We start from the raw sequence: 103,555 nt of genomic DNA, 5'->3' as shown, positions 1-103,555 counted from the left end.
TCCCCATCCCCATCCCCATCTGTCTCTCCCGCGACGCAAACATCGCCCTGACAAGCTAGTCCCGCGAGACATTGCCCCATATTACACCCGCAATCCAACTCTCCGACATTACAACTTTCACTGCCCACAGGATCTGTGCCGCCACAGTTCATGAGTGCGAGCGAGAGCAACAAGAGTATCGATGGAGAGTGACGACGGTCCGACATACCGTGCAGGCTAGCATTTCGCGCTTCCCCCCTCAATGACACCGACCATGCGACAGTTAGAACTCACTGAAACGTTCGCAGCCCTGATGGGCGCAACAATAGCCTGCCACGAGGAGCGTGAGCCACCGCACGCTGAAAATATCTCGGGCACAGGGATCTCGGGCTTCACTCAAGCCTTGGTGGCGACGAATGTCCACGGCCTCTCTGGTACCGTCGCTGCCTCCTCGAGTCAGGCCGTCTTCGAGGGCGACCTCCATCCAAGTGAACGCGGAGTATGGACGGGGGCGGACGTCCTCAGTGCTGAACTAGGAGTCCCCTCTTCGACTTCCTCACTGGCAGAGGATTTCCGTGCCTTTGTACATTACTCCGCAAAAACACTGCAGGCGACGGTGATCGGAAAACTGGAGAACAAGGGCGACTATCACACTGGACCGAGCATCAACGAACTCGGTGACTCAACAAGCACTAAGAAAAGCTGGCCCATTCTTGCAATGGCATCTACGGCGGGTCTCGAAAAGCTGTCCGGCCTATCGTCCTATTTTTATCAAGGACAAGCCAAAGATGAGACCAAGACTTATCTTGACGGCGTCTATTCTCACATCGTGAGGGGCGACGTGATACTCGTCGAGCAGGGCAACATTCTAATGCCATCGGTCGTAACCATGGCCACAGTTGAAAAGCGGGATATCTCGGATAACAGTTCGCCACCGATCAACGTTCCAATAACAACGCTCATATTCTCGCCGGCCGCCAAGATTGGATACGGAAGCGACAAGGCCAAGATCCGCATATGGTTCAACGCCCGGAAGGCCGGCGTCCTCGAGCGTATCCCCACCGCGACGGTCAAGCTCACCGACATCCTCAACAAGCCCCGCCCGATCACCGCCACCACCCCCAACAGGCTCCCGCTCACGAACGCCGACATCATCATCGAGGATGCCGAGGGCACGGCCCTCTCGGCCAAGGGGCACCTCTACAACAGCGGCAGCACCACCAAGGTCAACATCACCGCGATCACGACCGACGGCTTCTCGGGCGAACTGGTCAAGCCGATCACCTTCCACTGGGGCCTGACCAAGGTCACCCGGGGCCAGACTGTCGCGCGTGAGCTCCTCGGCGATGGCGACGCGACCCAGAGCTGGCAGAGCTTCACCCTCGCCAAGTCCCCGCTCACCTACGTCACCGATCCCTACGCCCCCAACGGGCGCCGCGCCGAGCTCGCTGTCTGGGTCAACGGCATCAAGTGGCGGCAGGCGCAATCCTTCTATGGTGCCACCGCCACCGATGAGATCTACGTCGTCAAGCACGACAAAGACCACAACACCCAGATCATCTTTGGCGACGGCGAGCTTGGTCTCCGGCTGCCCACCGGCCCCGGCAACGTCATCGCCACCTACCGCTTTGGCGTGGGCGGTAACGTCGATGCCAAGACGATCAATCGCCTGGTCAAGCCGATCAAGGGCGTGAAGTCGGTGACCAACCCGCTGCCGGCGACCGGTGGCGAAGATCCACCGACCCCCGAGCAGGCCCGTGAGCAGGCGATCCAGAGCACGCGCGTGCTCGGAAGGCTGGTCTCACTCCCAGACTTCGAGGTCGAAGCCGCGCGCTTCGGCGGCGTGCTGCAGGCCAAGGCCGAGTGGGCCTGGGATCCGGTCCGCGAGGATGCAGTTGCCAAGGTCTGGATCGTCGCCCCGGGTCCCGGCGATCCGTCCCCTGATCTACAGGCCTACCTGGAGGCTCGCTGTGAGCCGGGCACGCTCGTGCGTGTGGAGAAGGCCGCGTCCTGGGGTGGCCCGCTGTTCGTCGATCTCGAGTTCGATCCGGACTATCTCCCCGATCAGGTCGAGGCCGCCGTCGACGAGCGCCTCTATGACTCAGACAAGGGCCTGCTCGCGCCGCGCAACGCACCGATCGCAAGGTCGCTGTTCCGCAGCCAGCTCTACGCAGCCATCCATGAGATCGAAGGCGTCCTCGCGGTTCGGGGCTTGAGCTACGGCGGCGAGCAAATGCCGGCCGCCGTCCCGGTCCCCGAGGGCCACTACTTGGCCATCACCAAGTCCGGTCCATACACAATCACGACGCTGTCCCCGACCTGAGGTACCAAGCATGCCGACCGAAGCAGAGACCACCGCCCTCGTCGCCCAAGACGGGTTTGACGAGTACTACACCGAGAAGCTGTGGAACTGGATTCCCGGCCTCTACCACGAGCAGGACGCCAACACTCCGACACCTGGCACCCTGCGCGAGATCGTCGAGTCCATGGGCGCGCAGTCGGCCGACCTGCGCCGCAGCCTCGACCGAATCTGGGAAAACTTCTTTGTCGAGCTCGCCGACGACGACGCCCTCGAGGCGCTTGGCGAGATTGTGGCCACTCGCATGGTCCACGCGCTCAACCGCAGGGCGCGGCGCGTCGACGTGGCGCGGACGATCTACTACCGCCGCCGCAAAGGCACGCCGCGCGTGCTCGAGAGCCTGATCACCGACATCACTGGCTGGGCCGGGGCCCACCTCGAGACCCGAAGGCGGCTCGGCCGGACCTACCATCTGCTCGAGCCCGGACCCGACACGGCGCGTGGCATGTTCACTCGTACGCCCCGGGGTGGTTGGGCTGATCTTCGCAGCCCACGAATCCCCGCGCTGGGCTGGAGCGCCTTCGAAGAGCTCAATCACACTCCGGACTTTCGTCGGTACCTGGGCAAGTCGGGGCGCGTTGGTATCCCCCGGGTCAATGTCCACCTCTATCGGGCCCGCGCGTTCAAGGTCACTTATCCCACGGTCGTGCAGATCGGTGACACTCCCACCCCGGAGCTCGAGGCCTGGCAGTACGCGCTCGATCCCTCGGGCCGCGCCGTCGCTCTGTTCCAGCCCGCGGATCGCCCAACCGCCGATAGCTGGACCCGCATGCGCGAGTGGCAGATGCCCAAGGCGATCGACCGCCGGCTCCTCGACCACAGTGAGTTCGAGTGGGGCGACGATGAGCTCGCCGCGCTCGCTGCGGGCGGCGTCGGTGACCCAACCATCGCGGTGCTCCAGAAGTACGCCAACTACCGGATCTCCAGTTTTGGCGATCTCGTGCATCTCATCGACGCGCTTGGCGGCGCGGTGACGATCCCCGACGCCGACCTCTTCATGCGGACGGTCATGATCTCGGACTGTGGCCGCAGCCAGCTCTATGGCGAGAACCAAGCGCTGGCCCTGAACATCAACACCGACAACGCACAGACGCCCCTGTCACTGACCCGCGAGATGATCCAGGTCGGCAACCTCGACGAGTGGGGCACGAACTGGGACTTCGCCCGCGTATTCGATGTCAGCCATCCAGGCCACGCGCTGATCGTCGATCCTGCCCGCGGAACGGTCATCAGCCAGAGCACCGACAGCGCCAACATGATCGCGCCGGTCCTTCACTATGGCTTCCCTGGCGAGGTTGGGGCCGGCACCTACGATCGGCGTGAGTCCATCGAGCTCAGCGGCGTGACGCCGCTCGATGACGGTGGCGACGATGTAGGGCGCGTGACCGTGCTCCTCGATCCGACCAACGGCGTCGAAGAGCTGGTCAACAACAAGACCTTCGAGGTCGACCTCGCGTCTGACCTGACGGAGGTCGAAGACTACCGGCTGCAGGCCAAGAACCTCACGCGCTCCTACCTGCTCTATTCCAACGACACCGCTGGCGAACTCACGAGTTGGACAATCAACGCCGCGACCAAGCTGTTGCCCACGGACCTGCGCTGCCTGGTGCTCGAGGGTCTGTGGATCGGCCTCGAGGACAGCAGCGTCGACACGACGCTCGCACCGGTCACGGCGGTCGAGGGACGCTTGATCCTGTCCGGCACCTGGGACCGCGTCGAGATCAGCCACTGTACCCTGGACCCTGGCGGCGAGCTCGTGCCCGACGACGAGGGTCTGACCAAGGCCATCCAGTACGTGACCCTCGAGATCGCCGGATTCATCGAGGAGCTGATCATCGACCGCTCGATCGTCGGTCCGATTGTCGGGACCAGCGAGGAGGTTGACGGCTGCGCTGTCGGCAAGCTCACCATTCGGGACTCGATCGTCCTGGCCACCGATCCTGCCGTTATCCAGGCGATCGACATCAAGCTCGGCGAGATCCACATGGAGCGCTCGACGGTCATCGGGGGCGTCACCGCGAATCGCATCTACGCGTCAGACAGCCTGATCACCGGGGCTGGGATCATCACCGACCGCCAGCATGGTTGTTTTCGCTTCAGCGCCGGTGTACAGGGGGGATGGCCGCACCCGTACGAATCCTACCTCTTCTCACAGTTTGACCCCGTGTGGTTTGAGTCCGCCCGGTTTGGAGACTCGAACCTGCTTCGCTTGACCGAGCTCGCGCCCGCCGAGATCCAGACCGGGGCCGAGAACCACTGTGAGATGGGCGTCTGGAACCACCTATTCGACGATATCAAGCGCGCTGACCTTCGGGCCAAGTTTGGCGAGTTCATGCCTTTTGACCTGATCATGCAACTGGTGACCGAGAACTGAGAGAGCAGCCATGGCCAACCTCGACACAACGCGGCACCTCGCGATCCCAACCAAGCACTACGTCTCGGCCCGCATGCAGCAGGGTCGTAGCTTCGCTGACTCCGACTGGAACGAGGGTGTCCAGCTCGAGGCCGAGGACCTTCGCCGGACCCTCGCCGAGCTGATGTGCGCCCACGGCAGCAGCAACGCGGGGTTCTCGGTCACGGACGTCACCAGCGACATCGTGCTCTCCTTCGCCGATAGCAGCATCTTTAGCACGTACGACTTCACGCTGCGCGCGGGCACCCTGTACGCCGGAGGGTTGCGCTTTCAGATCGACGAGCCTCACGAGACCTTCCTCGGTCAGCTGGACTGGCTGCGAGTTGGGCACAGTCAAAGTCACTTACCACCGAGTCGACCAAGCGCGAGCGCGCTCGTGCCCACGGGCGTGATTAGCCCCGAGGTCGTGGGCACACCCGCTCGCTATGATCTGGTCTACCTCGAGGCGTGGGAGCAACCCGTCACCGCCGTCGAGGATGCCGAGCTGCGCGAGCGAGCCCTCGGCGGTCCCGACACCAGCGTGCGAATTCGCCGTATGCGGCGGATCCATGTCGCAGCAGACATCGGCGTGGGCGATCCGCCCGCGGCCTTCGAGCAGCTCCAGGCCAACCTCGAGGCTACCGGTACGGGCGTGTTTCAGGGTGGCACCCTCGAGTTCGCGTCCGCGGCACGGCTCACCGTCACCCCGATCACCGAGCCCGGCGAGCAGCCGTGCGGGCCCACCCCGCCAAGCGGGTACATCGGTCACGAGGACCGGGCGATCCGCGTCGAGCTGCGCGGCGCGACCTCGATTGTCTGGGGCATGGGCAACGCCGCGCCGCTCTATCGCGTGTCCATAGGTGTCGGCGGGAAGATTGTCACCTTGCTCAATCGACCTCGTGACAAGCGGCTGCAGCCCAAGGCCGGACAGATCATCGAGCTCATCCCCTGGGGCTCAAAGCTGCCGCACGGGGAGACCGCCGCAGAGATGACGGGTGAGCTGATCCGAGTCGCCAAGAGCTATGATCCGGCGACCGGTCAGCTGGTCCTCAGCGAGGCGCCGACGACTTCATTTGTCACCTGGCAGACCCAGCAACGCGGGGAGTTCAGCGGCGTCGACACGACCAGCCCCAGCCATGTGTACATGCGCTTGTGGAGCCGCGGCGGAGATCTCGAGAGCGACATCCTGCTCGACATTGCCAACGTCCCGGTGCCGCTGGGCAACACGGGGCTGCAAGTACAGCTCACTGGTGCCGGGCAGGTTGGTGATTACTGGATTATCGCCGCCCGTCGGGCGACCCCCGAGCAAGTCGTGCCCTGGGAGCTGCTGACCAGTCAGGCCCCCCATGGCCCGCACCGCTACTACGCACCGCTGGCGGTCATCTGTTGGGAAGCTCCGCTTCGCTACATGACCGGGCCCCAAAAGGACGAGTTCGAGCCCAGCGAGATCGCGGCGCTGCAACTGAACCCTCAGCTCGACGACTGGGCCGTATGGGGGCCGGTTCGGGCCAACATCCTCGACGCGCGCCGCCGACTGCAACGGCTCTGCTGCGGCTGCGGGACCATTTTGGTGGGCGATGGGATCGTCAGCCACGGCATGGTCGACTCGATCGACGATGCGCTCGCGCTCCTGCCCGCCGCGGGAGGTCGGATTCACCTGTTGCCTGGACTGCATGTGGGTGAGATCCGGCTCGAGTCCGTCAAGAACATCACCATCAGCGGGTGCTCGCTGGAGAGCCAGATCGTGACCGACACACCGGTCGCGCTGGGCGCCAGCTTGGCTGCGCAAGGCGACCCGGTCATCGAACTCGTCGACTGCGAGAACATCGTCCTGAAAGACTTCGTCGTACGCGCGACCTCGGCGGTTGGGATCAAGCTGAGCAACGAGATTGCGGTCAATCGCAATATCCACATACAAGGCATTCGGTTCCACGCGATTGGTCAGTGGGTGGGCATTGTGGCCTTTGCTCTCTCGCGGTCCGCGATCCTTGGGCTCGGCGGCAAGCGCATTACGATTGAGAACTGCCGAGTCGACGTCGACGACAACCTCAACTACGTCCCTGCGATCGTCCTTGGCGGTTCCGACATCAGGATCATTGGAAACCACATCGAGGCTGGACCCATTGGGGTCGCGCAGTCAATGGGTGGGCTTCAGATCCTCAGCTATTCGCAGCATGTCGAGATCACCGACAACCTGATCCGCGGAGGCTGGGGACACGGCATCTCGCTGGGTCACCTGATCAACGTGGACGTGTCCGGTCCCGGTCCCTACCTGACCCTGGATGCCGAGACGAGCTGGGCGAACCTCGACCGCACGCTTGGAGACGCCATCAGCAACCTGCGACAGTACCAACCAGGCCTGTTGCCCGTGACGACCCAGAGCGACGAGTACTGGACACCGGGCGGCCCGGTCATCGGTGTCTGCATCCGCGACAATCGAATCTTCGACAAGGGCTTGTCCGGAATTTCCACTGGAGGCTTCGTCAACACTCAGGATCCCGGACGAGTGCGCTTCATCGTTGCGATCGACATCGAGATTCATCGCAATGAGATCGTGGGCAACATGCAGGTCGACAGCCTGGGCCTCACGAGTCTCAATCGCTTTGACGCTTGTGTTGGCGGCGTGTGCCTGGCGGCCGTGATCAACCTCCTGGTCCACGAAAACCGGATCATCAACAACGGCGTTGACTATGACACCCCGACCGTCGGCGTCGGTGTGGTCACCGGACAAGGCGTCGTTCTCCACGACAACGTGATCGCCGACAACGGCATCGCTCACGACACGGTCGACACCGAGATCACCCACGTCGGACTTCGCGGCGGCATCGCGTTCGCTGAGGTCGTTGGAACTCGCGGCTATACCTTTTTGGACGCGATCCCCGGCGTCACCGTCGATGTGCCGGACTTTACGCTCTACAGCAACAACGTGGCGCTCACCGTGCGCAAGAATGAGATAAGCCAACGCGTTGGCAAGGTGGTGTGGGTGCTGTCGGGGTTTGGGCCGATCGTGGTGCAAGAAAACTGTTTGCATGGTCTCGGCGACCCGGTCACGAGTGTCGGTGTCGAGAACTCCGAGATCTGCTATACAGCCGCGAACCCGCCTCCCCTGATATTCACGGCGCAGGGCGCCTGCGTCGAGATTCGCGGGTACGCGAGCAGCCCACTGGTGGACTACGGCACAGGCATACTTCCAGGAATAACATTCGGCGACACCGATCCTCCCGTTCGCTTCGAGGGCGGCCCGATCGAGTTCGACTCGAACGAGGTCTCCTTGAACTGGCACTGGGAAGATGGCTACGCATGCTCGGTGCTGCTCTCGAGCCTGGACACGGTGAAGGTCACCAACAACGTCATGTCCGTGAACATGAACAGCACCCATATCCCAATCGATCCTGGAGGAGATGAAGATGAGCCTAGCGACATAACCTTTCCGGTTGACGCCGCCGCTGAGCCACCGCCAGAGGGGATGTCCTATCTCTTCGTCAACTGTTGGGCAGGTGCATCGTCCACGGTGCAGGCAACCGGCAACCGCTTTGAAGAGCGGCGCTTTGACTGCATGTTCTCCTACCTCGGCGCCCACGCAGCGGCTTTTGGTGAGAGTGATCCAGACATCGACCTCACGAAGACGAACCATGCCTCGCTGACGATGATGAACGTGGGCTCGCACTGCATGGTCGCACCAAATCCCGGCGGTGGGCCACCGAGCATCATCAACACGGACAATGTATCGGTCTACGAGGTTGTGATGGGGTGCCCCAGCACAGGTAACGACACCATTTTCGGCGCTAAACAGCGAGTGTGCATCATCTAGTGCGCCTTGCGGACTCGCCAGCGAACCATCCCAAACCAAGCTCCAACAGAGACTGACCATGGCCACACAAGACATTTCGCGCTTCCTCCATCAACCAAACAAGCACTACGCGAGCGCGCAGATGCAGCAGGGCCGCGTCATCACCGACGCCGACTTCAACGAAGCCTCGATGATCGAAGCCGAGGACCTGCGCGCGTCGCTGGTCGACATTGTCTGCACTCGAGGCACGCCAAACGACGGCATGTTGGTGTCGAGCGTGGTCGATGACGCCTACGACTTCACCTTGGCGGCGGGAAGCTATTACATTGGCGGGCTGCGCTTCGCGGTTGACGCCGTGCCCGCTCCCGATCCTGCGCAGACGCTCTTGCGTCAGAGTGACTGGCTACAGATTGACGGCCTCAATGGGTATCTCCCAGCGGAGCCCGTGGATGGCCGCACAGATCTGGTGTTCGTCCGCGCCTGGGAGCAACCCGTGACCGCGATCGAGGACAGCGAGCTGCGAGAGGTCGCCCTCGGGGATCGCACCACCTCTGTCCGTATCAAGCGCATGCGGCAATTTGACGTCAAGACCGGTCTGGTCGCCGACGACTGCGCGGGTGCGTTTGACGAGCTGATCACTGAGTTGACAGCGACGTACGCGGATTCTGCGTTTGACGTGGAGAACAGCGAACTCCACAGTGGCGCGCGGCTTCAGGTGTTTTTCATCGCGTCCGACAAGAAGGAGGACCTGTGTGCCAACCCAACGAGCACCGGCTACGTCGGCGCGGAGAACCAGGCTATCCGAGTCGAACTGAGGCCAGGCAACAAGCTGGTATGGGGCTTCGACAACGCGTCCAAGATCTACCGAGTCATCCCCGACTCAGAAAATCTGGACCAACTCACCTTCCTCACCGAGCCTGCTGATCTGCCATCCATGCCCCGAGCGGGACAAGTGGTAGAGATCCTGCCTTGGGGCGCGCTGCTCCCCAACATGGAGAAGGTCGCCGAGCAACAGGGGGTGATTACCACGGTTGCGACGACCTACGACCCGCAGACCAAGCTGCTCGTCATCAGCGATGCACTCGACGCGAGCTGGACGGATTGGCTGGCGGCGCATGACGAGTACGACAATGACAGCGATCCCGAAGGGGAGGAGAAGTATCTGTATCTACGAGTGTGGAACCGTGGCTCGGAACTGGTCGACGAGAGCCACCCCGCCGAGATCGACCTCGGCGAGGCACCGGATCCAATCCCAGACGTCACGCTTGGCACCACTGGGCTCAACGTCACGCTCACGCAGCGCGGTATCCCTGGCGACTACTGGATCATCGCTGCGCGCCCCAGCACGCCCGACGCGGTGGTCCCGTGGGACCTTGCCAGCGATGCCGTCCCACCCCATGGCCCCCGGCGTTTCTATGCGCCGCTCGCCATGATCGACTGGACTGTCGGTGTTGAGACAACATCGATCGTCACCGACTGTCGAACGCGGTTGCGTCGCCTCTGCGAAGGCGGCTGCTGCTCCGTCACGCTAGGTGACGGCAAGCACAGCTTCGGGATGGTCAACGACTTGGCAGATGCGTTCGATCTGATCTCGGACGGCGGCACGCTGTGCGTGCTCCCGGGCATCCACGTTGGTTCGGTGGTGCTCGAGAACCACATGAACATCATCATTGAGGGCTGCGGGCCGAAGAGCATCCTGCAGAGTCCCGCTCCCACCGCTGGGGATCCGATCGCGGGCGACGAGGAGCTCTTCTATGATTCCGTCTTGACGATCCGCGACTGCGAGCGGATCCAGGTCAAGAACCTTCGCATCCAGACCCACTCCGCCGTCGGCCTGATGATCGAGACCTCCACGGCCGTGGACGTCTGCGAGGATATTCTGGTCGAGGACATCTCAGTGTTCAGCACGGGGTCCGTGAACGGAGTCAACTCCGTGTATGAGTTCGCCGCCCCGTGCCTCGCGGTGCGCGGTGCCTCGGATGTGGTGATTCGCCGCTGCCACTTCGAGATGGACCGAGTGTCCAGCATCGCCGCAGCGGTCGTGCTGTCGGGAGCTCGCCTGCGCTTGCTCGATTCACGGGTGGCAGCGCCGGTCTTTGACGGCCTGCAGCTGGGCGCGATGGGTGGTGTGCAGATCCGCAGCGCCACCCACGAGGTCGACATCATCGGCTGTCAGATCGTCGGCGGGTGGGGCAACGGCATCTCGCTTGGCCAGGTCGAGTCCTTCGCGCGTGACACCGGCTCGGACGTGAGCGCGTGGCAGGCCCACAACTACCCCGTGGGTGGTGGCGCGGACTGGCTCGTCGGCCCCAACCTGGGCGCGCTGCAATACAGCGTTGGTGCCAGCGTGACCTCGTCGAACACTGAGAACGTCTGGCTCCCCGTCGGTCCCGTCGAGAAGGTTCGCATTCACGACAACCTCATCAGCCGTATGGGCCTGAGCGGAATCGCGTCGATGGAGTTCTTCGACTCCACCTACGACTGGGACGCAGGCTCGAGCGGGCCGCTGTTCATCGTGGCGGTCGACCTCGACATCTCGCGCAACGTCATTGAGGACAATGTGCAGATTACGAGTGCGTTGCCGTCTTCGCTGGCGTTCCAGAACGATCGTTGCGTCGGGGGCGTGTGCCTGGCCGGATCGATCAACCCGTTGATCCGTGGCAACCAGATCCTGCGCAACGGGACCGGAAGCCTCTACACCCCGGTCTGCGGCATTGGGTTGATCGCGGCGCAGAACGCGACGATCGAAGGCAATCGCATCATCGACAATGGGCCGCCCACGCCGGTCGGCGCGTCGGCGATCACGGTGGGGCTGCGAGGCGGGATCGCCATCGCCGAGATCGTGAAGCCGCGTGGCTATACGATCCCAGCGGAGGTCGAGGAGCAGGCGCACCCGAAGATGCCGGCCCCGGTGACGGATCTGAGCAACGCGCGCGGGGCTTCGGCGTTGGTCGTGCGTGGGAATGAGGTGAGTCAGCCGCTTGGGCGGGCGCTGTGGGTCCAGCGGGGGTTTGGGGCGATCACCGTGACCGGGAACACCTTCGAGAGCTTTGGGAACCCTGTGCCTGGGGATGCGATCGCGGGGGCGTCTTTGCAGTGGGTTAATGGCGGTGGGTATGTGCGACCTGCGAGTGGTGCGTGTGTGCAGATTGTGGACTATGGGCTTGCACTAGACGTAGACTGGACAGACTTCACACCGCCGAAGCCCGATTGGACGGATCGGTCAGACAGCGTTATATATGGAGGCAACGTCTTGGTCGCGGACAATGTCGCATCCCTCGATTGGGATATCATGGGAGGACATGCGTGTAGCATACTCGTGTCGACCCTTGGATCGGCGTTGTATGACTCGAATACAAGCTCGGTGGTCACGCGAAACCCGTACGGGCTGGCTCAGCAAGTGGGTGAGCCGAATGCGATAGAGACATTTCTTGCAGATGCAATCTTGAAGTTCGGAGCCATGTCGATGGTCCTAACGAATGTTTATATCGGTGGAAGGTCGACGGTGCAAGCAAGTGGCAACCGTTCAACGGAGGCGCAGTTTGACGCTCTCTTTTCGCTGGTCGTTGGGCCTGCACTGACACCAGTTGGAGACGACATTGGCGCCCTCGAGCATGCCTCTAGTCTCATCGCCAACACAGGAACTCATTGCTGGGTCGCCGGCGTGAGCGAAACAACAACGAAAGACTCGGCTGCGTATAACATAGCTATCTACTACTCCGAAATTATCGGAGATCTCGAATTGGCATACTCTGTAGTCGCGGCAGAACTCGAGCCCGACGGCCGGATTATCTCCATCGAGCACACCGGGTGATTTCAGGACGTCAGCAGGGCGCGTCGTACGATTCTTCATTGCGTGCAGCAACATGCGGCGCGGCTCGAAAGCCAATTGAAATGGACATCGCAATTAATATTGGCGAAATTCCCCCCTCCGCCATTTGCGCACACTGAGACGCTCCCGTTATAAGTAAGTGTGTAGCCATTACAGCCGCCTTTGACACACGTATCTCCAAAGCCCGCACAAATTTGGTCACAGTTGAGGCCTTCCCCTTCTAGTTGCGTTAGGCAACTTGACCAGGTTGGGCCGCACGCCCCATCGACACAAGCCCCGACGTTGTTGGCTTTGACCGTGCAGCTGTTCCCGCATTCCCCGCAGTCATCGTCGTTCGCCATGACGTCGATGCACTCGCCGTCGCACATCTTCTCGTTGGGGTTCGGACACTCGGGGTCTCCGTCGCCATCCCCATCCCCGTCGCCATCCCCATCCCCGGTCGCCTCCGAGCACACGTTGTCGACGCACTCGAGGTCACCGAGGCAGAGACCACCGTTGCATTCGCAGCCAAGCTCGCCAGGAGTGCAGTTGGGGTCCGTGCACACATCATCGACACACTCTAAGTCCCCGAGGCACAGCCCGTCATTGCACTCGCAGTTGAGATCACCCGGCGTACAGCCAGGGTCGCCGTCTCCGGGGTCTCCGTCTCCGGGATCGCCGTCTCCGGGGTCTCCGTCTCCGGGGTCGCCATCCCCATCGCCGGGATCGCCGTCTCCGGGGTCTCCATCCCCGTCCCCTCCGTCTCCCTTCGTGGTGCTGGTCCCGCTATCGTTCCCACAGGACGTGAACGCAAACGCGCAGGTCAGAGTCAGGGCCAGCGGGAAGGCTCGTCGAAAGTTCATGGCAAGCACCGATGCGCAGTCTCGCACGGAGAATGCGCATGGACAAGCGATATCGTCGCTACCGTTTCGCACCAGGAGCGGGGGCTGTGGTGGTCTCCCGGTTGATAATCCGGCGCTGCCCGAGCAGCGACTCCGGGCCATGTAGGGACCGATCGCATGACCGGCACAGGGCCGTAGACTCGTCAACGGATGCGACCTCCCAAACAACGACTCCGAGCGGCTCTCCGCGTGACGCTCCAGCTCTCCGTGGCGAGCAAGTGATCCGGCGACCACTGACCTGGCGAAGGCCCGGATGGCGAAGGCTCGGATGGCGTACCGCGCGCCATGAGCGCTCAGCGAGGTCCTTGAACACGATCGGCCAGCCGGCCTCGAGTGGAAACGCCTTCGCCATGGTGCTGAACATCGTAGTCGAGACCGCGGGCTGTCGCCCAGCTTTGGCGCGATCAGCTGACAGTTTGGCGTCATCGGCGAGTGCCAATCGGCCCGCGCTCGCCACACTTCTCCCAGGTATAACGACCATGACCAGCTTCGCCACCTCATCCACTGTCGCACTCGTCACCGGCGCCTCCTCGGGCATCGGCAAGGCCACCGCTCGCCAGCTCCTCGCCGATGGCCTGACCGTCTACGTCGCGGCCCGTCGGGTCGAGAAGATGGCCGACCTCGCGCTGGCCGGGGCGATCCCGCTGGGAATGGACATCACCAAAGACGACGAGGTCGTCGCGGCGATCCGCCAGATCGAGGCCGACCACGGCGGCGTGGACGTGCTCGTCAACAACGCCGGATACGCGGTCTACGGCGCCGTCGAAGACATCGACATCGAGACCGCCCGACGTCAGTTCGAGGTCAACCTGTTCGGCCTCGCCCGCCTCACTCAGCTCGTGCTTCCGCACATGCGCCGCAAGGGCGCGGGCCGGATCATCAACATGTCGTCGATGGGCGGCAAGATCTACACCCCGCTCGGCGCCTGGTACCACGCGACCAAGCACGCGCTCGAGGGCTGGTCCGACTGCCTGCGGATCGAGCTCGCGCCGTTCGGGATCGAGGTTGTCATCGTCGAACCGGGCGGGATCAAGACCGAGTTCGGCGACGTGATGGGCGGCCCGATGCTCGAGCACTCGGGCCAGGGCGCCTACGCGGAGCTCGCCCACACCATGGCCACCGCGACGACCGGCACCTACGAGAACGCTTCGGGGCCCGAGGTGATCGCCAAGGTCGTGGCCAAGGCCGTTCGTGCCCGGCGCCCGCGGACCCGCTATGTCGCCGGCTACATGGCCCGGCCGCTGCTGTTCATGCGGCGGTGGCTGAGCGACCGGATGTTCGACCGCGTGATCACCTCGGCGGCGGGCTGACCGGGTCTCGCCGGCCAAGCGGCTCACGTAACCGCAAACGTAAAAGCGGGCTGGATTGATCGCGGCGGATTGTGTATCGCCAGAGTGTGCAGCCCGAACCCCGTCCTACTGGAAAGCCCTCCGACCTCTGGCCGGATCAAGCCGAGGCCAAGTGGCCGCGCGGCTGCTTGATCGAGAACGTGGCAATCCACCCATCGCAACCTTGGCTCGCGGCGGCGTGCACCGCCACGGAGGAGGACACTGGCGCCATACTGGTCTTTGACACTCAGTCGGGGCGTCTGCGCGCGGTCACCCCGACCGAGGGCTTTGTTGGCTGGAGCGATCCCAGGCTGCTGCGGTGGCACCCCGACGGCCGCCGCCTGGCCACCAACGTCGACACCAACGGGATCGCGTTGCTCGATCGCGGTGCATGGGTGGGTCGGGCGTTCCCCGACGACACCCGCGATTCTGGCGTCGGCTATGTGTGGGTCGGCGAGCGCCTGTTCGCGGACACCGGGGCGTTCTTTGAGATCACGCCGGGCGACGATCAATTCGAGTTCGACGAGCTCGCCGCCCCTCGGTTTCAAGCGATCGAGTGGAACGCCTCGGCCGGCGTGGTGGTCGGGACCGTCGGGACCGGCGTCGCGGCCTACGATCCAGTCGCGGAGCGCGAGGTCTATCGAGAGACCCTCGACGCCTACGGGCACAGCGGCACGCTCAGCTGGTCCCCCGACGGTCGCTGGTTTGTGCGGCGGAAGTTCGCCACGCCGCCCGCCGCCGACGAGCTGCTGTTTATCTGCGGCGACACAGGCAAGGTTCACGGGGTCCGGCAGCCGAGCTCACCGCGCATTGATGAGCTCGCATGGGGGCCACGAGGGGCGCTGGCCGTGAGCAGCTACGTCCATAATCTGGCCACGGGAGGCCGCAGCGGGCGAAAGGTGGACATCTTCCGCGCGGGCGAGCTGGCCCTGAGCATCGACCTCGCGTCACGATCGATTCAGGGCTCCCACAGCATCGCGGAGGCATCGGGCATCGCCTGGTCCCCCCGAGGGGACGGGCTCGCGCTGCTGCTCGACCAGCAAGAGATTCGTATCATTGACGCACACAGCGGCGTCAGCTTGTCGACCTTTGCCGCTCCGGCGCCTCCGATCCCCGATGGTCTGCCCGACTATTATGGAAAGCGCCACCGGCCTGGGTTTGGCTTTCCTGGCGACCTCGTGTGGGTTGATGATCAGCGGCTGGTTCGAATCGCGCCGCACTTCGTGACGGTCTGGTCGATGGATGGTGAGAAGATCGCTGAGTTCGTCGTCGAGGGCTGAGCAGCGCGGGCACACTGAGCCACGCCATGGGGTGCCCCGGTTGACGATCGAGGGGCGCGAGTTCGACCGTGGCGCGACGCCGACCGTCGACCCATCGAGACCGCGCACCCTCCGCGAGCCCTGCGGGTGTAGTGTCACCCGCATGAACGACGACGACACCGCCGAGTCTGAGCGCCCGAGGGAGCAGGTATCCCGCTGGACGCGCGTGCTCGGCTGGCTCCGCTACGCCAACAACATCCTGTTGCTGCCGATGTTCACCCTCCTGGTGCTCGAGTCCATGCAAACCCGGAGCATCGACACCTTCGACAGCATCAACCATTTCTTCTGCGCGATGTTTCTCAGCGAGTGGCTGCTCGGGCTTTCGCTGGCAGACAACCGCGTGCTGTACCTGCGCAGACCCGAGAACATCGCCGACCTCGTGTCGTCGATCCCGTTCACCGCGTTCGCCCAGAGCCTGCGGGTCATCCGGCTACTCCGACTGTTTCGAATCGCCCGGGTGGCCATGCGCCTGCGTCGCTTCAAGGGCAAGAGCGCCAGGGCAGTGCGTGCCTTCGGGCTCGTCGCTGCGTTGGTGCTGACCGGTGCGCTCGCGTTTCGCATCGTCGAACCGGACAGCACAAACGGCCTCGAGGATGCCCTGTGGTGGTCGCTCGTGACCTTGAGCACCGTCGGGTATGGCGACATCACGCCGACGACCCCGGGCGGACACATGGTCTCGGCCTTCGTCATCTTCGCGGGAGTTGGCGTGTTCGGGTACATGGCGGGGTTCATGACCACCATCCTCGAAGATCCCGAGGAGGATGAGATCCTCGACACCGTCAGGCGCCTCGAACACGAGCTGACCGCGATGCGGGCGACGCTCGAGCGGGCGCTTCCGAGCGCAGCGCAGTCCGACGGTCCCCAGCACACGGACGCATGATTCTCGTGAAACGTTGACCATGGATGGCGATATTCGCGTGGTTCGGATTGGCGCCGTCGAGCAGGCGACCTAGCCGCCTAGTCTGAGCCTCGACACCAAGGTCGAACGTCGTCTACGGCGACGCCGGGCAGAGGGTCACGCCTGTGCGAGGCGCACCCGTACTATGGCCGCGATGTCGCCGCTCAGCCTCGCTCTGTGGTTGCTGTTTGGACCCGCTGGGCCCGACCAAGGCCGGGACGTCGTGGTTCTCGAACAAGCCGTCATCTCGGCGGGCCCAACAGCCGAGTCCGCCCAGCGTCTCGCCGAGGCATTGACCAACGCCGAGACGCAGGCGCTCGCGCTCATCGGAGATGAGGACGCCCTCGCGCTCCTCGATCGGGCAAGACTGGCGCTCGTATCCATTCACCTTGCGCTCGGGGACAGCGTCGAGGCCGAGGCCGCGATGGACGAGGTCATTCGCTCGGCCATGGGCCGCCAGGTTGGGGCGGGGAACTTTGGACCGGTCGTGCTCGAGCTCTACGAGCGTCGCCTGCAGGCGCTGCGGAATACCGGCACGTCGACGATCGCCATCACCTGCCAAAGCTGCGAGATCATTATCAACGAGACCCGAGCGAGCAATCCCGAGCTTCCGCTCTACCTCGGTCGCTACCGCGTCTGGGTTGTGTTCAGCGACCCCAACCGCGGCCCCGAGCACCTGGTGATCGAGCTGCACGAACCGGGGATGGCTGCGCGACGCTCGTTCCTCACGAGCAGCGAGCGGCCAATCGGCGAGGACGTGCCCGGAGCAACTCAGGATAGGCGGACTCGCCTGCTCCCGCGCTGGGCTGAACTCAGCATGGCTTCGGCCGGGGCGGCCCTGCTCATCGGCGGGGTCGTTCTGGCGGCGCTGAACGGCACGTGCAGAGGCGAGGCCCTCGGAGGAGACACTGAGACATGTCCACAACTGCACGAGAATCATCCCCAAGACAAGGTCCTGATCGGTCTCGGCGCTGGCGCAATGGTTGCGGCTGGGGTCGTGTTGACGGTCGATGAGGTCCGGATCGGCCGCGCCCGCGGTCGCCAAGCGATGTTGACATGGACAATTCAGTTTTAGTGAATGAGACCTGTCAGGTCGGGCCCTACACGCTCGTCCGCCGCCTGGGCGTCGGAGGTATGGGGGAGGTTTGGGCCGGTCGGCGCTCCCATGAGACCGGCGCCTGCAAGACTGTAGCCGTCAAGCTACTCACGCCCGAACGGACCCATGACGAGATCTCCCGGCGCATGTTCGACGACGAGGCCCGGCTGTCGATGCTGTTGGGCAACTCCAACATCGTTCAAGTGTTCGACGTCGGCGAGGACGCTGGCGTTCGCTACATGGCCATGGAGTGGGTCGACGGTCGCAACCTCGACGAGCTGAGCGGCGCCCTGCGTGAGCGTGGCGAGACGCTCACGCTGTCGGTGGTGGGCTATGTCGTCGGGGAGATCCTCAAGGCGCTGGCGTACGCGCACGAATTCGAGCACGAGGGCTGCCAGCGGACGATCGTCCACCGCGATGTCTCAGCCCAGAACGTCATGCTCTCCGTCGCTGGCGAGGTCAAGCTGATGGATTTCGGCATCGCCCGCGTCGCGTCCGAGGAAACCAGCGGTATTCACGTCAAGGGCAAGCTTCGCTACATGCCGCCCGAACAATTGCGCGGGGACACACGCGCTCCAACCATCGATCTGTTCGCGGTCGGAGCGATCCTCCACGAGCTACTCGACGGCCGGCGTTTTCGTTCGGGCGTCGTTGACGAGGCTCGCCTTTACGGCATGGTCCTCGATGGCGAGATCCCGCCGCTCACGTGCCCGCCGGGGCGTCTCCCGAGTGAGCTCGAGGCGCTGAGAAGCGGCCTGTTGAAGGCCGACGTGGACGAGCGCATTCAATCAGCGCGCGAGGCCCATGGGTACCTCGCGGCCTGGCCCGGCTATCGGGATGCAAAATTCGAGCTGCAGGATCTCGTCCGGCAGTTCACGACGCCTGCGAGCTCGAGCAAAGAGATGGTCACCCTCTCGCACATCTCGCATACCCACCCTCACTCCTCGAGGAGTAACCCCCACAATTTGCCGACAGCTCCGCTCGCTCCGCGTGGATCGTCACGATTCCCCTCCGCGTCCGCGACCACCGAGCACTCGGTCCTCGCCCAGGTGTTGTCACCTCCGGAGAGCTCGATTCGTGCCAGCTCATCCTTCGCCCTGCGTATCGCACTGCCTCTGACCGGGCTGATGATGTTCGGGATCAGCTTGGTCTCGTTCGCACTCCACGGTGACTCACCGGACGCCGAGGACCCGCCCGAGCGAGCCCCGTCCGCCGCGCCCGAGCAACGGGCTGCACGCAACTCAAACGAAGAAGAAGACTCCCCCCTTAGCGGGACCGCGGAAACACAGCCACGTCCGCATCCGCCGGAGGCGCCCCCCTCGACACCGACGCAGCCACTCGCGCCATCGAGTCCGCCCAAACCGCGCGACGCTCCGTCCGCGATCGAGCCCGACGCGCCCGACGAGCCGGACGCCGCCGTTCCCCAACCACCCGCCCGCGTGACCGTCGAGATCAGCGCACCAACGGTATTTTGGATCGAGATCGAGATTGGCGGCAGAGTTTACTCGCTCGATCGCATGGGTGGGAAGACACAAGCTCGCGCTCGACTGCGACCGGGGACCTATCGGGCGCGCTACCGCGACAGTGCCCGCGGAGCCTGGAAGTCGGGCGGAACGGTGACTATCCCCGAGACCAAAGGAACGCTGCGGCTAACGCTGCAACAGTCGGGACACCTCAAACTCGAGTAACCCCGCATTGCGTCACATAGCCCACAGCAGCACATTGTCTGTTCGAGAACAATGAGAACCGCCTATGCACGACCGAGCTACGATTACCAAATTACCCCTCCTCGTTTCGATCATGCTGGCATGCGGCACCGCCGGAATCGATGACAGTGTCACCGACGGTTCCAACAGTGACTCCACCGAGACGGGCGTTGCGACGACAACGGGCGACGGCGACATGAGCTGTGACGGTGAACTTGGCTGCGCCTGTGCCCTCAACGAGACCTGCGTGGACGATCTAATGTGCAGCGAGGGGACGTGCGTGTCTTCGACGTGTGGTGACGGAGTCATCAGCGCAGGCGAGAGTTGCGATGACGCCAACGTGACAAACAGCGACGGCTGCAACGCAGACTGCCAGCCGACCGAGGTCGTCGAGATCAGCGCAGGCGGCTACCACACCTGCGCTCTGTTCAATTCCGGGGAGGCCCGGTGCTGGGGCCGGGGAAATTACGGTCAGCTCGGGCAGGGCAACACCAATCTCATCGGCGACTCAGAGACCCCCGCGTCCGCGCTTGCGATCGTGCTCGCCGCCCCCATCATCTCGATCCGCGCTGGAGACCAGCACACTTGTGCCTTGCTCGACACCGGGGGGGTCGCATGCTGGGGGCTGGCCGCCTTGGGTCGGCTCGGCTACGCGAACACGAGTAACATTGGCGATGACGAGCTCCCTGTCGTCGCTGGGACAGTACAGCTAGGTGAGGTGGCGATCGCCATCGACGCAGGAGACACATACACCTGCGCCCTTCTCAACACCGGCTACCCGATCTGCTGGGGGAGCGGCGGCTACCACTTGGGGCAAGAAGACACCAACAACCATCTCGGTGATGACGAGCACCCCGGAAGCGCCGCGGTCATTGATGTCGGTAGCACGTCTTCAATGATCGTGGCCGGCAGCTCGAGCGCTTGTGCGCTACGCGACGACGATGAACTGATCTGTTGGGGAAACAACAGCTATGGCGAGCTCGGCCTGGTCAGTCTGTCGAACCAAATCCCCATCTCACAGGCGATTGGAATGCCCGCACAGATCCCGAAGCCGCCCTTGATGCTCGACTTCGGCTCGCAGCACGCCTGCGCCATCTTCAAAGACACGAACCACCTTTCCTGCTGGGGCCACCATGCCTCCGGCAGGCTGGGCTACCCGGGCCAGGCTGAGGACATTGGCGACAATGAGCAGCCGGGCAACTCCGTCGTTCTTGGCGGTACACCCATCGCCGTAGCCACTGGTGACGCACACAGCTGTGCTGTCCTCGAAGACGGTGATGTCCTGTGCTGGGGCCAGGCGTCCGCGGGACAGCTCGGCTACGGCAACACGAACATCATCGGCGACAATGAGACACCGGAGGCTGCTGGGGCGGTGGCGATCGGTGGCCCGGCCGTGGCGGTCACCGCCGGCCGCCAGCACACCTGTGCCCTGCGCGACGACAACGAGGTCGTCTGCTGGGGCGAAGGATCGTGGGGCGCGCTCGGCTACGGCACTCCGGCAGACATCGGCGACAACGAGACCCCGGAGACCGCCGGCGTCGTCGAGGTGTATTGAGCCATGACGATGCCACGCGCACGCCTTGTCCTACTCGCCCTCGGCGCGAATAGCTGCGGCTATGTTGCCAACCCTGCGGTGCTCGACAGTGACGGTGACGGCACGAGTATCTCGGCCAGCGACGGCGGCGAGTCGTCGGTGCTCGAGACCGGTAACACCGACGAATCCTCGACGACGACGGATGCCGACACGAACTCCGTCGATGAGTCCGACACCGATGAGACGCAGGGTTGCCCGCCGGGCACGCTCGACTGCCCCTGCGACATCGGTGAGGTCTGCGCGCCAGGCCTGCAGTGCGAGGCTGGTCTATGCGAGCCGATGCCCGTTTGTGGCAATGGCATAGTCGAGACCGGAGAGCAGTGTGACGATGGCAACGTCGGTGGCGGCGACGGCTGCGAAGCCGACTGCAGCTCGACCCGCATCGTGCAGATCACCGCGGGTGGCAATCACACTTGCGTCCTGACCGATGCCGGGGACGTGATCTGCTGGGGCCACAACAATCGCGGTCAGCTAGGCTATGGCCATGTTCAGCCTGTCGGTGACAACGAGGCTCCGGCGGTCTACGGCGTGCTCCCGCTCGTCCAGTCCGCCACAGCGATCGCGGCCGGCGCCTACCATACCTGCGCCGTGCTCGCCTCGGGCACCGTGACGTGCTGGGGGCAAAACACAGACGGTCAGCTCGGCCTCGGGCATCTCCAAGACATCGGCGACAACGAAGACATCGACACGCTCATCCCCCTCGACTTCGGCGACTCGATCCAATCCGTGACCGCCGGGTCGAGCTTCACCTGCGCACTGTCGGTCATCGGTGGAGTCTACTGCTGGGGGGGCAACGCCTACGGGCAGCTGGGTCACGGAAACCTGAGCCCGATCGGTGACAACGAGATTGCCTCAAACGCCAATAGCTTCGTGCAAGTCGGCGGCGCGGTGTCGAGTCTCCGCGCTGGCGCGCATCACGTGTGCGCCTCGATGGTCGCAGGGGGGCTCCGCTGCTGGGGGCATGGCAGCAGTGGACGGCTCGGTTATGGCAACACGAACAACATCGGCGACGACGAGCTCCCGAGCGCGGTCAGCTTGAAGTACGGCGGCGAGGTCATCCCGGTGGTCGCCGCTGGCAGCAGTCACACGGTCGCTCTCCACCCCAACTCGGGCTCTGCACAAATTCGAGGGTGGGGATCCAACAGCTACGGCAAGCTCGGTGTCGGCTCCACGGTTAACCACGGTGATGGTGTCGGTCCCCTCGAGGCGATCGCTGGCGTCTCCGGCACGGTCGTGACCGTCGCCGCTAGCAACAATCAGACCTGCGCGCTGTTCGACGACGGCGCACTCGGTTGCTGGGGGGCCAATTCCGCAGGCCAGCTCGGCCTCGGCTCGACCCAACACCTCGGCGACGACGAACTTCCCTCATCCGCCGCCAAGCTCTCGTTCGCCGCACCCGTGGTCCAGATCGCCATGGGCTTCGATCACACCTGCGTCCTGCTCGACGATCAGGATGTTCACTGCTGGGGCTCCAACGCATACGGTCAGCTCGGGCTCGAGGGCGTGGACGCGATCGGCGACAACGAGCTAGCGACCGACGCCGACCCCGTGCCGCTGTTCGACTGAACTGTGTCCGCACGGCGAGGCGCGTCCTCATGCGAACACTGCAAGCCCACGGAGAGGCCGTTGTCTATCGCCGCTGGCGATAGACAACGGGGTTGCCGATCGTGACTCCCAGGTTGGCATCTCGCCGTCCCGAGACCCACCAAACCACTGCTCATCGCCACTCCACGTTGGCCCCCGGCTTGCTAGAGACTCACGCCATGCCCTCGATGCGTCCGCTCGCGCTCGCGCTGATCCCGTTGGTCGCCGCGTGCAGCGAGCCCGAGCCCGAGCCGTGTCTGGTCTCGAACGAAGCGGTGATCGAGCTCGGGAGCGGCACTTTGTGTACGGTCACGCCGACCGGTCTGGTGCTCCACACCGAAGGTTGGGAGTTGGTGCTCGAGCGCCTGACCGAGCAAGGCACGCTGCAGGAGCTCGCGCGGATCCAGTCCGCATCGTCATGGTGTGGCACGGTCGCGGAGGATCTCGAGACCGAGACAATCTGGCTAACGGTCCCCGGTGAAGACGCCTTCGGCAGCGACGACATTGATCAACCGGGTCGATTATTGACGCTCGACGCTGATGGTCAGACCCTCAAAGAAGAGCCACTGCTGGCCGAGGGCGCGCCGATCTACATCGGGTCATCGCTCGCCCGCGCGGGCGAGCTATACCTCGCGGGCAGCGTGTATCGCTCTAACCCCGACGGCATCTATGACAGCGCGGCGCTGATCGAGCGACGCGATGCGAACGGAGCGCTGGCGTGGCGACAGACCGGCTACGCGAACTTCGTCCCTCACAGCGATGGCGAGCGCGAGTTCCACTGGATCGGGCAGATCGTCAGCGTCGGTGGCAACCTCGCGGTATTCGCCGGCCGCTCGGGAATCGACTCGTCTTCAATCTCGATGTTGACGCTGCGCGGTCTCGACGGCGGCGTGAACTGGACAGCATACGTGACCCCCGACAACTACAACGGCCCCCACGCTCGGCTCGCAAGTGACGACGATCGCACGATCTGGGTGTCCGAGGAGCGGGGACGCCGATACGACTACACAGAGACCACAGACGATCCCCCGCTGCTGCGGGTCGCACGAAGCATCGTGACGTCGCACGACAATAGCGGCTGGACGAACTGGCGTGGAGAGGTCGAGTGGCCCGAGCTCGACGACATCCGTGTCACCGAGGCGGTCGGCGTGGACACCTCGGTGGTGCACGTGGTCTCGGGCCGCAATGTCGAGGACAGGGCGCTGCGTCACCTGTCGCTCGCGCGGCAGGACTGGACCGGAGCCCTGGAGTGCACGGCTTCGCTCGATCATCTCGGGCTCCGGGCGGCGCGGACACTACACAAGCTGGACGACGGACGGATCGTGCTCGGGGGCGAGGTCGTGATCCCACACGAGGACGATCCCGAGGACCCATCCGACCACAATACGGTGACGGTACCGGCGATCGTGGTGCTCGACGTCGAGCCCGGCCCAGCGCCGTGGTGACGACGCGCCGACGGCTGCGATTTTCGGCGACCGCAGCTTCTTCAGGTCATGAAGCTCACACAATTATGCTCCTCTTGACAGCAACGACCGCGTGAGCGACGCATCTACGTATGCCTCGCTCTTACCTGTGTTTCACCGCCGCGCTCGCAGTCGCAGCCGCCGTCGTAGCCGGATGCCGGAAGGGCGACTCCGGCGAGATGTATTTCTGTCAGGGGACCTACGCGCTGTGCACCTCCGCGCCGTGCGTACCGATCCCGAACTCCAACCAGGCGACTTGCTCCTGCGAAGTCTTACAAGGCAGCAGCATGGCGGGGGCCCCCTGCGACACCGTAGCGCCCGGCAAGGACTCGAGCGGCAACGAGACAGTCTATTCGATGTTCTCGCTCGCTCAGTTCAACGAGGGTGATCGGGTGATGTTCTGCGCCAAGGACAAGCCGTGGAGTTGGTGCCTGGACAAGCCCTGCACCGTCGACCCCAAGGACCCTGGGCGCGCCAGCTGCATCTGTGACATCGTCACCGACAGCAAGCACGCTTGGCTGACGCTCGGCGGTGACTGCAATACATCGACCTGCGACACCGCGTACTGGTCGGCGGCCACGCTCGAGGACTTCGACGCCGGCACCAAGTTCTTGCGAAGCCACGGGCAAGACATCGAGCCCCAGTGGTGCGAGGGCTCGCGGCCTTAGAGCTAGCCTACCAGAGCCGGACCAGCTTCGAGTCACGATAGTAGTGATTCAAGATCGGCCCATACGTCTTGCCATCCGCGGCCATCCCCATCGCGCCGTGCTGACACAGGCCAACACCGTGACCATGCCCGCCACCGCGCAGCACAAAGCGGCCGAACTCGTCGCGCCGCTCGTCGATCACGAACATCGATGACTTGAGCCCGCCGAGCGCCCTGCGGATCCGCAGCTCGCCGTGAAGCTCGACGCGCTCGCGGGTCCCGTGCAGGCTGGCGTGGGTCGCTCGACCGCTGCGGCCGCGAGCGTGGATCTCGATTCGCCGCAGGTCGCCAAAGCTAGGCGGAACCTCGGGATTTCCGGCGACGGCGGCGGGATCCAGCGCGACCGTCCAGCGATAGGCCGAGGCCACGTGGCTCGAGCTCGGCTTGCTGTAGGCGGCGGGGCTCGAGCTCAGCCAGGCGTCGATGTTGGCGGCGTCGATGCCCTTGGCGAAGTCTTCGCCCAGCTTGGGATCCGGGGTCGCGCGCAGCTGCGGATCGGCCGGGCTCGCCCACACCTGCTCGTTGTGCTCGGTGTGGCCGCCGCAATTGGCCGAGTACACGGTGTCGACCAGCTGCGACTCGTTGGGCCGCATCAGGACCCGCCCGATCGTGCGCTCGACGGCGGTGTTGGTGCGCGGGTGCTCGCTGTCGGCCCCGGCGTAGACCTGGCAGTGCTGGTGCGAGCACAGCAAGAAGGGATCATCGAGGTGGCGGCTGCCAACCTTGGCGAGCAGCTGACCGCGGGCCGCGACGGCCTGGGCCTTGAGCGCCTCGCTCGGCGCCGAGGCATAGATCTCGGCGGGCACCAACCCGGACAATAGCTCGGCCTCGCCGATCAAGTTGACGACAGCCAGCTCGCCCTTGCGATCGATCGCCACATAGATCTGCCCGCGATAGCGGCGATCTTCAGACCCACCCCCACCCTCGTGGGCGACGTCGTGAACGGTCATCTTGTCGGCGCGCGTGGGCGAGAACCACAGCACGCCCTCGGCTTCGACCTTGACGCCGGTCTCGAGATCTTCAGCCAAGATCCGCCCGCTCGCGCGGCGCTCGATCTCGGGGTGCAAGCGGGGGATCAAGCCGTGGCGCTCGGCGAGCTCGCGGGCCCGGGCCTCGGCCTCGCGCTCGGACGAGAACAGATCCGTCGTGAGCAGCACCCGCCGGGTGTCCAGGACCTTGCCCGAGACGCCGAAGAGCGTTCCGACCTCGCGCTCGGCCACGTCGAAGCCCTTGCCCCGCCAGACCTTGGCGCGCTTGTCGACCTGGCGCAGCTCGGTGGCCGGGACCGCGTCGAGCACGACCCGAAATGACTGCTTGGACGCGGTCGCGTTGGTGACCCGAATGCGCCACCGCCCACCACCGACGATCGCCGTGCCGCCGTCGCCCGAGGGCAGCGCCTGCAGTCCACCCGCGGCCGAGAGCTGGACCTCTTTTTGACTGCGCATCACCCCAACGCTGATGCGCGGGCGGCCGAGATCATCGAAGTTGAACTGATTGCTGTAGAGCAGGTCGAGCCGCTCGGCGAGGCTCACGTCGGCACCTCGCGCGAATCGAGGCACCAGGCTGGACGCGCCCGTCACCACGATCGCGCCGCACAGCGACTGCATGAAGCGTCGGCGCGTAGTCCCGGACATGCGCTGGGTGTCGCACCACCGGGCGCGAACACCAAAAAATCAACGAACTCGCGGCGGCGTGGAGACCCGCGGCCTGACGGGCCTGCGCACGGCGATCGCCGGGGCCCGACGCGTGATGTAGGCCAGGTTGACCAGGTTGATCACGAAGTGAGCCGCGACTGCAGCCCCGAGGTTGCCCGTCCACATGGTCAACCCGGCCAGGCACAAGCCCAGCAGCCCGGCGGAGACGGTCCACGGCCACAGCTCGCGGCGCGGCGGCACGTGGATCAGGGCAAACACCAAGCTGCTCAGCCACGGACCCCAGGCGTCGAGCATGGCGCCGCGAAAGAAGATTTCTTCACCGATCGCGCTGGCCGAAGCCAACAGCAAGAGCTCGGTCCCCGACGGCCGCCCCAAGATCGCACGAAACTCGCGATGCAAGGCCGGCAGCCACGACCAGCGACGCTCGAACACCCGAAACCCGACCACTGCGAGCAGGCCGAACCCGACCCCGAGCAGCGGCGTCCACAGCAGCTCGAGATTGCCGACTCCCGGCCCGCGCCAGCAGTCGTTGTTCTCCTGGCTGATCGCGTGCCACATGAACCCCGCCAGCGCGAGGGCCAGATAGAAGCTCGCAACCACGTGGGCGCGGGCGGCTGTCGGCCTCGGCGTTTGTTGTCGGAGCAGCGGCACCGCGGTCAACCATATCCAGGCGATCGGCGGTCTGCCAGAGACGGCGCAGATTCAGCCTGGGGCCTCGCTCGAAACCGCGGTTTTCCCGCTGTCCGGTTCGGGGCCGACGCGGCCCACCCGAGCGACGAGTCGGCAACGGCAGGAGTGCCTGGCGCCGTGAGCTCCAGCCAGGCGTGTATGCTCGCAGGCGATCATGCTCGTGACCCTCGTCCGCCATGGTGACGCGCGCTCGTCTGATAGCGACCTCGGCGACGCCGGTCGCTGCCTGTCCACGACCGGACGCGACGAAGCCCGCGCGACGGGCCGCGCGCTGGCGGAGCGCGGGGTGACGCCGACCCGCGTCTGGTCCAGCCCGCTGGTGCGCGCGGTCCAGACCGCGGAGCTGATCGTCGGCGAGCTCGAGTACAACGGCGTGATCGAGGCGCGCGATGACGTGTACCCGGACAGCCGACCGCGCGACCTGTTTGGTGCGCTGGCCCGGCTGGATGCCGACGCCGACGTGCTCGTGGTCGGGCACATGCCCTACATGGCCGCGGCCGCGAGCGAGCTGCTGGGGATCAGCGTGGGCGGGTTCGCGACGGGGGCCGCGTTTCGCATCGCGGTCACGAGCGCGCCGGGATCGAGCAAGAGCGCGACGCTGGTGTGGCGGTGGGTCGGCCGCTTTATCGACTGACCCACGCTCAGGCCGGGGCGATCCGCGTGACCGTGCCCTGGTGCATGTTGCCGGCGACCTCCAGATACAGCGACCCGCCCGCGACCGCGAGCGACCAGTCGTTGTTGCGGTCGAGCGAGCCCGCGACCTCGTCGAGGAACGGCTGATCGAGCGCGTACAGCTCGAGCGCGTCGGCCCGGTGCACGGTCCCGGCAGCCTCGGCCGCGAGCGCCTCGCCGCCCTTCCAGGTGTACACGACCACGCGCGCGCCGGTCTTGCTGGCCTTGTGCAGGCGCGAGACCGAGGGTGAGCCAACCTCGATCCAGCTGGTGACCACGCCCTGCAGGTCGTGCTGCAGCAGCGCTGGCTCGTCGCCCGCCGACACGCCCTTGCCAAACTCGAGCCCCTCGTCGTGTTGCAGCAGCCGCGCGAGCACCCGCGCGACGAGGTATCGCTCGCTCTCGGAGGGGTGCTGGGCGACGCGCAGATCCAGGGTCTCGTAGACGCCCCGATCACTGTCGGACAAGGTGATCGAGAACCGCCGGATCGTCGCGGAGAGGGCCATTCGCGCGATGGTAGTCGAGCAGGCGCGGCGGCGCAGCTGAACGCGGGCTCCCGCGGTGACGATCGGTGACGCCCGGTTCGCGGGCGCCACTGCCTCCCGAGCCTGGCCGGGCGATCAGGCGAAACGGCCGGCACCCGGCCCGGAGACCCGTTTGGCAGAGCGGCTCTTGCCCCGCCCGCGAGGTCGGGTGCGATGCCCGTCGGTGGCACTGCCGTCCCTGACGGTTCGCCCCCCGCCAGCGCATGGTAACGCCACGATGCACGCCGCCACTCGCCTCCACCCCACCGTTCGCTGTGATGCTCCCCTGCCCCTCGCCCGCACGCTCGCGTGCCCGCCCCCGCAGGGCAAAGAGGAGGAGCACGCGATCCGTACGAGCGAGCTGATCGGCCGGCTTGTCGATGTGCTCGTGAGCACATTCTCGCTGACCGCGTACGAGGAGCAGGTCGTTCACCACGTGCTGTTCGGTCGCAGCTCCGGCGCGATCGCGTGGCGGCTGGGGATCCGCGAGACCGCGGTTCACAAGCACATGCACCGAATCCTGTTCAAGACCCGCTGCGACGAGCGCCGCGACCTCTACGACCTCAGCCTGCGCCTGGCCGCGCGGATCGGGGCTGGAGGTCGGCCATGGACGGGGACCGGCGCGGGCCATGCCGCCTGACCCTTGGATCAACTGGGGGATCAGCTCAGCTTTTGTCTCGCCAGCTGATCGCGGGGTGTCGGGTCAGGGTAGGCTCGCCAGCATGACTCGCCCGCGCCAACTGCTTCGCGCTTCGATCTGTGTCCCGCTGGTGACGATCGGCCTCGGTGGATGTGGGGGCGACGACGCTCGCGCGACGCTGGGCGGCGGCAGCGAGACCGGCCTGACCAGCGTCGCGACCGAGACCAACGACGACGAGTCGGGCGACACCATGGTCAGCGGCGACGGCGACGGCGACCCGGGTGACGGCGACGGCGATCCAGGCGGCGGACCGTGCATGGCCAGCACCGACTGTCCCGACGAGCTGTACTGCGTGGACGGGACCTGCGGACCGGGAGAGGGCCCGTGCGAGACCCACGACGACTGCACTGGCGACACCTACTGCTGCGACGCGCCCGACTGCCTGCCCGCTGGCGAGGAGCCGGGCGTGTGCATTCCGTTCGGCGGTGGGCCGTTCGGCAACTCCAACCCCGAGTGTGAAGAGCCGATCGTGATCGGCCTGTTCGAGCCCGACGTGCAGTGCGAGTGGACCACGCCCGGGCCCAACGATCCGTTTCCCGATCACGCCAGCGTGCTCACGACGCCGCTGGTCGCGGACCTGCCCTACGACAGCGGGTTCGCGGGCGAGATCGTGATCGTCACCTACAACTACACCGACGGCGGCGCCGAGGCTGGCTGGGGCTCGAACCCGGCCTACCACGGGGTCATTCGGGTGCTCAACGGCGACAACTGCAGCGTGGTCGACAATATCCATGATCCGCTGAATCCGGTCGTCGCGGCCTCGCCCCCGGCGATCGCTGATCTCGACGGCGACGGCCGACCCGAGATCGTGACCCAGCGAGCCGTCACCGGGCTGGTCGCGTTCACCTGGGATCAACAGCAGCAGCGCTACGTGACCATGTGGACGACCGACGGCCAGTCCGACATCTCGAGCCTCAGTCGCTGGGACGGGCCGTCGATCCACGATCTCGACGGCGACGGCGAGCCCGAGGTCATCAGCGGCAGCGAGGTCTACGACGGCGTCACCGGGATCCGCCTCAACCCCGGCCAGATCTTGCCCAGCGCCGGGGCCGGGGCGATCTCCGTGGTCGGTGATCTCGACCACGACTTCGTCCCCGATCTAATCGCCGACGACGTCTACTCGTGGAATATGGGCGCGGGCGTGTGGGAGTACAAGGCCCCGGGCGGACCCGGCGGGCGTCACTATGCGTTCGCCGACTTCGGCAGCCCCGGCGCGCAGCCAGGCGAGTGGAACCCGCTGGTGCTCGATGGCTACGCCGAGATCGTGACCGTGAACAGCGGCGTCGTGTACCTCCACGCGCTCGACGGCACCTTGCTCATGCAGGCCACTGACGGCGGCACGATCGTCGGCGGCGGGCCGCCCACCATCGGCGACTTCGACAACGACGGCCGCCCGGAGATCGCCTCGGCCGGCGGCAACTTCTATCGCGTGTTCGACCTCGACTGTGACGGCAACGATCCCAGCTGCGCCGGGCCCTGGGTGCGGTGGTCCAAGCCCAGCCAGGATCTGAGCTCGGCCACCACCGGGTCGTCGATCTTCGACTTCGAGGGCGACGGCGAGGCCGAGGCGATCTACGGCGACGAGTGCTTCGTGCGGGTCTACGAGGGCAGCACGGGCGAGGTCCTGTACTCGGCCGCGCGGACCTCCTGCACCTGGTACGAGAACCCGATCGTCGCCGACCCCGACAACGACGACAACACCGAGATCCTGATCGGCAGCAACTCCAACTGCAACGTCGCGTGCCCGACCATCGACCCGATCCACGTGGGCGTGCGCTGTGAAGAGAACGACGACTGCACCTCGGGCAGCTGCGACGCAGGGTTTTGTCGCTGCGTGGACGACAGCGAGTGTCTGGTCGGCCACGCCTGCACCGTGCCGCTGCCCAACACGCCCGGCGCCGGGGCCAACACCTGCCGCGCGACCCACCCGCTGGGCATCGCCTTGACCGGCGTCCGGGTGCTCCGCGATCGCCTCGATCGCTGGGCGTCGTCGCGCAACCTGTGGAACCAGCACGCGTACTCGATCACCAACGTCAACGACGACCTGAGCATCCCCGACGCCGCGAGCTGGGGCTTGACCCAAAACTACCTGGATCCCGAGCTCAACAATTATCGCCAGAACCGCCAGGGCGACACGCCCCCCGAGGCGCTGCCCGACATCACCGGCGCCCTCGATGACGCCACCTGCTCGATCGAGGACGGCCAGACCCTGCTCACGGGTACGGTCTGCAACCGCGGGAAGAAAGCCGTGGGCTCGACGCTGCCGGCCACCTTCTATCTGGGTGATCCCATGGAGGGCGTGATCTTGTGCGTGGCGTACACGCAAGAGCCGGTGCCCGTCGACGAGTGCCGCGAAGTGTCTTGCGCGATCGACAATGAGATCGACGGAGAGATCACGATGGTGACCAACGACGACGGGATGGGCGGGCAGACCACGCTGGAGTGCTTCTCGAACAACAACTCGGACACGGTCGAGGTCGAGGCCTGCATCCCCGTCGAGTGAACTTGCGCGAGCGGGATCGTGTAGGATGCGGGCACAACCTGCATGGATGTGTCGCGTAGCTTCCCCGTATTAATTCTCGGCCTCACGCTCGCCTGCTCGCAGGGCACCGCCCATGACGACACCAGCTTGTCTGGCGAGTCGCTGGGTGAGACCAAGGGTGACGGTGACGGTGACGGTGATCCGGGTGACGGCGACGCCGATACCACCGACACCAGTGTGTTCGACCTCGGCGGGGGTCCCATGCCCGAGCTGGTCGATGTCGGGCACGCGCGTGAATTCCGAGCCGTGTGGGTTGCGACGGTCTACAACATCAATTGGCCGAGCAACGTCGGTTTGGACATTGACGCCGCGCAGGCCGAGCTGATCGACATCGTCGAGACCTGTGAGGCGATCAACCTCAACGCGATCGTGTTTCAGCTCCGGCCCGAGTCCGACGCGCTGTATGCCTCGCCGCTCGAGCCGTGGAGTCGCTTCCTGACGGGCACCCAGGGCGGCGACCCTGGCTGGGATCCGCTGAGTTTCCTGATTGAGCAGGCCCACGCGCGCAACATCGAGGTCCACGGCTGGATCAACCCCTACCGGGCCGCGGCCTCGGCGGCCGCGAGCTTGGCCCAGCCGCACATCGCCCTGCAGCAGCCGGCCCACGCCCACGTGTACAACGGCGGACTGTGGATGGACCCCGGGGCGATCCCGGTCCGCGAGCACGTGGTCGACGTGGTCATCGACATTGTCGATCGCTATGAGATCGACGGGATCCACCTCGACGACTACTTCTATCCATACCCCGACGGCAGCCCCTACCCCGATGATCTGACCTGGCAGCAATACCTGCAAGACGGGGGCATGCTCGCGCTCGCCGACTGGCGGCGTGACAACGTCAATGATCTGGTGGAGGAGCTGCACGACTCGATCTACGCCGCCGACCCGGACGTACGGTTTGGGATCGCGCCATTTGGGATCTATCGCCCGGGGATCCCCGAGGGCATCGTCGGGTTTGATCAATATGCGCAGCTCTATGCGGATCCATTGTTGTGGTTTCAGCAGGGCTGGGTCGACTACCTGGCACCGCAGCTGTACTGGCCAACCACCTACGCGCAGCAAGACTACGAGGTCCTGCTCGACTGGTGGACCCAGCAAAACCCCTCGCGCTACGTGTTCGCAGGAAACTACTTGAGCAAGCTCGGCACCGACGCCGACTGGTCACTGGCCGAGATGCTGCTGCAGGTCGAGCTCAGCCGCCTGTACAGCGATCAAAATTCCCTGGGCAACGTGTTCTTTCAGGTCCAGCCGCTGCTCGCCGACACCCTGGGCATCAACGCCGCGCTCTACGACGAATTCTACGCGCAGCCAGCCCTGACCCCGCCGCTGGCCGAGCGGCTCGACCAGGTCGTCGCGCCGCCGCAGGTGACCCTGGTCGGCGACTCGGCGATGCTAGACGCAGCGTCAGGTGAGCGCGTGCGCTCCTGGGTGGTCTACGTCGACGAGGGCGGAACCTGGCAGCTCGATCAGATCATCCCCGCGGATCCGCTGGGTGGTGACGCGGTCGGGCTCGGGCCCGGGCGCTGGGCGATCACGGCGTCCGGCTGGCACAACGTCGAGAGCCAGGGCGTGGTCGTCGAGCTGTAGTTGCGCTCGGGGTCAGCACTCGCACTCGTCTTCAACGTCGTACCCGCGGATCTGCACGTGCAAGTCGTAGTTGTAGGTCGCGGCGGGGGTCGGACCGTAGACGTGGATCAACAGATCCGGGGAGTAGGCCTCGCCCCACCCGCCAATGTTCACGCCAGTCGTCGTGGTGCTCTCGGTCGAGCCGGTCTCGGTGCCCGTCGCCGCGTCATCTGCGTCGGTCGGTCTGCAGCCGAGCACGAGCGAACCCAACGCGACGCAAACGACGACATTGCAGGCGTTGATGCGACTCAGTGTAGCGTCTTCACCGCCCACCGTGCGAGGCGCCAGTTGCTATCGAGTATCATGCGGCCAGTGCGAGAACGCAGCACGCCACGCCACGCCCAGCCCGCGGTCGAGCTGACCCCCGCGGCCGAGCCCGAGCAAACGTCGCTCGCGACGCCGCCGAACAGCGCGTTGCCGAAGCTCCTCAAGCCTCGACAGGTGTCGCTCCGTGCGTTCGGCGTGGTCCTTGGTATCGAGCTACTCGCGGGGTTGGGCTGGGCGCTGACGAGCTGGACCTGGCTGGCGTTTGCCCTGCTGTTCGGCGGCCTGTTGGGCTGGAGCTTTCGGCGGCGTGGCGACGCCCACCGGGCGATCGCGGCCAACGAGCGCGCGCGTGAGCTGCTCGATCTCGGCCAGGCCGACGAGGCCGCGCAGCTGCTCGATCAACTGCTCGCCAGCCGCCGAACCCCGCCCAATATTCGCCCGCTCGCCGCCTACTACCGGGCGCTGGTCTCGATCCGCCACGGGGAATTCAACCAGGCCCGCGAGCGGATCCGTGCGGTCATCGAGTCCGGCTGGCTCGGCAACCGCAAGACGCTGCAGAGCTTGGCGCCTGCGGTCTACGCCGCCGCGACCCTGGCGTCGGTGCTCGACGGCGATCTTCAGGCCGCAGACCGATGGCGAGCCGAGGGCCACCGCTGCGCCGCAAACCTCGACCGTCACTGGTTCGTGGCCGACGCGTTCATGCTCGCGCGCGGTGACGCCTGGGAGCAGCTGCTGCACCGACTGAACGCCAACTGGGACGCGATCGAAGGCACGGTCTCAGGCGCTGGGATCCGCCAGCTGCAGCTGCTCGAGGCCTACGCGCTGGCACGGCTCAACGAGCGCGAAGACAACTACCGCGGGCTGCACTCGGGCCAGGAGATCAGCGCGCTGATCCACGGGATCCGGCCGGGTCGCTTCGACTATCTCGCGCTGCGCTGGCCCGAGCTGCGCGAGTTCATGCAGGCCCACCGATTGCTGGCGACCGGTTAGGAGCGCGCGACGACCATGACGACCCTCCTCACCCGACCATCGCTCTGGCTCGCGGCTCTGGCTCTGGTCGGCGCTGCTTGTGCCGTCGCCGAGCCTGCGCCCGCACGAGCGGTGCAGGGCGCCGAGAGCTCGCCAGACTCCGCTGACACTGCCGCGATCGATCCCGCGCGCGCGTTCCAGCGAACCTACGACCGCGAGCTGCGTGAGGACGATCGCTCGTTCCTCACCGTGGTCGCGGCGCACTACCTCGCGCACGGTGAAGCGCTCGAGCTCGAGGTCGGGGCTGCTGCGCTGCGCTTCGACGCCACGCCAGCGCAGCTGCTCATGACCACCAACGCCACCGAGCTGGCTTCGATCAGCGAGACCACGCTGATCCCGGTTGGTGACGACGGCCGCTTTGCCGTCGGGATCTCGCCCCAGAGCGAGAGCTGGCGGGTCCAAGTTCACGACCGCGACGCCGAGCTGCGGGCCAGCTTCCCGGGCGTCGACTGGTTCCCGCTCGACCCCGCCGTGATCGTGTCCGCCCGCTTCGAGCCCACGCCGACCCGCGAGCCCACGCTGCTGCAGACCAGCCGCGGCCTGACCAAGACCCTGTACGTCGTCGGCGTGGCACACTTCGAGCTCGACGGCCACGCGCTGAGCTTGCAGGCGCTGGGCTACGCGCCCACGCCCACGCCGGACGAGCCGCTGCTGATCCCGTTTCGCGACGAGACCACCGGACACGAGAGCTACGCCGCCGGGCGCTACCTCGAGCTCCACGCCCCGAACGGCGCGACGCTCGAGCTCGACTTCAATCGGGCGACCAACCCCTTGTGTGCGTACAGCGAGCACTTCAATTGCCCGGTGCCGCCGCGGGTGAACTCGCTCGCCGTCGCGATCCGGGCCGGCGCGAGGACTCCGTCTGCGCACTGAGGCGCTGTTGCGGCGGCTTTTGGCAGATCGGCGCCCGGACGTGATCGACCGTGGCGTTCGCGGCACAATACAGGTGTGCGCGTACCCAAGGGACTGCTCCTCGCTGTAGCCGCTACCTTCACGCTCGCCTCTGGCGAGGCCCTCGCGGCGTCCGAGGACGAGGGGCTGGCCGGCGACTTCTCGACCGCGTGGTTCGTCTCGCCGCTGCCGAACGCGCTGTTCGAGGGCGCGCCCGTGACCTTCGACGCCGAGATCGGCGTCTACCAGGGCGCGGACGATGGCCCGCTGACCAGCGTCGAGGTCTTCGTCAACGGCGAGACGCTGGGCGCCCAAGACTGTCCCGACGGCTGCACCTTCGCCGACATCACGCTCGACAAGGGCGTCCACGAGCTCAGCGTCATTGCCGACACGGGGTACAGCACCGCCATCTTGGTGTACGTCGACGAGGAGGTCCCCGTCGACATGACCGACACCGGCACGGACGGCGGCGGCGGTGGCAATGGCGGAGGCGGCTGCAGTGTCCACGCTGCGACGCCGTGGCCGTGGGCGCTGTCGGCCCTCCCGCTCCTCATGCTCGTGGCCGGCTCCCGCCGTCGGCAGTCTCGGCAATGAGCACGCGCTGTGCATCGGCAGCGAACGGCTTCGCCCTGGCCGGCTTGGCCCTGTGCTGGGCGTGCGGCGGCCCCCCCAGCGCGGAGGCCAGCGAGACCGAGGAGACCACCGCGACCACCGGTGAACCCTACGACTGCGCCGATCTCCCCGCCCCTCGGATCCGCCAGCTCGACGGCCCGATCGGCGCCGCCGACGTGGCCTTTGACGAGTCCGGCAACCTGATCGGCAGCAACACCCAAGACCTGTTCCGGGCCTCCAGCGTCACGGGCCAACCATCTCTGTGGGTGCCCGGAATCCCCAGTCGCGCGGCCGTGCGTCAGCTGTCGGACGGGCGCGTCGCCGTGGTCCAAGAGATGTTCTTTCGGGTGTTGGTGTTGACGCCAGACGGCAGCTCGGAGCTGCTGGCGAGCAACCTGGAGTACCCGTTCGGGCTGGTCGAAGACCGCGAGGGCAACATCTTCATTGGCGACGAGCGCCGCATCATGCGGGTCGACGCAGCCTCGGGCGAGACCCACGTCTGGCTCGAGACCCCGTCGTTCTCGTCGCGCTGGATCAGCTTCGATCGCGACTACGACGGCCTGTTCATCGGCGGCCGGAGCCCGATCATCTACCGCGTGCCGATCAGCGCGTCGGGCCAGGCCGGCACCCCCATCGAGTGGGGCACGCTGCCGCTCGACGACAACCCGCCGCTCGAGCCCGATGAGACCGGAGGCGACACCGGAGCCGAGACTGGGTCCGAGACCGGAGATCGGGAGCCCAGCGGTGATCCCGGCGTCCTCGCCCTCGTCGATGGTCTCGGCGTCGACGCGTGCGGCAACGTCTACGCCGCCGAGTTCCACTCGCGCGGGCTCTACAAAATTCCAGCGGGTGGTGGGGACGGCGAGCTGTTCGTGGGGTGGACCGAGATCGAGTACGGCCACGGTCTGCAGTGGGGCTCGGGTCTCGGGGAGTGGAGCGCGACCTCGCTGTTTCTTCCCCAGCCTTATAACGAATACAACGTGATCGAAGTCGAGATTGGCGTGCCTACCAAGCCATAGACTGGCCGTGCACAGCGAGTCTACCCAGCCCGCAGGATCTCGGGCACCTCCATGCCGGACGCCTCGAAGGTCTCGCGCGCGCCCGCGATCGCCTGGTCGAGCGTCTTCACCACACAGATCCCCTCGCCCCGGCCGGTCGCCCACTTGAGCGACGCGACCACCCCGCGGATCAGCGGGTCTGTGGCGATCACGTAGCTCCGCGGCTTGCCGCGCACATTCGAGCGCGGTCGATCGCTGAGCCAGTCGACCAGCATGTCGCGCACGAGCGAGTTGGGCAGCGCGGCCTCGCGCGCGTCGAGGATGTGGACCAGGCGCTGCTCCTCTCGGGCCGCGACCGCGCCGTGGATGTCGAAGAACCGGATCAGCTCGAGCACGTGCTGCGCCTGCAGCCGCCCGGCCCAGCGGACCAGGAGCAGCGGAAAATGATCATCGATCAACTCGAGCGCCACCTCGCATTGAGGTGACTCGGGCTGGGTGATCATTGGACTGGTGGCAGCAACCGCCATCGCCGTGACTTTAGCCCCCGGTTCGGACATTTTCCAGCCTACATCTTTTTTGCATTGTGATTTTCTGTGCACACCCGTGTGACTCTCTAGAGCACTACTAGAGAGCTTGTGACAAACAGATCGTGGTCCAAAGACCAAGCTCGGTACCAACGATCAATTAGTATATGTCCTTCCGAGCAGTGCGCTGCCCCAAAGGACACTGCCACTATTTAGAGTGGGGCCAAACACCACACTCTGAGCGTGGATTCGCGCATGATCAGGCCATGATCAGGCCATGATCAGGCCATGATCAGGCAATCACCCACAAGTCGACGAGGCGGCTCAGATCGACGCCTCGCGCGCCGCCCGACTCCCCGACATGGAGCACGGTGCGACAATCTGGTCCGTGCTCGTGCCGCCCATCGCTGGTGCTGTGGTCACACAGCACCACGCCGACGAGGACGCGGCCTTCGAGTGACAGATGGTTGGCGAGCTCCTCGAAGCTGCAGGTCCCAGACAGGGGGCGCGCAGCAGGCTCGATCGTCATGCGCACGAAGCTCTGGCCCCAGGGCCCCATGAGCTCGGTGTAGACCATGTCGAAGGCGGGCACGACCACGGCCTGGAACATGAAGAACGCGCGCAATTCTTGGATCGAGTAGACCCGCACGCGCTCGGCTTCGTGCCCGGTCCCCCGGCGTCGCAGGCGTCGCGCGAGCTCGACGTCGAGCACCTCGGCGACGACCCGCGGCGACTGAGTCAAGGTCTCGAGCTTCATCAGGGTCTTGGCGGTGCGCGCGTCGGAGCCGTGGTGCTCGCTCGAGATCAACAGCACGGCGTCCATGCTGTCGACGTGGCCAAACCCGCGCGGCAGGGCGGTGAGCTGGCGCGACGAGCTGCAGTCGCCGACTGCCAGAAGCACGTGCGGGCCGTCGCCGGATCGGTCTGGATGCCGCGGGTTGATCCACGTCAGAGTTCGCTGGGTCTCGTCGGAGCCAAAGCTGCCGTGGTGGCCGCGCAGCAGCCCGCGCTCGAACAGCTTGGTGTGGGCGTCGAAGTCGTCCCAGGCGGCCTCGAGCGCGACCTCATCGCGGAGCACCAGCAGGATCTGCGTGCTTGGCTCGGTCTGGATCAGCGACTCGATCATGCTCACGGTGCCGCTGCGAAACCCGCTGACCAGCACGCGCAGCAGCGGCGTCACGGGTGCACACACGAACGGCCCGAGCTCGCGCGTCTTCGTGAGATCCGCGGGCACGCGCTGGCGCGGTCGCTCGTACAGGTCATCGGCGAGCTCGCGCACACGCCCAAAGTTGTTGCTGATCGCCACGAACCCGATGCAGCGGCTCTCCGTCGCGCCCAGGGTCCGAGGCGTGCGGCTGTCCGAGCTCACCAGCGGCTGCGCGACCGAGACCTGCTCGAAGGTGCCGCTCATCCCCGACATGTTCGGCCCGCTGGGCGTCTGGGGCTGCCCGAGCTGCGCCTCGGCGAGGGTCGTGAGGTCCATGCCGGGCACGCCGAGCGTGTCGGGGCTGTCGAGGTCGAGCTCTCGCTCGATCTCGGGCGCGTCGTCGAGCCGCTGATCACCGAGGTTCGAGAAGTCCGGCTCGGGGTTGATGTGGACGATGATGTCGTCCTCGCCATCGCCCGCCATCAACACCCCGACCGGCACCAGGCGGTGGTGTGAGGGCAGCGAGCGCGCCCGCCGGATCAGCTCGCCCATGATCGTGCTGGGATCGTCGGACAGGTCAGGTCGGTGCCCACGCTGGTAGCCGAGCCCGGGAAGATCGAAGAACAGCGTGTAGAGTTCGTGCCCGTGGCTGGTCAGCAGCTCCTCGAGCAGCCGGCCGACCCCCTCGCGCTGGGCGATACAGGCGATGAACAGCGCGATCAGTCGCTCGCTCGGGACCACGAACGCCCGGGTGCGCACGCTGTCCCGGCCGCTGCCGTCGCCGGCGATCGCCGCCCGGGCGGCGGGGATGTTGCTCTCGTCGAGGACCTCGGCGATCAGCAAGCGCGCGCGCACGCGACCGACCGGCAACCATGAGCGGGACGCCCGTCGACGCGCGTCCTCGTCGGCTTCGCGCAGGCTCTCCGTGATGGTGAGCAGGGCCTGGATGGTCTCGGCGTCGGGGTCCTTCGCGTCGAGATCCGCGAGCATGACCACGCGCTGCGACTCGGCCACGTCCGTGCGGTACAAGAAGGTCTCGTCCTCGACATTGACCTGGCGATAGCCCACGTGCGCGAGCTCGGGCTGGCGCATGAAGTCAGGCGGATCCGGGCTGCGACCGACGACCAGGTAGCGACCACCATGCAGTCCACGCCGACTGTTGCGGACCAGCTGCTGGACCCAGCCGAGCGAGAGGGCGCCGACCGGCAGCAGCTTGCGCGAGTACCTGAGCAGCTCGTGCAGCAGCTGCTGGGTCGAGGGATCGATGTTGACGACGATCGTGTGGCCATGCAGGCCTGGCGGTCTGAGTCGCGACAGCTCCATCATCTCGCGCACGACGTCGGTGCCAAGACCGATCAAGAACGACACCATGAACAGTCCGACGATCGTCAGCGCCACGCTCACGATCACGGCCGCGGTCTGGTCGGGCGAGGACAACAAGTTGCCGGGGTCTTGGATCTGCCGAAACGCCCACCACAGGTGGACGAAGAACCGCTCATCGTCGGGATCCAGGGCCTCACCGTCGGCGTCGCGGCCGAACACTTCGTCGCCGTCGAAGTCGATCAGCTCCTCGTGGCCCACGCTCATCTGGTCCATGACCACGGCGCCCGCGAACGACAGCGCGAGCACGATGATGCCCATCAGCGTGACCTGCTTGGCCCGCTCGTGGCGCAGCAACACCGACCACACGTCGCGGACCAGCGGCGCCCAGTAGCTCAGCAACAGCAGCATCCGCGACAGCCGAAACAGGCGCAGCCACCGGGTGCCCGCGTCCGGCTCGAGCCCGACCAGCGAGGGCACGAACGACAGCAGCGCCAGCAGATCGAAGAAAGTCAGGACCAGGGCCCCCGTCGAAGGCCACTCCCAGCCCCGATCCTCCTGTAGCTCGGCCTCCGTCGGGGTCACCCCGCGCCGGCTCCCGTGCGAGTGCCGGGCCTCGCCGCGGAACACCAGCAGCGAGCGCAGCACGAACTCGACGAGGAACAGCAGCAAGAACACCGCGTCGAGCCGGGGCACCCACTCGAAGGGAAGCAAGCTCACGATGATCGCCGCCGACAGCACCAGGCGGCTCTCGACCCGGCCCAGAAGGCGCGCCACCCATGCAAACACCCGCGTGCTCCGGCGCGGTGGCGATGAGTCGATCACCCCCGTGAAATACCCTATATAGGGGGTCATGAGCGAGGCGATGCGCACCGAAACCGACAGCATGGGTGAGATTCAAGTCCCGGCCGACCGCTACTGGGGCGCCCAGACCCAGCGATCGCTGCACCACTTCAGCATCGGCACCGACCAGTTCCCGCGGCCAATGATCCGCGCGCTCGGGCTCATGAAGAAGGCCGCCGCCCAGGCCAACGGCGAGCTCGGTCAGCTCGACGCGAGCACCGTCGAGTTGATCGTGCGCGCGGCCGACGAGGTCATCGCGGGCAAGCTCGACGAACACTTCCCGCTGTTCGTGTGGCAGACCGGCAGCGGCACCCAGACCAACATGAACGCCAACGAGGTCATCGCCAATCGGGCGATCGAGCTCGCGGGCGGCAAGCTCGGCAGCAAGGCGCCGATCCACCCCAACGACCACGTCAACCGCGGGCAGTCGTCGAATGACACGTTCCCCACTGCCATGCACATCGCCGCGGGGGAGCAGACCACTTCAGCCCTGATGCCCGCGATCGACGAGCTGCGCCGCACGCTCGACGCCAAGGCCACGCAGTTCGCCGACGTCGTCAAGACCGGGCGCACGCACCTGCAGGACGCGACCCCGATCACCCTGGGTCAGGAGATCTCGGGCTGGGTCGCGCAGCTGGTCCACGCGCGCGGCAAGGTCGACGACGCGCTCAACCACGTGTGGGAGCTGGCCCTGGGTGGGACCGCCGTCGGGACCGGGCTCAACACCCACCCCGACTATGCGGTCGTGAGCGCCAACAAGATCGCCGAGCTGACCAAGCTGCCGTTCGTGACCGCGCCCAACAAGTTCGAGTCGCTGGCCGCCCACGACGGCCTCGTCGGCCTGCACGGCGCGCTCAAGGGCCTCGCCTGCGTGCTCATGAAGATCGCCAACGACGTGCGCTGGCTGGCCTCGGGTCCGCGCTGTGGGATCGGCGAGATCACGATCCCCGAGAACGAGCCCGGCAGCTCGATCATGCCTGGCAAGGTCAACCCCACCCAGTGCGAGGCGCTGACCATGGTCTGCGCCGAGGTCATGGGCAACGACGTGGCCGTCTCGATCGGTGGCGCGAGCGGCAACTTCGAGCTCAACGTGTTCAAGCCGCTGATGATCCACAACGTGCTGCGATCGCTGCGGCTGCTCAGCGACTCGATGAACAACTTCACGCGGTTTTGTGCGGTCGGGATCGAGCCCAACACCGAGCGGATCCAGCACAACCTCGAGCAGTCCCTGATGTTGGTGACGGCCCTCAACCCGCACATTGGCTACGACAAGGCCGCGAAGATCGCGAAGACGGCGTATCAAAAGGGGACCACGCTCGAGGCCGCCGCCGTCGAGCTGGGGTACCTGACGGCCGAGCAGTTCCACGAGTGGGTGGTGCCCGCGCTCATGACCAAGCCTGGCTGAGCCAGCGGGGAAAGGGCGCGCAGCGCGTCACTCCGACATGCAGTGACGCCTCAAACAGCCCGCTGCCCCACGGTGAACCAGTCCAAGAATGGCGCCTGCAAGCGGGCGAGGAGTCTCGCCCGAGCTGACAACAGCCCTTACCCGAGCTTTGGGCTGTCCGCTGCGCCGATCCGGCGCTAGACTGGGGCCGTGGACGGGTCCGCCTGGCAGCAAGCGATCGACTTCGGCATCGACGTGACCTTGCTCGACGCCAACCTCGCGCGCACGCCCGCGCAACGACTGCAGGAGCTGGTGGCCATGAATCGTCTCCAGGCTCAGCTGCAGTCACGCACGCTGACACCCGATCGACGAGCGGCGATCGACGCGCTCGAGCTGCAACAAAAATTTGGTGCCTTGCTCGACGGCGCCCCCTGACGATCGCCTGCGCATGTTCCAGCGGTCCCCTCAGCAGACCGACAGGCTGCTCGAGCTGCTTCACGATGCTGGCGTCGAGTTCGTCGTCGTCGGAGGCGTCGCGGCGATCTGTCATGGATCATCGACGATGACGAGCGATCTCGACATCGCCGCGCCGATGACCATCGAGAACGTCGAGAAGCTGATGGCGGCGCTGCGCCCTCATCACCCCAGGCACGTGACGCGTCCAGATCTTGGCGTCATCTGCGACCCTGTCGAGTATCTGGCCGGCTTCCGCATGTTGCTGATCGAGACCGACCTCGGCCGCCTCGATGTGCTCAGGGAGGTCCAGCCGATCGGGCCCGTCCAAGCGCTCGAGACCGTGCAATTCCAGCTGCTCGAGGGCAAGACCTTTCACGTCATCGGTCTCGAGCAGCTCATCGAGATCAAGGCCTTCGTGGGACGCCCGAAGGACCGAATCGTCGAGGCGGAGCTTCGAGCGCTGCGCGAGCAACAACACCGGAGCTGAAGCGGCGCGTTCGTGCCATGGCCCGCGGCGACTCAGTCGTCGTCGGCCGAGAGCGGCTCGCCGATCGACACGCGGATCGTCTCGCCCTTGCGCCCGCGTGCCTCGACGATCTGCACGAACATCGACGAGAACCCGCCGATCTGGGCGCGACCGTTGGTGGACTCCTCCACGATCTTGCCGAGCACGCGCACGCGCACCTGCACGGGCGGATCAATGCGTACGCCAGAGCGCTCCCAAAAATAAAATGGGCTGCCCCAGTACGAGTCGACCTGTTCCCACTCGTGGTTGTTCGCAAACGTGTGCAGCGTGATCTGCTGGAGCATCTCGCGGGTCCGTTCGCTCCGCTGGCTAGCATGTTTCCGGGGCGTGACCCAGCGAGAAGGTGACGCAGCTGGCGCGGCCGTGGGTGACCCCGCGCAGGGGCGCCGAGGCCGAGCCGGCAAAGACCGGCGCACCGCCGCGTCAGGACTTGCGCGCACGACTTTTGAGCTATTCAAGACCATGCGCCCGCGCGATGTCGGACGTAAGATCAGTGCCGAGACGACGAGCGATGTCAGGGCCCGACCCGGGTGGTTGGATACCTATCACCGCCACAGTATTTGGGACCCCACAAGGGCATGGAAGCCGAGCGCGCTGAGCGTCTGATCATGTGTCACGTGATCATGTCGTGCGGCCAGTGCTACCCACCCGAGGTTTGACAGTTGATGCCACAGGTAGGCCGCTACGTGCACAGATACCCCGAGCCGGAAGCAGCGTTGATCCTCGAGCGAGCCGCCGAGCTGCAGCGCCAAGCCGAAGACGTGATGCGCATGACCGTCGCCGAGCTCGAAGAAGTCGCGACCTCGGCGGGGATCAGCCCCGTATATGTGCGTCGCGCGGCCGCCGAGCTGACCTTGCGACAGTCGCGGCGTGACCGCAGCTCGCCGAGCGTGGGTGGGCCCCGGACGATCCTGTTCGAGGTCACGCTCGACGGCGAGATCCCCGTCCCCGCGTACGAGTACGTGATCGAGGCGGTCCGTCGCCACACCGGTGAGCTGGGTGTGGCCTCGCTGATCGGCCGCTCGCTGACCTGGACCGCCCACCCCTCGCACAGCCGCGCCGGCCCTGGCTGGTCACGCTCGATCGCGCTGACGATCGTACCTCGGTCGGGTCGCACACGGATCCGGATCGAAGAGAAGCTCGACCAGCTGGTCAGGAGCGTGTTCGGGACCCTGCTCGGCGGCGTTGGAGGCGGCGGCGCCGTGCTCCCCGTGATCCCGCTGGCGATCCTCGGGCTGCCAGGCTTGATCCCGCTGGGCATGGGACTGTGGGTCGCCACCGCCTGGTCGCTGGGCCGCACGGTCTATCGCAAGCGTGTGGAGGCCCGCGAGTTCGAGCTGCACGGGGCGCTGCAGTCGATCTTGGAGATCGCCCAGGACTACATCGAGACCCCGCAGCCCGAGAGCCTCTAGCCCAGGCCTCTAGCCCGGGCCTTCAGGGAGTTTCGCGGCGCAGCTTCAGCGCGAAGCTGTGGGGAGGCTCGTCGTAGCGCAGGTCACCGACATCAAACTCGATCGTCTGTTGCGCCGGGATCGAGTCGAGCACCAGCCAGTCGACCCCGAGCAGCTTGCCGGCGCGGTCGAGACCCTGGATCTCCAGGCGCACGGCCTCGATCAGCTCATCGCTGGTGTTGGTCACGCTGCCAACGACAAACCAACCACCGAGGTCGGCGCGCAGCGGTGGTTCGTGCTCGAGCTTCAGTGGCAGGGCCGGTGGCAGCTGCGCGTCGCTCCCGACCGCGCTCGCGAGCAGCGTCAGCTGATCATGCTCGACCGGTTCGGCGACGAGCACGGCGACGGCCACGCGAGCGCCAGCGGCGAGCGGCTGAGGAATTTGGCTCTGAGCGTCACCGACAACCTCGCCCTCGGCGTCGAGAAATTTCACGCGCGGGCGTACGTCCGTCACCGGGTGCGAGTGCGGATTTGCGATCATACCGAGCACCCAAAACCCGCCGCCGCCCCCAACGCGAGTCCGGTGAAATTCGGCGACGAGATCAACCCGCGCCACCGCCGGCTCGGTCAGCTCGGCGTCCTGACCTGGGTCTGCGAGGTTCTTCTCCAGCGGTGCAGCGGCGGCGGGCTCGCTGCGCGGCACGGCGGCGCCGGGCTCCGCCCTGCCACACGCGACCCCCAACGACACGAGCAAGAGCAACCCCCATGGGCTGTCGCTGGCGGGAGACCGCATCCGTCGAGGGTATCAGCGCAAGCGGAGCCGGATCGATACCCAGTAAGTAAAAAGTGAGGGGGGCCAATTGGCGCGAAGTCTCCGCCGGGTACCGACATAAAATGGTCATTTGGGTAATCGCCCACAACCGTCATACTCTGGCCACGACTCATGCGTACTAATCTCGAGCGCCACCTGAGCGCGCTGTTTGGGCTCGTCCTCGCGAGCCTGCCGCTGTCGACCGCCCACGCGATCCAGCGGCCTGCGCACCTTCGAGGGCAACCCGCCCAAGCCGACCTCGAGCTGCATCCGACCGCGAGCAGCTCAGCCCTGCGAGTGACCCGAACCCACGCTTGGATCGACAAGCAGGCGTCGGGGATCAAGCACAGCGCTGGTTTCTCCGAACTCGAGCGCGAGCTCGGCCACGACCTGCTCGCCAGCGTCGACGTCGACACTGGCGTGCTCGACCTGCTGATCCCCCGCAACGTGCGGGTGACCGGGGCCAACAACTCGCCAGCGACCGCCGAGCAGTTTGCGCTCGGGTTCGTGGCCCGCCACGTCGACACGCTCGCACCTGGAGCCGTCGCCAGCGACTTCGTGCTGGTCAGCAACGAGACCAGCAACGGCGTGCGCACGATCGGCTTCGCCCAACACCACGCCGGGCTGCCGATCGTCAACGCGCAGCTGAGCCTCTCGTTCAAGGCCGACCACCTGATCGCCGTGCGCTCGCAGGCGGTGCCCAACGTGTGGGTGGCCCCGCGATCCGGCGCGACGGATCCTGCAAAGGTCCAGCTGCGCGCGCGCAAGTGGGTCACCAACGACTTCGCCGCGGGGGCGCTCGATCGCAGCCGGGTCAGCGGTCAGGCCAGCGCCGCCACCATGATCCTCCCGCTCGTGGCCTCCGGCGGGGCGATCGAGTACCGCGAGGTCATCCCGCTCGAGGTCAGCCTCGATCAGCCGGTCGGTCGCTGGCTGGTGTACGTCGACGCCGCCAGCGGCCAGCCGATCGCCCGTCGATCGCTGGTCCACTGGGCCGAGCTCGAGATCGGGACCTGGCGTCGCTCGCCGCTCGGGCCCCGCCAGAGCTTCGCCGCCGCGCAGATGCAGGTCTCGGTCAACGGCCAGGTCTCGTTCACCGACGCCAACGGTCAGCTCGCGGTCCCGGCCCCCAGCGCGGCCGTCAGCTTCACGCCGCAGGGTCCTTCGCAGCGGGTGCTCAACGACAGCGGCCCCGTGAGCTCGGTGATGGAGCAGTTCGTCCCCACCCAGTCCTTTGTCTGGGATCTGTTCGCCGACCCCGAGCAAGACGCGCAGCTCAGCGCCTACGTGCACACGCAGCTGGTCAAGGACTACGTCCGCGGCATCGATCCCGAGTTCGCGCCGCTCGATCTGCAGACCACGGTCACCGTCAACATCTCGGACGTCTGCAACGCCTTCGCCGACGGCAACACCCTCAACTTCTATGTGAGCGGCGGCGGCTGCGAGAACTCGGCGTTGATCGCCGACGTCGTCTATCACGAGTACGGCCACGTGGCCCACGTGCTGGGCCTGCAGCCGGGCGTGGGGCTGTTCAACGGCGGCGTCAGCGAGGGCGCCTCGGACTACCTGTCGGCCACGATCGTCGATGACGCCAAGGTCGGCGTCGGCTTCTTCTCGAGCACAGCCGACCCGATCCGCGAGCTCGATCCCCCCGGCTACGAGTGGCACTGGCCCGAGGACGGGGGCGAGGTCCACGACGAGGGTCGGATCATCGGCGGCACCCTGTGGGACCTTCGCACCAGCCTGATCGAGAAGTACGGCGTCGCGCAGGGCGTGGCCAAGACCGATCAGATCTGGCTCGACGGGATCCGTCGCTCGATCGACACCCCCTCGTGGTACCTGGAGGCGCTGATCAGCAACGACGACGACGGCGACCTGCAAAACGGCACGCCGGACATCTGCGAGATCAACCAAGCGTTCGCGATCCACGGGCTCTACCAGCCGCTGGGCGCCGCGGTCGAGCTGAGCCAGAAAGAGCTCGACGACGGCAGCGTCGAGCTCACGCTCGACTATGGGACTGGGTTCGACCCCTGCCCCGGCGCGGTCACTCCGTCAGCGCTGCTGCGCTGGCGGCCACGCCCGCTGCCGAACAGCCCCGAGACCCAGATCACCGAGCTGTCCATGACCGAGGTCGGTGCTGGCCAGCTCCGCGCCGTGATCCCGCCGCAGCCCGAGCACACCGTCACCCAGTATCAAGCCGAGCTCGACTGGGGCAACGGGACCGTGGCGCCGCGGCCCGACAACCGCGCCGACGAGTGGTACGAGTACTTCACGGGCGACGTCACGCCGATCTGGTGCAGCGACTTCGAAGGCACCCCCGCCGACGAAGGGTGGACCGTCGAGGGTGAGTGGAGCTTTGGCCAGCCCCAGGGCGGCGGCGGCGACCCCAGCGAGGCCTACGCCGGATCCAAGGTCGCCGGGGTCGCGCTGAGCTGGCCCGGCACCTACGCGCCGTGGACCAAGTCGACCCTGACGAGCCCCACGATCGACGTCAGCGGGCACAAGGCCGTCCGCCTGCAGTACCGCCGCTGGCTCAACATCGAGGACGGCTTTTTTGACCAAGCGACGATCTCGGCCAACGGTCAGCCGGCCTGGGCGAACAAGGCCACCCAACAAGACTGGGCGGCGACCATGCACCACGGCGATCGCGAGTGGCGGTTCCACGATGTGGATCTGAGCCCCATGATCAGCGCCGACGGCCAGCTCAGCTTGAGCTTCGCGCTGGGGGCCGACGGCGGCCTCGAGTTTGGCGGGTGGAACATCGACGAGCTGTGCGTCGTCGGCCACGAGCCGGCCAAACCAGTCGCGCCTGCGGGGCCACCCACGTGTGGCGACGGGATCGTGCACCCCAGCGAGCAGTGCGACGACGGCAACCTCGACAACGGCGACGGGTGCAGCTCGGGTTGTCTGTTCGACTATGTCGGGCCCGAGGCCGAGCCCGAGGAGCTCGGCTGGGATCCCGACAGTCGCGGGTGCGGCTGCGCGACGACCCCTGGCGCGCCAGCGGAGCGCGGCGGCGCGCTCATGCTGCTGGGCTTGCTCGGGCTCGGCGTGCGACGCCGACTCAGCGCAGCCCGCAGCCGCCCCGGGCGGCGTCCTCGGGCGGAGTAAACGGCGGCGGCGCGACGGCGATGCGGGGCTCTTGCTCGCCCTGCTCGCCCGACTCGCCATTGTTGCAGTGCACCCGGCGAAACACCACGGGGTCGTTGACCGCCCGCCCGCCGTCGTTGTTGACGGTCTGAAACTCCAGCAGATCCGCGTCGATGTCGCCCGAGAAGTGGTCGAGGTTGTAGCCCATGTTCCACGAGCCACACGGGACGTCGTCGAGGGACCACGTGCCGACCCCATAAAAATTGAGGTGCCCGTCGACGACGGTGCCCTCGGCGTCCATCGAGATCACATAGCGCAGCTCCCCGCGGCACGGCGGCGGCGAGCTCTCGTGCGGCTCGGCGAGCCAGCTGTGGTTGGTGATCCGGCCCTCGAACTCGTCGCGCCCGGGGCTGACCCGGTTCATCTCGAGCGTGAAGATCGTCCAGTCGCGAAATCGGGTGTCGTACGAGTGCGACTTCCACACGCCAGCGATCGGATCGCTACAGGTGGCGGGCGGCGGCAGGCGTGCGCGCTGCTCCGCGACCGTAGATGCGTGACCAAGCCCCGGCAGCCAGCTGGCCACGACGAACGCGGCGAGCAGGCTCAGCCCGCAGATCGGGCGCGCGCGTCGGGCTTGGGATCGGACCGGCACGGTTGAGGCGGAGGCTACCACGCAGCGCGAATTCAGGCTCACGGGAGATCTAGCAGGGTCGCCCGCTCGCGTCGGGTCGCGCTGATCGCCTGATACAGCGACGCCTGCCCGCGCGCGCGCGCGAGGTTGTGCTCGCCGCGGCCCGCGAAGCGCTGCGGATCCCAGCCAAAGTAGTCCTCGAACAGCGCGTCGGCGATGAAGCGCACGGCCAGCTCGAGGCTGATCAACTCGGGCCCGAGCAGCAGCCCCTCGCGCTCGGCGGCGCTCGGCGGCGACCCGAGCGTCGCCAGTCCAGCTAGCCAGCCTGCCCACGACGCCGCGAACAAGTCGAGGTCGAACCGGGCCTCGGGCTGGTTCTCGCCCGCGAGGTTGCACCACGAGCGCCACGCATCGCCGAGCTCATGCGCGAGCGGCATCGGGGCCACCGTGTCGAGATCGATCAGCGCGAGCGGCTGCAGGCGCCCGCGCGCGTTGGCCCCAGCGAACATCATATTGTTGATCTTGAGGTCGCCGTGAGCCACCCGCGCGGGACACTCGGGCAGCGGCGCCAACGCGTCGGCGGCGTCGAGCAGCCGCCGCGCGAGCGGCTCGACCTGCGGGTACAGACGGTGCGACTCGAACCGCGCGAGCGCATCGCGGAGCCGACCGAGGTGCCGAGGCGTGTCGTGCACGCCGACCCGCAACCCGACGAACTCGTGGTCGAGCTCGGCCAGCGCCGCGTGCCAGCGACCCACGAATTCACCGGCCGCGCGGGCCTGCGCCGCGTCGCCGAGCGCGTCGAAGCTGACCCCGTCGATCGCGGTCTGCATCCGCCAGACCCCGCCGTCGAGCTCGAGCCAGGCCTGATCGCCGCGGGTCGGCACCAGCTGCGGCGTGTCGATGCCCGCGCGCGCGAGCTGCCGGGTGACCGCCTCGATGTTGTGGTGGATCGCGGGATCGAAGATCGGGCTGACCCGCTGCAGGATCGTTCGCACGCCCGCCGCGTCGGTCACCGCGTAGGTCGCGTTGATCAGCCCGTTACCGCACGGCGCCACCTCGGCGTCGGCGAGGCCCCAGTGCTCGAGCACCTGCGAGAGGAGCGCTTGCACGGCAGCTCAGCTCGGCGGGGTTTCGGGCGCGGGGTCGGCTTCAGCTTCGGCCTTGGCCTTGGCCTTGGCCGCGTCCCACTCGGCCTGGGTCGCGTACTGCTTGGCGAGGATCTCGAGCTCGGCCATGCGCCCCTCGAGCCGGTCGGGCGGCGTCGGCAGCTTCTCGGCGGGCTGCCCATCCGCGTTCGCGCGCTCGATATACGCGCGAAACAACTCCAGGGCCGCCACCGCCTGCTCGCGCACGGGGATCTGCCCGCGGAGCACGGCCTCGTCGTGAAGCCACTCGATCCGGTCGTCCTTGGCCCGCGCCTGCGCGATGCGGTCGGCCCCCTCGGCGAGGTGCTCGGGCTGCAGCGACAACACCTGGCCCAGCGCGAACAGGTACTCGGCCGCCTCGTCCCGGGCGATCGCCCGCTCGAACGCCACGGTCGCCTCGACCAGCTTGCCGTAGCGCCGCAGCTGCTCGCCGATCTTCGCGTAGAGCTCGGCGCTGGCCTTGGGGTCGTCGACCGCCGCGGCCTCGACCAGATAGTAGAGCGCCGCGGCCCGCCGGTTCTTGGCCTCGATCATCGACAAGCCCATCTGGCCGTCGCAGCGAGCGCTCGGCGGGGTCTTGTTCGCGCACTCGCGCAGGGCGTTGCGCTGCTGCGCCACGTCGCCGATCTTCGCGTGACCGGCCGCCTCCGCCAGCACCGCGTCGATCCGCTCGTCGCTGACCTGGTCCCCATCGCGGCCGCGCGGGGTCTCGTAGGCGGGGTTGCGCAGCGGATCGTTGGGATCGGGCGGCGGCTTGGGCTTGGGGCCACGATCGAAGGGGGTGCCCTGCTCGACCAATTTGGGCTCGACCTTCTCGCTGCTCTTGCACCCGGTCCCACCGACCGCGATGGCGCCCCAAGCGAGCACGAGCCCCATGAACCCAGAACGATGACACCAGCGAACAGACGACGGCCGCATGCGGCGGCAGTATACTGCGCGGGTGACCGATTCAAACCCGGCTAGCGCGTCGCGGGCCGCGGCGCACTACCTCGCCGTCTACCCAGGATCTTTCGATCCCATCACCCGCGGACACCTCGAGATCGTGGAGCGCGCCGCCTCGGTGTTCGACGAGGTCGTCGTCGCCGTGGGCCACCACCCGATCAAGCCGGGCTTCTTCGCGTTCGAGCAGCGGGTCGAGCTGATCGCCCAGAGCATCGCGCACATCCCGAACGCTCGCGCCGCCCACTACACCGGCCTGATGATCGATTTTTGTCGGTCGATCAGCGCGCGCGTGATCGTCCGCGGGCTGCGGGCCGCCGGCGACTTCGAGCCCGAGTTTCAGATGGCGCTCGCCAACCGCGAGCTCGAGCCGACCGTCGAGACCGTGTTCCTCATCCCCGAGCCCACCAAACAATTTATTTCTTCGTCGCTGATCCGCGAGATCGCCAGCCACGGTGGGCAGTTCCAACCCTTCGTTCCCACGCCCGTGGCGCTGGCCATGGAGGCGCGCTACCCCGAGTTCTACGGCGACAAGCGCCAAGCCTGATGGACGAACCGACCGAGACCAAGGCCCTCGCCAAGCTCCCCAGCGGCCAAGCGTGGCGCGGCGACGAGCACGAGCTGCGGCTCGCGGCCGCCCGTGAAGCCGGGCTCGAGACCGAAGAGGTCAACGAGGTCGAGGTCGGGCTGTTCACCGAGGGCTTCAAGGCCGGCATGACCCTCGACGATCCCGCGGATCGAGCGATCGTCCTGCGCGGCCGCACGGTCTTGCGCGAGGGGCAGATGAGCAAGGCCCTGCATCCCACGCTGCGGTTCTTGGCGATCCCCACCGACCAGGTCGCGCTGCGGGTGACCGACGGGGAGTTCGAGCTGCGTGTCAGCGAGAACGCCGCCGAGGCCGCCAAGCCAGCGCTCGACTCGGCCCGGCTGGTGCTCCGGCTGTGGATCGGTCTGGGCCTGGTCGGCATGCTGGCCTGGTACTGGTTCAACCTTGGCTGGCTCGCCGCGATCTTGTGGGGCGGCGCGCTGGTCGGCGGCGGCTGGGTCCTGCGGCAGGGGGCCGTGTCCGGGCGCGCGCTGCTGGGTGCTCGACTCACCGTCGCGCTGGCGATGCTCGCCCAACAAGAAAAGCTGATCTTGCCGCCGTCGCGGGGCAGCCGGTCGTAATGTCCCCCACATTCACCTGGGTCTTCGCCGACTGCAGCCGCTGCCGCGTCTGGTCGCTTCGCTCCTCGGGGCCGCTTGTGCGCGGGGGCATGTGTGGCCCCCTGGGAGGGGGCTCTCGACTCGGTTTCCTGCGCCAATGGGACGCCGTGCGCGGATGAGTCCGGGGCTGTGTGAGCGCTGCGTCCACGCGCGCAAGATCGTCAGCGGCAAGGGCTCCGTGTTCTGGCGCTGCGCCATGTCGGAGCGGGTCAGCGGGTGGCCCAAGTACCCCCCGCTCCCGGTGTTGCGCTGCCGGCACCAAGTGCCAGGAGCGCCTGTTTCAGGTCCGTGACAGGCAGGAGTGCCCTCTCAGCCCCTGATCTGACCCGGATCTGACCCATCGGTCGGCAGCGCCCCGAACCAGCCGGCAGCCGGAGTACATTGACACTCGCCGTCATGACTTCGCTACCGTCGACTCCCCGCGCCCTCCTGATCACCATCCCCGCGCTCGCGCTGGCGTTCCTCGCCTGCGGCGGCGACGACGTCCGACCGACCGACACCGAGATGGGCGTCGGCGAGACCAGCGGCGAGCTCGAGACCAGCGGCAGCAGCACGGGCGACGGCGACGGCGACGGCGACGGCCCGCTGCTCGACCTCCCGGATCAGACGATGATCGTCGACCTGAAGATCGACCCGCCCAACGCGGTGATCGAGATCGTCGACGGGGTCATCCCCACGCAGCTCGACTTCGCCGCGCTCGCAACCAACAACCAGGGCGCAGAGAACCCGGTCGACGCCAGCGGCGTGTGGACCTTTGACCGGCAGGACATCGCGCTGCTCGATCCCGCGATCGGCGGGCTCACGGCCACCGGCTTGCTCGGCGGACTCGGGACCTTGAAGTTCAGCTACCAGGGCCTCGAGGCCGAGGCCGCGATCACCGTCAAGCTCAAGTACACCTTCGAGCCAGAGCCTGTCGATCCCGCGGCCAAGGGCGCGCTCGACAACGCCAACCAGGTCGACCCTGCGGCCACGATTCTCTACCCCTACGACTTCACCGTGTTTCCCCGCGGCCTCGCTGGCCCGACCATGCAGTGGAACGGGGGCAACGACGCCGACATCTACAAGGTCCACGTGCAGAGCCCGACCTTCGAGCTCGACTGGTACGGGGCCGTTCCCAACCCCTCGCGGTGGAATTTCCCGGTCATCCCCGACGACATCTGGCTCAAGCTGACCGACTCGTCCGCGGGCGATCTCACCGTCGAGCTGCGCCGCTACGACGGGCTGACCGCCTACACCACGGGGACGCGGTTCTGGTCGATCGCCCCCGCCAACCTCGCCGGCACCATCTACTACTGGGCCGTCAACCAGGGCGACGTCCTGCGGATCCAACCCGGCGCCTCGGCGCCCGAGCAGTTCATCCAAAAGCCGCCGGGGGTCACCTGCGTCGCGTGCCACAGCGTCTCGCGCGACGGCAGCACGATCGTCGCGTCACAGCACGGCGGCTACAGCCCGTGGGCGACCTTCAACCCCGACGGCTCGGCGATCTTCGCGTCCGACTCGGCCTCGGGCTTCCAAGCGATCTCGCCCGACGGCCAGTGGGTGCTGTGGGGCCAGAGCAACGACGCGTTCTTGGGCCAGCCCAGCTACATGGTGCTCAGCCAACAAGGCGCGATCGATCAAGCCACGCAGATGTTCCAGGCCTCCGGCTGGCCCGTGCACCCGGCCTGGTCCAACGACGGCACCCGGGTCGCCTACGGGGTCCGCAGTGACGGCAACTGGCTCGACTTCAACAACTCCACGCTGTGGACCGTCGACGTCGACACCAACGTGCCCGCGTTCTCGAACCCGGCCCAGATCGTCGGTAATGACCCTGAGCGACCGACCGTCAGCTACCCGACCTGGAGCCCCGACGACGAGTGGATCGCGTTCGGCCGCGCGACCCAGGCTCGGACCCGCGGCGCGGCCGGTGAGATCTGGATGGTCCGCGACGACGGCACCGAGCCCGTGCGCCTCGACCTCGGCAACGGCTTTGGCCACATCCCCGATCCGCAGCCCTCGCAGAACTACGAGCCAACCTTCGTCCCGGTCGCCTCCGGCGGCTATTTCTGGATGGTGTTCGTGTCCGAGCGGCAGTACGGCAACACCTTGACCAACCAGGCCGTCGACTCACGCACCAAGCAGCTGTGGGTCACCGCGATCGACATCAACGCCGCGCCCGGTGCCGACCCCAGCCACCCGGCGTTCTGGCTGCCGGGTCAGGAGCTCAACAACAACAACATGCGCGGCTACGCGGCGCTCAACGAGTGCAAGGAGATCGGCGACAGCTGCGAGGCCGGGTATGACTGTTGCTCGGGGTTCTGCATCGAGGTCAACGGGGAATTCGTGTGCGACGACGACCCGCCGATGTGCTCGCCCAACAACAGCGCCTGCCTGGTCGACGAGGATTGCTGTGATCCCGACGCCACCTGTGTCGGTGGGTTCTGTACGACCGTGATCAAGTGATCGGGTGATCGCGCTGGCTTGGCGCTGGGCGATGCTCATGCGCCTCGCTGGGCGCGGCCGACTTGGGCTTGATCGCGTACCGCTCGCAGCTCGTCGGCTCGCGAACCTGCGCGCGGCTTTCAGCAGCCTCAACGGCGGCCAGCCTGCGACAAACTGCCGCGCGGCAGCGGGTCGCAGCCCCGCTGGGGGAGAATTGCGATCATGAAGAAGCTCCTGGTTTCGCTCTCCCTGGTCTTCGCTGCCTGTGATGGGGGCGACGAACACGGCCACGAGGAACACCACGAAGAACACGGCGAAACCCACGGCGAACATGGTGGCGAGCCGTCCGGCGCCGAGTGTGACGCGAGCCTCACCTACGAAGAGTTCGCCGCGCCGTTCATGCAGAGCTACTGCACGGGCTGCCACAGCAGCACGCTGACGGGCCCCGCACGCAACGGGGCTCCCGACGGCCATGACTTTGACAGCCTCGCCGGGATCCTGGCGGTCGCTGGTCACGTCGACCAGTACGCGGCGGCCGGACCCGACGCGACAAACGAGCTCATGCCCCCCTCTGGACCCGCGCCGTCCCACGCCGAGCGCGAGATGCTTGGCGCCTGGCTGGCATGCGAACTCGCGCCATGAACCGCAGTTACCAGGCGTGGCTCGTCACCGTGCTGACGTGTTTGGTCTCGTGCACCGAGGCGGACCAACCCGAGCCCGAGCCGCTGGCGTCGATCATGTGGGAGACGACACCCACCGAGACCACGACCGTGGACGACGCGATCGCGGCCGCGTGGACGGTCGAGACCGAGGGCGACGTTCACATCTGCGAGCTGCGGGCGTGCAAAGGCATGGTCGAGGACTGCGGGCTCGATGGCGACGACGACGCGAGCGCCATCGCGAGCGAGATGGGCGGCAGCTACGAGACCGAACTGCTGCTGCCCGAGCCCGGCACCTGGACGGTCGTCGCGTGGGCACACGTCGACACCGAGCCGTATATCTCCGAGGCTGTGCTCGTGACCGTGCAATAGCGGGTGTCCGCTCCGGCACGGTGTCCGACAGGCACCAGATCGGGTAGCTGGCAAGGGCCGGTCGGGGCCCGGACTGGCGCCGAAACGACTCTTGAAGGTGGCGTCCAGCTCAGCGTTCCCACGCTCACGATCCGCCTTGATCTCCCGATTTTGACTCCGACCCGATCGCGTAGTGCATCCCACCCTCTTTCGGCAGCTCGTACCAATAGTCTTTGACCATCAAGAGCTTCTCGCGCGCCTTGGGATCCCAGCGCTCGTACAGCGAGACCTGCCCGCCACTGCAGATAAGACCCTCCGACACCTTGATATCGGCGACTACGAACAACACCGACCTCTCGGACTCGGCGTGGGCCTGCTCGACTTCGTTGGAGGTCACAATGACTCGCGCGCCGGCCGTGCGGGTGCCCTTGACCTCGACACACAGCCGCTGCTTGTCCTTGGTGAACTCGATGTCATATCCGAGCCCCTTCTCCTTGTCTCGACGATGCGCCTGCCAACCCAACTGCGCGTAGTGCTTCTCGGCTTGGCGCATCGCGTACTCCTCGACCGCCAGCTTGGTCTGCACGTCTTGCTCGAAGCCCTGCCCGTTCGACGCGCTCGCGCGCTTCGTTCCAGTGCGCGCCGCGTCCTGACTGGTCGAGGTCAGAAGCGGCTGTGTGTCATATTTGGGCGCGCGTTCAATAACCCTCACCAAAGCTTGGATTTCCGGTGTGAGCTCAGGCTTGAAGCGCAACACCAGTCGTAGTCGCTTCTGACTGTTGCCGCTCGAACTCTTCTTGGCCACGCGTCGCTGCGCTGTCTTCGCCACCCCCGCGCCGATCTTCTTGCGCAGGTCCAAGTAGTCCTCGACCCCCATCAGCGCGAGAGGGAGCTTGTAGCCCTCGGGCTCAACGGTCCGCTCGTTCAGCGGTCGCGCCAGCGCCTCGCGCGAAACTACTTCGATCCTTGTCAGGGTTGCGTGCGCGCGCCCGAGACGCTCGAGCGCGATCCCCAGCGCCTCGCCATAGTCACGGTTGCGTTTGGGACCGCCCGCGCTCTCGAACAGGAGCGAAAACTGACCGTCCTCGTCAGGCACGATCGAGAACTGGGCGCTAAGCCGGTTTCCGTCGGCATCACACAACGAACTCGGAGCCTGGGCGTCGCTCATGCCATTGGTTCGCGAGTTACGCGAACCACCGCAAGTGCTCGCTAAGGTTCGGCAAGAGTCCCCGTCCTGTAGGCATTTGGCCCACGCGAAGGCGCGCGGCCCCGGGGCTCGAAGTGCCGACGCGAGGAAACCGGGGACGGAGGGAAACCGGACTGAGGGTCTTCGCGGGAACGAGCGTCGGTGAGAAGCGTGAGGCGGCTCGGCAGCGCGCAAGAGCCGCGACTTCGCGCCCGTTACATCTCCGAGCCCGTGCTCGTGACCGTGCAATAGCGGGCGTCCGCTCCGGCACGGTGTCCGACAGATCCCAACTCGGGTAGCTGGCCGTGCGGGCAAACTCCGTTCTTGGTCGTTGGATCTACGCCGCTGCCTGGAAATCTTGGGCGCGAGGGGTGTAGGCGCCTTGGTCATGGAGGGCGCGGAGGCGACGGTCCTCGGCCAGCAGATTGGCGCAGCGATTCAGGGCGGCCGCGTGTGCGAATGAGATGGCCCCGTAGACGACCAGCACGATTGCGACTGGGAGTAGTTCTGCGCCAAACACGAGCACCAGGAACAACGCGACCGCGACCCCGATGATGTTCAACCCGACCGCAAATTTGTACAGCTCGCGGGCCTTGGTCTCGGCGGTCGGGTCCCGACGCAGCAGCGCGTACCCGATCCGCCAGATCCCAACCGCGAGGAACATGCCGGGGATCGAGACCAGGCCGATCCCTGCGGCGAGCAGGCCGAACAGGCCGAGCAGCCCGCCAGGCACGGCCATCTGGCCCATGTAGATCGACCACAGCGCGGTTCGACGGATCAACTTGGGCGCCCGCTGCTGGACCATGACGTCGCGGGTGGGCACCGTCCCGGCAGCCTGGCGGAATGGACCCTCGTGTGACTCGATCTCCCGCCGCTCGATGCGGACCCAGCGGCGCTGGTGCCTGCGCTCACAGACTGTGTAGGTAAACAGACCACCGAAGATGAACAGAGCGACGACGATGAAGGGTTCCATGTTGGTTCCTCGTGGCGATCGAGACGCCCGGCCGGCGCCGTTGTTCACATACTTTCAGAAATTCTTGAAAGTTCAAGAGGAATTTTGGAGCTCACTTCAGCCACTTGAGGATCGCCGGGATCACCTTGCTCTGCTCCGAGGCGGAGATGCGCTCGAGGACCGCGTTCGCGGTCCCGACGAACTGCGCGAGCTCGCTCAGCTGCTTGTGGAACGCCTTGGCCTTGCCGCTGCGTAGGCCCTTGGTGGTGGCGAGGCAGGCTTCGAGCAACGCGAGGGCGGGCTCGATCTCGCGGCGCTTTCGCTCGCGGGCGATCGTGCAGAACATCGTCCATACGTCCTTTTCTGCCTCGAAGTACTCGCGGCGCTCGCCCTCGACAACGACTCGCCGGACCAGGCCCCAGCCAACTAGCTCGCGCAGGTTCATGTTGGCGTTGCCTCGGCTGGCGCCGAGCTCGGCCATGACGTCGTCAGTTGAGAGGGGGGGGTCGGTGACGAGTAGGAGCGCGTGGACCATGGCCATCGTGCGGCTGACCCCCCAGCTGCTGCCGAGCGCGCCCCAGCTGCGCACGAAAGTTTGGCGGGCGTCCTCGAGGGGGTCGCTGGTGGGTTCTTGGTTCATGAGTTTCGATACTTTCTGGAAGTGCCGAACACAAGCTCGCGATTTCGCGCCCACTCTCGTCTCAACCGGACCGCCCGCGCTCCGCGTTCACAGCGCGGGCAAGCGTGCTGTTGAACAGCTGCTTCCACGCGACGAACTCGCCACGCGGGTCCGTGGCGTCGATGTGGTAGTGGTTCGATGTCGGCCCGCGAACGCGACGTTTGCAGAGTTTCTGCGGCGCCTTGCAAAGTCTCCTCGCAGTCGGTGGCGGAGTCCTGTTCGGTCCCTTCTCGCGGCCCGCCGCCTCGCGTGTCTCACGCAACAAATCTGATATCCCCTCGCTCTGCGCGCATCACCTCACGCGCGTCGTCCCACTGCTCTAACGATGATACCACCCCAATCGATTCGTTGATTCCTACCCACCCCCCAACCCAGGAAACTGATTGACCACAGCATCAGCATTCCCGTACGCTATGAAACTGTCACACTAATCCAGGAAACATAGCGACACATTCGCATTCCACACATTCCCACCAGCCCCCCAAATGTCAAAAGCCCAAATTCGATACATTACCCTCCTATTTCCCTGTCTAGCGCTAGGCGTAGCATGCGCCGACGACGTCACCGGAGACAACATTACCGTCGGCCTCGACACAACGAGCGACACAACCGGCGACGGTGACGGGGATCCCACTGGCGACGGCGACGGTGACGGGGATCCCACTGGCGACGGTGACGGCGATCCCACTGGCGACGGAGACGGAGACCCCGGCGACGGCGACGGCGACGGCGACGGCGACGGCGACGGCGACGGCGACGGAGACGGCGACGGCGACCCAGTAGAAACCTGCGAAGACGGCATCCAAAACCAGGACGAGACCGACATCGACTGCGGCGGCCTGCTCTGCGGCACCTGTGCCGACGGCGCAACCTGCCTCGATCCAGCCGACTGCATGTCGGCTCAATGCGTAGACGGCATGTGCTTCAGCGGCTGCGTCAACGACGAGGCCTGCGCTGATCTCAACGACGAGTGCAACGTCGGCGTCTGCAACGAGGGCATGTGCGAGGCCGCCCCCGCCAACGACGCGATGCCCTGCGCAAGCGGAGACCTCTGCCTGACCAACGGTATGTGCGACGCGGGCACCTGCCTCGAAGAGAACGTCGACTGCAGCGGCGACGACAGCATGTGCACGCTCGGCGCCTGCGATCCCAACGACGGCAGCTGCTACGCCGAGCCGGCCAACGACGGCATGGCCTGCGATGACGGCGACTCGTGCTCGGTCGCGGAGGTCTGCGACGCCGGGATCTGCAGCGACCCCATGGGTGGCGCCTACTTCTACGAAGAATTCGCCAACAACGACGCAGGCTGGACGCTCGACACGCAGTGGGAGATCGGGGCCGCGGTCGGCGGTTGCGGCGATCCAGCCCTCGACCACACCCCCAACGACAACAACGGCGTCGCTGGCGTGGTCCTGGGCGGCTGCGCGAGCACGGCGATCCATGACTACTACTGCCTGACCAGCCCGCCGATCGACACCGCCGGTCAGATGAGCGTGTGGATGACCTACTACCGCGATCTGTACAGCGACTACACGCCCTACATGAAGAACAAGATCGAGGTCTGGGACGGCAACGCCTGGGTGATCCTGTTCGAGACCCTCGGGTCGCCGGGCGTCAACGATCTCGACTGGACGTACTTTGGCTACGACGTGTCCGCCTACGCCAACGACGCCATGCAATTCCGGTGGTGCAAGAACATCGGCAGCGGCGGCGCCTTCTCGCGCGGCAGCTGGAACATCGACGACGTGACCGTAGCCGGCGCCGAGTGCAACCTCAGCGACTGATCCCCGCGTGAGCACAAGCTCGCCTCCCCTCGAGTCCAACGGCCCCAAGACTCGACGGGAGGCGAGCTTCGTCGAGCTTCGTGACTGTGCCGCTCAGTCGCCGTCGCCAAACGTGGCGCACACACGTTGCCGTCGCTAACGCTCGACTCCCACTCACTCGAGGCAACACACGGCGAGCCATCATGAGCCAGCAAGGTGGTGCGCAGGCCAGGGATCTCGTGTGCAGACGCATCTGCGCGCATCGCGTGGCATCAGAGTCATTCTGCGTGACTCACGCTCGCCCCTGGGCTTTCCAGACTCGCGGACTAACGCAATGATGCCGCAGTGATGAACGCGCCCGTCTCCGCCGCCGCCACCGATCTGATCGCCCTCGAGGAGCGCTACGCCGCTCACAACTACCACCCGCTCGATGTCGTGCTGACGCGCGGCGAGGGACCGTGGGTGTGGGACGTGGCGGGCAAGCGCTACCTCGACTGCCTCGCGGCCTACTCGGCGGTCAACCAGGGTCACAACCACCCGCGGATCATCGCGGCGCTGGTCGAGCAGGCCAAGCTGCTGGGGCTGACCTCGCGGGCGTTTCGCAACGACAAGTTTGGCCCGTTTTGCAAGAAGCTCAGCGAGCTCAGCGGCTACGAGCGGGTCCTGATGATGAACAGCGGCGCCGAGGCGGTCGAGACCGCGATCAAGGCGGCGCGCAAGTGGGGCTATGAGGTCAAGGGCGTGCCCGCGAACACGGCCAAGATCATCGTGTGCGAGGGCAATTTTCACGGCCGCACGACGACGATCGTCGGGATGTCGACGGACCCCGGGGCGCGCGACAACTACGGCCCGTTCACGCCCGGCTTCGAGGTCGTGGCCTATGGGGATCTGGCCGCGGCCACGGCCGCGTTCGACGAGCACGTGGTCGCGGTGCTCGTCGAGCCAGTGCAGGGCGAGGGTGGGATCATCATCCCGCCCAAGGACTACCTGCCGGGCCTGCGCGCGCTGTGTGACAAGCACGACGCGCTGCTGATCTGCGACGAGATCCAGTCGGGCCTGGGCCGCTGCGGCTCGCTGTTCGCCCACACCCTCGCGGGCGTGCGGGCTGACGCCGTCACGATCGGCAAGGCGCTGTCGGGTGGCCTGTATCCGGTCTCGGCGTTCCTCGCCGATGATCGGGTCATGAAGGTGTTCACGCCCGGCTCCCACGGCTCGACCTTCGGCGGCAACCCGATCGCGTGCGCGGTCGCCAACGCGGCGCTCGACGTGCTCGTCGACGAGAAGCTGGTCGAGCGCTCGGCCGAGCTCGGCGCGTGGATGAAGGCACAGCTCGACGACATGGCGTCGCCGCATATCAAGGAGCTGCGCGGGATCGGCTTGTGGTACGGGATCGAGCTGCACCCCGAAGCCGGCGGCGCGCGCAAGTTCTGTGAGGCGCTCGAGCAGCGCGGGGTCCTGTGCAAAGAGACCCATCAGCACACGATCCGGCTCGCGCCCCCGCTGGTGGTCGAGCGGGCCGATCTCGAGTGGGCGCTGGTTCAGCTGCGCGAAGTGCTGGGCACGGCCTGAGCCCGGCGCGAGCCGTGTGGTGCAAACACACGCGCGAGTCGCCCACACCCTCGACGGCCCCACAATTCCTCGGATATCCTCCCCGCTCTGACCGCGATATTCGGATACGTCGGCGAGGGCGAGCCCGCGCTGCTGGATGCGATGGCCCGGGTGCTGGAGCACCGCGGACCGAGCTCGGCCCACTCTCGGGGGCGTCACGGCGGCATGGGCCAGCTGTGGAACGCTGATCGTCCCCACGCCAAGGGCGTCGGCGTCAGCCAGGACGGCTCGGTGCGCTGCGTGCTGGGTGGCTCGCTGTTCAACCGGCTCGAGCTGGCGGTCGCGCTGGCGCTGCCCGACGCGGCCAACGTCGACGACGCGGACGTGGTCGCCGAGCTGCTCGCGCGCGAGGGCACGGCGGCGATCACCAAGCTCGACGGCGCGTTCGGGCTCGCGGCCGAAGACGGCGAGGGGTGCATCCTGGTCCGCGACGCGCTCGGCGAGCGACCGCTCTACTACTCAGATCTCGGCGACGGCACGACCCTGTTCGCGACCGAGGTCAAGGCCATGCTCCCGCACCGCCGCGCGGGCTCAACCGTGCGCCCCAACCTCGCGTCGCTCAGCGCGGTGCTGGTGTTCTCGTTCATCCCCGGGCCCGACACCATGTTCGAGGGCGTCCGCGAGCTCGAGCCTGGATCCTACGTCCGCCTGCGCCCGGGCCAGGCCCCGGACGCGCCCGTGTCGTACTGGTCGCCGCGCGAAGACATCGATCCCGAGTGGACCGACGAGGCCGGGGCCGCCCACATCGCGCAGCTGTGCCGCGACGCGATCACCCGCCGCATGCCCACCGACGGGCGCCGGGTCGCCGCGTTCTTGTCGGGCGGCGTCGACTCGAGCGCCGTGGTCGCGCTCATGGCCGAGGCTGGGATCTCACCAGTCTGTCTGTCGGTCGGGTTTGGCTACGGGCAGCCCAACGAGCTCGCCCACGCTCGGCACGTCGCCGAGCACTGCGGCGTCGAGCACCGGATCATCGACGTCGAGCCCGACGACTTCATCGATCTGCTGCCAGAGATCATCTGGCGCCTCGACGATCCGCTGTGCGACTGCATCACGGTCCCGAACTTCATCCTCGCCAAGCAGACCGCGGCCGAGGCTTCAGTCGTGTTCAACGGTGAGGGCGGCGACCCGCTGTTTGGCGGGCCCAAGAACAAGTTCATGATCTTGGGTGAGTGGTACAAGCCCTACGGCGGCTACGACCGTCACCGCGCCTACCTGGCCTCGTATCACAAGTTCTACGCCCACTACGACGCCCTGTGCACGCCCGAGCTGCGCGAGTCGTCCGGGGGCACGGACGCGCTGTGTGAACAGGTCGCGCCGTACTTGGACGACCCGTCCACGGCGTCGTTTCTCAACCGCCTGATGAAGCTCAACATTCGGCTCAAAGGCGGGCAGAACATCCTGGTCAAGGTCGACAAGATGCTGTCGTGCAACGCCGTCCGCAGCGCGTCGCCGCTGTTCGACCGGCGCCTGACCGAGTACTCGATGCGGATCCCGCCCGGCGCGAAGCGGCGCGGCGACGTCGAGAAGTACGCGTTCAAGCAGGCCATCGACTCGCTGCTGCCCTACGCCGTGGTCTATCGCAAGAAGGCCGGGATGGGCGTGCCGCTCAACCACTGGTTTCGCAAGACCCGCCTGCGCGAGTACACCCGCGACATCCTGACCAGCCAGCGCGCCCGCGATCGCGGCTACTTTCAGCCGACCTTCGTCGAGTCGCTGCTCCACGAGGAAGGGCCGCCGCAGCAGTTCAGCCGTGATCGCAGTGGCGAGATGCTGTGGATGTTGCTGGCGATCGAGCTGTGGCATCGGGTGTTCGTCGACGGCGTCGACATGCCGGGCGCCGCGGCCAGCTCGGGCTTGGGGGCCACGCCATGAACGCGCTCCGCCCCCTCGACCCGCAGACGATCTTTGCGGCGACTGAAGCCCTGTCCGGGCCCGGCAAATTTTGGTTCACGCGGCGCTGCTTGATGTTCGAGCTGTGTCGCCGCCGCGTGTGGGCGGATCCAGGCCCCGACATCGAAGCGTGCGAGCGCGAGTTCGAGGCGACGTTGGCAGCGTACGAGCGCGAGCACGGATCCGCTGGGGGCCTGGACCGGCTGATCCGTCCCGAGCAGGCAATTCCAGGGGTCGGGCCCGCGGAGCTCGAGGCTCACGATCTCCCCGCGGATCTGTTCGACTACTCGATCGCCCGCGTCGCCCTGTTTCAGCGCATGGACCTGTGCCTGATGCTGATCGCCAACGGCTTTCATCGCGAGATCGAGATCGCGCTGACCGTGCCGCCCGAGTTCCCCAGCCACGTGTGGGGCCGGATCCGGGCCCAGCTCGACGCTGGCCTGCGCACCACCTTCCTCGCGATCCACGACTGCAGCTCGGCGAGCGACGCCTGGCTAGCGAGCATCGACGAGCAGCTCGGTGGGCACGAGGCCGCTGCGCTGTTTCCGGTTGGGTTGACCGTGCCGTGGGCGTATCGCCTGCGGATCCCGGTCCGCGGTCCCCAGGCCGCGCCGCCGTCGGCCGGACCCAAGGCCCAGCTTCCCGCGGGCAGCTACGCGCTGCTCGAAGAGCTCACGCCACTGCGAGCTATGCGCTGGATCTACCGACACGTCTCCCGAGGTGCGGAAGACGTCGGGTTTGGATGACCATGGAGCTGATCGCTACACCCCCTCACGACGCGGCGATCGATGCGACCGCCACGATGTATCCCTCGCGGATGACGGCGCTGCGCGGCGAGGCCGAGCTCGGCAGTCCGATCTCGAGCTTCTATGGCTACGTCGTCGACGGCTCGGCCCAGATCGAGACGCGGACGCTGCAGGTCACCGGTCAGGCGGGCACCTACTTTGCGTGTCCGGGCCCGGTCCAGGTCCGCGCCGACGGGCTCACCGTCGTGATCGAGCGGTTTGGCTACCGATGCCTGGCCCAGGCCGGCAGCGTCGAGGCCCAAGGGCGGCTGGCGTACATCGACGGCTGCTCGGACTCCGTGCTCGTCGCTCCGGCCCGGCAGGGCGACCCGGTCTTGAACCTGCTCCACTTCCCGACGGGTGTGCACCAGAGCGTGCACAGTCACCCCAGCATCCGCCTGGGCGTGGTCGCGGGTGGCTCCGGGTTCGCCTTTGGTCCAGGACCGGGCGGTACGGACTGGCGGCTGGCGCTGCAGCCCGGGAGCATGTTCTTGCTCCCCGCCCATGAGATGCATGCGTTCTCGACCGCCGAGAGTGGGACATCTCTCGACATCATCGCCTTCCACCCCGACTCCGACTGGGGACCGACAGACGGCACTCACCCCATGTTGAACCGGACCTACCTTCGCTAGACTGCTGAGACTCGGACTATAATCGCGGCTAGAATCGGCCGGTCGCTGGCCCGCTCGAAAGACGAACCGATGAAGATCAAGACGCTCCTTCGCCTCAAGCATTTGGGAATCCTCATCGTTCCGCTGGCTGCGTGCGCCGACGATCAGATCGGTACCACCGTCGATACCTCGACCAGCGACACCTCGACCGAGTCGAACGACATGGGCGACGGTGACGGCGACGGCGACGGCGACGGCGACGGCGATCCCGGTGACGGTGACGGCGACGGCGATCCCGGCGACGGCGACGGCGACGAGCTGTGCACCAACGGCGAGATCCAGTCCTGCTACACCGGTCTGATGTTCACCGAGGGTGTCGGTGAGTGCAAAGCAGGCATGCAGACCTGCCAAGACGGCGTGTGGGGAGACTGCGAGGGTGAGGTCAACCCGATCATCGAGCTCTGCAACAACCTCGACGACGACTGCAACGGCCACGTCGACAACGGCAACCCGCAGGGCGGGGCGGCGTGTGTCAGCAGCGGCATGGGCGTGTGCGCGATGGGTGTCCAGACCTGCACGGACGAAGGTCTTCAGTGCAAGGGCGGCACCGCCGTAGCCGAGATCTGCTTCAACAACCTCGACGACGACTGCGACGGCCAGACCGACGAGTTCTGCTTTGGCTGCCCCTACATCTACGCGTTCGACGGCAGCGCGTGGCACTACGAAACATCTATCGGCGGTGCGTCGCTGATCGGCCGCGAGCGACACCTGCGCCCCGGCCACGGCAAGCGAGTCAAGTTTGCGCCGCTGTGGTCCCGGCTCGACGCCGCCAGCGTGCTCGCCGACCGCAGCGTGCAAGTCGAGGTCTTGGCCTCCGAGGACGAGATCGTCTACTTCGATCACGCCGTGCTGACCGCCGTCCACCACCCGGTTGGGCACGAGATCGTCAGCTCCTCGTCCATGCAGTGGTCGACGCTGCGCAAGAAGGACCCGCAGCAATTCTGGGCGTTCCCCACCGCGCAGTGCCGCACGCCGCAGCGGGCCAGCTGGTGCGACGAGCTCGATCAGACCGAGGCGCTGGCCCAGCGCACCGACACGCCCGCCGCCTACGCGCACGAGCGCGACAACTTCTACCAGCTCGAGTTTGGCCAGGTTCAAGACAGCAAGCGCGCGTGGCTGCTCATCGACGGCTGGAAGTTCAAGCGCAACCGCGACCTGCCCAAGCAGCTGCGCGGCCGTCAGCCCGAGCTGCAGGTTCGCCAGGCCGACGGCAGCTGGCAGGGCGTCAAGAAGCTCTCGGCCCCCCGTGGTGATCGCAAGACGATCGCCGTGGATCTGTCCGAGCTCAGCTGGCCAACCGGCGCCTACGAGATGCGGCTGTGGACGGGCACCCACGAGGGCGGCCACGCGATGTGGTACCTCGACCGGGTCCGCCTGGTCGAGACCACGCCCGCGCCGCTGTCCACTTCCAACGTGCGGGTCCGCCAGGCCCAGCTGGAGTATCGCGGCGCGCCCACGCTGCTCGCCGCCGACGATCACCCCCGCCTGAGCCACAACGACGGCGGTGGTGAGCTCGGCGACGACACCGGGACCTACGGGCGGTTTACTCGCTACGGCGACGTCACGCCGCTGCTCCGGGCCCCCGATGATCGCGTGGTCGTGATGCGCCAGGGCGACGTGGTGTCGCTGCGCTTCGAGCATGTGCCCGACGCCCCGCCCGGGTTCGAGACCACGTTGTTCCTGCGCACCAACCTGGTCTACAAGCCGCGCGTGGTCCCAGGCGCGAGCGCTCCCACGGCGCTGACCCAGAACGTGGGCCCGATGCCCCGGCGCCACATGGGCCGCTACAACGCCGAGGCGCTCACCCACGACGACACCGAGTACCTCGAGTACCTCGCGCGCTGGAACACCCGCGAGTACGTTCCGGCGCAAGACTCCTACCGCTCGGCCGCCTGATCCGACCATGTCGCTCGATCCCCTCGCTTCAATGTCGCCGAGCGGCCGGGCGTTCTTGGCCCGGATCGGCCGCCGCTTTGGCACCGAAGAGGTCCTGGCCCAGGCCCGCCAGACCCTGACCGCGCACGGGCGGTTCGGTGGCGAGCTGCGGCTGCATGGGTTCAGTCAAGCCGACGCGAACCTGCTCGCCGCCGCTCGTGAGGCGGCCGCCGCCCGCAGCCAGTCCACCCGCGCGCGGGCGGGGCTCAAGGTCACCGACTCCAACTACGTGCTCGGCCTCGTCCAGGCCAAAAACGGCCGCACACGGGCCCGCTCGGTCCTGTCGGCGACCTATCGGCGGCTCCGGGCCACGGGTGGGCCCGACGCGGAGGACGTGATGACGGTGATCAAGCGGGTCCTGACCGAGACCGCGCAGCCGGGCGGCGACGATCAGAGCTACGCCGAGGATCTCGTGCTCCTGATCGACACCCTGAGCGAGCCGGAGATCCGTGACGCCGTGGCCGACTCCGGCGGCGCCGAGGCGCTGGCCATGGCGACAGCCGCGCTCGCGACCTTGCGCCGGCTCGACGCCGAGAGCACCACTTGCTCCGACGACCCGGAAGCCGACGCGATCGACGGCCTGATCGTCGAGCTCGCCCGCACCGCCCAGTTCGCTGCGCAAGCCGCCGCCAAAGAAGTCGGCAACCGCAGCATCGCCATGGAATTTCGTCTGCGACTGCTGGGCTGATCCGGGGCTGGCATGACAATGGGGCGGCGTTGAGCGGGATCTGCGGATGGGTCGGCGAGGCCGACCCGGCGACCCTCGAGCTCATGCTCGACGCGATCGGCCACCGCGGTGACCAGGTCGAGCGTGCGTGGTTGCCGGGCGCCGCGCTCGGCTACCGAACCTGGCGCGGTCGGCCCGGGCAGGCAGCGTCGATCCTCGAGCGCGGCCGCTATGCGGTCGCGTGTGCCGGCGACCTCTCGCCCAGCGTGGCCTGTCCGGCCGCCGCGATCCTGGCGTGCGTGTCGAGCCCGGACCCCACCCGCAACCGCCTCGACGGCAGCTTCGCCGCGGCGGCCTGGGACGCGGACGCGGGTCGGCTCACGATCATCTGCGATCCGTTTGGGCTGCGCTCGATCTACTGGGTCGAGCATCGCGGCGTCGTCTACTTCGCCAGCGAGCTCAAGCAGCTGCTGGCGATCCCGGACCTGCCCGTCGAGATCGATCCACGGGCGATCCACAGCTACCTGACCTTCTCGTTTGTCGCCGGCGATCGCATGCCCGTGCGAGGTGTTCGTCGGGTCTCGCCCGGCCGCGTCGTCGAGCTGCACGATGGCGCGTGGACCGAGCGGCCGTACCTGCGCCTGGTCGAGGCCCTCGATCCCGAGCTCGAGGCCGACGCAGCCGCCACGGCCATGGTCGAGGCGCTGTCGCAAGCCGCGGTGAAGGGTCGGCTGCCGACCGCGCAGGGGATCGGCCTGTACCTGTCGGGCGGCCTGGACTCGTCGGCGATCGGCCGGTGGCTGCACGAGCTCGACGTCCCGGTCCGTGCGTACACCCTCGACTTTGGCGAGCAGAGCGTCGAGCGCGACGAGGCCATGCTGGTCGCGCAGTCGCTGGGCCTGCCGCTCAGCCTGGTCGACGCCCGGCCCGACGCGGTCGCGCCGATCCTGCCTGACCTCGCGTGGCGCATGGACCTCCCGTTTGGCGACGGCGTGACCGGGCCGCACTACCTGCTCGCGCGGGCCGCCAGCCGCGATGGCCTGACCGCGGTGTTCAACGGCGAAGGTGGGGATCAGCTGTTCGGCGGGTGGACCAACAAGCCGATGATCGCCGCCGAGGTCTACACGCCCACGCCCAGCGCCCACAGCCGCGCCAAGGCCTACCTCGGCGCCTACCACCGCTTCTACCGGCTCGAGGACGATCTCTACACCCACGAGTTCGCCGCCGACATCCGCGCGCAGATGGGCGACGGCGACGAGCGCCTCGAGCTGCTCGAGCGCGAGCTTGGCAGCGAAGACCTCACCACGTTCATGGGTCGGCTGCGCAAGACCGACATTGCGATCAAGGGCTTCGACAACATCATGCCGAGGGCCGAGCGGATCGCGGGCAGCTTTGGCCTGGACGTCCGCTCGCCGCTGTTCGATCGGGCCCTGACCGAGGCCTCGTTCACCCTCAGCCCTCGCCACAAATTGCAGGGCGTGTGCGAGAAGGCCGTGCTCAAGCGGGCCATGTCCGGCCGGCTCCCCGACGAGATCGTCTGGCGCCAGAAGTCGGGCATGTGCGTGCCCACGACCGACTGGGTGCTGGGCCCGCTGCGCGACGTCGCCACCGAGCTGCTCGGCCCCGACTCGCTCGAGCGGCGCGGGCTGTTTCAGCCGGCCTACGTGTCACGACTGCGGGCGGGTCGGGACATCTCACATGAGCTGCGACCCCGCCGGATTGGCGAGAAGCTGTGGGCGCTGCTGATGCTCGAACTGTGGATGCGCGCCTACATTGATCGGCGTGGAAAAGCGCGAGGCGTACCATGAATTGTATTCGATGCGGGAAAGGCACAAACGCCTGGCGATCGGCCCCGGCCGAAGACAAGCGCTGCCCCAATTGCGGCAGCGAGATCGCGTTCTCGCCTCGCGCCGGGGACGTCATCGCGGACAAGATGTTTGCCCGCGTGATCGACCGGGCCTCGGCCGAGGGCAAGCTCCGGTTCACCGCCGAGCAGCTCTACTACGACCTGCGCCGGACCATTGGCCCGGTCGCGCGCGAGCTGTTCGACTCGCTGTGGAGCCGCTGGCTGGCCGTGCACGGGGCGCCAGAGACTCTGGTGACGCCGTGGCCGACCCAGGGTGGGGCCCCGACCTTGCGCGAGGCAGATATTGGCGACTACTCGTTCGATCGCGTGGTGATCACCGACCACGCGTGGATCGTCGACTTCCTGCTCTGCAATAACTTCCACTTCGAGACCAACTCGGCGGTGCTTTCGATCGATGGTCACCCGGCCGATCGCTTCGAGATGATCCGCGGCATGCTGCGCAAGAACCCGCAGATCATCGTGATCGCGATCCACGACGCCTCGGTCGAGGGCTGCGCGATGGCGCGCCGGCTGGTCACCGAGGATGGGTGGTTTCGTGAGCACGGCTATGTGATCGACGCCGGGCTGATGCCCGCACACCGCGAGCTCTACAGCGATCTGTGGCATCCGCTCGATCCCGTCGGCCACGCCAATGATTCCAATGACCCCGACGCCGAGTGGCTGTCGCGCCACATGTTGGACTTCGCCGTGGTCCGCCCCGAGAAGGTGATGCGGCGGCTGTTCCGAGCCAGCCGCCGCTACGGCGCGCTGCTCGACGAGCCCGAAGGCCCCCGCGTGGGCGAGGTCTACACCGACAAGCTGCTGTTCGGCCCTGGCAAGCACAGGCGGATCGCCGCGGGCGAGGAGCTCGATTAATGCCCGCGCGCGTGGTCGCGGCGTCACCCGGGAGCTTTGACGCGGAGCGCCTCCGTCCGGTCGGTCGGATCGGCGGCGGCGCGCGTCCCCTCGCCCCCGGCCCGCGCGATGCCCTGATCACAGCGCTGGGCGCCGAGGCCAGCGTGCTCGATGGCGGTCAACCTGGTCAGCTCGTCGCCGACTACGACGCGTGCTGGCTGGGAGACCGCCCCGTCGCCTCGACCGAGGCCTTCGCCACCCGCCGCAGCGCCGAGGGACTGCGCGAGATCGACGGTGCGTTCGCCCTCGCGTGGGTCGACGCCGACGGGGCGCTGTGCCTCGCGCGCGATCCGATCGGTGAGCGCAGCTTGTTCTACGCGCTGACCCCCGCCGGGTACGTGTTCGCCTCGACCGTCCGGGCCCTGCTCGCGACCGGGTTGGTGCCGCGGACCATCGACCCTGTCGGCGTCGCCCAGTACCTGGCCTGCGCCTATGTGCCGGGCGAGCGGACCCTCGTCGACGGCATCCGGGCAGTGATGCCCGGCGAGATCGTCCGGCTCACGTCCGGCGGAGTGACGCGCACCCAGTACTGGTCGCCCCCAGGCGAGACCCAGATGCTGCCGGTCTCGCACGCTGATCAGCTGCGCCAGGAGCTGCGCGAGCGGATCGAGACCGCCGTGCTGCGCCGCCTCAACCAGCACGAGCGCATGGGCTGCAGCCTCTCGGGCGGCCTCGACTCGAGCCTCGTCGTCGCGGTCGCCCGCCACGTTTCAAAGGCCCCGCTCGAGACCTTCTCGATCTCGTTTGGCGACAAATACCCCAACGAGCTGGCGTGGAGCACGATGGTCGCCGAGCACTGCGGGACCGATCATACGATCCTCGAGATCTCGCCCGCCGCCGTCGTCCACCACATGGATGACGTCGCCGCGTGCTTCGACCGACCGGTCGGCGATCCGCTGTCCGTGCCCAACGGCCTGTTGTTTCGCGAGGCGACCCAGCACGTCGGCGTGCTGCTCAACGGCGAGGGCGGCGATCCCTGCTTTGGCGGCCCCAAGAACCTTCCCATGGTCTTGGCCGAGCTCTACGGTGACGCCCGCAACCGGCCCGGCGAGCGCTTCCAGCGCGAGCGCACCTACCTGCGCGCGCACGAGCGGGCCTACGACGACATCGCAGCGCTGCTCACGGCCGAGGCCCGCGAGCGCATCGCTGGCGACGTGCTCGAGAGCGAGCTCGCCCCGCTGTTCGCAGATCCGCGCTGGGGCACCTTCGTCAACAAGCTGATGATGATGAATTTGGTGCTCAAGGCGGGTCACCACATTCTGCCCAAGGTCGACGCGCTGAGCGGCAGCTTTGGCGTGCGCGGCCGCTCGCCGCTGCTCGACCGCCCCGTGGTCGAGACCGCGTTCACGATCCCGCCGCAGCTCAAGCTCCACGGCGCGGTCGAGAAATACCTGCTCAAGGCCGCCGTAGAAGACTTGCTTCCGCGCCCGATCCTCGACCGCCCCAAGAGCGGCATGGGCGTCCCGGTGGAGTCATGGTTTTACGGCCCGCTGCGCAACTACGCACACGAGCGCCTGCTCGACGGCCTGCCCAAGTTCGGCATCTTCGAGCGCACGTTTCTCGAGCGACTCTTGAGCCCCAAGACGACCGGACTGCGCGAGCGACGGGGGCCCAAGATCTGGCTGCTGATCACGCTCGAGGCCTGGCTTCGGCGGGTGCTCGCGGCCCCACCCTCTACGGACTCCAGTGCATCATGAAACTCCCACTCGGCAAGATCAAAGCCAAGACAGAGCAGCTCTACGCGCACCCGCTCCTCAGCGGTGACGTCATCAACAGCATTGACGCGCTCCACGTGTTCATGGAGCACCACGTGTTCGCCGTGTGGGACTTCATGAGCCTGGCCAAGGGCCTGCAGCACTATGTCTGCCCCAGCACCACCTGCTGGGTGCCCACTCGCTGGATCCGCAGCGGCGCCGCCCGGCTAATCAACGAGATCGTGCTGTCCGAAGAGAGCGACATCGACATGGATGGCGAGAGCTCGATCAGCCATCATGATCTCTATTGTCAGGCGATGCTCGAGGTCGGGGCCGACCCCACCAGCCTCGAGGACTTCGTCAATTGCGTCACCACCGACGGCGTCAAATATGCGCTGGAGAACATGAACGTCCCGGCGCCCAGCCTGCGCTTCATGAACCGCACCTTTGAATTCATCGACACTGGCGAGCCCCACATCATCGCCGCCGCGTTCTGTTTTGGCCGCGAGAAGGTGATCCCGCAGATGTTCCAGCACATCGCCGATCGGCTCGAGCTCTCGGAGGTCGTGGCGCCCAAGTTTCACTACTATCTACAGCGGCACATCGAGGTCGACGGCGAGCACCATGGCCCGGCCGCGATTACGTTGGTCGAGACGCTCTGCGAGCATGACCCGGTCCACATCCACGAGGCCGAGCAGGCCGCGATCGAGGCCCTCGAGGCCCGGATCCGGCTGTGGAACGAGGTCGAGCAGGCGATCCGAACCGAGCTGCCGCAGCTGCGGCACAATTAGGCCCTACGCTGGCAGCGCCATCACCCGATCGTAGTACGCGTCCAGGAACTGACCGCGCCGCGTGGCCGCGTCTTTGCGGTCCATCTTCACGATCAGCAGGTGCTTGTCCTCGGCCAGGTCGTAGCCAAAGGTGCCGCGCTCGATCAGCCCCCAGCAATCTTGCATCTGGTGCGGCTTGCCGAGCGTCTCGAGCTCGGCCTGGAGGTTCTTGGCGTCCCGCCAGGTCATGACCGCGGTCTTCCACCGGGTCTTGCCGTACTCGGTGTACCAGTCAAACCCGTAGCTGTCGGCGTTCTTGTCGAACTCGCTGATCCAGCCGCTCTGGTGGTCGCGGTTGACGTTGAGGACGTGCCACTTCCAGTTGGGCAGGCCGTTGTCCACGGCCCACTGGTGGGTGGCGTACAAGTCCTCGCGGGTGTCCGGCGGGATCCCAATGATCAAGCTGGTGCGGAACGTGACCTGGCCCTGCCAGATGTCGTGATAGAGCTTGGGCAGCCACGCGCGGGCGTGCTGGCCGCTCCACGCCTTGCCGATCAGCCGGCTGCTCTGCTCGCCCAGGCTCTCGACCCCCAGGAACCCCGAGACCAGGCCTGCGGCGCGCAATTGCTCGGCCTGCCCGGGGAAGCTCCAGATCAGATCAGGGCGTAGGTACGCGGCAAACCCAATGCGGAACGGCAGCTTTTGCGACATCTCGGCGAAGGCGTTGACCTTGTCGTTGCTGTCGTTGAAGGTGTCCTCCAGCATGTAATAGTTGTGGGTCCCGAACCGCTCGTGGTTCTGAATGATCTCGTCACGCACGAATTCGATGCGCCGACCAAAGTCATTCTTGCTCTTGCCAATATACGGATACCGGCAGAACTTACACTTGAAGATGCAGCCCCGCGCCATCTCGATCGGCAAGCTCTCACCCGGCACGATGCAGTCGCGCTCGTGCCAGATATGGGCGCACTCCTCGATCTTGAACCGCTTGCGCAGATGCGGCAGCGGCACCGTCTCACGAATGACCTTGTTGCCAAGCACGATCTCGGTGTCGGGCAGGGTCTTGCCCCGATACACGTGCTCACAAAACGCCAGCAGGGTGTCTTCGGCGTGGCCGTAGAACAGATAGTCAAACACCCGCCGGTTGCGATACAGCCGGTTGACCTGGTGGACCGCGGCCCCGCCGGTCACGAAGTTGACGTGGGGAAACCGGCGGCGCAGCACCGGGACAATCTCCTCGCAGATCAGCTTGATCCACCACTTCTCGTCACCGGGCATGAACATGCAGTTCCACCCGACGATCTTGGTCTCGGGGCCGATGAATTTGGAGACCAGCTCGAGGATCTTGGACTTCTCGAACTTGTGCAGGAAGTCGAGCACCTGGACCTGGTAGCCGTGCTCGCGCAGGTACCACGCGAGCTGGTACGGACCCCACGGCCGGTACAGCCGGTTGGTGTTGCTGAGGATGCTGGTGAGGAGGACGACGTCCATGCGCGACGGGGACGATACCAGCACGCGCGAGGGTCCGCTTGGCAACGCGTTGTCGGGTCGGCCGACTGCCACAGCGCGGTCCCGGGCGAGAGATGGTCGAACAGGGCGTTGGTGCGCGCGTAGGCTTCGGTGACCGGAATTCGGCGAAACATCGTGACTTGAACATGCGTACAGCGCCACTTCGGCTCGGCCAGACCGGCTGACCAGAACGACTCCCAGTCCGAACCCTCTGTGTCCCGGCCGACCACTGCCAGTCCGGCTCCTCCGAATTCTCTCCGCCGCCTCCTGCACCCTGATCTGCGCCGGAACATCGGCGATACTCGCGAGATGAGTGAATGGCGGCGCTTCGAGCGAGGCTCACGGACCGGGGCGGACGACCAGTTCTGGGCCGTTCGTCTGCGTGGGCGCGAGCGCGAGCTCAGGTACGGATACATCGACGGATTGCAGCCGACTGAGGAGCACCGCGAGTATCCGCGCGCGTCCGCGGCCCGCAGCGCGATCAACCAAGCGATTCGCTCGCGTCTTCGCCGAGGTTGGGTCGAGGTCGAAGAACTCGACCCCGCCCGGCGCGAGTCGCTCTCGCGCGCCGAGCCGCTCGAGCGCGCGATCGCACGAGATCCGAGCCAACTCGATCACTGGGCCGTCTACTCCGACTTCCTGCAAGGGGTCGAGCCCTTGCTCGGCCAGCGGCTCGCGATGGGGCTCGCGCTCGCCGGCGCCGAGTCGGACGCAAAACGCGAGATGCTCCAAATGGGGATCGCTCAGCTCGAGGAACATCGCGCGCGCGAGCTGCTGGGCGCGACGCTGGCGGGCGCGCTCGGGGAGTACCGCTTCGAGAACGTGATCGAGCTCGATCGGCAATTCGGCATGATCATCGGCGCGCGCATCCACGACCGAGGCGGTGACATCGTCAAGTATGACGCATTGGTGCGAGCGTTGCTCGAGCTCCCGCTCGCGCGGGTGCTCGTCGATTTCCATGTATATTCGCATGTCGACACAATCGTGCACCTGCGGGCTACGCAGCACCTGCTCGCGCAGCGGCGTCCGACGATTCGACGATTGACCCTCGGCACCTCCCACCGTGACCGGATGACCTACGAGCTCCCGATGTTGCCGATTCAGGCGCTGCTCGATCAGCTCCCGGCGCTCGAGCGGCTCGAGCTGCACACCTCGTTGGTCGGCGCGGCCACGCACGCGGGGCTGCGTGAGCTGAAGCTGGGCGGCGGCGAGTACGGTGACCGGCCCTGCAAGCTCGTCGATTTTCGCTTGCCCTCGCTCGAGACCCTGCATTTGCTGGGGCCCTACCGCATCGATTGGCCAAAGGTCTTGCTCCCGCGGGCTCGAGCACTTATTGCTCGCGTGGGTCGAGCCTCACTGTGATCGAGTCCTCGAGAGCCTCGCTCGAGCGCCGTGGCTCACCCAGCTGCGTTCGCTCGTGCTCGTGGAGAGCGACCTGAGCGAGCGGGGCATTCGGACGCTGCTCGATCACGCCGAATCCTTCGCGCAGATCGAGCGTGTCGTGATCCTCGACGCGTTCACGGACCCCGAAGCCACGACGCGCCTGCGTGCGCGCCTGCCCAACGTGCTCGTTGGGGCCGATGAAAGCCACGATGACCCGCTGGGGATGTACATGCCGAGTCCGGCCGAGCGCGACGAGCTGACGCGCTTCTGACCGGCTGCGCTCACCACCTGGGCGTCATAACCCGCACGTGCAAACGGCACAGTTTCTCAGCGACAACAACAGCGGATGGCCGAGTAGTCGGCGAACGGTAGGGGTTGCTCGCAGGTGACCGACAAGGGCGACGCCCCCTCATCGAACGGCTCCACGCACATGGCAAGTGCTTCGTTCTCGGTTTCAGCCGCCCATCCGAAGGCGGCGGCCCCCTCACAGCTTGCGTCACAGCTCGCGCCGAGTTCCTCGCACAGAGCGGTGCAGCTGGCACCTGACTCCCAGCATGTCGAGAGCCGGCCTTGGCACTTGCCATCGATGCAGTCTCCGATCCCGAGCGGTCCGACGCAGCTGAGTTGTTCCTCGCCGCAATTCCATGGATCGCCCATGACGCCCCCGACGTCGGGGGGCATGCCAGCGTCGGCTTCGGTGCTGTCAGGGTCGAGCGGGCGCTGATTGCAACCCAACAGGCAGCTCGAGAGCACGAGCAAGAGGAGCGTCGGTGTTGGCCTGATGCTTGTCATGGTTGGAACTCCCAGGGGCGCATGGGCATCGCGCGTGCTGGCATGAGGGTCTCTCCGAAACGGTCCCCCGGGGATACAGCGCCACCAAAGTCTGCCATGGTCCATGTGGGGCCGCTTCCCAAAAATAGCATGTTCTTGTCATCGAACGAAAACCGCGCGGCGAGAACGATGCCAGCATCGTTGTCCTCTCCCGGAACGCCGATGACGAGAATCTCCGTGACGTCGCTACGTGGTCCGGCCACGCGACCGCGGGTCCACGACAGCGCAAATCCCGCCTCGTCGCCGGGTTCGTTCTCGTTGTCATCTTGAGTCCACAACGTAGCGAGGTCGACACGAAGCCCGCTGGGTGATCCAGGTATCACCACGACCGATCCACCTACGGAATCACCAGGAGCACTGATGGCCAGGTCGTCAAAGCCATCCCGGTTGAAATCGCCTGCCGTCATCGCGTGGCCGAACCGATCTCCTGGGTCACCCGCGCTCAGGCCGGTGTCCTCGAGATGAATGATCGGCCCCGTAAACAAGAAGCCATCGGGACTGCCTTCAAAAACCTGAATTTCACCCATGCTTTCATCTTCGCCAGGGGTTGCGACGACAAGGTCAAAGCACGATCGCTGGCTGACCGAAAGCCGCGCGCCATTGAAGTTTCCCGCGATGAGCGTCGCACCAAAGCGGTCGCCGGGTTCGGGGTCCCCGCCAACTTCGAGAGCTCCTTGCCTCAGAATCGTCGCGCCCCCCGAGATGTCGGGCGGCGCATTGGCATAAACATAGACCGCTCCCGCCTCCTCTCGAAACCCTCCACCCTGAACCGGCAAGTGAGCGCCCGGGGCACCAACCGATAGATCGTCGACTCCGCTGCAGTCAAAATCAGCGACACTCAACGATGCGCCAAACTCTTCGTTGTTAAACGTCCCATTGAGAATTTCGCTCCATGGCTTGCAGTTGATACTGCCGACCTCCGAGTTGAAGTCGCACTGGCACTCTCGGGTCCCAGTAAGAGTCCCCCCAGAAATGAACATGGAATCTTCATAGTGTCGATAGACTGCCTCATCAAGGACGGCGACAACCCCATCCCCGGCAAAGGGACTTCCGACGATCATCTTTTCAGTCAACTCGTCACTTGGATCTCCGAAGAAACCAAATGTAATACTGGCACCAAAGCGGCCACTGGCCGCCGCCCCCTCGCCATCTGGCCGGGGAAATATGGCGCAGCTTCGACATGAGCGGTAGAGTAGCGCGCGCCCCGAGTTGTTCGCCGCGGTCGAGGCCGACGTTGCGAGTTGCCCTGCATAGCCACTGTGAGGCGATCCGGCATCCTCCACATAGAACGCCAGTGCTGAGCCAAGTTGACGATTTGCCCCCAGCTCCCAAGCAAACCTGTGACCGTTTGGGCAATTCTGATCACTCTGATCTTCAACAATTCTGAAAGGGACCCCGTCCGGAATATCATGACCTGTACTGTCGTCATCGATGAGAGTCATTACCTGTCCGGCGCGCACGACTCCCTGAAACGTGCTCCTTGGTGCACCGATTACCACCGCATCGCTCGAGCCGAACTGAACGGGAGGATAGATGCGGCCTTTCCCACCTCCATCGAGTTCCATGGTTTCGTCGATCCCGCCATCGCCGTCACTCCCTCCTGTCGTGTCACCATTGTCGGGCAACGGTTCGAAGCCGCCACCACAAGCCAGCACGAGCGCACCAGCGTGTACTACGCACGAGAAGGCCCAACGAATGTACAGCGGATGCCGAGCCATCCTTGAACACCCGTTTCGAGCAAGGTGATTCATCGTGTAGTTACCGTATCAAGAAAAGGACACATTGCGAACCGCGCACCTCCGTGAGGAATCCCTCGCAGGTATGTGCCGTCCAGGTCACCCGTCCGATCGACTCAGTTGCTGCCTAGTGAGGCATTGAACGACTCCAGGCACAACTGTGCAGGCGCACATGACCCAACTCCATCCGACCTCACCAGACTCCACCAGACCTGAAGGCTAGCTTCGGGATCGTGCAGGTTCGCGCATCGGTGCCTCAGCCACCCTCGCGGCCCAAGCCCGCCTGACGTACGCAAAGCCCGAAAACTGATCCCACGCAAGAATGGATCGAGTCGACGCTCAGCTGCAGCGCAGAATCCCGGCCGCTTGGCCAGAAACCCTGAACCTGAACAGCGAGTCATGTAGAATAGTCAGATGTCAGAGCCCGGCATTGGAGAACTCCATGATGCGAGATCAGCTGTGATCCCTGGGCTACGAGATCGCTGCATTCACCGCGCAGACTGACGGGGCCGAACAGGCGCTCATCACCCGGTTCCGAGCCTTCGATACCCACGAAACGCGGGCAGCACCGGGTTCTCCGTGTCGACCAACGAAGTGCAGGCTCCCGCGGAAGCATTCCCTTCCCCGGCAGAGTCAGCGACCACTCGGCCACCCCAATCACAGGCTTCCGCGGAAGCCTCGGAAGCCTCGGAAGCCTCGGAAGCCTCGGAAGCCTCGGAAGCCTCGGAGGTACGGGGCTGGGCAAGTTCGGGGCGACATCGCGCCTGACGGGTCCTGTGCGGCAGCTGACCCGTCCGCGATGCGCCCCGCCGGCCAACGGCACGCCAACCGCGGGGTAGCCGCGCGGTGTGGCACGAGCCAAGCTCGCGGGCTGTGTTGCACAGCCTGCACCCCATGCTACCTTCGCGTCCGCGTCGCAGCCCGGCGCCCAGCGTGGTCCGAATTGTAACTCTCCAGCTCCCAAAGCCTGCCCTTTGTTCCGCGTAGCGCCCGGGACAGCTCGCAGGTCGCATTTGCGGAGTTTGAATCGCGGCTCGAGAGCCATGATTCGCAGTTCATTGGAGAGAAACAAGCATGCAACGCCACAAATATCCCCGGACGCGCCACCTGCCGTGGTCGCCGGGGGCGACAACCGACGACCTCATCGCTGACAGCGTGGAGGCCTTTACAGGCCAGCGCGTCATCGTCACCGAGAAGATGGATGGTGAAAACACCACCCTGTACAACGACCACCTGCACGCGCGGTCGGTCGACAGCCGCCATCACCCCTCGCGCAATTGGGTCAAGGCCCTGCACGGGCGCATCGCCTATCAGATCCCCGACGGCTGGCGGCTGTGCGGCGAGAACCTGTTCGCCCGCCACTCGGTCGCCTATGCGGGCCTTCCGAGCTACTTCATGCTGTTCGGTGTGTGGGACGAGCAGCAGCGCTGCCTGGACTGGGACAGCACGCTCGAGTGGGCGGCGTTGCTCGGGCTCGACGTCGTACCCACGCTGTTCGATGGGATCTTCGACCCGAAGTGGTTCGAGAGCTTCGAGCAGGACCTCGAGCGCAGCGAAGGCTACGTGGTCCGGTTGGCCGCCAGCTTCACGCGCGCGGAGTTTGGCAGCAGCGTCGCCAAGTGGGTCCGCGCGGATCATGTCCAGACCGACACGCACTGGATGCACCAGGCCGTGGTCCCCAACGAGCTCGCGGCCCCAAGCGAGGGGCCGGACGAGGAGGACGCGTCGTGAAGGCCTCGATGAACTTCATGGACTTCGTGGCCACGATCGAGGCGGGGGCGACCCCCTCGATCGCGGCGTTCGTCGACGCGCTCGGTGCGGACATCCCCGCGCTCACGCAGCTGGTCGACACCCCGCAAGATCCTGGGTGGCACGCGGAGGGCGACGTCTTCATCCACACGGGCATGGTGCTCGATGAACTCTACGAGCTGCTCGCGTCGCGGGCTGCCCATATCCAAGGTGATCGCCGCACCGCGCTGATCTTGGGCGCGGCGCTGCACGACATCGCCAAGCCAGCCACCACGCGCGAGATGGAGATCCAGGGTGTCTCGCGTATCGCCGCGCCGCGTCATGAGCTGCAGGGGCGGTCGTACTTGGTCCCGCGATTGATGGAGTCCGTCAGTCAGGGGCTCTCCTATTCGATCGTCGAGTCGGTGCTCGACCTGGTCGGCTACCACGTCACGCCCAAGTTTCTGGTCGTCAAGGGTCGGGACCGCGGTCCGTACTTGCGCCTGGCCCACTCGGCCGATCCCGAGCTGCTGTACTGGCTCGAGCTCGCGGACATGCTCGGTCGTCGCTGCGTGGATCAGGCCCAGCAGGTCGAGCACATCGAGATGTTCGGGCTGTTCGCGCAAGAGCACGGCGCGTGGCGACGCTTCGGCGAGGACTCGCCGTCCTGGCGGGGGCGCTTCTGCGAACAGCTGCAAGCGTTCTCGCCCGCGACGCGGGACATCAGCTACGGGCAATTCCTCGAGGATCTGTGCGCGGGCCAGATCACACATATCGAGGAGGGCCTGGCTCGCAGCTATCGGTTCCGCGAGCCGTTCCCCGAGCTGGTGCTGACCGTCGGGCCGAGCGGCTCGGGCAAGTCGAGCTGGATCGAGCGGCATCTGGGCGACCACACGCTGATCAGCCTCGATGAGATCCGCGCAGAGCTGGGAAGTCGAGCGGACCAGTCCCAAAACGGGCGCGTGCGTCAGCTGGCCAACGAGCGCCTGCGGGTGGCGCTGCGAGCCAAGTCCAAGCTGGTGTGGGACGCGACCAACCTGCGTCGAGACTTCCGCGACGCGGTCACGCAGCTCGCCCGCAACTACGGTGCGCTGGTCACGATCGTCAGCTTCCCTCGCTCGGAGCGCGAGTACGCCAGCCGCAACCGCGACCGCGCCCACCCGGTTCCGCCGGCGGTGCTCGCTCGCCAGCTCGACACCATGCAGTGGCCCGAGACCTCGGAGGCGCATCGCTGGCTGGTGATCGGCGCGCAGGACGAAGTGCTGGCCTACTATGGGGGTCTGGATCGAGCGCTGCCCTACGGTCTGCGCGCGACACCGCAGACCCTGCGAGAGGACTCGTGGTCGTGATGTCGATCCCCGATTACCCACGCACCTTGCACCTCGGCGACTCGGGCGGGCGCGCGTCCCGGCACGGCTGCTCGTTCGCCGAGGTCGCGGGTCACGACGTGGTCGTGGAGGAGAAGGTCGACGGCAGCCACTGCGGTCTGTTCTTCGACGAGCAGGCGGAGCTGCGGATCTTCACGCGACGCACGATCCTCGAGTCCCCGCCGCTGCGTCGGGACTTTCGCCGCCTCGACCAGCTCGCCAGCGAGCAGCTCGACGGGCTGTGGGACGTGCTCGGGACGCGCTATGTGCTGTATGGCGAGTGGGCCCACCACACGCACTCGATCTTCTATGACGCGCTGCCGTCTTACTTCTTGGAGGACGACGTGTTCGACCGCGAGGAGCAGCGGTTCTTGGCGACGGTGCGCAGGCGGCCGCTGGTCGAGCGGCTTCCGCCTGGGTTCCGTAGCTCCGTTCCTGTGCTGCATCAGGGGCCGATCGACGACATCGCGCAGTTGCATGCGCTCGTCGGCGCGTCGGCCTACAAAACAGTAGATTGGCGCGAGCGGTGTCCGGATCCATCCATGGTCGAAGATTGTGACGACATGGAAGGGCTGTATATCAAGCAGGAGGACGACGACAGCGTCCTGCGGCGCTTCAAGTGGGTGCGGCCGGGGTTCTTGGCACACATCGCGGCAGCCGAGCAACACTGGCGCGACCGGCCCGAACTGCACAATGAGCTGTGTGCCTGAGCCCCAGCCCAGACCCGCTGGCGACTAGTCGACGTTGCCAACCCCCGCGAGGCGCCAGTCATTGCCAACCGGCGTAAAAATGTTGATCCCCGCCGTGCGGTACCCGTCGTACATCCGCCAGTAGTGAACCTGACCATTGTTGTGCTGCCAGACGATGTCATCCGTACCATCACCGTCGACGTCGCCGACCCCCCGCATGGCCCAGTCGTTGCCAACCGGAGTGTAGATGTTGATCCCATCGACGCGCTGCCCCTCATGCATCGGCCAGTAGTGAGGCTGGCCGTTGTTGTGTTGCCAGACAATGTCGTCGGTGCCGTCTCCGTCGACGTCCCCGACCCCCCGCAAGGTCCAGTCGTTGCCGACCGGCGTGGAGATGTCGACCCCGCCGAGCCGCTGCCCCTCGTACATCGGCCAGTAGTGAACCTGACCGCTGCTGTGTTGCCAGACGATGTCGTGGGTGCCATCGCCGTCGACGTCGCCGACTCCGCGCAGCGTCCAGTCGTTGCCGACCGGGGTGAAGATGTCGACTCCGCCGAGCCGCTGGCCGCCCTGCATTGGCCAGTAGTGGACCTGACCGGTGTTGTGCTGCCAGACAATATCGTCGGTGCCGTCGCCGTTGACGTCGCCGACCCCGCGCAAGGTCCAGTCATTGCCAACCGGGGTGAAGATGTCGATTCCGCCGAGCCGCTTGCCCTTGTGCAGGGGCCAATAGTGCACCTGGCCACTGTAGTGCTGCCAGATGATATCGTCGGTGCCCGTCCCTGCTCGCGAGACGAGCTTGGGGTCAGCGTCGCAAGCAACGGCCGTCAGGGCCAAGCCGGCAATCGCGCTCAGGCAGACGAACATGTGTTTGTGGATATGTAGCTTTGGCAAGGCGGACCTCCCGAGCTGACGGCGCCTCATGCACTGTCGCCACAATAGTCTATTACCGACACCCGCAATCGTCAGACGAACTGATTGCAGGTCGCAGTTCGGTCATGCTTGTCATTTATTGGCTTACAGCTCTGCGTTGAGCCCGTCGCGCTCGATCGCCTCGAGCAGCCGGTGCTTCTGCAGCTTCCCCAGCGCGTTGCGGGGCAGCTCGTCGCACAGGTACAGCCCCCGCGGCTGCTTGTAGTCAGCCAGCAGCGCCCGGTGCAGGGCCACCAGCGACTCCAGCAGCTGGCCCGGGTCATCCAGGATCCCGGCCATCGGCGCGTCGGGGACCACGCACGCGACGATCTTCTGGCCCCACTTTTCGTCGGGCACCCCGACCACCGCGACCTCGTGCACGATCGGGTGCCCGGCCAGGACCTCTTCGATCTCGCGGGCAGAGATCTTGAAGCCGCCCGACTTGATGATGTCGACGGACTTGCGACCGACGATATGAAAATACCCCTGGTCACCCACGTAGGCGACGTCACCCGTGCGAAACCAAAACCGACCGTCACGGTCGATCACCCGGGTCGCGGCGGTCTGCTGGGGGAGGTTCCAGTACCCGTCCATGAGCCCGTTGCTGTGCACGATCAGCTCGCCGGGCTCGCCGGGCGGCAGCTCGTCGCCTGCGTCGTCGATCACGGCGGCGTCGCAGCCGGGCACGGGCTGGCCGACGGTGCCCGCGATGCGCACGCCAACATAGGGGTTGGACAGGGTGATCAGCGTCTCGGTCATGCCGTAGCGCTCGATGATCCGCTGCCCGGTCAGGGCCGCGAACTCATGCCACAGATCAGCCGACAGCGCGGCGCTGCCCGAGGTGAACATGCGCCCGCAGGCGAGCTTGGCCGCGGCCGCAGGGTTGCTACGCAGGTGCTCGACGAGGCTGGTGTACATGGTGGGCACGCCCATGAACACGCTCGCGCGCCCGCGCTCATGCTCGCCAAACCGCTCGATCACGGCCGCGACGTCGAAGCGACGCTCGAGCAGCACGGCCATGCCATGAATTGCGGCGCCGTGAACCCCAATGCACAGGCCGTGCACGTGAAACAAGGGCAGCGCCAAAACCAGGCGATCGCGCGACGACCAGGTCCACAGGCCCGTCAGCGCGCGCATGTTGTTGATGACCTGGGCGTGAGACAATAGCGCGCCCTTGCTCGGGCCGGTCGTGCCCGAGGTGTAGATCATCAGCGCGGGGTCGCGCGCACCGGGGCGGGGCGGCGCCTGGTCGGGCGAGCTGTCGAGCAGGGTCGCAAACCCAGCGCCCACAGCCCCGTCGCCAATGCCCACACGCACGGGCGCCCGCGTGAGGCCGGCCTGCGCGAGCGCGCCCGCCATGACCGACTCACCCTCGCGGTCGCAGATGATCGCGCTGGGCTGGCAGTCGGCGAGGATGTGGGCGAGCTCGGCCTCGCGGTAGCGGTTGTTGACCGGGACGTGGACCGCCCCGAGGTAGTAATTGCCGAACAGCGAGATGATCAGCTCGAGGCAGGTCTGCGCATACACGACGACGCGCTCGCCCTTGGCAATGCCCGCGTCGGCCAGCGCCTGCGCGTAGCTGCGCGCGCGCGCGTCGAGATCAGCCCAGGTCAGACGCTCGCCCTCGAACTCGTACGCGAGACCCGAGTCACCGCGCTCGAGCGCCGCAAACAAATGCGCGGTCGGGTCGTCGCTCATGTTGCCTTCATCGTTGCTCACCGCGCGCGCAGTCTATCGTGCCGAGGGCCGTCGCAACACCTCCAAGCGGGCGCGATCCTGACCTGAGAGGCTCGCAGCCGCGCACGCGCAGACTGTCGCGTGTCCCGGCGGCAGCGCCTGGGGTCCGCAAACCCAGCGCGACTGCGCCTGGGTGAGGGCTCGGGCGTGCGTTTGCCGGGTCATGTTTCGGTGCTGTACTGCAACGAATGATCTGCGGAGCAGCGTAATGAGACAATCCGCGCTCGCTGCCATGCTGCTCGCGCTTGCCCCAGCGGCAGCGCTGCCGAGCTGTACGGGCGAGGGCGTGTGGCCAGGGCACAGCACGCCGCGCGCGACGACGATCGTGTTCAACCCGCGCCTGGGTCCGAGCGGTCTCAACATGCTCGCGGCGCCGCTGGTCGCGGATGACGAGCAGATCATCGGCGAGGTCTGGGTGTGGTTGAGCGAGGGCCGCTTGCACGCGCGCGTGATGCCGGGGGAAGACTGGCAGCTCGAGCAGATCAGCGTGGCGGTGGTCGAGACTCCAGAGGACATCCCCCGCACGGACTCGGGCTGCCCCAATACCGCCGAGTTCCAGTCGGTCTACGTGCTCAATCCGCCGCTGGATCAACACCAGGTGGTCGTCGACCTGGCGACCGCGGACGTCGCCAACGCCGCCGAGGTCGTGCTCGCCATCCACGCCAACGTCCAGTCATGGACCCACGGCCACGCGCAAGCGTGGGTCAACGGACCGAGCTTCCCGGGCTGCCCGAGCGCGGGCAACTATGTTCACGTGGACCTGGGTGGACTTCGCGGGCTGCTCTTGTGGAACAAGCTGGGCTCCGCGCGCGAGGTGACGCACAGCGAGGTCGGGCCAGACGGCGTGATCGTGGGTGATATCTCGTGGTTCCAGGCCCAGCACGGCGATGGTTTCCGCCCCGATCCGCGCCCGAGCAACCCCAATTACCCCGATAATTATGTGTCGTTCTCCGGCCTGCAGCTGGGCCGTCGGGGCAGCATTGAATTTTGGTATCAACCTGACTGGGAGGACGCCACAATCGGTCACGTGGTCGACATATTGTCGTATGGGATCCCCGAGGATGCGTTCAACACACATCTCACCATGGCGTTCAATGATCGGCAAAACCGGCTCAACAACGGCGCGCTGGATGCAAGCACGACCGCCAGCGTGTTCGTGCACGAGCTCGCGGCGATCCCAGGCTGGTCGACGACCGCGCCGATCCACCTGGCCCTGTCCTGGGACGGCGACGCGGCGGGACCCCTCGACCGCCTGCAGGTGTTCGTCAACGGGGTCGCGCTGGTGCATACCGCCTGCTACGGAGACCCGCGCCTGCACGACTGGCACCCCGGCGCGGTGCTCAGGCTGGGCAGCCGGCTGGTCTCTGGCGGCTGGGAGCGCCACAACTGGGAGGGCGTCGACGGGGTGATCGACAATATCAAGATCTGGAATTTCCCCAAGAGCGACTTCTCGGACCGCTTCATCGAGTGAGCACGCACCCAGCGCGGGCCGACACCGCCAGCGTGGAGGGGAGTACTCGCAAACACCCACGATGCCTTTACGCGGCCGGCCAAAGCTGCGAGACCCACGGGCGTGACGCGGCAAGACGACCTCGCCCCCCAGCTCGCGCGCGTGGCCGACCAGCTGCGAGCGCTCTATGAAGACGGCAGCCCGGCGGTGCTGCGCGGCGCAGGTCCGCTGTTCGAGACCGAGGAGGTGTTCGAGTGGATCAAGCGGGTCCACCCGCGTGAGCGCGCCACTTCCTCGCAACAAAAGATCCACGCGCTCAAGCGCAGCTGGGGGCTGGACATCGAGGAACTGCCCAGCTGCGGCGCGCCAGATCCGGGCCGCCCGGCCGAGATGTACCGGTCGGGCGCGATGCTGCTCGAGCCCGCGCCGTTCTTGCCGACCACGGAGCACAGCTTCACGCAGTGGGTCGAGGACGCCCACGCGGCGCTCGGGGGTGAATTCGGGATGCAGGCCCCGGGCCTCGAGTCGGCCAGCTTTGACGCGCTCGAGCGACTGCAGACCTTGCTGGGCCCGGTCCTGGAGCTGACGGGCCCCCGCAGCTATCGCTACAATGCGTTTGTTGGTGACTATTCGCTGACCCCGTTTGGGTTTCACATCGATCCACACCAGGAGGCGGTGTTTCAGTACGTGGTGCAGGGGCAGCGCACGGCGATGTTCTGGGAGGGGCTGACCTTGACCGACGCCGACTCGCGCTGGGTCGAAGACGCCAACGGCCTCGCAACCCCGCGCAAACCGCCAGACGTGCAGGTCGACGTCGGGCCTGGCGACATCGTGTTCTGGCCGGGCACCCACGTGCATGGGTTCACGCAGGTGGGGCCGTCGATGTCGCTGAGCATGGTGATTGATCGGGCTTCGCCGCGCGGCCACGCCGAGGTCGTCAATGCTCTCGAGGTCCTGAGCTTGGCGGGCAAGGCCGCGCTCCCGCTGCCCGACGAGCACGCCTTTGTCGGGCGCGACGCCTCGCTACAACGGCGCGTGGGTGCGCGGATCGTGTACGAGCGCTGGGAGGATCAGCTGATTATCGGCGTGTGCGGGCGGACCTTCCAGTGGCCCGACCGCGCGTCGATCCCCGCGGCCGTGGGGCTGTTCGAGCTGCTCAATCAAAGCGCGCGTGTGAGCGTGACCGAGGTGGTGGACAGGTGCGCGGATCAGTCGCTGCACGAGTCCGACGTGCTCGAGGTCTTGACGATGCTGGTGAGCCTGGGCTGCCTGCGCGCCTGATATGGATTAGCGAAACACCCCGAGCGCGGCGCAGTGGATCGCGCCGCCGAGATTCTCGAGTTCGGCGACCGACACCAGCACGACATCGACGCCGTCGAGCGCCCCCTGGATCGCCGCATGAGCCTCACGCTCGATGCTGCGAGGCTGTCGCGGGTAGCGGGGCATCAAGAAGCGATCGGCGAGGCGCAGGCCGTTGACGTAGCTGCGCGTGATGTTCTTGATGGTTGGCGGAGTCGGCACGCGAACCACCTCGAGGTCGAGACCCAGCACCGATCCGGCCCGGCGCAGGCCCAGCTCGGCCTCGTCGAGGCGCAGCGAGTCTTCGAGATCGAGGTCGGGATCGATCTCGGCGAGCAGCACCCGCGTCGGGCTCACGAACTGCGCGATCATGTCGGCGTGCTTGGTCTCCTCGCGCAACATGGTCGGGACGATCGCGGTGACCGAGCAGCCGAGCTGCCCGAGCATGTCCTCGAGCTCACCCTCGCCGTAGCCCTCGAACGCGATGTAGCCAAAGGTCAGGACGCACAGGCCCTCGCCGTTGCTGATGAACGCGCCACCGTCGATCTCGTGGGGGAGCGGCGCGATCTTGGCCCCACGCGCCCGGGCCAGCTCGAGCGCGGCCTCGTCGTCGTGCTCGCGGTCCTCGTCGATGTAGTCGGCGTCGAGCCACAGAGCCCGGCGGTCGGCCAGCTCGGCGAGCTGCAGCGGGCCCCAGTCGCGGACCCAGATCGAGTCGGTGCCGAACTCGACGAACTCGATCTGGCCCGGGCTCGCGTAGGCCCGGGTGTGCCGCTCGAGCCCGCGAACCCAGGCGCGGGCCTGGGCGCGGCCCGTGTCGAGCTGGTAGAGCACGCTCAGCTCGGTGTCGCTGGCCAACACATGACGGGCGACGTCATTGAGGAGCCGCGGCCAGAGGTCGACGTAGACGACCACCACGGCGTCGGGCCGCTCGTAGTCGCCCCGCAAGACCCGCTGCTGGACCCGCTCGGTCTCAATCACCACCGAGCGCATCACCAGGCCGGGGATGCTGTCAGCCCGATCCATGGTCGGGTTCAAGGTTGCGAGCAGCAGCAGCGCGGCGATGTTCACGGTTGCCAGGGATGCTACTCGGTCGGAGCCCGGCTGTCTTGGAGATTCGAGCAGGTCGAGTCGGTTAGAGTGACCCATGCCCCTCCAACGCTACGGCGTGCTCAAGGCCCGCCCGATCGCCAGCCGCCAGGGCCGTGGGCGGACGCCGCACTACCACGTCCACGCCGTCGACCATGGCGAGGACTACCGGGTGTCGATCAGCGTGCGCTCCTCGGCCGGGCCCTCGCAGCTGCTGTACCTGATCGACGATCGCTTCGAGCACCCGCTGCTCGAGCGACTCCGCGCGCTGCCGCTCGGGTTTTGTGGTCAGCCGCCGAGCTCGGGCGGGGCGGCGCTCGATTATGTCCGCGCGAACCTGCTCTCGCGCGAGCGCATGTCCGAGCTCCCGTGGGACGTGCCGGGGCCCGACGACGACTTCAACGAGCTGCTGGATCTATGGGTCGGCCGGGCGCTGCGTGATGAAGACGCCCTGATCTACGCGTTCGGTGAGCGCTTTGGTCCGATCCACGAGCCGGACCCACACTTTGGCTTCCGCCCGGCGACTGGGATCTACCGGGTCCACATGAATCAGGGCAGCGACCCGGCGTACTCGGAGCGCGACGGTCCCTGGCAAGATGGTGCCCTGCTCCTGTGGTTTCCGGAGATCGTCGAGGACGGGCACGTCAAGCTGCGCGAGCGCTGGGTCGCCGTGTTTGTCGCGTTCTCCTCGCAGCGCTGGGCGGCCTGAGCGCTCCGCCAATTCGGGCTGCGCAATTTCGGGCTGCGCAATAACGACGGCCGCACGCGCTCAATTGCTGCTATACACTCCATATAGCAGCAATGCTCGCCACTCGATGACACGATTTCTTGCAGGGTTGGGGACCAGCGTCGCGGCCTCGGAGCGCGAAGCTGTCGACGAAGCGCTGGCCAGCGCGCTCGCGCAGCTCGACGGCGCGAAGCCGGGTCTTGCGATACTCGGCACCAGCGTTGGATTTGACGTCCACGCCGTGGTCACGCGACTCCGCGAGCAACTTCCGGACGTGCCGCTCCACGGGCTCACGACCTCGATCGGCCTGCTTGGCTCGCGGGGCATCTTGAAGAGTCCCAGCGGTTCGCTGGGCGTCATGCTGCTCGCGGCCGAGGGTGTCAACTTCGCGGTCAGTGGCTCGCGCATCAACGGCGATCCCGGCGCCGTTGGACGCCGGGTGGCCGAGCAGCTCCGCGACCAGCTGCCGAGCGAACCCAAGCTGCTGTTGTTCAACGCGGCCCCGGGCGCCGAAGAGGGGCTGCTCGCGGGTGTCGCCGACGTGTTCCCGCGGGTCCCCGTGTTTGGTGGCAGCGCGGCCGACGACCTGCTGCGCGGCGACTGGAAGGTGATCACCAACGACGCCGTGCGCAGCGACGCGCTCGCGCTCGCGGGCGTGTGCGGCTCGCTGCGCTGCGGTGGAGCGCTGCTCGCCCCCTACACGGCGACCACCGACAGCGCGCTGGTCACCCAGGCCGACGACCGCTGCTTGCTCTCGCTCGACCGTCAGCCCGCGGCGGCCAAGCTGCGCGAGTGGCTAGGTGAGAGCATCTCCGAGCAAGCCCAGACCGGCGGCACGATCTTGGCCGAGAGCGCCCTCGCCCCGCTCGGGCTGCGGCTCGACACCGGCCGGGGCATGCACTACCTGACGATCCACCCCGCGCAGATCCATGCCGAGACGGGCGGGGTCTCGGTGTTCGCCCGGGTCAACAATCGCCAGCGGCTGTATCGAATGCACAGCGATCCGCAGCGGCTGACGGGCAGCATCGCCCTGTTGCTGCAGCGCGCGCTCGAGCGGGCCAAGATCGAAGATCACGAGGTTCGGGCCGCGCTGCTGATCTACTGCGCGGGCTGTGCCACTGCGGTAGGTGACGACCTGCACGCCGCGCTGCAGGAGCACCTTCGCGTGCTCGGGGACATCCCGATCCTGGGGCTGTGCACGTTTGGTGAACAAGGTCCTGCGGGCAACGCCGGCAACGTGCACGCGAACCTGTCGCTGGCCATGGTCGTGTTCGGGGACTCGTAGCACCGGCCTGTGCCCGCCGTACTCACCCATTCGCGGGTGGCGCCGTGACAGCTACGCCGAGGGCCGGGAGCACGTGGCGGGCCATCAGCACGTAGGGCAGCGCGGCGTCGGGGTGGTTGTAGGCGCCCCCAGTGAAGACCGCGACGAGCTCGAGCTCGGGCAGCACGAACACATGCTGGCCCCCGTTCCCGCGGGTCTCCCATACCCGAAGCGTGCGGCCATCAGCGGTGTCGAACGCGGACACCCACCACAGTAATCCGTAGTCGCTGCCGTCGACGGTCGAGTCAGCGGTGACGGCCACCGCGACCGCGCCCGGATCGAGCACGGTGGTCCCCTGCCACGAGCCACCCTCGAGCACCAGCTGGCCAATCCGGGCGAGGTCGCGCGGGCGCAGCCGCAGGTGACCGCCCGTGTCGATCCCCTCGCCGCCAGCGTACTCGGCCCAGCGTGCGCTGGTGATCCCCAGCGGCTCGAACAGGACCCGCGCGGCCCAGGCGTCGACCGGCTCCCCCACGGCGCTGGCCAGCGCACGACCCAGCGCGACTGCGTTGCCCGTGCAGTAGCGCCCGTCTTGGCCGGCTGGCTGCTCGCGCGGCACGGCCAGCCAGAACTTCACCCAGTCCCCCGAGAAGTCCCGCGAGCGATACATCCGATCCTCGTGGCCGGGGCTGGCGGGGTCGTGATCGTCACACGCCAGGCCGCTGCGCATCGTGAGCAGCTGACGCCAGGTGGTGGCCTGCCACGCGGCGCTGAAGCTCGCGGGATCCGAGCTGAGATGCGGCAAGATCGGCGCGTCGAGGTCGAGGTGGCCCCGCGCCGCGGCCTCCGCCACGAGCAGACCGGTCACGCTCTTGGTGGTCGAACGAAGATCCTGCAGCTCCCGGGCGCGCGACGGACGATCGTAGAGTTCGAACACCAGGGCACCGTTGCGCACCAGCAGCATCGAGCGCAGCTGCACGTAGTCGTGATCGGCGAGGTCACTGGCCATTTTTTGGAGGATCGACGCGTCGATCCCCTTGTCGGACGCGTCGGCGACGGGCCAGCCATCATCGAGCTGCGGCGGCTGGGTGGGTGACCAATCGGACGACGAAGCGGACGACGAGTCGGACGCTCCGGGGCGAGCGGGGGTCGCCCCGGCGCACGCGGTGGCGGTCAACAGCATGAGCAGGATCCAGCGCATCGCTCGCGGCTCACAGCCTGCCACACTCTGGACCGATTTTCCTCGGTCCCTGGGTCGCACGGCGTGCGGAAAAGTCTAACAATGAGGTCGATGCCCCTCGACCACGACTTCGCCGTCATCGGATCCGGCTTCGGCGGCAGCGTCTCGGCCCTGCGCCTGCTCGAGAAGGGCTACGACGTCCTGATGTTGGAGAAGGGCGCCGAGCTCGAGGCCAAGGACTTTCCCAAGACCAATTGGAACCTGCGCCGCTGGCTGTGGATGCCGCGCCTGGGGTTTCGCGGGATCTTTCAAATGCGCTTCTTCAAGCACGTGACCGTGCTCGCTGGCGCTGGGGTCGGCGGTGGCTCGCTGGTCTACGCCAACACCTTGCCGATCCCCAAGCGCGACTTCTTTCAGAGTCCGGCCTGGGCCGAGCTCGGCGACTGGGAGCGGGAGCTCACGCCCCACTACGCCGTCGCGCGGCGCATGCTCGGGGCCGAGCAAGTCCCGTTCTTGACCCCACCAGACCGGATCTTGAAGCAGATCGCCGCCGATCGGGGCCAGCCCGAGGCGTTCGAGCCGACGCATGTCGCTGTCTACTTTGGTACGACTGGGGGCCCGAATGGGGGCAAGACGGGCGAACACGGAGCCGAGCCCGGGGCCACCGTGCCGGATCCCTACTTCGAAGGTCACGGCCCCGAGCGAACCGCCTGCATCAAGTGTGGGGCGTGCATGACCGGCTGCCGCCACGGGGCCAAGAACACGCTCGACAAGAACTACCTGTATTTCGCGCGCAAGCTCGGTCTCGACCTGCGGGCGGACTGCGAAGTGATCGACGTCCGCCCGCTCGCGCCCGGGGACGGCAGCGGCGGCTACGAGATCCTGACCAAGGAGGGCAAGGGCCTGTTCGGTGCGCTGCGCAAGCGCGGGCGCTACACCGCCAGGCAGGTGATCTTCTCGGCTGGCGTGCTGGGCAGCGTGGATCTGCTGCTGCGCCTGCGCGAGCGCTCGCTGCCGCGGCTGTCCGAACAGGTGGGTCGGCGGATCCGCACAAATTCGGAGTCGCTGATCGGCGTGGTCAGCGAGCGCCGCGATCGTGACCTGAGCAAGGGCGTCTCAATTGGCTCGATCTATCAGACCGACGAGCAGTCACACCTCGAGGTCGTGCGCTACGGGGCCGGCTCTGGCTTCTTTCGCACGTTGATGGCCCCCCACGTCGGCGGCAACGCGCCGGGCATCGTCAAGCTGTTCCAGGCCATGGGCCGCGCGCTTACCAGCCCGCTGCACTTTCTCAAGAGCTACTTCGTGCCCGACTGGGCCAAGTACACGATCATCTTGCTGTACATGCGCTCGACCGATGGCACGCTCCGGTTTCGCCGCAAGGGCGCGCTGCGCAAACACATGGGCAGCGACCTCGAGCACGGCCAAGCGCCGACCGCGTCGATCCCTGAGGCCACCGAGCTTGCGAACGCCGTCGCGGACAAGGTTCAGGGCTTCCCTGGGTCAATGGTGACCGAGACCGCGCTCAATATCCCTACCACCGCGCATATCTTGGGCGGGGCGTGCATGGGTCGTGACGCGACCGAGGGGGTGATCGATCCGCAGCACCGGGTGTTTGGGTATGAGGGTATGTACGTGATCGATGGGGCCGCGATCTCGGCCAACCCCGGGGTGAATCCTAGCCTCACGATCACCGCGCTGGCTGAGCGGGCGATCAGCAAGATCCCGCCCAAGCAGCCCGGGAGCGAGTCGCCGCTGCCGGTCTCGGCCCGCGGCGCGATCGGTGCTTAGGCGCAACGCCACGGCCGGGGAGACGTGGGGAGCCGGCGCCCACGCTCACTGGCCTGTTGGATCGACCTCGGCGCTGCTCGTCGCTGGTCAGCGGTGCCGCGCCAACGTCGCAAGACCTCGCTGACACTGTTTGTGGCCGCTGCGCGGCTGCTGGGCGTGGAGGCGCCGCTGCAACCTCCGCGGGGTTGAAGTGCCACGCCCGGCAAGTCGTTCCGCGATTCGTTGTTCATTCCCCTCCGTGGGTAGCGACGGGGCGAGTCGCCGCGCGTCATTCGGCATCTGATGAATCGCGCGTGGTGTCCCTGAACACCCATAGCTGGGGGATCTCTAATTACCCCAACTGTTGTGGCCAATCGGGCTGACGGAAACCCGAGGCGCAACTCAGTGTCAATGGAGCTCTAGTTTACGTAGTACAGCCCTCCTGGTTTCGGCGCTGCGAACCGCCAGGCGCTTCGCCGAGCCTACCCGACCTCTTGCCGCGCGGGGCCCACCGTACATCTTCGGGTCATGAACGGACATAAACCGATGAGCGGCGCCCTCTTGACTTTCACTGTCTTCGGCTTTTGCCTGGCATCCGCAGACGCACGTGCCGGGGAAGGCAGGTTGGTCCCCGGTGACAACGGGCCGACGACCGGCAGCATGACCGTTCATATTGCCTATCCTCCAACTCAGGCGAACGTGGACCTGATCGCAGATAAGCTGAGGCATGCGTCTCGCATGTTCTGCGACGCGACTGATGGGGCGATTCAGCTGAATGAGTTTGCGCTCGAGCGCAACGGGTTCTCGGCGGCTCGCGCGGACATTCTGTGGCAGCCTCCGTCGCTATTCACGCGGTTCACCGTGACCGGCTCGGGGCCGTTTGGGCACCCGAGCAGGCACCTTCACGCGACCGATAACATCCAGTTTCGGGTGATCGCTCATGAATTTGGGCACCTGGTGACGGGACTGCGGGATCAGTATGATGAGCAACGCCGGTTTGGGTCGGGTTGTGGGATCGGCGTGGCGATTGATGAAGCGGACTGGGACGAGGCTAATCACTCGATCATGCAGCGGTACGATGCCAAGTGTGTGGATGACTCGAATCCACTCATGCTCGAACCGCAGATGGGCGGTCCAACCAACTGCCAACTCGCTGGCAAGCAAAAGAATTCCTGCGACACGCCAACCTACCGGTGCTACGAGTTCACGGCCGAGGCCTCGGAGCTGAACACCCCGCTGGTGTTCGATCGCACCCGCGGAGACGGTCTTGGCTACCAGGGCCCGCGCAGCGGCACCTCGTTGTTGCTCGACGTGTGGCTGGGTCAGGACGTCGAGCCCGACGTCTGGGTCGAAGCGAACCGAACGATCGAATACATTGATTCGCAAGGCACCTCTCACGAGGTCACGTTCGAGGCCTACCACCGCCCGCCGACCAACGCCTGGGACCTGCGCGCTTCCATCGAGGGGACTGATCTGACCTGGGAGGTCAACTATGCACCCACGACGCCAGCGCTGACGCTGACGTTCGGCGCCACCCCGGGTTGCGGCAATAGCATGGGGAACTACACACCCGGACAGACCAGCGCCAACTACTGGGTCGAAGCCGTCAACGGTGAGGATGTGTTCGTCGTCGACCTGATCATTCCAGGATATGCGATAGGGCAGCAAGAGGACGTGCGGATCGACGTGTCGACGACGGATCTATGTGAGCGACGAACGGCCAACTCGGTCGTCGACGTCAGGCCGAACACCTTCGATTGGCAGTTCGACGGCCTCGGCCGCGGGGCGTACTTTGGCGCGCTCGGACCCGGTGCCCCGCTGACCACGGCGGTCTACCAGCAGCTCGGCATCTGCTCCGCCAAAGACGTCGATGAGCGCTGGAACCGCTCCACGCAGCGCTGGGAAACCAGCGATCAGTACAGGTATGTCCAGGCGTTGATCGCCCAGCAAGGCTTCGTCGACGGTGACCTCGAGTACGAGATCCTTCAGGGCACACCCAGCGAAGTTGGCGGTTCGGACTGGGAGCTGATGGAGTACAACCTCGCGCATGGGTGGCCCAACAAGTACCCATGGTTCGCCCCAGTCGACCTCTCGTGGCTGAGCCCCGTCAATCACGACAACAAGTCCAAGTCCGCGACCCCGACTGTTGATAACCGCGCGGCGTGCAGTTCGTATCCGATCGAGGTCAACACAGACAAGATCTCGGCCGAGGACACGATCGCGATCTTGCTCGATCGTTCAGGCTCCATGGGCAACAAGTGGAAGGTCGGAGGCAAGACTCAGCGCCGGATCGACTGGGCGCGGGCTGGCGTTGCCGGCTTCGCAGACGCCGCCGTGGACGAGGGGATCGACGTCGTCGTCATGGAGTTCGCTGAACAGCACGACATCCTGATACCGCTCAGCACGGTCGAGACCGGTCAGCCGATCGGGACACCAGGGGTCGTCCGCCCGTGGGAGATCATCGAGGCCGTGAAGGGCATCGATCCGCTGGGTATGACGGCCATTCATGACGCGGTCGATGCGGTATTTCAGACACTTCCGGTCGGGGCCAATAGCGCGGTGTTCATGTTGACCGACGGAGAGGACAACTCGAGCACCATCTCGATGGAGGAGGTCTCCGATACGTCGAAGGCACTCGATATCCCCATCTACATCTCCCCGATCGGCGACTTCAACGGTTCGACGCTGCAAGATCTCGCCAGTCAGTCGGGCGGCGAGCTATTCGCTCAGATCCCGCCCGACGAGATCCCCGCAACATTCTTCTGGATGCGCGCCAAGATGCGGGGCGAGCAGCTGTCCCTCGACGCGCGGAGCGTGCTGTCGGACGGCGACCCCAAGCTACCGGGGACGGTCAGCTATGACATCAACGTCGAGCCGTCGGCAGAGCGCATGGTCTTACTGCTCACGCCAGACAGGCACAGTCAGCCCACGTGGGACCTGGACTTCACGCTCACGGGGCCCAACGACGAGCTGATTCAGCCGTCTGACGGGAGCTTCGTGACCGATGACCCCGACGGCTACTATTTCCTGCTTCGCGTACCCGCGCCAGCGCCCGGCACCTGGACGCTCGAGCTGGCGGCGCCCGTCTCGGAGACCCCCAAGGTCGTTCCCGAAGCCCAGCTCGCCCTCGCTCATATCGAGCATGATGGCCCCCGCTGCTTTGCGTCGACTTCGCTGAACAAGATCACGTCGCAGAGTGACGCCGTCGAGATCATCGCCGAGGCCGCCTGGGACGGTGTGATCGGCGATGGGGTGACGTTCACCGCGTCGGTGCGGCGGCCTGACGGGAGCGCCGTCGCCGTCCCCATGGTCAACGGTGAAGACGGCCTGGGGTACGGGAGCTTCGATGACTACAACATGGACGGCGGGTACAGGGTCACGGTGACCTGCGATGTCGCGCGTACGGCCACGTATGCGCTTGGTGACGGCAATGATCCCAATGACCACACGCTCGAACTCGTCCCCGCGGGGTTTGACCGAATCGTGTGGTCGCACTTCATGTTCGAGGATGGGCTGATCCCAACGCAGCCGCGCGATCACGACTGTGACGACGATGGGATCCTGAACGCGGACGAGAGCGAGGTCGCTGACGGCGACGGCGACGGATGGCCCGATATCTGCGACTCGGACTCCGACGGCGATGACCTGCCCGATCGACTCGACGGGGCGTTCGAGGACACGGACGGCGACGGCCAGATTGACAAGCACGACCGTGACTCGGACGACGACGGCGAGATCGACGGCGCGGACCATGACCCCGACGACCCGACCGCCTATCGACGGTACGGCGTAGGTGACCTCAACGGAGATGGGCTAAAGGATCTCGTGTGGGGAGAGCCGAGTCATCTCATGGAAGGTGGTCGGATCCTGGTCAAGTACACCGGACAGGCCGAGCCCGAGGAGTGGACGGAGGACACCGTCGGGATCATTGGCAGCCTCGAGTCCCATGATCAGTTCGGCGCGGCGGTCGTCGTCGGGGACTTTGACGGTGACGGCCATGACGACGTCGCAGTTGGTGTCCCCGGCCACGATACCGCCACCACCACCAACTCGGGGGCCGTGCACGTGATCTATGGCTCGCCCAATGGCCTCACCGCCGTCGCCGATCAACTCTGGACCAGCGACAGCACCGACATCAAGGGCGGCTCCGAGAACAATGACCGCTTTGGCGCTCGGCTCGCGGTGGGTGACTTCAACTGTGATGGGTACGCGGACCTGGTGATCGGCGCGCCAGATGAAGCGATTGGGAGCCGCGTCGAGGCGGGCGCAGTACATGTTTTGTACGGGTCCAGCGGCGGCGTGTCGGCGGTGAATGATGTTTGGTTGCAGGGTGACTCCGGTGCCAACGGGAGTTGTGAGGTCGGGGCTCGGTTTGGGGATACGCTGGTCGTCGGAGATTTCGACAATGACGCATGCGACGATCTCGTGGTTGGCGCGCCGTTCGAAGACTGGGAGGGCTTCACGGATGCGGGCAACGCCTACGCGATCTACGGTGGTCAAGCAGGGCTCGATAGTGGTGACTGGACGGTTGTCCGCAGCAACCTCCAGGGCACCATCGACACCAGCGAGCGGCTTGCGACTCGGCTGTGGGTCGAGGACCGCAACGATGACGGGTTTGACGACCTGACGACCATGTCCCCCGGAGACCCGTGCGGCCCTGGCAACAAAGGATTCAACTACATCTATGGTGGCGGCAGCGGGCTCGGTCCGCTAAACAACGTCTGGACCTGCCGGGAGCTCAACGAATGAGGCGCCCAACCAGCCAACGCCGATCGCTCGGCGTCATGATCCTCGCGGTGCTCGGGGTGTGCGTGGCGCTGAAGGTCGGACCTTCGGCAGGAGAGCGTGTGGGTGAGGCCCAAGGCGCGGATAGCTTCACGCGCACTCGAGCCTCAGGTGTCACCGTCAACCTCGGACGGGTCCCGGCCCGCCCGGTGGACCCGGCGTCCGCGGGGTACGAGGGCAAAGACAGCGGCGCGTGGGACGGCCTCGCGCCCAGCGAGCGCGCCGCGCAGACCGAGGCGAAAGTCGTCGCCATGCTCGCCGAGATCGACGCGACAGCCGCCGAGGGCGCACGCCGGGCGCGGCGGGACGACGCAATGATGATCTTGTCAGCGGCGCGCTCGGACTACTTTGATAATGACGAGGGCGGGACCCGCTATCTCGAACTCGAACTAGCGATTGAAGGTGGACAATGAACGTGCGTTGGTGGCTGATTCTGGGGTTGGCGGGGCTGGTGATGGCCTGCCGTCCGAGTGGTTCGTCGAACGACGGCGGTGCTGGCGGTGACGATGCTGTCGGTGACGGTGACGGTGACGGTGACGGCGACGGCGACGGCGACGGCGACGGCGACGGCGACGGCGATGGCGACGGTGATCAGCCCGCGCTTTGCGACCTGTCCCAGTTCGATGAGGTCGGGGTGCAGTGGCTGGAGAGGACCAGCAGCACGGTCGAAGGCGCAGCGTCGACCGTATGGAAGCTCGAGCTGGCCCCCAGCGCGCTCTACCTCGCCGGAATCGAGAACGGCAACAGCTTTCCGGGGCCGGGCTTTCTCGAGGCCCGTGCGCTCGATGGGACCGTGGTGTGGACCAAGCAGATCGAGAAAGTCACTCGGTCACACCTCGCCTGGGACGGTGAGTATCTCTACGCGGCGTTGAACAAGGACGTCCGGCGATTTACGCCCGACGGCGTCGCCGATGACTGGGTCATCGAGCTCGACTCCATTCGGCGGCTCGACATCGCCGATGGGGTCATCGGCATGGTCGGCACCTTCGTGGCCCAGCAGGGCGATCCAATGTTTGAGGACGCATTCATCGCGGGGTACGAGACGACAAAGCCGCCGAAACCGGTGTGGGGTGAGATCATCGGCCTACCGGAGAAAGACGAATCGGGCGAGGTCATCGCAGCAGGGGTATTGGGTGGCTGGGTTGCGACCGGGGGTATCGACTCTCCGGCCGGAGTTCGGGTCTGGCTGCGGGGAATGGGAGGGGCGCAAATTGATGAGGTTTTGCCCTTCGACTCGTTTCCCACGGTCAAGGCCGTGTTTGGTCACGCAGACACGGTTGTATTTGCGGGACGGAGGTCGGGGACCAACGTTCGAGCGTGGTTGGCGTCTGTCTCGAGCAGCGGCGACGTAATGTGGGAGCGGGAACACTCGGTATGTAGTGAAGATGGGATGACCTCATTGACCACTGCGGTGGCCATCGGTGATCGGCTGCGGGCGCTCCTCACCGTGCAAACCGGAGCAAAGGAGTTTTGGCCGCTCATCGCCGACTTTGGGTTCGACGGCGAACTCCTACGGACCGCGGCGCTGGCGATCGATGCCGACCATCTCACGGTGCCAACCTTGGCGGCGAGCGAGGCCGACACCTACCTCGGCGGGCTCATCGTCTCGGCCGATGGGGTCCCCTCGCGCTTCGTCGCGCTGCTCGACGACCTCGAAGGTGGACAATGAACGTACGTTGGTGGCTGATCCTGGGGTTGGCGGGGCTGGCGATGGCCTGCCGCAGCATTGGACAAGGACGTCCCGGCCTACCAGAGAACGACGAATTGGGCGACTTCAGGACAGCGGGTCTCCCGGCGGCTGAACTCACCCGCGCAAAAACTACGGAGCCGCGCGACTCCCACGCACTCCCTGCGCGTCACGAAAGCCAGCGATCGTCGCGCGCAGGAACGCCTCCATGTCGTCGGGGCTGCGGCTCGTGATCAACCCATCATCCGTGACAACCTCCTCGTCGACCCAGGTCGCGCCCGCGTTCTCGAGATCGCGCCTGATCGACGGGTACGACGTCATCCGGCGGCCGTTGACGAGGTCCGCGTTGATCAGCACCCACGGCCCGTGACAGATCGCGGCGATCGGCTTGCCGGCCGTGGCAAAGTTGCGCACGAACTCGAGCGCGTCGGCGCTCTGGCGCATCTTGTCCGGATTGAACAGTCCGCCCGGGATCAGCAAGGCGTCATAGTCGGCGGCCTTCGCCTCGGGTACGCAGCGATCGACCTCGAACATGTCGCCCCACTTCGTCTCGGCCCAGCCACGAATCGAGCGCTGGCTGTCGATCGAGATAATGTCGACTTCCGCGCGCTCGGCGATGTAGGCCCGCTTGGGCGCGTCGAGCTCGCTCTGCTCGAAGCCGTCTGTGGCGAGGATGGCGATCTTCTTGTTCTCGAGTTGTTCAGTCATCGTGGCTAAATACTCGTGCGATTCGTGTGCCAGCGCTGAACCACACGCTGGCACCCCGCGTCGACATCAGTCCAGCCAGGCCCCGCGAAACCCGGCGCCCCGAAGGCCGCGAACCACGTAATCACACGACCGCAGCAGCCGCCAGATCAACCCGGTCCGGTAGTTCTCCGTCATCAACACGAGCGGCCCCTGGTTGAGGGCGTAGTTCCACGGTGAGCGCCAACAGTCCTCGTCTTCGCCGCATGGGAAGCTGAAGTTGACGCTGGCCTCGAACCCATGCGACCGACCACCGACGCGCGTCGAGTCAGCCTCAGCGCCGATCTTGTCAGCGATGAACTTGCGGATCGTCGGCAGCACGAGCTCGGGCGCGAACGGGAGCGAGGTGACGGCCGCCCATGGCGCGACCGTGCCGTCGTCGGGCCCGTACGGCACACCGCGGGCCTTGTAGTCCCAGAATCGTCGCCGCCTGCCGTCGACCACGTGGACGCTGGGGCCGGGCCCATCGCTGGCCGTGATGCCCCAGTGACAGCTGCCGTAGTGGACAAACTCTCGCGGGTTTCGGACCGCATAGGTCTGCTGGACCAAGGTCGCCCGGCGGCTGTTCTCGAAGTAGTCGATCCCGTGCTCGCGCAGCCATGGATCGGAGATGCCACGCAGATCCAGCCAGCACTGCGGGAGCTGGTGAATGAACAGCGGGCCGGCGTAGAGCAGATCGTGGCCGTAGATGCGAGTCCAGCTGTACTCGTCGGTGCTGGCCTCGTAGCACTGCCTCGCAATCGGGAAGGTCGGCGACCCGCTAGCGAGCACGTACAGCAGCAGGGCCTCGGTATAGCCGGCCCAGCGGGCGTTCAGAAACCCTCGCTCGGGGCGCCAGCCATGACTGAGGGTCGGCCCGCCAGCGAGCATCCATCGCCAGTCGACGCGGCGGTAGAGCGCGTCCGCGAGCTCGCGCCGCTCGAGCTCGCGCTCGTCATCTCGGTCGTAGAACTGCCGAGCGGTCAAGAACCCGGCGATCAACAGGACGGTGTCGATCGACGAGAGCTCGCAGCGACCAGCGCGACGATGCGTCGCAGGATCCAGGTAGTGGTAATAGAAGCCGCGGTGACCGCTGGTGTCCAAGCCCGGCCCCTGGGGGCTGCGGTTGAACAGCCGCAGCACCGCGAGCGCCTGCTGCAGGGCCTCGCCGCGGGTGAGCAAGCCGCGGGCGACCCCGACGATCGCGGCGCACAGTCCCAGCCCGACCCCAGCGATGCTGACCGGCGACTCCGGGCGGGTCGAGTCGGGCACCAACCCAGTCTCGAGCATGGTCTCCGGGAAGTACGAGAACGCCTCGCGCTGCAGCAGGTCGACGAGCGCGTCGTCGCTCAACCCCCGGGTCTCGCTCGGTACGAGCGGGCTGTTCGCGGGCCGCGAACTCACACCGGAGTTCCCGCTGGCGCGGGCGGTTCGTAGTCGAGGCGGACCACCGCCAAGGCGTGGGCTGGGACGGTGAAGTTGATCTGGGTGACATCGGATAGCTGCTGAAATGGCTGGGCCGCCGTGCCGATCGCGGAGGCCGACTCGAGCAGCTCGAGGGTCTCGGCGGTCGGATAGGTCGGTGATCCAATCTGCTCCCAGACCGCCTTGGGATTGGCGTGGCTGGCGTCGACGCGGCGGATCACCGCGCCGCGCGGCGCTCGAGCACCGAGCAGGCGCAGCTCGATCTCCTCGCTGCGGATCTCGAGGTCGGGCTGGGCGTGGTTGGTGATCAACACCGTCACCCGATCACCGCGCCGGGTCAACCACGCGTCGACGGTGGTGTGCATGCCGTCGGCTTGCAACAGTGTTGACGGCCGGGAGCTGAACCATGGTCACGTGAATGTCGATCTCGTCGTGCATGAGCTCGACCCGCAGGCTCTCGGTGAACGCCCCGAGCGCCTCGATCTCGCGCGCCGCCGCTTCCAATCCCGGGCTGCCGCGGGCGAGCAGCGCGACGTTGGCCCCACCGCGAGCGAACTCGCGAGCGAGCGCCCGGCCCACGCCAGCGGACGCTCCGGTGATGACGACGGTCTCGCGGGGGCTCGGGGGCACGGCATCCGCTCGGTGCAACGTGGGTGCCACTGCGCGCCCACGCCGAGCCATCGCAGGATTTGCCGCGGGGGACCGCGGCGAACGCTTGCGCTCGCGTGCGTGTCCGTGCTCTCTTGGAAATGATGCGCGCTCGCGAGTGACGGGCGGCGAATCGACCTGATCTCAATGCAACGAATACAACTGAGTGACCCACCAGATCCCAATCACAAGCCGGACGAGGCCCCGACGCCCCCCGATCCCGAGCCGGCCGAGCCACCGCAAGAGCTGCCGCCGCCGAGCGAGCCCGACCCCGTGAG

79 protein-coding genes and 2 pseudogenes are annotated in these 103,555 nt (G+C 66.4%); 56 read left to right on the top strand and 25 right to left on the bottom strand.

Annotation, left to right across the window (positions count from 1 at the left end; all coding sequences use genetic code 11):
- Positions 1-253: 253 nt before the first annotated feature.
- The 5 genes and pseudogenes from ENSA7_RS27450 (at position 254) to ENSA7_RS27435 (ending at position 12,334) form a co-directional block, all read left to right on the top strand.
- The gene (locus ENSA7_RS27450) at positions 254-2,302 is read left to right on the top strand and encodes a baseplate J/gp47 family protein (RefSeq protein WP_146158193.1); all 2,049 of its coding nucleotides are present in this window, start codon (positions 254-256) and stop codon (positions 2,300-2,302) included.
- 10 nt (positions 2,303-2,312) lie between these two features.
- Entirely contained in the window at positions 2,313-4,712 is a 2,400-nt protein-coding gene (locus tag ENSA7_RS27445) for a hypothetical protein (RefSeq protein WP_106092320.1), read from the top strand.
- A 10-nt stretch (positions 4,713-4,722) separates the two neighbouring features.
- Positions 4,723-5,226, top strand: a pseudogene (locus ENSA7_RS46185) (DUF6519 domain-containing protein); the annotation flags it as partial.
- Between the two features lie 327 nt (positions 5,227-5,553).
- Entirely contained in the window at positions 5,554-8,541 is a 2,988-nt protein-coding gene (locus tag ENSA7_RS27440; protein ID WP_146158191.1) for a right-handed parallel beta-helix repeat-containing protein, read from the top strand.
- Between the two features lie 58 nt (positions 8,542-8,599).
- Entirely contained in the window at positions 8,600-12,334 is a 3,735-nt protein-coding gene (locus tag ENSA7_RS27435) for a DUF6519 domain-containing protein (RefSeq protein WP_106092318.1), read from the top strand.
- 35 nt (positions 12,335-12,369) lie between these two features.
- On the opposite strand, the gene ENSA7_RS27430 is transcribed toward ENSA7_RS27435, so the two are convergent.
- Positions 12,370-13,194 (bottom strand): hypothetical protein, encoded by an 825-nt coding sequence (locus ENSA7_RS27430; RefSeq protein ID WP_106092317.1) that lies wholly within the window; start codon positions 13,192-13,194, stop codon positions 12,370-12,372.
- 518 nt (positions 13,195-13,712) lie between these two features.
- Between ENSA7_RS27430 and ENSA7_RS27425 the strand changes: the two genes are divergently transcribed.
- From ENSA7_RS27425 to ENSA7_RS42515, 9 genes are all read left to right on the top strand, one after another.
- The gene (locus ENSA7_RS27425) at positions 13,713-14,543 is read left to right on the top strand and encodes an oxidoreductase (protein WP_106092316.1); all 831 of its coding nucleotides are present in this window, start codon (positions 13,713-13,715) and stop codon (positions 14,541-14,543) included.
- Between the two features lie 179 nt (positions 14,544-14,722).
- On the top strand, positions 14,723-15,841 hold the full coding sequence (locus ENSA7_RS27420; RefSeq protein ID WP_181234167.1) for a PD40 domain-containing protein: 1,119 nt from the start codon (positions 14,723-14,725) through the stop codon (positions 15,839-15,841).
- Positions 15,842-15,983: 142 nt separating this feature from the next.
- Positions 15,984-16,760 (top strand): potassium channel family protein, encoded by a 777-nt coding sequence (locus ENSA7_RS27415; protein ID WP_181234166.1) that lies wholly within the window; start codon positions 15,984-15,986, stop codon positions 16,758-16,760.
- Between the two features lie 172 nt (positions 16,761-16,932).
- Complete coding sequence (locus ENSA7_RS27410; RefSeq protein WP_146158189.1) at positions 16,933-17,853, top strand: hypothetical protein; 921 nt, start codon at positions 16,933-16,935, stop codon at positions 17,851-17,853.
- Positions 17,853-19,562, top strand: a complete 1,710-nt coding sequence (locus tag ENSA7_RS27405; RefSeq protein WP_181234165.1) for a serine/threonine-protein kinase — start codon at positions 17,853-17,855, stop codon at positions 19,560-19,562. Before ENSA7_RS27410 ends, ENSA7_RS27405 begins: the two co-directional genes overlap by 1 nt.
- A 64-nt stretch (positions 19,563-19,626) precedes the next feature.
- Positions 19,627-21,135, top strand: coding sequence for an RCC1 domain-containing protein (locus ENSA7_RS27400; RefSeq protein ID WP_106092311.1), 1,509 nt, complete (start codon positions 19,627-19,629; stop codon positions 21,133-21,135).
- Positions 21,136-21,213: 78 nt separating this feature from the next.
- Complete coding sequence (locus ENSA7_RS27395) at positions 21,214-22,740, top strand: RCC1 domain-containing protein (protein ID WP_181234164.1); 1,527 nt, start codon at positions 21,214-21,216, stop codon at positions 22,738-22,740.
- Positions 22,741-22,937: 197 nt separating this feature from the next.
- The gene (locus ENSA7_RS27390; protein ID WP_106092309.1) at positions 22,938-24,203 is read left to right on the top strand and encodes a hypothetical protein; all 1,266 of its coding nucleotides are present in this window, start codon (positions 22,938-22,940) and stop codon (positions 24,201-24,203) included.
- 197 nt (positions 24,204-24,400) lie between these two features.
- The gene (locus ENSA7_RS42515; protein ID WP_146158188.1) at positions 24,401-24,889 is read left to right on the top strand and encodes a hypothetical protein; all 489 of its coding nucleotides are present in this window, start codon (positions 24,401-24,403) and stop codon (positions 24,887-24,889) included.
- Between the two features lie 7 nt (positions 24,890-24,896).
- Here the strand turns inward: ENSA7_RS42515 and ENSA7_RS27380 are convergent, their stop codons facing one another.
- Both ENSA7_RS27380 and ENSA7_RS27375 read right to left on the bottom strand, forming a co-directional pair.
- Positions 24,897-26,561: a SpoIID/LytB domain-containing protein gene (locus ENSA7_RS27380; protein ID WP_146158187.1), complete on the bottom strand. Its 1,665-nt coding sequence runs from the start codon at positions 26,559-26,561 to the stop codon at positions 24,897-24,899.
- Positions 26,562-26,600: 39 nt separating this feature from the next.
- Positions 26,601-27,233 (bottom strand): CPBP family intramembrane glutamic endopeptidase, encoded by a 633-nt coding sequence (locus ENSA7_RS27375; RefSeq protein WP_146158186.1) that lies wholly within the window; start codon positions 27,231-27,233, stop codon positions 26,601-26,603.
- Between the two features lie 193 nt (positions 27,234-27,426).
- Here ENSA7_RS27375 and ENSA7_RS27370 point away from each other — a divergent pair, with 193 nt between their 5' ends.
- Entirely contained in the window at positions 27,427-27,906 is a 480-nt protein-coding gene (locus ENSA7_RS27370) for a SixA phosphatase family protein (RefSeq protein WP_106092305.1), read from the top strand.
- A 7-nt stretch (positions 27,907-27,913) separates the two neighbouring features.
- Here ENSA7_RS27370 and ENSA7_RS27365 read toward each other — a convergent pair whose 3' ends face one another.
- The gene (locus ENSA7_RS27365; protein ID WP_106092304.1) at positions 27,914-28,450 is read right to left on the bottom strand and encodes a YaeQ family protein; all 537 of its coding nucleotides are present in this window, start codon (positions 28,448-28,450) and stop codon (positions 27,914-27,916) included.
- Positions 28,451-28,706: 256 nt separating this feature from the next.
- On the opposite strand from ENSA7_RS27365, the gene ENSA7_RS27360 reads away from it, so the two are divergent.
- From ENSA7_RS27360 to ENSA7_RS27350, 3 genes are all read left to right on the top strand, one after another.
- Positions 28,707-29,108, top strand: coding sequence for a LuxR C-terminal-related transcriptional regulator (locus ENSA7_RS27360; protein WP_106092303.1), 402 nt, complete (start codon positions 28,707-28,709; stop codon positions 29,106-29,108).
- Between the two features lie 82 nt (positions 29,109-29,190).
- Positions 29,191-31,671, top strand: a complete 2,481-nt coding sequence (locus ENSA7_RS27355; protein ID WP_106092302.1) for a hypothetical protein — start codon at positions 29,191-29,193, stop codon at positions 31,669-31,671.
- Between the two features lie 42 nt (positions 31,672-31,713).
- A complete protein-coding gene (locus ENSA7_RS27350; protein ID WP_106092301.1) occupies positions 31,714-33,297 on the top strand; it encodes a glycoside hydrolase family 10-like protein in 1,584 nt (527 codons plus the stop codon).
- A gap of 12 nt (positions 33,298-33,309) precedes the next feature.
- Here the strand turns inward: ENSA7_RS27350 and ENSA7_RS27345 are convergent, their stop codons facing one another.
- The gene (locus tag ENSA7_RS27345) at positions 33,310-33,534 is read right to left on the bottom strand and encodes a hypothetical protein (protein ID WP_146158185.1); all 225 of its coding nucleotides are present in this window, start codon (positions 33,532-33,534) and stop codon (positions 33,310-33,312) included.
- A 114-nt stretch (positions 33,535-33,648) separates the two neighbouring features.
- Here ENSA7_RS27345 and ENSA7_RS27340 point away from each other — a divergent pair, with 114 nt between their 5' ends.
- From ENSA7_RS27340 to ENSA7_RS27325, 4 genes are all read left to right on the top strand, one after another.
- Positions 33,649-34,593: a hypothetical protein gene (locus ENSA7_RS27340; protein WP_106092299.1), complete on the top strand. Its 945-nt coding sequence runs from the start codon at positions 33,649-33,651 to the stop codon at positions 34,591-34,593.
- Positions 34,594-34,608: 15 nt separating this feature from the next.
- Positions 34,609-35,505, top strand: a complete 897-nt coding sequence (locus ENSA7_RS27335; RefSeq protein WP_106092298.1) for a DUF1684 domain-containing protein — start codon at positions 34,609-34,611, stop codon at positions 35,503-35,505.
- Positions 35,506-35,580: 75 nt separating this feature from the next.
- On the top strand, positions 35,581-36,117 hold the full coding sequence (locus ENSA7_RS27330; RefSeq protein ID WP_106092297.1) for an Ig-like domain-containing protein: 537 nt from the start codon (positions 35,581-35,583) through the stop codon (positions 36,115-36,117).
- Positions 36,114-37,154: a hypothetical protein gene (locus ENSA7_RS27325; protein WP_106092296.1), complete on the top strand. Its 1,041-nt coding sequence runs from the start codon at positions 36,114-36,116 to the stop codon at positions 37,152-37,154. Before ENSA7_RS27330 ends, ENSA7_RS27325 begins: the two co-directional genes overlap by 4 nt.
- A gap of 20 nt (positions 37,155-37,174) precedes the next feature.
- Here the strand turns inward: ENSA7_RS27325 and ENSA7_RS27320 are convergent, their stop codons facing one another.
- Positions 37,175-37,660, bottom strand: a complete 486-nt coding sequence (locus ENSA7_RS27320; RefSeq protein ID WP_146158184.1) for a hypothetical protein — start codon at positions 37,658-37,660, stop codon at positions 37,175-37,177.
- Between the two features lie 289 nt (positions 37,661-37,949).
- A complete protein-coding gene (locus ENSA7_RS27315) occupies positions 37,950-40,901 on the bottom strand; it encodes an ion transporter (RefSeq protein WP_146158183.1) in 2,952 nt (983 codons plus the stop codon).
- Between the two features lie 88 nt (positions 40,902-40,989).
- Here ENSA7_RS27315 and fumC point away from each other — a divergent pair, with 88 nt between their 5' ends.
- From fumC to ENSA7_RS27300, 3 genes are all read left to right on the top strand, one after another.
- The gene (gene fumC, locus ENSA7_RS27310) at positions 40,990-42,372 is read left to right on the top strand and encodes a class II fumarate hydratase (RefSeq protein ID WP_106092324.1); all 1,383 of its coding nucleotides are present in this window, start codon (positions 40,990-40,992) and stop codon (positions 42,370-42,372) included.
- Positions 42,373-42,561: 189 nt separating this feature from the next.
- Positions 42,562-42,786, top strand: coding sequence for a hypothetical protein (locus ENSA7_RS27305; protein ID WP_106092293.1), 225 nt, complete (start codon positions 42,562-42,564; stop codon positions 42,784-42,786).
- A 13-nt stretch (positions 42,787-42,799) separates the two neighbouring features.
- Positions 42,800-43,294 (top strand): hypothetical protein, encoded by a 495-nt coding sequence (locus ENSA7_RS27300; RefSeq protein ID WP_146158182.1) that lies wholly within the window; start codon positions 42,800-42,802, stop codon positions 43,292-43,294.
- A gap of 32 nt (positions 43,295-43,326) precedes the next feature.
- On the opposite strand, the gene ENSA7_RS27295 is transcribed toward ENSA7_RS27300, so the two are convergent.
- Positions 43,327-43,617 carry a hypothetical protein gene (locus ENSA7_RS27295; protein WP_106092291.1) on the bottom strand — a complete coding sequence of 97 codons (291 nt, stop codon included), beginning with the start codon at positions 43,615-43,617 and terminating at the stop codon, positions 43,327-43,329.
- A 381-nt stretch (positions 43,618-43,998) separates the two neighbouring features.
- Here ENSA7_RS27295 and ENSA7_RS27290 point away from each other — a divergent pair, with 381 nt between their 5' ends.
- Complete coding sequence (locus ENSA7_RS27290) at positions 43,999-44,745, top strand: hypothetical protein (RefSeq protein ID WP_146158181.1); 747 nt, start codon at positions 43,999-44,001, stop codon at positions 44,743-44,745.
- 22 nt (positions 44,746-44,767) lie between these two features.
- Here the strand turns inward: ENSA7_RS27290 and ENSA7_RS27285 are convergent, their stop codons facing one another.
- Positions 44,768-45,517: an FxLYD domain-containing protein gene (locus ENSA7_RS27285; RefSeq protein ID WP_106092289.1), complete on the bottom strand. Its 750-nt coding sequence runs from the start codon at positions 45,515-45,517 to the stop codon at positions 44,768-44,770.
- A 150-nt stretch (positions 45,518-45,667) separates the two neighbouring features.
- Between ENSA7_RS27285 and ENSA7_RS45460 the strand changes: the two genes are divergently transcribed.
- Complete coding sequence (locus ENSA7_RS45460) at positions 45,668-48,646, top strand: DUF4215 domain-containing protein (RefSeq protein WP_244923927.1); 2,979 nt, start codon at positions 45,668-45,670, stop codon at positions 48,644-48,646.
- Here the strand turns inward: ENSA7_RS45460 and ENSA7_RS27275 are convergent.
- From ENSA7_RS27275 to ENSA7_RS27265, 3 genes are read right to left on the bottom strand one after another with little or no spacing between them, the layout of a single operon-like run.
- Entirely contained in the window at positions 48,600-49,277 is a 678-nt protein-coding gene (locus ENSA7_RS27275) for a hypothetical protein (RefSeq protein ID WP_106092288.1), read from the bottom strand. The genes ENSA7_RS45460 and ENSA7_RS27275 overlap by 47 nt on opposite strands.
- Positions 49,278-49,315: 38 nt before the next feature.
- The gene (locus ENSA7_RS27270) at positions 49,316-50,365 is read right to left on the bottom strand and encodes a phosphotransferase enzyme family protein (protein WP_106092287.1); all 1,050 of its coding nucleotides are present in this window, start codon (positions 50,363-50,365) and stop codon (positions 49,316-49,318) included.
- 6 nt (positions 50,366-50,371) lie between these two features.
- On the bottom strand, positions 50,372-51,268 hold the full coding sequence (locus ENSA7_RS27265) for a hypothetical protein (protein WP_181234163.1): 897 nt from the start codon (positions 51,266-51,268) through the stop codon (positions 50,372-50,374).
- A 73-nt stretch (positions 51,269-51,341) separates the two neighbouring features.
- On the opposite strand from ENSA7_RS27265, the gene coaD reads away from it, so the two are divergent.
- From coaD to ENSA7_RS27240, 5 genes are all read left to right on the top strand, one after another.
- Positions 51,342-51,887 carry a pantetheine-phosphate adenylyltransferase gene (gene coaD, locus ENSA7_RS27260; RefSeq protein WP_244923926.1) on the top strand — a complete coding sequence of 182 codons (546 nt, stop codon included), beginning with the start codon at positions 51,342-51,344 and terminating at the stop codon, positions 51,885-51,887.
- Positions 51,887-52,507, top strand: coding sequence for a hypothetical protein (locus ENSA7_RS27255; RefSeq protein ID WP_106092284.1), 621 nt, complete (start codon positions 51,887-51,889; stop codon positions 52,505-52,507). Before coaD ends, ENSA7_RS27255 begins: the two co-directional genes overlap by 1 nt.
- 435 nt (positions 52,508-52,942) lie before the next feature.
- Entirely contained in the window at positions 52,943-54,988 is a 2,046-nt protein-coding gene (locus ENSA7_RS27250; RefSeq protein ID WP_106092283.1) for a TolB-like translocation protein, read from the top strand.
- 201 nt (positions 54,989-55,189) lie between these two features.
- Complete coding sequence (locus tag ENSA7_RS27245) at positions 55,190-55,609, top strand: hypothetical protein (RefSeq protein WP_106092282.1); 420 nt, start codon at positions 55,190-55,192, stop codon at positions 55,607-55,609.
- Entirely contained in the window at positions 55,606-55,998 is a 393-nt protein-coding gene (locus ENSA7_RS27240; RefSeq protein ID WP_106092281.1) for a hypothetical protein, read from the top strand. Before ENSA7_RS27245 ends, ENSA7_RS27240 begins: the two co-directional genes overlap by 4 nt.
- Positions 55,999-56,122: 124 nt before the next feature.
- Here ENSA7_RS27240 and ENSA7_RS27235 read toward each other — a convergent pair whose 3' ends face one another.
- The 3 genes from ENSA7_RS27235 to ENSA7_RS27225 all read right to left on the bottom strand — a co-directional run bounded on the left by ENSA7_RS27235 (position 56,123) and on the right by ENSA7_RS27225 (position 58,755).
- Complete coding sequence (locus tag ENSA7_RS27235) at positions 56,123-57,145, bottom strand: protein NO VEIN domain-containing protein (RefSeq protein WP_181234162.1); 1,023 nt, start codon at positions 57,143-57,145, stop codon at positions 56,123-56,125.
- Between the two features lie 355 nt (positions 57,146-57,500).
- The gene (locus tag ENSA7_RS27230; protein WP_106092279.1) at positions 57,501-58,136 is read right to left on the bottom strand and encodes a hypothetical protein; all 636 of its coding nucleotides are present in this window, start codon (positions 58,134-58,136) and stop codon (positions 57,501-57,503) included.
- A gap of 91 nt (positions 58,137-58,227) precedes the next feature.
- The gene (locus ENSA7_RS27225; RefSeq protein ID WP_106092278.1) at positions 58,228-58,755 is read right to left on the bottom strand and encodes a GbsR/MarR family transcriptional regulator; all 528 of its coding nucleotides are present in this window, start codon (positions 58,753-58,755) and stop codon (positions 58,228-58,230) included.
- A 524-nt stretch (positions 58,756-59,279) separates the two neighbouring features.
- Here ENSA7_RS27225 and ENSA7_RS44245 point away from each other — a divergent pair.
- The 11 genes from ENSA7_RS44245 to ENSA7_RS27170 all read left to right on the top strand — a co-directional run bounded on the left by ENSA7_RS44245 (position 59,280) and on the right by ENSA7_RS27170 (position 73,359).
- Positions 59,280-60,578: a hypothetical protein gene (locus tag ENSA7_RS44245; RefSeq protein WP_181234161.1), complete on the top strand. Its 1,299-nt coding sequence runs from the start codon at positions 59,280-59,282 to the stop codon at positions 60,576-60,578.
- A 327-nt stretch (positions 60,579-60,905) separates the two neighbouring features.
- Positions 60,906-62,126: an ornithine--oxo-acid transaminase gene (gene rocD, locus ENSA7_RS27215; protein WP_106092277.1), complete on the top strand. Its 1,221-nt coding sequence runs from the start codon at positions 60,906-60,908 to the stop codon at positions 62,124-62,126.
- A 75-nt stretch (positions 62,127-62,201) separates the two neighbouring features.
- Positions 62,202-64,037, top strand: coding sequence for an asparagine synthetase B family protein (locus ENSA7_RS27210; RefSeq protein ID WP_504823003.1), 1,836 nt, complete (start codon positions 62,202-62,204; stop codon positions 64,035-64,037).
- Entirely contained in the window at positions 64,034-64,801 is a 768-nt protein-coding gene (locus tag ENSA7_RS27205) for a hypothetical protein (protein WP_106092275.1), read from the top strand. The genes ENSA7_RS27210 and ENSA7_RS27205 overlap by 4 nt, the downstream gene beginning before the upstream one ends.
- Positions 64,802-64,803: 2 nt before the next feature.
- Positions 64,804-65,472, top strand: a complete 669-nt coding sequence (locus ENSA7_RS27200; RefSeq protein ID WP_106092274.1) for an AraC family ligand binding domain-containing protein — start codon at positions 64,804-64,806, stop codon at positions 65,470-65,472.
- 69 nt (positions 65,473-65,541) lie between these two features.
- Positions 65,542-67,407: a hypothetical protein gene (locus ENSA7_RS27195; RefSeq protein WP_146158178.1), complete on the top strand. Its 1,866-nt coding sequence runs from the start codon at positions 65,542-65,544 to the stop codon at positions 67,405-67,407.
- A gap of 7 nt (positions 67,408-67,414) precedes the next feature.
- A complete protein-coding gene (locus tag ENSA7_RS27190; protein WP_146158177.1) occupies positions 67,415-68,134 on the top strand; it encodes a hypothetical protein in 720 nt (239 codons plus the stop codon).
- A 29-nt stretch (positions 68,135-68,163) separates the two neighbouring features.
- The gene (locus ENSA7_RS27185) at positions 68,164-69,921 is read left to right on the top strand and encodes an asparagine synthetase B family protein (RefSeq protein ID WP_106092271.1); all 1,758 of its coding nucleotides are present in this window, start codon (positions 68,164-68,166) and stop codon (positions 69,919-69,921) included.
- Positions 69,918-70,835, top strand: a complete 918-nt coding sequence (locus tag ENSA7_RS27180) for a hypothetical protein (RefSeq protein ID WP_106092270.1) — start codon at positions 69,918-69,920, stop codon at positions 70,833-70,835. Before ENSA7_RS27185 ends, ENSA7_RS27180 begins: the two co-directional genes overlap by 4 nt.
- Entirely contained in the window at positions 70,835-72,571 is a 1,737-nt protein-coding gene (locus tag ENSA7_RS27175; protein ID WP_106092269.1) for an asparagine synthetase B family protein, read from the top strand. Before ENSA7_RS27180 ends, ENSA7_RS27175 begins: the two co-directional genes overlap by 1 nt.
- Complete coding sequence (locus tag ENSA7_RS27170) at positions 72,568-73,359, top strand: DUF3050 domain-containing protein (protein ID WP_106092268.1); 792 nt, start codon at positions 72,568-72,570, stop codon at positions 73,357-73,359. The genes ENSA7_RS27175 and ENSA7_RS27170 overlap by 4 nt, the downstream gene beginning before the upstream one ends.
- A gap of 3 nt (positions 73,360-73,362) precedes the next feature.
- Here the strand turns inward: ENSA7_RS27170 and ENSA7_RS27165 are convergent, their stop codons facing one another.
- Positions 73,363-74,829, bottom strand: coding sequence for a B12-binding domain-containing radical SAM protein (locus tag ENSA7_RS27165; RefSeq protein WP_106092267.1), 1,467 nt, complete (start codon positions 74,827-74,829; stop codon positions 73,363-73,365).
- A gap of 327 nt (positions 74,830-75,156) precedes the next feature.
- On the opposite strand from ENSA7_RS27165, the gene ENSA7_RS44240 reads away from it, so the two are divergent.
- Both ENSA7_RS44240 and ENSA7_RS27150 read left to right on the top strand, forming a co-directional pair.
- Complete coding sequence (locus ENSA7_RS44240) at positions 75,157-76,209, top strand: hypothetical protein (protein ID WP_181234160.1); 1,053 nt, start codon at positions 75,157-75,159, stop codon at positions 76,207-76,209.
- A gap of 55 nt (positions 76,210-76,264) precedes the next feature.
- On the top strand, positions 76,265-76,501 hold the full coding sequence (locus tag ENSA7_RS27150; protein ID WP_146158175.1) for a hypothetical protein: 237 nt from the start codon (positions 76,265-76,267) through the stop codon (positions 76,499-76,501).
- Positions 76,502-77,018: 517 nt separating this feature from the next.
- On the opposite strand, the gene ENSA7_RS27140 is transcribed toward ENSA7_RS27150, so the two are convergent.
- Positions 77,019-78,716 (bottom strand): integrin alpha, encoded by a 1,698-nt coding sequence (locus ENSA7_RS27140; RefSeq protein WP_181234159.1) that lies wholly within the window; start codon positions 78,714-78,716, stop codon positions 77,019-77,021.
- Between the two features lie 1,155 nt (positions 78,717-79,871).
- Here ENSA7_RS27140 and ENSA7_RS27130 point away from each other — a divergent pair.
- The 3 genes from ENSA7_RS27130 to ENSA7_RS27120 are packed head-to-tail and all read left to right on the top strand — an operon-like array spanning position 79,872 to position 82,602.
- The gene (locus tag ENSA7_RS27130; RefSeq protein ID WP_106092261.1) at positions 79,872-80,528 is read left to right on the top strand and encodes an RNA ligase family protein; all 657 of its coding nucleotides are present in this window, start codon (positions 79,872-79,874) and stop codon (positions 80,526-80,528) included.
- Positions 80,525-81,874, top strand: a complete 1,350-nt coding sequence (locus tag ENSA7_RS27125) for an ATP-binding protein (RefSeq protein WP_106092260.1) — start codon at positions 80,525-80,527, stop codon at positions 81,872-81,874. The genes ENSA7_RS27130 and ENSA7_RS27125 overlap by 4 nt, the downstream gene beginning before the upstream one ends.
- Positions 81,874-82,602, top strand: a complete 729-nt coding sequence (locus ENSA7_RS27120) for an RNA ligase family protein (RefSeq protein WP_146158173.1) — start codon at positions 81,874-81,876, stop codon at positions 82,600-82,602. Before ENSA7_RS27125 ends, ENSA7_RS27120 begins: the two co-directional genes overlap by 1 nt.
- A gap of 24 nt (positions 82,603-82,626) precedes the next feature.
- Here the strand turns inward: ENSA7_RS27120 and ENSA7_RS27115 are convergent, their stop codons facing one another.
- Together ENSA7_RS27115 and ENSA7_RS27110 are read right to left on the bottom strand one after the other, a co-directional pair.
- A complete protein-coding gene (locus tag ENSA7_RS27115) occupies positions 82,627-83,319 on the bottom strand; it encodes an FG-GAP repeat domain-containing protein (protein WP_181234158.1) in 693 nt (230 codons plus the stop codon).
- A gap of 279 nt (positions 83,320-83,598) precedes the next feature.
- Positions 83,599-85,212: a class I adenylate-forming enzyme family protein gene (locus ENSA7_RS27110; RefSeq protein ID WP_106092257.1), complete on the bottom strand. Its 1,614-nt coding sequence runs from the start codon at positions 85,210-85,212 to the stop codon at positions 83,599-83,601.
- A gap of 250 nt (positions 85,213-85,462) precedes the next feature.
- On the opposite strand from ENSA7_RS27110, the gene ENSA7_RS27105 reads away from it, so the two are divergent.
- Positions 85,463-86,701 carry a LamG-like jellyroll fold domain-containing protein gene (locus tag ENSA7_RS27105; protein ID WP_106092256.1) on the top strand — a complete coding sequence of 413 codons (1,239 nt, stop codon included), beginning with the start codon at positions 85,463-85,465 and terminating at the stop codon, positions 86,699-86,701.
- Between the two features lie 102 nt (positions 86,702-86,803).
- A complete protein-coding gene (locus tag ENSA7_RS27100; RefSeq protein ID WP_106092255.1) occupies positions 86,804-87,961 on the top strand; it encodes a hypothetical protein in 1,158 nt (385 codons plus the stop codon).
- Between the two features lie 6 nt (positions 87,962-87,967).
- Here ENSA7_RS27100 and ENSA7_RS27095 read toward each other — a convergent pair whose 3' ends face one another.
- The gene (locus ENSA7_RS27095; protein WP_181234157.1) at positions 87,968-89,050 is read right to left on the bottom strand and encodes an agmatine deiminase family protein; all 1,083 of its coding nucleotides are present in this window, start codon (positions 89,048-89,050) and stop codon (positions 87,968-87,970) included.
- Between the two features lie 76 nt (positions 89,051-89,126).
- Between ENSA7_RS27095 and ENSA7_RS27090 the strand changes: the two genes are divergently transcribed.
- A complete protein-coding gene (locus ENSA7_RS27090; RefSeq protein WP_106092253.1) occupies positions 89,127-89,777 on the top strand; it encodes a YukJ family protein in 651 nt (216 codons plus the stop codon).
- Positions 89,778-89,883: 106 nt separating this feature from the next.
- Entirely contained in the window at positions 89,884-91,080 is a 1,197-nt protein-coding gene (locus tag ENSA7_RS27085) for an FIST signal transduction protein (RefSeq protein WP_181234156.1), read from the top strand.
- Positions 91,081-91,102: 22 nt separating this feature from the next.
- Here the strand turns inward: ENSA7_RS27085 and ENSA7_RS27080 are convergent, their stop codons facing one another.
- Entirely contained in the window at positions 91,103-92,260 is a 1,158-nt protein-coding gene (locus tag ENSA7_RS27080) for a serine hydrolase domain-containing protein (protein ID WP_106092251.1), read from the bottom strand.
- A gap of 90 nt (positions 92,261-92,350) precedes the next feature.
- On the opposite strand from ENSA7_RS27080, the gene ENSA7_RS27075 reads away from it, so the two are divergent.
- From ENSA7_RS27075 to ENSA7_RS27060, 4 genes are all read left to right on the top strand, one after another.
- Positions 92,351-94,030 carry a GMC oxidoreductase gene (locus tag ENSA7_RS27075; RefSeq protein ID WP_106092250.1) on the top strand — a complete coding sequence of 560 codons (1,680 nt, stop codon included), beginning with the start codon at positions 92,351-92,353 and terminating at the stop codon, positions 94,028-94,030.
- A gap of 717 nt (positions 94,031-94,747) precedes the next feature.
- On the top strand, positions 94,748-98,758 hold the full coding sequence (locus tag ENSA7_RS27070) for an FG-GAP-like repeat-containing protein (protein ID WP_181234155.1): 4,011 nt from the start codon (positions 94,748-94,750) through the stop codon (positions 98,756-98,758).
- Positions 98,755-99,207 carry a hypothetical protein gene (locus ENSA7_RS27065; RefSeq protein WP_146158171.1) on the top strand — a complete coding sequence of 151 codons (453 nt, stop codon included), beginning with the start codon at positions 98,755-98,757 and terminating at the stop codon, positions 99,205-99,207. Before ENSA7_RS27070 ends, ENSA7_RS27065 begins: the two co-directional genes overlap by 4 nt.
- Positions 99,204-100,463, top strand: a complete 1,260-nt coding sequence (locus ENSA7_RS27060; RefSeq protein WP_106092247.1) for a hypothetical protein — start codon at positions 99,204-99,206, stop codon at positions 100,461-100,463. Before ENSA7_RS27065 ends, ENSA7_RS27060 begins: the two co-directional genes overlap by 4 nt.
- A 150-nt stretch (positions 100,464-100,613) precedes the next feature.
- On the opposite strand, the gene ENSA7_RS27055 is transcribed toward ENSA7_RS27060, so the two are convergent.
- From ENSA7_RS27055 to ENSA7_RS46350, 4 genes and pseudogenes are all read right to left on the bottom strand, one after another.
- Complete coding sequence (locus tag ENSA7_RS27055; protein ID WP_106092246.1) at positions 100,614-101,189, bottom strand: type 1 glutamine amidotransferase domain-containing protein; 576 nt, start codon at positions 101,187-101,189, stop codon at positions 100,614-100,616.
- A gap of 66 nt (positions 101,190-101,255) precedes the next feature.
- Positions 101,256-102,557 carry a glucoamylase family protein gene (locus ENSA7_RS27050; protein ID WP_219908061.1) on the bottom strand — a complete coding sequence of 434 codons (1,302 nt, stop codon included), beginning with the start codon at positions 102,555-102,557 and terminating at the stop codon, positions 101,256-101,258.
- A gap of 47 nt (positions 102,558-102,604) precedes the next feature.
- The gene (locus ENSA7_RS27045; protein ID WP_146158170.1) at positions 102,605-102,994 is read right to left on the bottom strand and encodes a GH39 family glycosyl hydrolase; all 390 of its coding nucleotides are present in this window, start codon (positions 102,992-102,994) and stop codon (positions 102,605-102,607) included.
- 103 nt (positions 102,995-103,097) lie between these two features.
- A pseudogene (locus ENSA7_RS46350) lies at positions 103,098-103,310 on the bottom strand (SDR family NAD(P)-dependent oxidoreductase); the annotation flags it as partial.
- Positions 103,311-103,555 lie beyond the last annotated feature (245 nt).

Source organism: Enhygromyxa salina, assembly GCF_002994635.1.
In the GTDB taxonomy this organism is placed as follows: domain Bacteria; phylum Myxococcota_A; class Polyangia; order Nannocystales; family Nannocystaceae; genus Plesiocystis; species Plesiocystis salina_B.
Note: the sequence above shows the minus strand (reverse complement) of the source record. Positions and strands in the feature narration are given on the sequence as shown.

Coding starts and splice junctions, on each gene's coding strand:
- ENSA7_RS27450 (WP_146158193.1), top strand. CDS start 254: ATGCGACAGTTAGAACTCACTGAAACGTTCGCAGCCCTGATGGGCGCA.
- ENSA7_RS27445 (WP_106092320.1), top strand. CDS start 2,313: ATGCCGACCGAAGCAGAGACCACCGCCCTCGTCGCCCAAGACGGGTTT.
- ENSA7_RS27440 (WP_146158191.1), top strand. CDS start 5,554: ATGGGCAACGCCGCGCCGCTCTATCGCGTGTCCATAGGTGTCGGCGGG.
- ENSA7_RS27435 (WP_106092318.1), top strand. CDS start 8,600: ATGGCCACACAAGACATTTCGCGCTTCCTCCATCAACCAAACAAGCAC.
- ENSA7_RS27430 (WP_106092317.1), bottom strand. CDS start 13,194: ATGAACTTTCGACGAGCCTTCCCGCTGGCCCTGACTCTGACCTGCGCG.
- ENSA7_RS27425 (WP_106092316.1), top strand. CDS start 13,713: ATGACCAGCTTCGCCACCTCATCCACTGTCGCACTCGTCACCGGCGCC.
- ENSA7_RS27415 (WP_181234166.1), top strand. CDS start 15,984: ATGAACGACGACGACACCGCCGAGTCTGAGCGCCCGAGGGAGCAGGTA.
- ENSA7_RS27410 (WP_146158189.1), top strand. CDS start 16,933: ATGTCGCCGCTCAGCCTCGCTCTGTGGTTGCTGTTTGGACCCGCTGGG.
- ENSA7_RS27400 (WP_106092311.1), top strand. CDS start 19,627: ATGCACGACCGAGCTACGATTACCAAATTACCCCTCCTCGTTTCGATC.
- ENSA7_RS27390 (WP_106092309.1), top strand. CDS start 22,938: ATGCCCTCGATGCGTCCGCTCGCGCTCGCGCTGATCCCGTTGGTCGCC.
- ENSA7_RS42515 (WP_146158188.1), top strand. CDS start 24,401: ATGTATTTCTGTCAGGGGACCTACGCGCTGTGCACCTCCGCGCCGTGC.
- ENSA7_RS27380 (WP_146158187.1), bottom strand. CDS start 26,561: ATGTCCGGGACTACGCGCCGACGCTTCATGCAGTCGCTGTGCGGCGCG.
- ENSA7_RS27370 (WP_106092305.1), top strand. CDS start 27,427: ATGCTCGTGACCCTCGTCCGCCATGGTGACGCGCGCTCGTCTGATAGC.
- ENSA7_RS27365 (WP_106092304.1), bottom strand. CDS start 28,450: ATGGCCCTCTCCGCGACGATCCGGCGGTTCTCGATCACCTTGTCCGAC.
- ENSA7_RS27360 (WP_106092303.1), top strand. CDS start 28,707: ATGCACGCCGCCACTCGCCTCCACCCCACCGTTCGCTGTGATGCTCCC.
- ENSA7_RS27355 (WP_106092302.1), top strand. CDS start 29,191: ATGACTCGCCCGCGCCAACTGCTTCGCGCTTCGATCTGTGTCCCGCTG.
- ENSA7_RS27350 (WP_106092301.1), top strand. CDS start 31,714: ATGGATGTGTCGCGTAGCTTCCCCGTATTAATTCTCGGCCTCACGCTC.
- ENSA7_RS27335 (WP_106092298.1), top strand. CDS start 34,609: ATGACGACCCTCCTCACCCGACCATCGCTCTGGCTCGCGGCTCTGGCT.
- ENSA7_RS27325 (WP_106092296.1), top strand. CDS start 36,114: ATGAGCACGCGCTGTGCATCGGCAGCGAACGGCTTCGCCCTGGCCGGC.
- ENSA7_RS27320 (WP_146158184.1), bottom strand. CDS start 37,660: ATGGCGGTTGCTGCCACCAGTCCAATGATCACCCAGCCCGAGTCACCT.
- fumC (WP_106092324.1), top strand. CDS start 40,990: ATGCGCACCGAAACCGACAGCATGGGTGAGATTCAAGTCCCGGCCGAC.
- ENSA7_RS27300 (WP_146158182.1), top strand. CDS start 42,800: ATGTTCCAGCGGTCCCCTCAGCAGACCGACAGGCTGCTCGAGCTGCTT.
- ENSA7_RS27295 (WP_106092291.1), bottom strand. CDS start 43,617: ATGCTCCAGCAGATCACGCTGCACACGTTTGCGAACAACCACGAGTGG.
- ENSA7_RS27290 (WP_146158181.1), top strand. CDS start 43,999: ATGCCACAGGTAGGCCGCTACGTGCACAGATACCCCGAGCCGGAAGCA.
- ENSA7_RS27285 (WP_106092289.1), bottom strand. CDS start 45,517: ATGCGGTCTCCCGCCAGCGACAGCCCATGGGGGTTGCTCTTGCTCGTG.
- ENSA7_RS45460 (WP_244923927.1), top strand. CDS start 45,668: ATGCGTACTAATCTCGAGCGCCACCTGAGCGCGCTGTTTGGGCTCGTC.
- ENSA7_RS27255 (WP_106092284.1), top strand. CDS start 51,887: ATGGACGAACCGACCGAGACCAAGGCCCTCGCCAAGCTCCCCAGCGGC.
- ENSA7_RS27250 (WP_106092283.1), top strand. CDS start 52,943: ATGACTTCGCTACCGTCGACTCCCCGCGCCCTCCTGATCACCATCCCC.
- ENSA7_RS27245 (WP_106092282.1), top strand. CDS start 55,190: ATGAAGAAGCTCCTGGTTTCGCTCTCCCTGGTCTTCGCTGCCTGTGAT.
- ENSA7_RS27240 (WP_106092281.1), top strand. CDS start 55,606: ATGAACCGCAGTTACCAGGCGTGGCTCGTCACCGTGCTGACGTGTTTG.
- ENSA7_RS27235 (WP_181234162.1), bottom strand. CDS start 57,145: ATGAGCGACGCCCAGGCTCCGAGTTCGTTGTGTGATGCCGACGGAAAC.
- ENSA7_RS27230 (WP_106092279.1), bottom strand. CDS start 58,136: ATGGAACCCTTCATCGTCGTCGCTCTGTTCATCTTCGGTGGTCTGTTT.
- ENSA7_RS27225 (WP_106092278.1), bottom strand. CDS start 58,755: ATGAACCAAGAACCCACCAGCGACCCCCTCGAGGACGCCCGCCAAACT.
- ENSA7_RS44245 (WP_181234161.1), top strand. CDS start 59,280: ATGTCAAAAGCCCAAATTCGATACATTACCCTCCTATTTCCCTGTCTA.
- rocD (WP_106092277.1), top strand. CDS start 60,906: ATGAACGCGCCCGTCTCCGCCGCCGCCACCGATCTGATCGCCCTCGAG.
- ENSA7_RS27205 (WP_106092275.1), top strand. CDS start 64,034: ATGAACGCGCTCCGCCCCCTCGACCCGCAGACGATCTTTGCGGCGACT.
- ENSA7_RS27200 (WP_106092274.1), top strand. CDS start 64,804: ATGGAGCTGATCGCTACACCCCCTCACGACGCGGCGATCGATGCGACC.
- ENSA7_RS27195 (WP_146158178.1), top strand. CDS start 65,542: ATGAAGATCAAGACGCTCCTTCGCCTCAAGCATTTGGGAATCCTCATC.
- ENSA7_RS27190 (WP_146158177.1), top strand. CDS start 67,415: ATGTCGCTCGATCCCCTCGCTTCAATGTCGCCGAGCGGCCGGGCGTTC.
- ENSA7_RS27180 (WP_106092270.1), top strand. CDS start 69,918: ATGAATTGTATTCGATGCGGGAAAGGCACAAACGCCTGGCGATCGGCC.
- ENSA7_RS27175 (WP_106092269.1), top strand. CDS start 70,835: ATGCCCGCGCGCGTGGTCGCGGCGTCACCCGGGAGCTTTGACGCGGAG.
- ENSA7_RS27170 (WP_106092268.1), top strand. CDS start 72,568: ATGAAACTCCCACTCGGCAAGATCAAAGCCAAGACAGAGCAGCTCTAC.
- ENSA7_RS27165 (WP_106092267.1), bottom strand. CDS start 74,829: ATGGACGTCGTCCTCCTCACCAGCATCCTCAGCAACACCAACCGGCTG.
- ENSA7_RS44240 (WP_181234160.1), top strand. CDS start 75,157: ATGAGTGAATGGCGGCGCTTCGAGCGAGGCTCACGGACCGGGGCGGAC.
- ENSA7_RS27130 (WP_106092261.1), top strand. CDS start 79,872: ATGCAACGCCACAAATATCCCCGGACGCGCCACCTGCCGTGGTCGCCG.
- ENSA7_RS27120 (WP_146158173.1), top strand. CDS start 81,874: ATGTCGATCCCCGATTACCCACGCACCTTGCACCTCGGCGACTCGGGC.
- ENSA7_RS27105 (WP_106092256.1), top strand. CDS start 85,463: ATGCTGCTCGCGCTTGCCCCAGCGGCAGCGCTGCCGAGCTGTACGGGC.
- ENSA7_RS27090 (WP_106092253.1), top strand. CDS start 89,127: ATGCCCCTCCAACGCTACGGCGTGCTCAAGGCCCGCCCGATCGCCAGC.
- ENSA7_RS27085 (WP_181234156.1), top strand. CDS start 89,884: ATGACACGATTTCTTGCAGGGTTGGGGACCAGCGTCGCGGCCTCGGAG.
- ENSA7_RS27080 (WP_106092251.1), bottom strand. CDS start 92,260: ATGCGCTGGATCCTGCTCATGCTGTTGACCGCCACCGCGTGCGCCGGG.
- ENSA7_RS27075 (WP_106092250.1), top strand. CDS start 92,351: ATGCCCCTCGACCACGACTTCGCCGTCATCGGATCCGGCTTCGGCGGC.
- ENSA7_RS27070 (WP_181234155.1), top strand. CDS start 94,748: ATGTTCTGCGACGCGACTGATGGGGCGATTCAGCTGAATGAGTTTGCG.
- ENSA7_RS27065 (WP_146158171.1), top strand. CDS start 98,755: ATGAGGCGCCCAACCAGCCAACGCCGATCGCTCGGCGTCATGATCCTC.
- ENSA7_RS27060 (WP_106092247.1), top strand. CDS start 99,204: ATGAACGTGCGTTGGTGGCTGATTCTGGGGTTGGCGGGGCTGGTGATG.
- ENSA7_RS27055 (WP_106092246.1), bottom strand. CDS start 101,189: ATGACTGAACAACTCGAGAACAAGAAGATCGCCATCCTCGCCACAGAC.
- ENSA7_RS27045 (WP_146158170.1), bottom strand. CDS start 102,994: ATGCACACCACCGTCGACGCGTGGTTGACCCGGCGCGGTGATCGGGTG.